This window comes from Photobacterium sp. 1_MG-2023, from assembly GCF_030547945.1.
GTDB lineage: Bacteria > Pseudomonadota > Gammaproteobacteria > Enterobacterales > Vibrionaceae > Photobacterium.
This window is the reverse complement of sequence record NZ_JAUORR010000002.1, coordinates 230393-345383: the sequence shown is the minus strand read 5'-3', so window position 1 is coordinate 345383 and position 114991 is coordinate 230393. Positions and strand designations below refer to the sequence as shown.

Here is a 114991-nt window from a genome sequence, read left to right as displayed (position 1 = left end):
ACAATCAGCTCATCGCGCTGTCCAGCCGGGGCGGGAAAGCCATCAGCCTGCCTGCTGCCCCGATTCATGACGGATATCATCGCGCGATGCAGGATGTCGTTGCCTGGCTGAAAGAGAAGTTGTAACCCGGGGGCTGACTGGTCAGAGGATGTAAATAAAATGTTGCCATTTATGCAGCCTTGTGCGTTTAATGGATACAGCAACACGGGAACATTCTGAGGTAACTGACTCAGAACATTGCGCTTTTGTTGAACACCTGACTAAGGATGGACATGTTATGCCAACACAAGTCACTTTTCCTCCTCATGGCCGCCTGATGACCAAACTGACTGCGCTTGGCCCTTATCTTCGCCAGCAGCAGTCCTCTGAAGGGCACTTTTTCTTTGATTGTCTGGCAAGTTGTATCAGTGCCAAGAAAGAACCCGAAGAGCGAGAGTTCTGGGGCTGGTGGCTGGAACTGACACAAATTGAGGATGGTTTTCAGTACAGTTACCGGTTTGGCCGTTTTGATCTGCATGGTGACTGGAAGGAAGAAAAAGTACCGGCCAAGCACCAGGAACCGGTTCAGCAGACACTGGAAGATTTCTACAAAAAGCTCTGTACCTTGTTAGAACAGGAATACGAGCTTGCCATTCATCCGGCCCCCGATCTTTCAGAGCCCACTTTGTCCGTTTCAGCCTGAGGACAGAGCGAAACCCTGAAAAACCAGAAAATGCGCCGTCTCTGGCGCATTTTTCTTGTGCTTTATCATTGGGGTTGATAAAACAATTGCCATTCTTCCGCATCCATTACTTTTTTCATGGCTGATCATCACAAAACACACACAGGTGAGCAGACCGCTCATCAGACAGCAAACGTTGCATCACAGACGATCGTGGTGAAACTGGGCACCAGTGTTCTGACCGGCGGTACGCTCAAGCTTGATCGCGCCCATATGGTTGAACTGGTCCGCCAGTGTGCCCATTTACGCCAGCAGGGCCATCAGGTCATTATTGTGACCTCGGGTGCTATTGCTGCCGGCCGGGAGCATTTGGACTATCCGGAATTGCCAAAAACCATGGCCAGTAAGCAGCTGCTGGCGGCTGTGGGCCAGAGTCGTCTGATTCAGGAATGGGAACAGCTCTTCAGTATTTACGGTCTGCATGTCGGCCAGATGCTGCTGACCCGGGCTGATCTGAACGATCGGGAACGTTACCTCAACGCACGAGATATGCTGCTGGCATTGCTGGAGCACGGCATTATTCCTGTGGTGAACGAGAACGATGCTGTCGCGACCACTGAAATCAAAGTGGGCGATAATGATAATTTATCGGCACTGGTTGGGATTCTGGCCGGTGCAGACAAACTCTTGTTGCTGACTGACCAGCCAGGACTGTTTACCGCAGATCCGAGAAGCAATCCGGATGCGGAATTGATCCGCGAAGTGCATACCATAGACGAGACCCTGCGCAAGCTGGCGGGGGGCAGTGTCGGTGGTTTGGGCACGGGGGGGATGGCGACCAAGCTTCAGGCAGCTGATGTCGCACGTCGTGCAGGTATTGAAGTGATTATCGCCGCAGGCAGCCGACCGGAAGTTGTGGCTGGTATTGTGAAAGGTGAACAGGTGGGAACCCGGTTCCTGCCATTGGAATCGCCTTTAGAAAGCCGTAAGCGCTGGATCCTGGCCGGACCGCCACCCGCAGGTGATATTATTGTAGATACGGGAGCGGCGACTGCGGTCACTCAGCGGGGCAGTAGTTTGCTGGCGAAAGGGATCACTGCGGTGAAAGGTGAGTTTGAACGGGGTGAAGTCGCCCGGATTTACAGCACCGACGGCATCTTGCTGGCGCGGGGGATCAGCCGGTATTCCAGCCAGGATATGTCAAAAATTGCGGGCAAGCACAGTCAGGATATTCATAAAGTGCTCGGCTATGAGTACGGACCGGTTGCCGTTCACCGGGATGATCTGGTACTGATCTAAGCAATCAATGAATAAGTAAGAAGGGGAACAGGGTGGAAATGCAATCCATGGGAAAGGCCGCCAAGCAGGCGGCTTTTACACTGGCGACAATCGCGACCGCACAGAAAAATCAGGCGCTGGCTTTTATTGCCGATGAACTGGAAGCGCGTCAGGATGAGATTCTGAAGGCCAACGAGACCGATCTGGCCGCAGCCCGTGAAAGCGGAATGACGGAAGCGCTGCTGGATCGTCTGATGCTGAATGAATCGCGTCTGGCTGCCATTGCCAGTGATGTTCGTCATGTCATTGGACTACCTGATCCCGTCGGTGCCGAACTGGACTCACGTGTGCTGGAAAATGGCATGCGCCTGAGCCGTCGACGAGTGCCGTTGGGCGTGGTCGGGGTGATTTATGAAGCTCGTCCGAATGTCACCATTGATATTGCTGCTCTGTGTCTGAAAACAGGGAACGCCAGTATTCTGCGTGGCGGCCGTGAAACTTTTCACTCCAATATGGCGCTGGTTCAGGTCATTCAGCAGGCGCTGGAAAAAGCAGGATTGCCTGCTGATTCGGTTCAGTACATTGCCAAACCGGACCGGGAATTGGTGTCTGAGCTGCTGACGCTGGATCAGTACGTGGATATGATCATTCCTCGGGGTGGTGCGGGTTTGCATCAGATGTGTAAGGAAAAAAGTACCATTCCTGTCATTATCGGTGGATTTGGGATCAGCCATGTATATGTTGATCAGTCTGCCGATTTAGTCCGGGCACTGGACGTGGTTGAAAATTCAAAAGTTCAGCGTCCTTCGGCCTGTAATGCACTGGATACGCTGCTGGTTCATCAGGCCGTGGCGGCAGAATTCCTGCCTCAGCTGGCCGAGCGGATGAATCAGAATCAGGTGATGCTGGTGGCTGAAGGTGAGGCACTGTCCATGCTTCAGGGCAAGGCTGCACAGTTGCGTGCGGCTGAGGCTGGTGACTTTGATACGGAATGGCTGAGTTATACGCTGGGTGTGAAAATTGTGCCGGATCTGGATGCGGCTATACAGCATATGCAGGATCACAATGCCAGCCACTCAGATGCAATCCTGACCAATGATCTGATGTCTGCCGAGCGTTTTATTAATGCAGCAGGCTCGGCAGCGGTGTATGTGAATGCTTCTACCCGCTTTACCGATGGTGCTCAGTTTGGTCTGGGTGCGGAAGTGGCGGTGTCGACGCAGAAGCTGCACGCGCGCGGCCCGATGGGACTGGAAGAGCTGACCAGCTACAAGTGGGTTGGTCAGGCGGACTATTTATGCCGCAGCTGATGGCTGGCGACTGAAGCCATCGCTGACGTGACGAAAATAACCGGTGTCTGATCTCAGACGCCGGTTATTTTTTATCGGTCGGTGCAGCGTCGTCCTTGGTGTCATCGGTCGGATAATGCTTCGACATATTCTCCACCTGACGCTGCTTGCGCAGCAGTTCTTTGGTTTTGTCGTGCGGGCCGAATTTCATATTGGCCGTGTACTTAATGGCGGCAATATTACTGACCACGACACTGACCACGATGATGGTGATGACCCAGGGGTTGAGTAGCCATTCCATATCAGACCTCACAGATGTTGTTGATGTACTTACTGTAAAGCGTATCAAGGTTTGCCAGAATTTGCGATTTCCCTTCAACAGGTTGTTGACGGATCACCGTGGCAAGCTGGCTTGGCGTACACAGCGCCCGGAGGACTTCGCTGATCGGAAAATAGCTGATATGCCAGGGTTCTGCGGCAACACCGCCCAGATCAACGGCATAAGGCCGGTAAAAGCCGTACCGCGTTATATTGGCGGACAGCCAATCATTGAATCTGGCCTGATGAGCATCCCCTTCATACTCCCAGGGTTCGAGCTGAAGCTTTTCTCCCTCGGGCAGACAATTGGCAGCGTACACATCAATATCTGTTCCCCAGTGGTGCCGGCTGGCACCGGGCAGGGCGGACCAGCGTAAAATCGCATGGATTTTGGCTTCATCCGACAGACTGTCCGGATCCAGCGGCTGACTGTTGCTGTCCAAAATCGGACGCAATCCCTGAAACTTGTTGTTCCAGATCAGCATCTGGCGATCAAAGGAGCGGAAAGCGCTGGCCAGCGTCAGTTCAAAGCCCGCCTTACTGGCCGCCTGTTGCAGCGCGGCCAGTGCGTCCTCAACACCCTGGTGAATTTGTTTTCCCTGATAGTCACACAGATGACTTTCGTCTTGCCCGGTGAGCTGCGCCAGTGTTAACGGGTGTTCGAGGTGTTTCATACCAGTGCTTTTTCCAGAACTTTCTGATACATGTCGGTCAGTTTTTCCAGATCGGCGATTTTCACACATTCGTTCACCTTGTGAATGGTGGCATTCACCGGCCCCAGTTCGACCACCTGTGCGCCGGTACGGGCAATGAAACGACCATCTGAGGTTCCACCGGTTGTGAGCAGTTCAGGGCGACGATGGTTCACTTCCTCAATCGCGCTGACAACGGCTTCCAGCAGGGTGCCTTCATCGGTCAGGAACGGATGACCGCTGAAGGTCCATTTCAGGTGGTAGGACAGACCATGGGCATCCAGTACGGAATGCACTTTGCGTTTGATGTCTTCATCTGTCAGCTCGGTACTGAAGCGGAAGTTGAACTGGACTTCAAACTCTCCCGGAATGACGTTAGAGGCACCGGTGCCTGCTGCGACATTCGCGATCTGAAAGCTGGTTGGCGGGAAGTATTCATTGCCGTTGTCCCAGGTTGTCGCGGCCAGTTCGGCCAGAGCCGGCATGGCATTATGAACCGGGTTATCTGCCAGATGCGGGTAAGCGACATGGCCCTGAACGCCTTTGACCACTAAGTCCCCGGTGATGGAACCGCGGCGGCCGTTTTTTACCACATCACCCACTTCATGGGTACTGGAGGGTTCGCCCACAATACACATATCGATTTTTTCATGTCTGGCTTCCAGCGCATCAATCACGCGGGTGGTACCGTTAATGAAAGGCCCTTCTTCATCGGAGGTGATCAAGAGTGCAATCGAACCTTGGTGGTCCGGATGCTCTGCCAGATAACGTTCAATCGCAACCACCATGCACGCCAGAGAGCCTTTCATATCGGCAGCGCCGCGGCCATGAAGGTAACCGTCAATGACCGTCGGCTCAAACGGTGGTGTATGCCATTGGGCCGCAGGGCCTGCCGGAACCACATCGGTATGACCTGCAAACACAAACAGCGGGGCTTCAGTGCCCCGGCGAGCCCAGAGATTGGTGGTATCTTCAAATACCATGGGCTCAATCTTGAAGCCCAGCTTTTCCAGTCGGTTGATCATCAACGCCTGACAGCCGGCATCTTCAGGGGTGACTGACGGGCGGCTGATCAGGTCTTTGGCCAGGGCAAGAACGGGGCTGTCTGACATCCGTGTTTCCTTCTTGATTCGTAAATGTTTGGGAAATAAAAAAGTCGGGCTCAGGCAAAAATGCCCTGATATTGTTCAGGTTTAAAGCCCAGATGATAGGTGTTGTTGTGGACCAGCAGGGGACGCTTGATCATCGCCGGATGTTCCAGCATCAGTGCCAGTGCATTGTCGCGGTTCAGATTGTTTTTTTGTTCATCGCTCAGTTGGCGAAACGTGGTGCCGCGTTTGTTGAGCATGGCTTCCCAGCCGAGCTCGGCTTCAAAGGTTTCCAGCAGGCTTGGGTCCAGACCATCGGCGCGGTAGTCATGAAAGCGGTAATCGATGCCCTGAGCATCCAGCCATTTTTTCATTTTCTTGATGGTGTCGCAGTTTTTAATACCGTAGGCAATGGTGCTCATAATCTAACCCGTGTTCGCTTGGCTGAATGGAAATAACAGCCCCTTTTATAACGGGAATCAACAGGCTTCGCAATGGCAAAGCCTGTTCCGGGCGGATTCAGGGCCGCGGTGGGGATTATCTGTCCTGTGCCTGCAGATAAATGACGGTGGCTGCCGTGCGGGAACCAGCCCCCAGCTTTTTGAGCAGACTTTTGATATGAACTTTGACGGTGGCTTCGGAGATGTAAAGCTGGCTGGCAATATCTTTATTTCGCTTGCCCTGAGCCACCAGCCGGAGAATCTCCGTTTCTCTGACGGTCAGTTCACCCAGCGGATCCGGCGCCGAGAGTTCTTCAGCCAGAATCTGGCTGATCTGTTCACTGAACACCTGCTGACCGTTCAGTGCCTGACGCAGCAATGTCAGCAACTGCTCTGGTTCTGTATCTTTGAGCAGATACCCGTCGGCTCCTGCGTTCAGGAGTGCCCGGATATCACTGGGATTGTCGGAGACGGTGAGAATGACGACCAGTGCCTGACAGTCCTGCTCCCGCAAAGCCCGGAGTGTATCCAGCCCAGACAATCCTTTCATATTCAGATCGAGCAGAATCAGGTCCGGGTCGTCTGCTGCGGCAAGGTCCAAAGCCTGATAGCCCTGGCTGGCTTCCCCGATCAGGGTAAAGTCGGGTTCCAGTGAAAGCAACTGGCTGAGACCCCGGCGCATCAGCGGATGGTCATCCACAATCAGTATTCGAGAGGCAGGGGGTTGGGTCATCGCGGTTATCCTGTTTGTTGTAAGACGAATTTCACCTGCACCCGGCAGCCTTCGCCGGTGGCACTGGTGAGCATTAAGTTACCACCCAGACTTTCGGTGCGTTCCTGCATGATGGCCAGCCCGTAATGGGCGTGTTTGGCGTGCGAGGGGTCAAAACCCACCCCGTCATCGGCGATCGTCACGAAAACTTGATGGCCGTCCATCCAGCAATGGATGGCAATGCGGGTGGCTTGCGCATGCTTGATGGCGTTCAGGACTGCTTCCCGGGTGATTTGCAGTAAATGAATATGCTGAGATGCATTGAGCTGTAAGGAAGGCAACTGGTTGTGCAGCACAATACAGGCGGAGGTCTGACTGCGAAGCGGGGCGAGCATATCCGTCAGCGCTTCGCCAAGCCGGCCGGGTTGCACATTCAGACGAAAAGTATTGAGCAGCTCCCGAAGCTGGCGATAAGCCTGAGACAACCCCTGATCCAGATCATCAATGACGGCACGGGCCTCGTCTGGCGCGCCGGCATTCTGGCGTTTGAGCAGCGCCAGCTGAATTTTCAGATATGACAGAGACTGTGCCAGCGAGTCGTGCAGTTCCCGGGCAATGGTTGCTCTTTCTTCCATCAGCAAAAGCTGGTCATTGCGGGTCTGTGTTTGCTGTGTATAAAGCGCCCGGCTCAGAAGGTGGCCAACACTGATGATCAGGGTCGGATCCGGACAGGGCAGGGTGTGTTGCCACCACAGCGTGCCTAAAGACTGATCCGCCTGCTTCAGGGGGTGCTGATGCCAGCGCTGGTTCTCGTCCGGCTGACCGGCTTCAAATTCAGACCGGACGCCATCATCTTCTTCAACCACCAGCCGGATCACTGCAAACCCTTCCAACTGAATCAGATGGTCTAGGATCTGACTGAAATGCCGGGCCTGAATCCGGTTGACCGAGAGCAACTGTGCACAGTCATACAAAGTTTTCAGGGCAGTGTTGGCTTCCTGCAGCCGGTGTGTTTTTTCAGCCACGGTTGACTCCAGTGCCTGATAGCTTTGCCCCAGCTCTTCAGCCATCTGGTTAAACGCTCTGGCCAGCGTGCCCAGTTCATTCTGGCTGTGCTCACTGACCCGGACGGAAAAACAGCGCGACTGAACCTGCCGACTGGCCGCCAGCAGGCTTTGCAACGGCGGCACAATCTGGCGGCGACTGTAGTGGATGGCAAAGAGGGCGAGCAGAAGGATGAGCCCCAGACCGAGGCCGGAAAAGATCGCCATCAGTTGCAGTTTGTGCTGTGAAAATGCCTGGATGTCGGAGACGAATTGGTCAATCCGGTCAACAAACTCAGGCATCTGGCGCAGATAACTTTCCGGAAACTGGCTGGTCAGCTGTGGGCTGAGCTGCCGCCAGTCTTCCAGCAGGGCCTGATAGCTCCGGGTGATTCTGGCGGGGGTTAATCTGTCTTCCAGGGAGCTCAATGCCGGCGCATTCAGGGTCTGACTGAACCGCAGGATATCTGCTTCATCCGCCTGACCTGTCTGGGCGAGCTGAAACGCGAGCCGATAGCTCTGCATGCGAAGCGAGCCTGCCAGATTGACCATCTCGGCATCATAGCGGCTGGCATTGACGGTCATCAGAGTCGCGCCGGTGGTCAGTAAAGACAGTAATACAATCGCCAGCATCACGCGCGCGATGACGGTCGTTACGCTCATCTTTTGATCACCATGCCTGTTGATGTTCGGGTACTGAGACACGCGGGCTCCTGCGCGGAAAGTGACAGTTTTCATGTTCATTCTGATGTTGTCGCTGATGTTTGGCATTTTGTGAAGATTGTCAGTGTACTTTCTTGATCTCAAACAAGCTTAGCCCCGAATTACCCCCTTCGGGGTATGGGCTGCTATTGATAACCCTACCTAAACTAAGCTTATAAAACAGGCACGGCATCTTGCGGACCCGGCGATGCTGCTGCGTAAGAGGTGATGAACTCATGGCAGATCTGGCAAGGCGATTCTGGTTACGGCAACGACAGGCACTGCAGGCGCCCCGCTTACCCTGGATGATCGGGGATACGGCGTTTACCGATCAGTGTACGCGTTGCCAGAACTGCCTGAAGGCCTGTGAATCACACATCATTGTGATTGGAGACGGCGGCTTCCCCCAAGTCGATTTTCAGCATGGCGAGTGCACCTTTTGCTATCAGTGTGCCGATGTTTGCCCGGAGCCGTTGTTTCGTCCCCGTGCCGAGGCACCCTGGAGCGCGACCGCCAGCATCACGGAAAGTTGTCTTGCTGCTCAGGGCGTGGAATGCCGGAGTTGTGGTGATGCCTGTGAACCGATGGCGATTCAATTCTCGCTGCAGCCTGGCTGTGTTGCACAGCCGGAAGTTCTTGCAGCCGATTGTACGGGCTGCGGGGCCTGCGTGTCTGTCTGCCCGAGCCAAGCCATTCATATTCAGTCTGAAACTCAGCGGAACCACACATCATGAAGCAATACAGTGAAGCGAACCAAGCCAGTCGGCATCCGCCGTTGGGTCATGCAGGTAAGGGCGGAGAAGTGCATATTTCCAGCCTGGTCATCCATGTCAAACCGGAAGGGCTGGCGCAGGTAAAAGCCCGGGTAAATGCCATACCACAAGCTGAAGTTTATGGCGAAAGCCCGGCGGGCAAGCTGGTGGTGGTTCTGGAAACGGCAAGCCACCGGGAAGTTGCAGACCTGATCGACATCATTCATGCATATGAGCATGTGCTCACCGCTTTTCTGGTGTTTCACCAGATTGAGCAGCAAGGACCTGACTTTGAGGAAATCCAATGAAAATGACCCGACGGGCGTTTGTGAAAGCAAACGCGGCTGCGTCTGCTGCGGCGGTCGCAGGTATCAGTTTACCGGCCACCGCCACTAATCTGATTGTGAGCTCGGATGAAACCAAGATTCACTGGGACAAAGCCCCGTGCCGTTTTTGCGGGACTGGCTGTTCTGTGCTGGTGGGAACACAGGAAGGGCGGGTGATTGCGACGCAGGCCGATCCGGAAGCGGAAGTGAACCGTGGCCTGAACTGCATTAAAGGCTACTTTCTGTCCAAAATCATGTACGGTGCCGACCGTTTGACAACCCCTTTGCTGCGCATGAAGGACGGCAAGTTCCATAAAGATGGTGATTTTCAGCCCATCAGCTGGGATCAGGCATTCGATATCATGGCCGAGAAATGGAAAGCAGCGCTGAAAGCCAAAGGGCCGACCAGCGTGGGCATGTTCGGCTCCGGTCAATGGACCGTTATGGAAGGCTATGCCGCGTCGAAAATGATGAAAGCGGGGTTCCGCTCCAATAATATCGACCCCAATGCTCGGCACTGTATGGCGTCGGCTGTTGTGGGGTTCATGCGGGCGTTCAATATGGACGAACCCATGGGCTGCTATGACGACTTTGAACATGCGGATGCTTTTGTGCTTTGGGGGTCAAACATGGCCGAAATGCACCCGATATTGTGGACCCGGATTACCGACCGCCGGCTGAGCTACCCGCATGTCAAAGTGAACGTCCTGTCGACTTATTATCACCGCTCCTTTGAGCTGGCGGATAACGGGATGATCTTCCATCCGCAGACGGATCTGGCGATTGCCAACTTTATCGCACATTACATCATTGAAAATGATGCCGTGAACTGGGATTTCGTGAACAAGCATACCCACTTCAAGCGGGCCGATACGGATATCGGCTATGGCCTGCGTGATGATGACCCGCTTCAGAAAGCAGCGGCACACCCGAATTCCGGTGCGATGCATGACATGAGTTTCGAGGAATATAAAGCTTCTGTCGCTGAATATACGCTGGAGAAAGCAGCGGAACTATCGGGCGTTGCACAGGAAAAACTGCTGGAGCTGGCCAAATATTATGCCGATCCGAACATCAAAGTGATGTCGCTCTGGACCATGGGCATGAACCAGCACACCCGCGGTGTCTGGATGAACAACCTGGTCTATAACATTCACCTGCTCACCGGAAAAATCTCGCAGCCGGGCAATAGTCCGTTCTCGCTGACCGGTCAGCCATCGGCGTGTGGGACCGCGCGGGAAGTGGGCACCTTTGCCCATCGTCTGCCGGCGGATCTGGTGGTCACCAATCCGAAACACCGCGCTACCGCTGAGAAAATCTGGAAGTTGCCGGAAGGCACCATCCCGCCGAAGCCCGGTTTCCATGCCGTGCAGCAAGACCGAATGCTGCATGATGGTGTCCTGAATGCTTACTGGGTGATGTGTAACAACAACATGCAGGCGGGGCCGAATATCAATGTCGAGCGTTTGCCGGGTTACCGCAATCCAGAGAATTTCATTGTCTGCTCCGATCCCTATCCGACCGCAACCGCACAGGCTGCTGATTTGGTGTTACCAACCGCCATGTGGGTGGAGAAAGAGGGTGCATACGGTAATGCAGAGCGCCGGACGCAGGCTTGGTATCAGCAGGTGAAGGCGCCGGGGGATGCGAAATCGGATCTCTGGCAGATCATGGAATTCAGCAAGCGCTTCAAGATAGAAGAAGTCTGGGATGAAGCTTTGCTGGCCAAGATGCCGGAGTACCGGGGTAAGACAATGTACGACGTGCTGTTCCGCAACGGGCAGATTGATAAGTTCCCGCTGAAAGAAGCCCAGACACTCAATGATGATGCCCAATCGCAGGGGTTCTATGTTCAGAAAGGTCTGTTTGAGGAATATGCAGCCTTTGGCCGGGGTCATGGCCACGATCTGGCACCTTACGATGCCTATCACGAAGCGCGCGGCCTGCGCTGGCCGGTGGTGAATGGACAGGAAACCCGCTGGCGCTATGCCGAGGGTTCAGACCCTTATGTACCCGAAGGCAAAGGGTTTTACTTTTATGGTCAGCCGGACGGCAAAGCCAACATTATCTTTGCGCCTTATGAACAGCCACCGGAAGTCCCGGACGAAACCTATGACTTGTGGCTCTGTACGGGGCGGGTGCTGGAGCACTGGCACACCGGTACCATGACGCGTCGTGTCCCTGAGCTTTACAAAGCCGTGCCGGATGCCGTGTGTTACATGCATCCGGATGACGCGAAGCAGCGCAATATCCGCCGGGGCGATGAGGTTTTGCTGGCTTCACGTCGTGGTGAAGTGCGTTGCCGGGTGGATACACGGGGCCGGAATCGTCCGCCAGCCGGGCTTGTGTTTGTGCCTTTCTTTGATGCCCGGGTCTTGATTAACAAACTGGTGCTCGATGCAACGGATCCGCTCTCCAAGCAGACGGATTATAAAAAATGTCCAATCAAGATCACCAAGGTGTAAGGGAGCCGGTCATGCGTATGAACAAAATTATCGTTGGATGCCTGGTGGGACTGATGGTGCTTGGCAGCGCGCAAGCCGCCAACGAGACTCTGGTTGGCGGAAATGGCGGGCTGGAGTCATTGCGCGGTAAAACTGAGCTGAGTGAGACTTTTAGCGGAGAGCGCTGGAAACAGTATCCGAAAGATGGCAAGCCGATAGACAGTGACTATGTCTATCAGCCACCGCTGATCCCGCATACGATCCGAAACTATGAACTGTCGCTGAATGCCAATAAGTGTTTGTCCTGCCACAGCTGGAAGTACGCCAATGAAATGGGGGCAACCAAGATCAGTGTGACGCACTATCGCTCACCCCGGCAGGGACAAGTGTTGTCGGATGTGTCGCCCAGCCGCTACTTCTGTCTGCAGTGTCATGTGCCGCAGGCGGATGCTCAGCCACTGGTCGAAAATACTTTCAAACGGGTTGATGCACTGAAAGATCAAGTACAACGGAGCCAGTGATGAAACTATTGAAACGATTCTGGCAACGCTTCAGTTCACCGAGTAAAGCCGCGGTTGGTCTGGTGCTCTTTCTGGGGTTTATGGGCGGGCTGCTGTTCTGGGGCGCGTTTAACACCGGTATGGAGGCAACGAATACAGAAGCTTTCTGTTCAGGGTGCCATGCACCGATCGTGAAAGAAATCCGTTCAACGATTCATTATTCGAATCGTTCCGGGGTCAGGGCGATTTGTTCCGATTGCCACGTACCGCATGAGTGGACGGATAAAATTGTCCGTAAAGTTCAGGCCTCGAAAGAGTTGTTTGCATTCGCTATCGGGACCATAGATACCGAAGAAAAATTTCAGGCACGACGCGGGCATCTGGCGCACCGGGAATGGAGCAGGATGAAGAAGAATGATTCGAAAGAGTGCCGAAACTGTCATCAGTTCGAGTACATGGATTATTCCGAACAGGCGCCCCGAGCGGTCAATCAGCACTCCAGCGCATTGGCTTCCGGTGATAAAACCTGTGTGGATTGCCATAAAGGGATTGCGCACCGGCTACCGGACATGAAAGACGTTGAAGGCTGGCAATAGGAGGAAGCAGCATGAGTACATTGGAATCCATTATCTGGCATGTCCTGGGCTATGCAGCGATGCCAGTGATCATTCTCTCCGGCTTTCTGGGGGTTGCGATTGTCGCAATGTGGTTGCTCTCCTTTGGCAAAGATAAGCCCCAGCAACCCTAGTCTGATTGATGTTGATTGGGCTGCCACCAACTGATCCCCAGTTGAATGCCCCAAACCGCATACAGTGGCAGCCATTCAATCAAAAATGAATTCAGTGTTGCCGGGCCGGACAACATGAGCTCCACCAGGTGAGACACTGCAATGCTGGTGAATCCCAGCAGACAAATCATCCGAAACACACGCCGCTCCATACTGAAACCCTTTGAAAGTCTATGGGTAAGTATAGATGCAAATGCAAATTGTTATCAAGTGCATTTGTTGTGTATTTATTGATTTGTCATTAAGAGCCACCCCAGAAACATCCCCCAGGACAGGATGAGCAGAATCCACGGTAATTTCGCTTGTTTGACAATGATTTCGGGCGATTTTGTTGTGGTATTTTCTGCTTGCTGTGTCATCGTTTTGTCTTTCAGCTGTTTCTTGCGAAGCTTATCCCGCTCTCTGGCTTTGGCTTTCTGCTGTTTTTTATACAGCTCAATGCCTTTCTGAATGCCCTGCGCAATGCGCTTGGTTTGCTCTTTGGTCTGGCCGGGTTTTTGAGTCGCTTTGGCAATTTGCAGCGCTTCCGCTTGTGTTTCTGGCGATGGGGTGTTGTTCGATTGATTCATCTTGGTCTCTTTCGGGTGAAAATATCAGGCGCGTAGCATTTTATCTGGTTTCTATTCGCGGGATGTCAGCTTAAAAATGTAGGAATATTTCTACATTGTCAGCAAATCGCATAGCTCCCACCTTATTCAGTGAAGTCGTGGAAAGCCTACTAAATTGATGATTAATCATCAATTCCCCAGAGGATTAAGACTCGGCTCTGAAAGGATGGACAGCCTTGCTAATCGTTGTTTGTTAAATATACGTAAAAGCGTGATCATGATTGCAGGTTAAGCAAAAGATTCGTGCGTGAAAGCGCAGAACTTACGTCTATAACTTTGCTGATTGATCCATATCATTTAATGTCGAAAAAGATAAATACGATGTTCAATAATCCTGGGCGGCAGCATGTATTCAATTGATGCCTACAACAGTCATGGTCAGTTGAAACCTTCCGCTTTGTTGTGGCTGAGTTTTCTGTTCAGTGCAAGGGGATGGGGCGTATTTATGATGGCAGGTGCAAGCCAGGCGCAGGGAGCGCAATTGCTGCAGCTTTTTTTCCCACATGCAGAGAACTTGTATCTGCTGATGGGCGTTGGCTTTCCAGCGATGTTACTGATGTGGCTGAGTGGCCTGAGACATAAGAAAAATAAAATCATACATGGCGTGTGGGGGAGTGGCAGAGTGATTTTGCTGATGACTTACACGTTGGATATTCTGTTGCAAGTGTACCAACTGACATTATTACGAGGTGCCTTTAGCTGGCCCGGAGCAATCACGCTGTTGATTTCGCTCTGGCTGATGGCCTATCTGGTACGGAGTTCCCGAGTCAGACATACATTTGCCAATTAGCCCACGGAGAAGATGTCAGATGAATGAATTTGGGAGAGGTTTGGTACTGTTCAGTGCCTTATTAAGCCCACTGGCGATGGCCGACTGGTTGTTGAATGTGAACCTGGAACTGTCGAGTGCGGGTTATCACCAGTCCGTGACCACCTCATTGCAACTATTGCCCGGTGAAGAAACCGTGATTTTTGGCAGCGCGACTGGCGATCAGGGGCGGAAGTTTTTCGGAAGTGCCGAATTGCTGGAAGTGTCTGCTGAAGAAGTCAAAATCGCTTTTAAGATTCAGGAGCAGCTGGACGACGGCGCTTGGCGGGTTTTGGCAGCTCCGGTGATCTCGACGGGATTGGATACACCAGCCTCGTTTGAAACCTGTGAAGACGATGCATTGAATTCTGTAAAGTTGCAAGTCGCGGTCATGTCAGCCTGATTGACAGGCGATGACATTGAATGAAATGCAATCAAGGCGCCTGAAAGGGCGCCTTTTTTCTGATAGGCCGGAATCTCTGTGGCTACGTTTGTCCAATTTGCAAAGTATGTGGCTTGGCTGTCTGTGATCAATATGCTTAACTCACAATCAGATACCATGATTGGATCGCCTGAGACTGCAATCGGTTTGCGATTGTGATGTCGGAGAGATCCAGTCCATAAATAGATGAGCAATGGGAGAGTGAATGTGACGCCACAAAGTGCCATTTTACCTGAATCCGGACCGTTTTCTTTAGTCAGCGTGTTTAACCTGGTCGGAAACCAGGACAAGGTGATCCGTCAATGCCAAGGGTTGCTGGATGTGGTGAATCAGCTGAACCAGCAACATGTGAGTGCTGATATTCACCTGAGCGTTGGCTTTGGTAAAAGCTTCTGGCAACGGCTGGAGCAGGGTGTACCGGAAGACTTTGAAGAGTTTGTGCCGTTGGGCAGTGGCGATGTGACGGCACCAGCCACCGGCGGCGATCTGCTTTTGCATCTTCATTCCAATCGTCACGATCTGAATTTTCATTTACTTAGCACTTTCATGCAGTCTGTTGCAACTGAAGTTGAACTGCTGGATGAAACGCATGGTTTCCGATACCTCGATGCTAGAGATCTGACCGGATTCATCGACGGTACAGAAAACCCGAAAAAACAGGAAGCTCGCCGGGATGTTACTGTAATCCCACAAGGTCCCTTTGCCGGAGGCAGCTTTGTAATGCTGCAGCGTTTTGTCCACAATCTGCCAGCCTGGCATGCGGTTCATGTTGCCCAGCAGGAAAAAATCATCGGTCGGACCAAGCCCGATTCGGTTGAACTGGAAGATGTTGCAGAAAACTCTCACGTCGGACGCGTTGACCTGAAAGAAAATGGCAAAGGCCTGAAAATTGTGCGCCATAGCTTGCCCTACGGCACAATGAGTGGCGACCATGGTCTGTTGTTCATTGCTTATTGCGCGCAACAGCGAAACTTCAGGGAAATGCTAGACAGCATGTATGGCGAGAAAGATGGTCAAACGGATAAGCTGCTGGATTTTACTAAAGCAGTGACGGGCGCTTATTTCTTTGTGCCATCCGCAGAAATGCTGATACAACTGTAATCCGTTGTACTGATGCATACAAAAATGCCACCCCATTGGGTGGCATTTTTATCATTCTCAAGGCGTCTTACTTCTTGATACGCAGTACCGGTGTTTCACCGACAGTCACGGCACCAGACAGTTTGCTCAGTTCTTTGATTTCATCCATGTTAGAAATCACAACTGGTGTCAGGGTAGACTTCGCTTTCTCTTCCAGCACAGCCAGATCAAATTCGATGATGGTGTCACCCACTTTTACGGATTGGCCTTCTTCAGCAACACGGGTGAAGCCTTCACCTTTCAGTTCAACGGTATCAATACCGAAGTGAACAAAAAGCTCTACACCGTCATCAGACTCAATAGAGAACGCGTGGTTGGTTTCAAAGATTTTACCGATCGTACCATTTACGGGTGCAACCATTTTGTTGCCAGCAGGTTTGATCGCAATGCCATCACCCACGATTTTCTCAGCAAAGACAACATCAGGCACATCTTCGATATTGACGATTTCACCTGAAAGCGGGGCGATGATCTCAATTGCACCAGCTTCATTGGTGTCGTCAGAAACCAGTTTCTTTAATTTGTCAAACAGACCCATAGCGTTGCTCCTAAGCGTTGTTATTCTATCTGCTGCAATCTTAGCAGATGGTTTTTTCTGCGATAAATGTCTCTACATGTGCTTCGATTTCTGCGGCTGTTGGCAGCGCAAGGGCTTGTTCTGCCATCAACTTCACATCAGCAAAGTTGCTGTTTCGAATCACTTTCTTGATGCGCGGAATTGAAATCGCACTCATGCTGAACTCATCAAGCCCCATGCCAAGCAGCAGCAGGGTTGCACGTTCATCACCCGCCAATTCACCGCACATGCCAGTCCATTTCCCTTCCGCGTGGGAAGCGTCAATCACTTGCTTTATGACAGTGAGTACTGCAGGCGACATTGGATTATACAGATGAGAAATCAGCTCGTTACCACGGTCAACAGCCAGAGTATACTGGGTTAAGTCGTTTGTACCAATGCTAAAGAATTCAACTTCTTTTGCCAGGTGGTGAGCAATTGCCGCCGCCGCTGGTGTTTCCACCATCACGCCAACTTCAATGGTTTCGTCGAACGTCAGGCCTTCTTCACGCAGCTCGGCTTTATATGTTTCCAGTTCGTTCTTCAGTTCACGAATCTCTTCAACAGAGATAATCATCGGGAACATGATGCGCAGTTTACCATGCGCAGATGCGCGCAGAATGGCACGAAGCTGGGCACGCAGGATTTCACGACGATCCAGGCTGATACGTACAGCACGCCAGCCCAGAAACGGGTTCATTTCTTTCGGCAGATCCATATAAGGCAGATCTTTGTCGCCGCCAATATCCATGGTACGGATGATCACCGCCTGACCTTGCATGGCCTGAGCCACATCTTTGTAAGCTTGATACTGCTCGTCTTCAGTCGGCAGGGCATCCCGGTCCATGAACAGGAATTCAGTTCGGTACAGACCCACACCTTCACCGCCGTTGCGGTTGACCCCATCACAGTCTTTGACGGTACCAATGTTACCGCACACTTCGACCTGATGACCGTCCAGTGTGATGGCTGGCAGATCTTTCAGCTTCGCCAGCTCGTCTTTTTCTGCCTGATATTCATCACGAATGGTTTTGAATTTCGCCATTTCATCAGCAGTCGGGTTGATTACGATTTGGTTATTAATCGCATCCAGAACCAGCATGTCACCATTGTTTACTTGCTTGGTGATGTCGTTGGTTCCCACAATCGCTGGCAGCTCCAGAGAACGGGCCATGATTGAGGTGTGAGAGGTACGGCCACCAATATCGGTGACAAAACCCAGTACGTAGTTCAGATTGATCTGAGCCGTTTCTGACGGGGTCAGATCGTTCGCCACCAGAATCACTTCTTCGTTAATGGCGCTCAGGTTGACGATGTTAATACCCAGCGCATTTTTCACAACACGGTTGCCGATATCACGGATGTCGGTTGCACGCTCTTTCAGGTATTCATCGTCCAGAGATTCCAGTGTGGTTGCCTGCTCTTCAATAATTGCGTGAATGGCATAAGCCGCGCGCACTTTATTGTCTTTAATGAAGGCTATGATTTCCTCTTCCAGCTCTTCATCTTCCAGCAACATGATGTGGCCTTCAAAGATGGCTTCCTTTTCTTCACCAAAGGTTGCACGCGCTTTTTCTTTGATCACTTCAAGCTGCTCAGAAGATTTCTGACGCGCATTGAAAAAGCACTCGATTTCTTTGTCGAGTTGATCCACAGAAATCGGTGACTTATCAAGAGTAATCTCTTCTTCCTGCAGCAGTAGCGCTTTACCAAAAGCGATACCAGGAGATGCCAGGATACCTGAAATCATAGCCTTACCTTAAATTTAACAAACAACTAGTAGGGAATTTTTGTACTGCGGCTAGTGAATTAGTGCAGTTGGTCCATCAGGGCAACCAGATGGTCGACAGCTTCCTGTGCCTGCGCACCTTCTGCTGAAATTGTGACCACAGTGCCTTTCACCAGGCCTAGTGTTTGCAGTTTAAACAGGCTTTTTGCACTTGCGCTTTTGCCGTTAGACGTCACAGTGATGTCAGCTTCAAAACCTTTCGCTTCTTTCACGAATTGCGCAGCAGGACGAGTGTGTAGGCCGTTTTCTGCAGTGATCTCAACTTGCTTCTGATACATTTTTCACCCCGATTCTTGATATCGTCTTATGTAATAATCACGTAACTGAAGGTAAGCTTAATCCCAATAGCCAGAGCTTGCTAACTTAGGTGATTAATTTCACATTCACTTACATTGGTTTAGTGTATGTTCTGGGACCCATTTTAAGGGGTTCATTTCCCAGCAAACATCGACCAGGTCAATTTTTGCCCTTTTATTTCGATGCAGAAAATAAAAGCGTGGTCGGATTTATATTAAAGGTAAGGTCAAAAAGCAATAAAAAAGCCCCCGAAGGGGGGCTTGACATTAACAATTGCTTATCAAAAATAGCAATTTTGTGATCACTGTTGGGTTTCTTTTTCGGTGAAGATACCCGCAAATAGAGCAGATGATAAATAACGCTCACCTGAGCTTGGTAGCACGACAACAATGTTCTTACCTGCAAATTCCGGACGCTCTGCAATCCGGTTTGCAGCCACTACTGCGGCTCCGGAAGAGATGCCAGCCAGAATGCCTTCTTCTTCCATCAGACGCTGTGCCATGGCGATGGCATCTTCAGAACTCACGCGCTCAACTTCATCAATCAGTGCCAGATCCAGGTTGCCTGGAATGAAACCAGCACCAATGCCCTGAATTTTGTGTGGCGCAGGTTTGATTTCTTCACCATTCAGCGCCTGAGTGATCACTGGTGACTCAGTCGGTTCAACAGCGACGGTGGTGATGGCTTTGCCTTTCTGTTGCTTGATAAAGCGGCTGACACCTGTCAGCGTACCACCGGTCCCCACGCCTGAGACGAAGACATCGATTTCACCTTCGGTTGCATCCCAGATTTCCGGACCTGTGGTTTTTTCGTGAATCTGCGGGTTGGCCGGGTTATCGAATTGCTGCAGCAGCAGGTATTTGTCCGGGTCAGAGGCAACAATTTCTTCTGCCTTTTCAATGGCCCCTTTCATGCCTTTCGGAGCTTCTGTCAGGACCAGGTTCGCGCCAAGCGCTTTCAGCAGTTTACGGCGCTCCAGACTCATGCTTTCCGGCATGGTCAGCGTCAGCTTGTAACCGCGTGCAGCAGCAACGAAAGCCAGAGCAATCCCTGTATTCCCGCTGGTCGGTTCAACCAGTTCTACGCCTTGTTTCAGGACACCGCGTTTCTCGGCATCCCAAATCATGTTGGCACCGATACGGCACTTCACGCTGAAGCTTGGGTTACGTGATTCGACTTTTGCCAGCACGTTGCCTTTGCTGACGCGGTTCAGGCGCACCAGCGGGGTATTACCAATGGTCAGAGAATTATCTTCGTAAATCTTACTCATGCTTGTCGTTCCTTGGTGACACATTATCAACAGATGATAGACCAAGCATAATCGCTGACTGCACATTGAAAAGTAATTTATTGTTATATCTTAGAGTTATAAGAAAAGGTGTGACGTCACCCACTTTATGCGTGAATACAGGGAGGATCGTTCGGTATTCGGGTTGTGAAATGGGTATGAGAGAGGGGCGTGCCCCATCTCTCAGGGTATTCAGGCTGTTTATTGTGCTCGGAGTTTCAGCATGGGTTGACGATAGTGGTCAACCCACATGGCGGTCGCGCCACAAACCGCGACCGGCATAACAAACAGATTCAGAATCGGGGTCATGGTACAGAGCATAACCAGGCTACCGAAGCTCAGTGATTTACCCCGGCGTTCTTTTAGTGCATCACGCATCGTGATGAAAGGAATCTTATGGTTATCAAACGGGTAGTCCACATACTGAATCGTCATCATCCAGGCACTGAATAGAAACCACAAGACTGGTCCCAGTGTTTGTCCGACAACAGGGATCCATAGAAGAATCAGCAATCCGATTGCTTTGGGAAGGTAGTATTTCAGTTTGATCCACTCCCGGTGCATGATGCGGGGTAAATCTTTCAGAATGTCCTTCAAACCACTGTCCGGTGCATTTTCTCCGGTCAGCTTTGCTTCCAGATGTTCGGCTAGCAGGCCATTAAAGGGCGCCGCAATCCAGTTGGCAATGGTGCTGAAAAAGTAAGACAGGACAACCAGAAGTGCAATGGCAAGCAGTGGCCACAGCAGGTACGATAGCCAATCGAGCCAGCCGGGTAAACCTTCCATCCAGCCTGTGATCCAGTCGTCAAGCTGTGTCAGGATGTAGCCGAATGCGGCGCCGAACAGCAAAATGTTCACAAGTAAGGGAATCATCACAAACCGGCGGGTGCCGGGTTGCATCGCCAGTGACAGACCGCGAAAAAAGTAGCCCGCACCGCCAATCGGTGTTGTGTTGTAAGCATGGTTTGGCATTGCCAGTCTCCTACTGATGCACCCATCATCTGTGCTTGAGCAGATGGCGGGTTAAAGTGCAGGCATATTAACGGCATTTCAAGGGAAGGATCAATTCGGTGGCATAGACAGACTTGGGCGATGATGCCAGTTAATTGATGGAATTTTGTGCTCGGATGCACTATATGACATCAATCACAACATTGAACTTCTCTTTCGGATTTGAGTTTTGATACATTAAGGTCAATACCTTCATGAGATAGGTTCAAAGCCTTGCGGCTTTGATGACAACAAATTTTTCTCAGGTGTGGCTCGCTCAGTTCGGTCTTCTATCATCGCCTGTGTGGCAGGTTGGTAAAGACTCACTGGTTCTGGCCGTTTTGGTTCAGGTAAACAAGATATTCAGAGTACTCATAATGCAGGAATTGCGTCTGGTTCTAATTATTGTCGGAGTGTTGGCTATCTCCGCACTTCTTTTGCACGGATTATGGTCGAGCCGGAAGGACAAGCCCGCGAAGTTTGGTGAAAAGCCAATCGGCCGACTGGATGAGGGCAAACTGAAAGATACGGAAGGCTTTGATCAGGATGGTATAGGTTCTGTTCGGGTGATTGCTGGAGGTTCCCCGCCAGAGCAGGCACCAGCAAAGCGGACAGAACGAAAAGAGCCCGAACTGCATTTCGGTGATGCGCTGGATGTGGATCCGCTGCTGGATACGCCTGTGACGCCTGCAACAGCTCAGCGGCAAGAGACTCAGACTGAGCCTGAACAAACCTCAGATGTCATTGCCCCGCCCCAAAGTGTGCCGCACCTTCCGTCGATGACAGATGAAGCTCCTGTTCAGGAACCTGTTCAGGAACCTGTTCAGGAACCTGTTCAGGATTCTGCTTTGGAAAGAATGTCCGAAACGCACGCTGAAATGACCGCTGAATCTGCCCCGGTCGATGAACCAGAACAGCCGACAACACAACCGACCGTAACAACAGCGTTCATGGCTGAATCGCCGCTATCGAGTGATGCTGCAACTTCCGAGTCGGCTGAAGTGACTGATGCTCCGGTTCAGGCGCAGCAGGCTGAACTGCACAACCAGCCAGAAACACCGGTTGAAGAGGCACCTGTTGCTCCGGAGCCTGATTTCCTGGTGCTGAATGTGCATGCCCGTCGTGGTGAACTGCTCTCCGGTGTGAAGCTGTTTCAGTGTCTGGAGCGGCACCACCTGATTTACGGTGACAATTCGGTGTATCACCGTCATGCAGATTTAACCGGCACCGAGCCAGTTCTGTTCACCGTAGCGAATATGGTCAGCCCGGGATATTTTCCGCAAGATCAACTCGATGAATTTGAAACGCCGGGCATTGCTTTTTATCTGATGCTACCTTGTCATGGCCCTGCGGATGATAATTTTAATCTGATGCTGCAAACCGTTCAGCGTGTGGCAGATGAGCTCGGTGCGGATATTCTGGATCATGAGCGAAATCTGATCACGCCGCAGCGACTGAAAGCCTATCGCGAGAAAGCCAAGCTTTATCTTTAAGCCCTGATCATTCAGTCATCGATTGTATCATTAGGGCCCCTTTTGGGGCCCTAGTTATTGAACCCCAGATCATCGGCATCCGGCAGATTCAGACACAGCACAGACCGGGTGAATTGTTCAGGTCTTTTCACGGCATGGACAATACTGGATTAAGAATTGAGTTAGGAAAGAAAAATGACAGACATCCAAGAACAGTTGACCGCCTTACGTGAGCAGCTCGTACATCACGGTTATCTTTATTATGTGGAAGATAATCCTGAAGTCCCGGATGCTGAATATGACCGCTTAATGCAGGCTTTACTGAAGTTGGAAGCCGAACACCCGGAACTGGTGACCTCTGACTCACCGAGTCAGCGCGTTGGGGGGCAACCACTTGCCGCGTTTACTCAGGTCAGCCATGAAATACCGATGCTGTCACTTGATAATGCATTTTCGGATGAAGACCTGACGAATTTCCACCGTCGTCTGACTGAGCGCTTAGCCGCATCGGCCAAAGTCGCTTATTGCTGTGAACCGAAGCTGGACGGGCTGGCCGTCAGCCTGATGTACGAAAATGGGGTATTGGTTCAGGCTGCAACCCGCGGGGACGGCACCACAGGCGAGAACATTACGGCTAATGTCCGGACCATTCGTGCGATTCCACTGAAACTCCGGGGTGACGACTGGCCATCCCGGCTTGAAGTGCGTGGCGAAGTTTTTATGCCAAAAAGCGGATTTGAAGAACTCAATGAACGTGCTGCAAAGAAAGGGGAGAAAATTTTTGCCAATCCTCGTAATGCGGCAGCAGGCAGTCTGCGACAGCTGGATCCGCGCATTACAGCCACCCGCCCGCTGAGTTTCTATGCGTATTCTGTGGGTGTGGTTGAAGGTGCTGAACTGGCAGGCAGCCAGTATGAGCGGCTGTGCCAGCTAAAACACTGGGGACTGCCTATGTGCCCGGAAACCCGGCGACTGGAGAATCTGGCGGAGGTGATTGGTTTCCATCAGGCCATTGGCGAGAAGCGCCAGCAACTGAGTTACGAAATTGATGGGGTTGTAATCAAGGCGGATGACATTGCCCAGCAACAGCAGCTTGGATTCGTGGCCCGTGCGCCCAGATGGGCCATTGCCTATAAATTCCCGGCACAGGAAGAGCTGACTGTCCTGAATCATGTGGAATTTCAGGTGGGGCGAACCGGTGCGATTACACCCGTAGCCAAACTGGCTCCGGTGATGGTCGGTGGCGTCACGGTCAGTAACGCAACGCTGCACAATGCCGATGAGATTGCCCGGTTGGGGGTGATGATCGGAGATACCGTCGTTATTCGAAGGGCTGGTGATGTCATCCCGCAGGTTGTTTCTGTGGTGACTTCCCGTCGTCCTGAAGATGCGACCCCCATCGAATTCCCGTCGGCATGCCCGGTGTGTCAGTCGGCGATTGAGCGGGTAGAAGGCGAAGCCGTTGCCCGTTGTTCTGGTGGCCTGATCTGTCAGGCGCAGCGAAAAGAAGCATTGAAGCACTTTGTCTCGCGTAAAGCACTGGACGTCGATGGTTGCGGCACCAAAGTGATTGAGCAGTTGGTGGATAAAGAAATGGTCGCGACGCCGGCCGATCTGTTTAAGCTTTCCCCCGGCATTCTGACGGGTCTGGAACGCATGGGACCGAAGTCAGCTCAGAAACTGGTGGATGCCTTCCAGGCGGCGAAAACGACAACGTTGCCACGCTTTTTGTATTCATTGGGTATCCGGGAGGTCGGGGAAGCGACTGCGGCGAATCTGGCGAATCATTTCCTGACGCTTGAGGCTGTGATGGCTGCAACAGAAGCACAGTTGATTGAAGTGCCGGATGTTGGCGGTATTGTTGCCGCTCATGTGCATAATTTCTTTAGCGAAGCGCATAACCGGGATGTGATCCGAGCGTTACTTGAGCAGGATATTCACTGGCCTGCGATTGAAAAGGTATCAGCGGATGTCGAACTCCCGCTTGCCGGTAAAGTGGTTGTACTTACGGGAACCCTGTCCCAACTGAGCCGGACCGATGCGAAAGCAGCACTGCAGGCGCTGGGTGCGAAAGTCACAGGCAGTGTGTCCAAGAAGACGGATTTGCTGGTGGCTGGTGAAGCAGCCGGGTCTAAATTAGCGAAAGCGCAAGAACTTGGCATCGAAATCTGGGATGAAAACCAACTGATTGCCCAGATGAACGAGTGACACTTTTTTCAACCCACTCATCATGATGAAGAGCCCGCCGAAATAAGGCGGGCTTTTTGATATCACGTGATTAACGTACTTTTTTTGTTTCGGAATGTTTCTTATCAGTTGTTGAGGCTTCATAGCTTTTATGAATATAAGAACCTGCCTATGTATTCCATATTTTATATAAGAATCGATCGCTTACATTCAGATGAAACAAATGTTGCAACATGCAAAAAAGTACAATCAAGATCGCAGTAGTAAGAATGTTGTTTTTATATCCAACTGAAATATAAGCTTTTAATTCAATTAATAAAAGCCATTTAATGGAATCATGACTAGGATCACTGATACCAGATAAATTTGCGCTGAATCATATTTTTTTAACGACAAATTAACTTCTGATTGATGTTTTGCGCCGCGAAAGTAGTCTTACCCTTGAACTGATTAAAGTTCCCAACCAAACAAAATATGGAATAGCAAACTCACATCAGGTTTGACTGACATATTGGGGAGAGTGACCTGTCGTCAACGGCGGCCAACCTTTTTGGCGTCAGGTCTACAGCTAGTTTTTTGAGGAGTTTTTCCATGGAAAATGTGTTCAAGCGTTCGCTTTTAGGTTTAGCCATTGCATCTGCTGCAGTTGCAACAACGGCGCAAGCCGCACCTGCGACAGATACAGTGGATCTGTACGGCCAGGTTGCTGTTTCTGTGTGGCAATTCGGTGAAGATAAATTTAAGAACAGTGAAGGTAAAGAGGGTGATTCGGTCCTGAATGTGGTTAACGAATCCCGTTTTGGTCTGCGTGGTTCTAAAGATCTGGCACGTGGTCCGAACCTGATCTGGCAGCTGGAAGGTGGTGATGTTGGTGACGCGGGCGGTAACTCAGGTTTAGGTGTTCGTGATACCTATATCGGTGCAAGTTTCGACGACGGTAGCCGGGTTCGCTTGGGCCGTATGCTGACACCATTGTATGAAGTGATCGACTGGCCATATTCAGGTCAGCGCGCGGGTGCAATTTTCGACTGGGGCGGTGATGTTGTTGGTGGTGCACGTTACGACCGTCAATCAAACATGGTTCGCTTTGATTCAGGCAACTACAGCGGCTTCACCTTTAATGTGGCAGCAGGTCGTGGGACTGAGTCTGACAAAGATTCAAACTTCTATGGCGTCGGCGCACATTACTCAACGGGTCTGTTCACGCTGCATGCGGCATATGAGGCAGGCTCTGACCGCGACGTCAGTGCAAGCTCGACCTTCTACCGCGCGTATCTGTCACAACAGCCCGGCAACACGCCGAAATTTAAAAAAGTTGAAGGCAGCACCAAGTCAGATACTGACGCATACCTGCTGGGCTTTGAGCTGAATCTGGGTGACTTTGGCGTTTACGGTGCGTATAAGCACGAAGCTGCGGACTATGATGATGGCAAGTTCAGTGTTGATGGTCAAGAGTTTGCCTTCACGGACATGGACATTGAGCAGGGGAGCTATTCAGTCGGTCTGGTTTATAACGGCGTTGAGAACTGGCAGTTTAAAGCCAACTATGCGGCGAACCTGGAAGCTGACGTGAAGGGTGAATCCTTCGCAGGTAGTGAAGATTACATCGTTTCAACCAATATTGCGTACTTCCTGGATGATTCCGCCATTACTTATGTGCGCCCTTATCTGATTTCGAAAGACGACGCAGATGCTGAGTTTGGTTGGGGATGGGGAGTCGAGTACTACTTCTAATCGCTGAACTGCTACTGCCTTATTCAATTTGGCCGGTCCCTTGTGGGCCGGTCCTTTTGTTTTGAGTGGATGTGATGTCAGTCGTGATGAAAGCAAAAAGCACCGAGAGGGTGCTTTTTGTTTTGTTCATTCCGATATTCTCTTGAAAGTGGAATTAATCCATGTTTTGAATCGCCCAGCTTAAAAACGCTTTCCGACTTTCCGGGCTTGCCTGCTCAAACCAGTATTTGAGCATTTCATCCGCTTTGCTATCTGTTGGGACGGATTGCTGAACAGGCGTTGCAGAACGAGGATTCGTTTTCAGCGACGCCACACGATCGGAACGGTTATAGTCTCGAGTCAGTTGCAGATAATCTGGCGACAAAGTAAAGCCGACAGCAAGTTGGTCGGATTTAACATCAATTGGCTGACCATTGTTCAGTAGTTGAAAACGCGGATCTTTGTCATAAGCTTGGCCTTGCGCGAGCGTTTCGATGTTCGGAACCTCCAGCGAGAGCGTTGTCTCTTTGGCATCAAATAACGCGACAATCGGCACAGAATCATATTTAGTTTTCAGGCTGCCACTTTCCATCACAATCTTACCAATTCTGAAGACAACCTGATTCTGTCCATCCGGCAACTCAAGCACGGGCCGGTGATTAAACCCCAGCGCGGAATACCCTGCATCTTGTTCATTCACAACCAGAAGGTGGACACCTTTTGGCAGTGCCAGTTTGACTTGAGCCATGGTCGGGGCCGTCAGAGCCAACAGCGCAGATGACAGGAATATTTTTTTCAACTTCATGATGGCAATCCTTTAGCGCAAGCGGGGATCCGCTGGTTCGTGTGTCAAAATACAGTTTACTGAGTGCACGTGAAGGGTAAAGCGGTAAAACTGACAATCTTGGAGAGTTTGAAGGGGGTCACTTTCAGGGGCTCTGTTTTCACGTCACTTACATTGCCCTCAGGAATCAATGGTTGAGCATTTGAGGATTGCCCCGGCGGTGGTAGAATGCCGGTACTGCAGACAGCGTAAATTCTTCCTGTTTCGCTCATTGTTTGAATCATTAGATTGAAGGTCTTTTCATGACGGTTAAAACTCGTTTTGCTCCTAGTCCAACAGGCTTCCTGCATGTTGGTGGTGCTCGTACTGCGCTTTATTCCTGGTTGTATGCCAAACACACGGGTGGTGAATTTGTATTGCGTATCGAAGATACGGATATTGAGCGTTCCACTCAGGAAGCTATCGACGCCATTATGGAAGGAATGACGTGGTTAGGGTTGAACTGGGATGAAGGCCCGTACTACCAGACCAAACGTTTTGACCGTTATAACCAATTGATTGATCAGCTGCTGGCAGAAGATAAAGCGTACAAGTGCTACTGTCCGAAAGAGTTGCTGGATGAAATCCGTGAAGCACAAATGGCAGCAGGCGTGAAGCCGCGCTACGATGCGAATCATCCGCGAATCATTGAAGCGAACGCGGCTGCAACAGCAGATTCACCATTCGTGATCCGTTTCCGTAACCCGAAAGAAGGCAGTGTGGTTTTTGACGATCACATTCGTGGCCGGATTGAAATCAGTAACAGCGAGCTGGATGATCTGATCATTCGTCGTACAGATGGCAGCCCGACTTACAACTTCTGTGTAGTGGTGGATGACTGGGATATGGAAATTACCCATGTTGTTCGTGGTGAAGACCATATCAACAATACTCCACGCCAGATCAACATCTATCAAGCGCTGGGTGCGCCTGTGCCAGAGTTTGCACACTGTGCCATGATTTTAGGTGATGACGGTGCCAAGCTGTCGAAGCGCCATGGTGCTGTCAGTGTGATGCAATATCGTGACGAAGGTTATCTGCCGGAAGCGCTGTTGAACTATCTGGTTCGTCTCGGCTGGTCCCATGGCGATCAGGAAATTTTCACGCAGGAAGAGATGATCAAGCTGTTCAGCCTGGATGATATCAGTAAGTCGGCATCTGCATTTAACACCGACAAACTGCGTTGGCTGAATAATCACTACATCAAAACGTCAGAGCCAGCTTATGTTGCAAAACATCTGCAGTGGCATCTGGATCACCAGGGAATCGATACGGCGGGTGGCCCGGAAGTGACAGAAGTGATCAAGCTGCTGGCAGAGCGCAGCGATACACTGGTGGAGCTGGCTGCTCAGTCACGTTATTTCTTTGAAGATTTCACGGCCTTTGATGAAAACGCTGCGAAAAAGCATCTGCGTCCGGTTGCCAAAGAAGCGCTGGCGCTGGCCAAGCAGAAAGCAGAAGCACTGGAAGACTGGAACACGGAAGCTCTGCATCAGCTGATTCAGCAAACCTGCGAAGAGCTGGCGCTGGGGATGGGGAAAGTCGGCATGCCACTGCGTGTGGCTGTGACCGGTCAGGGTCAGTCTCCTTCAGTGGATGCTGTCATGATGCTGGTTGGTAAAGCTCGTGTGATTGCCCGTATTCAGATGGCGCTGGATTACATCGCTGCGCGTGAAGCAAGCGCTTAATCACCAGAAATACGTCATGCTTTCATGAAAAGCGGAGGCCTCAGCCTCCGCTATTTTTATACCTTGGATAGTGTTATCGGTTCTGGCGTTCAAAGTTGTCCACGCAAACCCAGAAGTTTTGTGCACCTGCACAGTATTGCATGGCATCGCTCGGGATTTGAGTTGGTGTGCCGGACAAGGTGTAGGCCATTGCATTAAAGCTCAGTGCCATCAGCGCGGCAGTCGCGAACATTGCGAACTTTTTCATAGCTCTCTCCTGTGGTGACGACATAAGGTGATTCCTCAAAGCAACCTTATGGCGGATTACTCTGAGTTTTTGGAATCACTCCGTCTTTATCACTATTAGACTAGAACAAGATCATAATTTTCAATTATTAAAAAGACGCAGAATCTTTTCAAAGACACAGACAGGATCTTCAGGATTAACTTTCAGGAATTTGCCGAAAAAGCAGCGAGTTGTCTAAATAGTGAGACGGCGAGAAAGCGAGAGGGAAATTGCTGGAAATGGCGCTCCCTGCAGGAGTCGAACCTGCGGCCTTCCCCTTAGGAGGGGGACGCTCTATCCTACTGAGCTAAGGGAGCCTTTCTGGAAAATCAGAAAGGCCATTATACCCAAAAGACGATATTTTTTAAGCGATTAGTACCTGCGTGGCGGTTGCTTGGTCAGTAAATCGCCAGGCTGAATGCTTGCCGCAAGTTCACTTTGCTGAACACTCAGTTCTGCTGAGGTTTCATAGACACGGTCAACAACTAAGCTGATTTCGGTCTCGACCATACGGTTGCGAGAGATACCATACTGATCAATAAATCCGGCTGTATGCCAGAGCTTGAGTTCATCGCCCTGACGAACACCATGGGTTCTGCCAACATTCATTTGTACCAGATTGCCATGTGCGTTTATGACTTCCGGCAAACTGGCACGGCACGCCAGTGACGATTCCAGATCCAGCATCATATTCCGGCTGACTCGTTGCAGGGCAGCCCCATAAGCCGAAACCCAGAAGCGCGCACTTTGGGTATCGACCTGACTGATCCGGGAGAAGGGCCACTCTGCCACTTCTCTGTATTTCCGTTGTAACATCATCTCGCCGGTTTTGCCGTCCAGCACCTGGAGTTCGACAGAAAACTGACGGTTGATGGTATCGCTGGAAAAACGGTTCTGATCTAGTGTTGAGGTGAGATCCGTGATTTGTCCGCTCAGGATGTACTGAGCATCGAAGTCTTCCGCCAGCATCATCATCGCGCTGGGATTCTCCGGCTGAACCGGTACGGCACTGGTCCCGGTGATCACGAAGCTTTGTGATTGCTTCCCGATCTGCCGTTTGAGCAGTTGGGTGAAATCTTTCCCCACCTGATAAATGCCTCCCAGTGCAGCCTGCTGCGGTACGGCAATGGAAAAATCGCTGATCAGCATGCCTTTTTTATACTGGACGTTGTGGCAACTTTTTGCCGTCGGGTAGATATCGACTCTGGCAGTGACGTAGTAATTGCCGTCTTTGGTATAGCTTTTACTGATCTGAACATGGCGGACTTCACTGCCGTTGAACTGATAGTCTTTCCGGTCTTCCTGGAAGTAGGGCTTCATACTGGAAAAGCTGGAAAAGTCAGCGCCTGCGTAATGCATGGCGCGGTAGACGGCGTCTTCAATTGCATTGGTCCGGGCAGAAGACTTGCTTTCCAGCATGATGGCCTGGCCAGTGACTTCAAACCAGGCAGCTTGCGAAGGAATTGCAGTCAATATTCCCAGACCCAGAAGGGCATTCCTGAGCGTCTTTTTCATAGTTTTTCCAGTCTCTGGATAATTTCGGTACGAATGTTGCTTTACTTTGTGTGTCGTTCAGGTTGAGTCAGCATTTGTGTTCAAGTCAATCAGCCTAACAGCTTTTTCCATTGCCAACATCCCAAGTCGCTGGATGATGTATGCAAAGAGCGTTCCTAAAACGTCAATTTGGGAGCGTGGCAATGAAAAGTGATAAAGTTTTCGAGATAAGAGGCGATAAAAGGCCATTGTCTCGTTTCTTCCGGAGCAGGGTAGAATGAAAAAATGGACCATCTTGCTGTTGTCGCTGCTGACAGCATCATGTACGTATGCACCCGTTTATAACGGTAAAGAGAGCTATGCAGGCAGCAACTTTTTGCTGACGGAAACCCCTCGCCATACCATCGACTTTTTTATCGAAGGGATGACGAAGCAACTGGTGGAATCCAACCAGTATCTGACTGCAAAAACCCCTTTAGCTGTCACGTCTTTTGTTGATATTCAGCAAATGAACGAAACAAACTGGCTGGGGAATGCTGTGTCAGAAGGCTTTATGTACCACATGCAGCAGCTTGGCTTTACTGTCGTGGACTATAAAGCGACGGGTGCAATTCGTGTGACACCGGAAGGTGATTTTTCGCTCAGCCGGAACTGGAAAGAGCTGGCTTCTGAACAGCCGGTTGATTATGTTCTGACGGGAACAATGCTGCGTCAGGGCGGTGGTGTTTTGATTAATGCACGCGTAATTGGGATGCGTTCTCGCGTCGTGATTGCCAGTGCGCAGGGATTTTTGCCGGAAGATCGGATCGGTCGTGATCTGGATACCCTGAATAAAATGCGGCTTGAGAATGGGGTGTTGATCCGTTCTGAAGCGACAAAATTTGAGAACAATTCGATCATATTAAAACCTTAGGAGTCACTATGCGGTTTTGGTGGATGGCTGTTTTGCTGATTACCCTGTCTGGTTGCCAGCCGTTAACAGAATTTCGCGATATCAATCTGATCACGGCAGTCGGGTATGCTTCAATTACAGAACAGCGTGGTCAGACGATTGAAGAAAAAAGAATTCGTGCGATGCGGGCTTCGAAACTGGATGCTTACCGGGAACTGACGGAGCAGGTCTACGGAATGCGGATCAGCGCCCGAGCTGGTTTGACCGATCAACAGTTGGGTTCAGAAGAAACAGACGGCGCAGTGGACGGCGTGATCCGAGGCGCTGAGGTGATTCGAAGCTATCCGGTCGGAGACAGCTATGTGACAGAAATGCAGCTGGATCTTAATAAGATGGAACGGATGAAACAGCAGGGCGAGGTTTACCATGTCCCGGCGAATCAGGAAATTCTGTTTTAACCGCGTTGAAATGAATAGGATAAAAAAAGCGGCAAGGTCAGGCATGACCTTGCCGCTTTTTTTGAAGGATTCAATCAGTGGCTGATGTTTCCCTTTGACTGCTCAGCAGAATCTTCAATGCGGAACACAGGTAATTGCCACTGAAAGCGGATTGCAGCGATGCGAAGCAGGAATCCGGTCACCAGAGTAATCCCGATGGCCATGTTTTCCGGCACGGCAAAGTAAAGTTGTGCCATGTAAAGTCCGGCTGCAATCAATGCCACGGAAGCATACAGCTCTTTGTGTAGGACAAGCGGGGTTTGGCGACAAATCAAATCTCGCAATAACCCGCCAAAGACGCCGGTGACAACCGCAGCCATCAGACAGATAATCACGGGCTGATCCATATTCATGGCAACCCGGCAGCCCAGAATGCTGAAGACAATTAATCCCAGCGCATCCAGCAACACGAACACTTTATGGAAACGGACAACCAGTGGAGCAATCCAGGTTGTCAGCAGGCCGGCAATGCAGGTAATCAGCAAATACTGCGGATTAGCTATCCAGTTTAGCGGGTAGTGCCCCAGTAAAATATCCCTCACTGTACCGCCGCCAATAGCAGTTGCGCTGGCGACCAGCATCACACCAAACCAGTCCATGTGGCGTTTGCCAGCTGCAAGGGCGCCTGTCATCGCTTCTGCAGTGATTCCGACAATGTATAAAACGGTTAACAGCATGAAAAATCAAACTCTTAGTGAAAGGTGGGGAGAAATGCTGCCATGGTAAATGTGATTCACATCAATATCCAATGAAATTTTTCCATTTTTACATTAGCTGACGTAATCCTGACGGATGGTATGTTGTGAGATTCATGGCATGAATCAAAGTCACGATGGGAAGTTATGAATGAAGGGTGGGGGCGGTTTAGTGCTTTGTTTTTTAAGGATAAAATAAAGGTTCAAAAAGCAGAATGAAGGAGCCAATTTATTGACAGTGATGGATTAAGCCCGAAAAAATTTCAGGCTTTCAGATTCGTTCCCAAAGAGCGCAGGTTCTGGGCAACGCCTTCTTTGTTGTAGGTCTGATGGTGCCCCATGCTTTGCTGGAACAAATTATTCAGTTTATGAAAACTAAGCTGGGCTCGCTGGAGGGCGGCACCATTGAGCTCATTCTGATGCTGGCATTCACTGACCAGTACCTGAATGGTCTGAACCTGCTCTGCCAGTTCCGGACTTTCTTTCAGCCGGCTACTTTGGGTGTGCCGGGCAATTTGCTGATCCTGAAGCTGAATTTTATCAACCAGATCTTTTTTATCGTTGGCTAGCCGGGTAATGTCGCCAGGCTGACGCTTCACAATGGCATCCCGCTCGTGTGTCAATAAGCGAAGCAGCACCTCAAGTGTGGCGTGTTGCTGGGCAAGTAATTGTTCAATGGTTGGCGACATAACTCTGACTCCGGAGACGTTGCAGCGAGCGTCTGATGATATCAGAGCCCGCGGAGCTCGTCCTCAAATCGAAGGATATTGTTTGCCAGGCGATCAGCATCAATCTGATACGAACCATTGTTGATGGCATTTTTGATGGCTTCAACTTTGGTGCGATCAAAGCTGGGCTCTGTCGCGAGTTGCTGGTGGATTTGACCCACGGCACGCGCCTGCGAGCTCAGAGACACCGCATCTTTCGGGGTGTGTCCTGATTCTTCCCGGGCTTCCGTTCTGCCTTGGGTGGTGTTCGTACTGTTGCTGTTGCGCAGGTTGGTCAAAATCTGACCGCCACGCAGGGAATCAATACTTGCCATAATCATGTTGCCTTAAACAGATTTCATCGTTGATGCCCTGCTATCGGCAAGGCTCTGTATAACTTTAGCATTTTTTTAGTAGCTGACCGTGACTTCACCCACGGCGGTAATGCGGGCCTGAATGATACGCCGGGACTTCGTATTCTGAACCCGGATCTCTTCTCCCAGCGAACCGTCAGACAGAGCCGTGCCTTTGGTGACGATGTTCAGGCCGCTTTGTCCGGCTTTAATGATGACTGAGTCATTCCGGCAAACCAGGCAAATATCGTTGCCTTCTACCGCTTCGCCCATATTGATGTTTCGCTTCACCGTTGAACCAATGACCTGTTCTGGGGACTCGAAGACGATACTGCGCTGAAAACGGCTTTCCACCTGGCTGACCTGCAAGTCGTCGGCGGTGAGGACCGTCCCCCGGGCCAAAGGTTTGGCTGCGACAACGCGTGGCAGCAATAACGAGACCTGAACCGGCACATAGACCTGCCAGCCTGATGTCGGGCAACTGACCAGGACAGTGACATTGCCGGTCAGCGACTGATTGCCGGGCACTGAGGTTTGCAGGGGTTCTTGGCATTCGGTGATTCGTAAGCGGTTATCTAATGCAGTGGCGTTTACCTCCAGACTCCCCCGGTCTGGTTGGGCCACCAACTCCCGGATGTGATCTGTTGCTGCCTGTCGCACATTACTGAGTAAGTTATCGCTTGCAGCAATTGCATTCCCGCTTAAGAAACCGCAGAGTATGCCGATAAAGATCAAACGGAGTGTAAAATGTGTTCTTTCGGTCACGGTTTTTGCTCTTTTTAGGTCGTACTCAGGGGCTACAATTGCACCATGATAGGGGATTTTGAGTCGGATTTCTCGTTTATCCTGCTAAATTGTCTATTTTAACAACAATTCTATTCGACAACTTTGGAGTCACGTATATGTCGGGGATTTTGGATTCTGTGAATCAGCGCACTCAGCTTGTGGGGCAAAACCGCCTGGAGCTGCTGACCTTCAAGCTGAACCGCCGTCAGCGCTACGGTATCAACGTCTTCAAAGTGAAAGAAGTGTTGCAGTGCCCGAAGTTGACCGCCATGCCAAATCTCCATCCTTTGGTGAAAGGAATTGCACATATTCGTGGTCAGACCATTTCTGTCATTGACATGAGTCTGGCAACCGGTGGCCGCCCGATTGAAAACACAGAGAATTGTTTTGTGATCATCTCCGAGTTTAATCGCTCTGTGCAGGGTTTTTTGGTGTCCGCAGTTGAGCGAATCATTAATATGAATTGGGAAGAGATTCTGCCACCACCGAAAGGTGCGGGCAGTTCGAATTATCTGACTGCGGTGACAGAGATCGACGGCGAACTGGTTGAAATTCTGGATGTGGAGAAGATTCTGGATGAAATTTCCCCCAGAACCACTGAAGTGTCAGAAACCCTGCGTGAAGAAATGCTGAATGAGAACCCGGTGACCCGCCGTGTTCTGGTTGCTGATGATTCCAGTGTCGCCCGGAAACAGGTCCAGCGTGCAATCGAATCCATTGGGTGTGAATGTCTGCTGGTGAAAGATGGAAAAGAGGCGCTCCTCAAGCTGCGTCAGATGGCCGAAGAAGAGAGTATCTATAAGCAACTGGATTTGGTGATTTCAGATATCGAAATGCCAGAAATGGATGGTTACACCCTGACAGCGGCCATCAGAAATGATGACAAACTAAAAGATTTACATGTTATCCTGCACACCTCATTGAGCGGGGTATTTAATCAGGCCATGGTCGACAGAGTGGGCGCCAATGCGTTTATTCCCAAGTTTAATCCCGATGAACTGGGTGCTGCCGTTAAAGCAGCCATGCCTGAATAAACTGACGTTAGAGTAGTAGATGACAGCCATAACAATTAAAGACCAGGAATATCGAGATTTTTGCCGTTTTTTGGAAGGACAATGCGGTATTGTTCTTGGCGACAGCAAGCAGTATCTGGTGCGGAGCCGCCTGAGTCCGCTGGTCAATCGTTTTGGCCTGGCGTCACTCTCTGAATTATTGCAGAACGTGATTACGGGCCGTAACCGTGAACTGCGTGTCGCGGCCGTCGATGCCATGACGACCAACGAGACCTTGTGGTTTCGCGATAGTTACCCGTTCACTGTCCTGGCAGACAAAATTTTACCTGAGCTGGCCGGTAACAAGCGTCCGATCCGGATTTGGTCATCCGCAAGTTCGTCGGGTCAGGAACCTTATTCTATTGCCATGACAGTGCTGGAAACGCAGCAACGCCGTCCGGGGATGCTGCCACTGGGGACACAGGTTACCGCGACAGATATTTCGCAAACCATGCTGGATATGTGCCGGACGGGGGTTTATGACAATCTCGCGCTGAGCCGCGGACTGTCGCCGGAGCGTCGTCAGGCGTTTTTTGAGCCCATCGGCAATGGCCGGATGCGAATCTCCAGTAAAGTCAAGCAGATGGTGAATTTCCGTCCGCAGAACCTGAAAGACAGCTATGCGCTGCTGGGCAAGTTCGATGTCATTTTCTGCCGGAACGTGTTGATTTATTTTGCGCCAGAGATGAAGGCGAAGGTCCTGAATCAGATGGCAGCCAGCCTGAATCCCGGCGGCTACCTGTTGCTGGGTGCTTCCGAGTCACTGACCGGGCTGACCGACAGATTCGAGATGATCCGCTGTAATCCAGGGATTATCTACAAATTGAAATAAAATCATTCAGGGCCCGTTCGGGCCCTTTTTGTTTTCAGCGCTGAGCTTTGCCGGTTGCGGTTGCGGTTGCGGTTGCTGTTGCTGTAATGATGCGCATTGATGTTGTTCGCCTTCCCAGTTTCTCTTTTGCCCTTCATCACGGACTTATTGGCACGACCTTTGCAAATATATCTGCAAGTATTTCAGGAGGCAGTGTATGGCCATCTCTTTTGATAAAGCACTAGGCGTTCACCAGCACACGGTGGGCGTGCGCGGTAAACGGGCGGAAACCCTTGCCAGCAACATCGCAAACGCGAACACGCCTGGCTATAAAGCAAAAGATCTGGACTTTCAGCGCGCATTGAAAGCGGCAACCTCGGAGGCAAACTTTGGCCTCAGCCGAACCAATGAGCGGCACATTGCTGCCTCTGCGAAAGTGATGGGTGAACAAAAGTACCGTGTGCCGACTCAGCCAGATACTGGCGATGGCAACACGGTCGATGCCCAACTGGAACAAAACCTGTTTATGCAAAACGCGCTGGAATATCAGGCATCGCTTGATTTTCTGGGCTCTAAATTCAAGAACCTGAGCAAGGCATTAAAAGGGGAATAATCCATGAGCTTGTTTAACGTTTTTAATGTCACCGGTTCGGCAATGAGTGCGGAGTCTGTACGTCTGAACACGACGGCCAGTAACATGGCAAACGCCAATACCGTCAGCAGTTCTGCGGCGGAAACTTATAAGGCACGTCATCCGGTGTTTGAAGCGGCACTGCAAAGCGCAAGTTATCAGCGGGATGAAAGTGTGCCGGTTCGCGTGAAAGCGATTGTCGAAAGTCAGAAACCCCTGACGGCGGAATACAATCCAGCGCATCCTTTAGCCAATGCTGAAGGTTATATCTACAAACCAAATGTAAATGTGATGGAAGAGATGGCAAACATGATCTCTGCCTCACGTTCTTACCAGAGCAATGTTCAGGTCGCAGATGCCAGTAAGCAGATGCTGATGCGAACACTGCAAATGGGCCAGTAAGGGTAGGGAGTGACTGACATGACCGGTATTCAAGGCACAGGTCAAAACCCTTTGTCCTATGTTGACCAGCTCAAGAGTATGCAGGAGAAAAAACTGCAGTCTGAGCAAAAAGTAACGGGACAACAGGAACTTAAGCAGGAAGATTTTCTGTCGCTGCTGACCAAACAATTATCCCAGCAGGATCCGTTCAAACCGGTTGGGAATGATCAGATGATCGCGCAGATGGCTTCATTTGCGACGGTCGATGGGATCAGCAAAATGAACGATCAGTTTGGTGGTCTGAACGCAGCGATGACATCAAATCAGGCATTGCAGGCCTCCTCGCTGGTTGGCCGTGATGTGCTGGTGCCGAATCCAACGGCTTCGAAAACAGCTGAAGGCGGTGTGTCTGGCATGGTGAAGTTGCCGCAATCACTGAATAACCTGGTGGTCCGCGTCGAAAATGCGGCGGGACAGCTGGTGCGTACCTTCGATCTGGGCTCGAAACCTGCCGGTGATCACCGCGTGGCATGGGACGGGAACGACGACACCGGCAATGCGTTGCCTGCCGGCAAATATCAACTGAAAGTCAGTGGTTTTGCCGATGGGAAGAGCACCGAATTTGATGTATCGACTTACGCCAACGTGAACAGTGTGCTGCTGGGCAACGGTGATGGCAATGTTATGCTGAATCTGGCTGGATTTGAATCACCCATCAAGCTGGCTGAAGTACTGGAAGTCGGCAAGGCATAATGATACCAATCGCAGTAAATAACTGGTCATCCTAGCTTGTTCAAATGCTCGATAACGGCGTTAGATTTTTTGATTGTAGAACGACGACTGATCTAAAAAATCTGCCTTGTTCTCAACCATTTTTCCTGCGCTATTTCTGATCATTTGCTTACTTTGATTGGTATGAAACACAGCGCCTGCCGGCGAGAGGGTACGGCAGGTGAACCATAAATACGCGCTGTAGACAGAATTCAGGAGAGTCAGTTATGGGCTTCAACGTCGCACTCAGTGGTCTGGGCGCTGCTCAGAAAGATCTGAACACCACAAGTAACAATATTGCCAACGCCAACACTTATGGCTTTAAAGAATCTCGTGCTGAGTTTGGCGATGTGTACTCCAACTCAATTTTCTCGAATCCGAAAACCACCACGGGTGGCGGTGTGCAGACTTCTGTCGTGGCGCAGCAGTTCCACGAAGGGTCCAGTATTTACACCAATAACCCGATGGATCTGCGGATTTCAGGCACGGGTTTCTTTGCCGTTGCAGATCAGCGTCTGGAGCCGAATAACAACAGCCTGACCCGTAATGGTGCGTTCCATCTGAACAAAGATAACTACATCGTGAACTCAGAAGATCAGTTTCTGCTGGGTTATGGCGTCGACCAAGACACGGATCAGGTGGTTTCCTATGAACCCCAGGCATTGAAGGTGCCGGATCAGTTTGGTCAGCCAAAAGCAACCAGTCAGGTTGATATCGGTGTGAACCTGCCAGCCAACGGCGAACCGAAATCAGTGAACGACTTCAATTTTGAAGATCCGGACACTTATAACAAAGCGACTTCCGTCACCATGTATGATTCGCTGGGTCAGCCTTATAAGATGACCAGCTACTATGTGAAAGACAACACACAGACCAACCGCTGGGCAACCTACTATACCGTCACGGATGCAGACGGTGAAAAGCCGATTGACATTGATGGCGGTGCGGCAACCAATGTGACCGGCCATGCCGGTGCCTACGTGGATTTCAACTTCGATGGAACCGTGGCGCAGGTCAATGGCGGCAACCCTATGATTTCTGAGCAGTTCTCTGCGGCCGGGATCAATATGAATGGTGCTGACGGCGCTCAGACACTGAACTTCAACTTCGACGCCCCAACGCAGTATGCGGCGCCGTTTGAAGTTCGTCGCTTCAGCGAAAATGGCGCGACAACCGGCTATCTGGCGAAAGTGGATGTCGATGCAAAAGGCTCCATTGTTGCCACCTACAGTAACGGTGAGAACATTACGCTGGGTCGAGTGGGTATGGTCCGCGTCCCGAATGAACAGGGCCTTCTGAAAAAAGGCGGCACACAATGGGATGTGAGTCAGGATTCAGGTGCAGCCGTTTGGGGTGAGGCAACCTTTGGTGCGTTCGGTTCGGTCAAGAGTGGTACGCTGGAGCAGTCCAACATCGACATGACGCAGGAGCTGGTGGATCTGATCACCGCGCAGCGTAACTTCCAGGCGAACTCACGTGCATTGGAAGTGGATAACAGCCTGCAACAGACCATTCTGCAGATCCGTTAATCACTCGAATCTTCCCGATTGCCGCCTGACATTTCAGGCGGCAATCTTTGTCCATCTTCCCCCCGTTTATCCAGTCATAATTTTGGCACCCTGAGCGTTCGCAAATCGTAAAATGGCAACCAAGCCCCAATAATCGGCTGATCTCAAGGCGATTTCTGCTTCATTTTCCACTTCTGATTAAATTGGTACGTATATTGCTTCTATCCCAACAGTACTGATTGGGAGACTCAAAATGGATCGTGCACTTTATCTGGCCATGAGCGGCGCCAAGCAAGATATGTATGGCTTGCAAGTTCATGCCAATAACCTGGCTAACGTTCGTACCACCGGCTTTCGCGCTGACTTAGAACAGGCGCGCAGCATGCAGGCGTATGGCGAAGGCATGCCGAGCCGAGTGTTTACCATGACAGAGCGGCCGGGGCAGGATTTCTCTCAGGGCGCAGTGATGACCACGGGCCGGGATCTGGATGTTGCCGTGGAAGGTGATGGTTGGCTGGCGGTATTGGATGCCAGCGGTCAGGAAGCCTATACCCGTGCCGGACATTTGAAAATCGACCAGACGGGTCTGCTGCAAAACAGTAATGGCAGCCTGATGGTGGGTGAAACCGGTGGTCCTATCTTTATTCCGTTGCCAATCAGTAAGATAGAAATTGGTAAAGACGGAACGGTTGCGGTTCGACCACAAGGTGCACCTGCGGGTGCGATGGAAGTGGTGGATCGGATCAAGATGGTGAAGCCAGCCAACAATGAACTCTTTAAAGACGTTGACGGATTATTTAAATCAAAAGTGCCGGCACAAATTTTTGATGCCGATGCACAGGTCACGTTGCTCAATGGCGCTCTGGAAGGCAGTAACGTCAATGCCGTGGGTGCAATGACCAGTATGATTGACCTTCAGCGTCATTTTGAAATGCAAGTTAAGTTAATGAAAACCGCAGAGGAAATGGACCAGGCGTCTTCGTCTCTGCTGCGTTTGGGCTAATTCGGAAGGAATAACACATGCATCCAGCTCTATGGGTCAGTAAGACCGGTCTTGACGCTCAGCAAACCAATATCTCGACCATTTCTAACAACCTGGCAAACGCCTCAACCATTGGCTTTAAAAAGAGCCGTGCGGTTTTTGAAGATCTGTTTTATCAGAATATTAACCAGCCGGGCGGTCAGTCCAGTCAGGATACAACCTTGCCATCCGGTTTGATGCTGGGTGCAGGTTCAAAAGTGGTTGCAACCCAGAAAGTCCATACGCAGGGCAATACTCAGACCACGAACAACGCGATGGATCTGATGATTGAAGGCGATGGCTTTTTCCAGATCCTGCTGCCGGACGGCAACATTGGCTATACCCGAAATGGTCAGTTCACGCTGAATCAGGAAGGTCAGGTGGTGACTTCTGGCGGGGGATACCTGCTGCAGCCCGAAATTGTGGTGCCTGAAGACGCGGTAGCGATTACCGTGGGCACTGATGGTGAAGTTTCAGCCCGTATCCGTGATCAGCAGGAAAACGTGATTCTGGGTCAGTTGACCACAGTGGACTTCATCAACCCAGGTGGTCTGGAGCCGATTGGTCAGAACCTGTTTCTGCCAACGGGCGCCAGTGGTGACCCGCAGGAAGGTGTTCCGGGGCTGGAAGGTTTTGGACAGATGCGTCAGTCGATGCTGGAAACGTCCAACGTGAACGTCACGGAAGAGCTGGTGAACATGATTGAAGCCCAGCGGGTTTATGAGATGAACTCCAAAGTGATTTCAACCGTCGACCAGATGCTGAGCTACGTGAATCAGCAACTTTAATCAAGGAATAGAGCGATGATGCGGAACTGGCTACTCACTGCGGTCATTCTGGGTTTAACGGGCTGTGTTCAGCTTCCTGAACAGCGTGATGAGTTAACTCAGGCGACAACCAATGTTGATGCGGTCGAAGGCAAGCAGGAATCCTCGGGCGGCGATCTGATTGATCTGGTCCGTCGCCGGGATGACCCGCAGGCGGGAGATCCGGCCTGGACCGGTGTCCGTCCGCAAGACAAGCCCGCGCATTACGCCACAGCAACCGGCTCTCTGTTCAGTCAGGCCCTGGCACAAGATATGTACGATGACACCCGCCCCCGCGGTATTGGTGACATCGTGACAGTTTTGCTGGCAGAGAAAAACAAAGCCAACAAAAGCGCCAGTACGGATGTCGATAAATCGACAGACCTGAGCATGGATCCGCTGACGTTAGGCGGTCAGCCGCTGAAGATTGGCGATCGTGATATTTCTTATGCAGTCAGTAACGAGAATACCTTTACCGGCAGCACCTCAGCCGATCAAAGCAACAGTATTCAGGGTTATATCTCTGTAGAAGTTGTCGATGTACTGGCAAACGGCAACCTGCTGGTTCGCGGTGAAAAATGGCTGACCCTGAACACGGGAGACGAATATATCCGTGTCAGCGGTACCATTCGCCCGGACGATATTACGCAGGAAAACACCATAGAATCGACCCGGATTGCCAATGCGCGGATTCAGTATTCCGGCACCGGCGATCGACAGGATGTTCAGGAACAAGGCTGGCTGGCGCGTTTCTTTAACGTCAGCCTGTAACAGATAAAACTCACCCGACGACGAGACGATGACAGTGACCAGAACAATGCTATGGGCAGGACTCGCCCTGTTAATGGCCTTGCCGCTACAGGCAGCCCGGATTAAGGATGTCTCAGAAGTCGCCGGGGTGCGGAGTAACCAGCTCACGGGCTATGGTCTGGTTGTCGGTTTACCGGGTACCGGCGAAACAACGCCATTTACCGATCAAAGTTTCAATGCCATGTTGCAGAACTTCGGTATTCAGTTACCGCCCGGCACCAAACCCAAAACCAAGAATGTCGCGGCTGTTGCCGTGAACGCGACATTGCCGCCGTTTACCAAACAGGGCCAGCGCATTGATATTACGGTGTCGTCAATCGGCTCGGCAAAAAGTCTCCGGGGCGGCACGCTGCTGCAAACCTTCATGCGGGGTCTAGACGGGAAAATTTATGCCGTCGCGCAGGGTAGCCTGGTCGTTGGCGGTTTCAGTGCCGAAGGGCTTGACGGTTCCAAGCTGGTCGGAAATAACCCGACGGTTGGCCGGATCACCAATGGTGCCATGGTCGAGCAGGAAGTGCCGAACCCATTCAGTCGTGGCGATCACCTGACGTTCAACCTCTTCGAATCCGATTTCACAACGGCACAGCGCCTGGCCGATGCGATTAACCAGTTTCTGGGGCCGGATATGGAGGCACCCGTTGATGCGACCTCGGTACGCGTTCGTGCGCCGCGAGATGTCAGCCAGCGTGTGGCATTTCTTGCCACCATCGAAAATATTGAATTTGACCCGGCGGAAGGGGCGGCAAAAATTATTGTGAACTCGCGGACGGGCACCATCGTCGTCGGTCAGCATGTGAAGCTGAAACCTGCGGCAATCACCCATGGCGGGATGACAGTGTCGATTCAGGAAAATCCAATCGTGAGTCAGCCGAATCCTTTCTCCGGCGGAGAAACTGTCGTGGTGCAAAACTCACAAATTGAAGTCACTGAAGAAGATTCCCGGATGTTCAAATTTGAACCGGGGATCACACTGGATGAACTGGTGCGTGCAGTCAATCAGGTGGGTGCGGCCCCTTCAGACTTAATGGCGATTTTGCAGGCACTGAAGCAGGCAGGCGCGATTGAAGGTCAATTGATCATTATTTAATGGTATGCCTGACTTGATGTGAACAGGCGACGGAATACAGGCTGAGAACAGAGATGAAACCGACGGATCCAGGATTTATCAACGACCTTTCGAACCTTGACCGGCTGCGTGCCGGGATTAAAGGGAAAGGTGATAAAGAAAACCTGAGAGCTGCCGCAGAGCAGTTTGAAGCCATCTTTACGCAGATGCTGTTTAAATCGATGCGCCAGGCTAACGAAGTTTTCGATTCAGACCTGATGAGCAGTTCGAATACCAAGTTCTTTGAAGAGATGCGGGATCAGCAGATGTCGAGTGAGCTGAGTACCCGAGGTTCGCTGGGGCTGGCGGATCTGATTGTGGAACAACTCAGCGCCATGGATAAGCCGGCTGCCACGCCAGAAGCGCAGGCGGAGGCCGATGCGCAGACGGCGGCAAACTTTGAAGCGCTGCAGCAATCGCGTCAGACGTCGGCGGATGATGTACTGGCACAAATTTTTGCGCAGCCGAACACGGATGCCAATCTAGCGGATAAGACTGCCAGCGAAGCTGTACCGGCAACCGCTGCAACAGAATTTGTCAGACCGCCACTGCGTCAGCCACAGGAAAAACCTTTTGCTTCCCCGCAGGATTTCGTCACACGTATGCGTCCTTTTGCTGAAAAAGCCGCAGGCGTGCTGGGCACGGATCCTGCTGTGTTGATTGCGCAGGCTGCGCTGGAAACCGGGTGGGGTAAAAAAGTGGTCCGCAATGCCGCGGGTGACAGTAATAACCTGTTTAATATCAAAGCGGATCAGCGCTGGGCCGGGAATAAAGTGGCCACTCAGACACTGGAATATCACGACGGGATTCCGGTTCAAGAGCGAGCGGCATTCCGTTCTTATAATAGCTACGAAGATAGTTTTAATGACTATGTCCGTTTTCTGAATGACAACCCGCGTTATTCTGAAGCACTGGCTGCGCCACAGGATCCGCGCCGCTTTATCCGTAATCTGCATCAGGCCGGTTATGCCACCGACCCGAAATACGCCGATAAGATCATCAATGTGATGGACACGGTTCGGAAGCTGATGAAGTAAAAAAATATGTCTAGAGAATAATCTCTAGACATAAAGTCAATTGATTAGCAAATTTTACCTTCAACCGCTGAGCCTAGCGGAATTCCTTTGTATGTTGTGTAAACGCTTGCAGCAGCGTTTCCCGTAGTTATCAAAGTTGAACTATTCCCACTGAATTTTCTATCTTGCCACTTTTGGTTTGGTCCAATAAACCTTACCCAGGACATCACAAGGGTTTTCCCGTAGATTTTGGAGCTGACACGGTAGGTTGTGATACCAATATGGCTCGCGACTGATATCGGTTTGCTCCAGAAGTTAGGTGTGGCATATGCAGAAAATCGACGGCAACTTGAAGTAACAATGCCGTTTTCAGTTAGTGAAACTTCCTTTCTTTCTTATGCTTTCTCAGGGTTTTTGGGTTTAGCGAGTTTTTCAACCGGTAACTCTTGATAACTGTCTGTTGTGATTCTTTGTAATTCACATTCAGGCCCTGGTAGATTTGTAATGCTGAAGTCTGGTGGGTTATTAGGGTCGGTAAATAATAATGTTTGAGAACAATCTCTCACTGCCTGATTACCATAATCATCCAAAGTTTCGAAAGTTCCAACATGAATGTACCTATGACCATCTGGGTCTGTCATTACTTTGGTATCAGGATCTTGATATAGCAGTGAAGTGTCTACATAAATGGGGTTCCCTTCCGTATCAAACGCATTTGTCTCGGTACCGGCATAGGCCAGACTGGTTACGAGTGACGCTGACAATACAATCATTTTATTATAATTGAACATTGTTATACTCCACTGTGAATTCAATTGCATATTAGTTCAGTACGCCTTTTCGTAAATAATTCTTCTTCATATTTTGCGATGTGCGGCAACCTTTTTCCTTTAGCCGACTTATATTTAATTTAATCAATTAAAAAACAATGAGTTATATGTTGGAACGATTTTTGCTAATTAATCTCCAGTGAAGGAACTCCCTGAGGTTTACTGGAGGCGCAATGGCGTTCGATTTGCTCAGTTTGGGCTCTCAAGGTGTGTTAACAGCGCAACGGCAGCTGAATACCACCAGCCATAACATCAATAACGTCAATACGGAAGGTTACAGCCGGCAGTCTGTAGTGCAGGAGACGAATGATCCGTTCTGGTCTGCCGGCAATAACTACGGGACGGGCGTTCATGCGGCAGAAGTTCGCCGCGGTTATGATCAGTTTGCTACCAACGAGCTGAACCTCACCACGACCAACCACAGCTATGCGACGGAGCGGGACGGCCAGCTGGAACGGCTTGATAAACTGCTGGCAAACAGTGCCAGTCAGGTGCCGCAGGATATGAACCAGTGGTATGACGCCGTGAAAGCGATGGCTGACAGCCCGAGTGATCTCGGTACCCGGAAGGTGGTCCTGGAAAAGGCGAAGATGGTTTCGGCTGGCTTAAATGACACCCACCGGGTGCTGGATGAGCAGAAAGCGGTGACCAACGACGTGCTGAGAAAGACGCTGGATCGGGTCAATGACATCGGCCGGGAGCTGGTGGAAATCCATGAAGCGTTGCTGAAAACCCCGGCAGGGGGTGCGGATAACGATCTGATGGACAAACATCAGACCCTGATCAATGAATTGTCGACGTATACCAAGGTGACTGTCACCCGAAAGAACACGGAAACCTTTAATGTCCTGATCGGCAGCGGCCACACTCTGGTGTCCGGCACCCATTCCAGTGAGCTGAAAATGATTGACGGCGATCCGGATCCGCAGCAGAGCCGACTGGCCGTGGTTGCAGGCAAATCGCTGAAAGCCATCAGTTCGGATGATATCGGCGGCAAACTGGCGTCTTTGTTCGAATTTCGCGACAAAACATTGCCACAGGTGATGGACGAACTGGGCAAAATGGCGATTGGTTTTACTGATTCTGTGAACCAGTTGCAATCTCAGGGGTTGGATTTGAACGGTCAGGTGGGCGAAGCCATGTTCACTGATGTGAATTCACCGGAAGTTGCGGCATCCCGAGCGCTGATCCCGCGCGGTTCCAGTGCCGAGGTGAAAGTCTATATCGAAGACCTGAGCCAGTTGAAAGGCGGCGAGTATGAGCTGGGATTCAACGGCAGTCGGCACACGCTGAAAATGCCGGATGGATCGACGCAAACCGTGATCCCGAGTGGGATTCCGCCCAGCTTCGCAGTGGATGGTGTGCGGATCGAAATTGCCGCCCCGGTTGGCAATGGTGATAAGATCCTGCTGCGTCCGACGCGTCATGCCGCACGCGATGTGGAAGCGGTGATGGCGGATCCGGCAAAAATTGCCGCGCAGAGCTATCTCAGTTCAGCGACCCAGACACAAGGGAAGGCTGAATTTGCCATCACTTCGGCAGGGCCGCTGCGTGAATTTCAGGTGGCTGTTTCTCCGGACAGTTCTCAGTTTGCGGTGCTCGATATGCAGGGCAATGTGTTGCAGGCACCTCAGCCTTATCCGCCCACCGGGCAGGTTGTGGTTGGCGGGACCGGATTCACACTGAGTAACGGCGCATCCGGCGGCGATGTTTTTGCCGTGAGTTTGAATGCCGCAACGGGTGATAACGGCAACCTGATCAGAATGCAGGATCTTCAGGATACCAAACTGATGGATAAAGGCCGTTCCAGCGTGATTGATGTCTATGAGGCGCTCAACACCGAAATGGGTGTACAGCGGGCTTCAGCAGCCCGTCTGAAAGAGGTCGGTCGTCAGGAAAAAGAAGCGGCGGAAAGCCGTGTTGCTGAGATTTCCGGCGTCAATATGGATGAGGAAGCAGCGAACATGATGAAGTTCCAGCAGGCTTATATGGCATCGTCCCGCATTATGACGGTGGCCAATGAAACCTTTAACACATTGCTCAATGCTGCGCGATAAGGAGTAAACCCAGATGATTAGCCGAATTGCCAGCTTTCATAATTATCAGTCTGTGGCGAACGATATGGCGCGCCAACAGACGAAAGTGGCACACAATCAGGAACAACTGGCTTCCGGAAAACAATTGCTGACTGCCGGAGATGATCCGGTGGCTTCAATTTATGTGCAGAACTTTTCCCAGCAAAATACGGAAATTGATCAGTCTATCCGGTCGATTACGCTGGCGCGAAACCGTCTGACCAGCGAAGAAGTGGCCATCTCAGACGCAGAGACCCTGCTGGATGATGCCAAACGTAAATCCATGGCCATGGTGAACGGTTCGTTGTCGGATGACGATCGGATTGCACACATGCAGGATCTGCGTGGTCTGTTTGATTCATTTATGCATCTGGTGAATACCCAGGATGAGTCCGGTAACTTTGTGTTTGCCGGGAACCAGTACGACAAACAACCTTTCTTCCGGGATGGCAACAGCAACGTCAGTTATGTCGGCGACAGCTATCAGCGGATGTCTAAAGTCTCTCCGAACGTGGAAGTGCCGGTGAATGATCCGGGCGATAAACTCTTTATGGAGATCCAAAACCCATACGGAGATTACCAGCCGGATTACGATCTGCAGTCCGGATCTTTGTTGCTGCTGTCCCATGCCCGGAACAGTAACCACAGTGATAACGCCAGCTACACCATTGATTTCACTCAAACCGGAACCGGTGCTGTCTACGATCTGTATCAGGATGGTTTGCTGGTGGATAGCAAGCCGTTTGATCCGAAACGCGGAATTGAGTGGGGCACGTTGTCGGTACAGCTTGAAGGTGAAGTGAAAGACGGCGATCAGATCACCCTGAAACCGCAGGAAACCTTCAACCTGTTCGATTCGTTCAAGCGTGGCATTGAAGTGTCCGCTCTTGCCCCGTCTGATGCGTCTGCCACAGCCGAATTGCATCAGGTCGCAGAAGAGTTTTCTCAGGCGTTCAAACATATCAACCGGGCCCGTTCTGAAATTGGTACGCGTTTGCAGACACTGGATCGTCAGGAAGACATGCATCAGGACTTTAAAGTCGTGATCAATAAAGCGCGTGGCACGCTGGAAGATCTGGATTACGGCAAAGCCGTGATCGAGCTTAATGAAAACATGCTGGCGCTTCAGGCATCTCAGCAGGCATTTGCCAAAGCCAAGGATCTGAGCCTGTTTAATTACATCTGATCCGGGTGAGAGCGGCATTGCCGGGCGGCAACGCTTGTTTGCCACTTGGCTGAACAGTAAAGGCATGGCATTGCCGCTCCGGGGAATAACCGTCAGGAAAACGATCTAACATATTGAAAAACATGATTTAAGTTTTCTGGCACAGTTATTGCTAAGTTACCATTGTGAATTCTATGAACAACATTTTTACTAACGCTGGTCCCGCTTCACTCTCTGATGGGTTGACGTTGCGGGTAGCTGTTTCGCTAACAGCGAAAAGTCAAAGGAGAGCAAAATGGGTGTAACAGTAAACACCAACGTGTCTGCCATGACTGCGCAGCGCTACCTCAACAAAGCATCTGAGGGCCTGGGTCAATCCATGGAGCGTCTGTCTACGGGGAGTCGCATCAACAGTGCAAAAGATGATGCGGCAGGTTTGCAGATTTCTAACCGCCTGATTGCACAGACCCGGGGTCTGAACGTTGCCATGCGAAATGCCAACGATGGGATTTCCATTGCCCAGACGGCTGAAGGTGCGATGCAGGAATCGACCAGCATTCTGCAGCGGATGCGTGATCTGGCCCTGCAATCTGCGAATGGCGCGAACTCAGACAGCGACCGTGTCGCGATTCAGGAAGAAATCACGGCCCTGCAGGACGAACTGAACCGGATTGCGGAAACCACGTCTTTCGGTGGTCGTAAATTGTTGAACGGCACCTTTGGTGAGGCTGCATTCCAGGTGGGTGCGGATGCCGGTGAAGCGATTGTTGTCGGTCTGGACAGTGTGCGTGCGGACGAGCCTCAGATGGGCGGCAGCCTGCTGGTGTCGACCAACACCATTAAAGCGGATGCTGTTCTGGCAGCGAACACGACCATTGAGTTGAGTGTGACTGCGAAAGACGGCACCGTCCTGCCGGTTTCAATCGATCTGATCGGTGGCGATGATGTAGAAGAAATCGCAACCCGTATCAATGGTCAGAATGGTTTGATCAATGCATCTGTCACTGAGAAAGGTGAACTGCAGCTTGTATCCAGCGATGGTACTGTGGGTGTGACCAACGGTGCGATCAGTATGCTGAACACCGACGGGACAACGACCGCGGGCGATATTGCCGGTACAGCGGTTGATGTGACTGTGTCTCAGATTGATGTGTCGAATGCCGGTGGTGCTCAGCGCGCTGTACCGCTGATTGACTCAGCGCTCCAGTACATTGACAGCATGCGTGCTGATCTGGGTGCCAAGCAGAACCGACTGACGCACACCATCAATAACCTGGCCAATACTTCAGAGAATGTTTCTGCATCGAACAGCCGTATCCGCGATACGGACTTCGCGAAAGAAACGACTGAAATGACCAAGAATCAGATCCTGCAACAGGCAAGTACCTCGATTCTGGCACAAGCCAAACAAATCCCGCAGTCTGCACTGAACCTGCTTCAGTAATCCCAACGGGTCAGCAGACACGGACGGCAAGGTGGCAACACCTTGCCGTCTTTTTTTGCGATAAACCGAATACCAATCGCAGTCAATCACTGGTCATCCTAGCTTGTTCAAATGTTCGATGACTGCGTTAGATTTTTTGATTGTAGAATCACTACAGATCTAAAAAATCTGCCTTGTTCTCAAACATTTTTCCTGCGCTATTTCTGAACATTGACTGACTTTGATTGGTATAAGCAAAAAATCACTCAGAAACCTCAAAAAAATCAGTAAAGTTTTTCTCCCGCCCGTCGATAACCTTTATAGAACAAGAAAGTGCGTCTCAACGAAGAAAACCCCTCGGGGGTCTTGAGTACCAAGTCACACTTTTTTGCCCGGTAAAAATTTTTCAAAAAAATAACTAAAGCTTTCTTCTCCAGCGCCGTTAAAGGTGATGTACGAAGATTAACCCGGACTTGCCGGCTGAGCTGGTCAAGCCACAAAGAAACACAAGTAAGGAGAATTACTATGGCAGTTACAGTCAATACTAACGTTTCTGCAATGACCGCTCAGCGTTACCTGAACAAAGCTAGCGATAACACAGCTGCTTCTATGGAGCGTCTGTCGACCGGTTCACGCATCAACAGTGCAAAAGATGACGCAGCAGGTCTGCAAATCTCTAACCGTCTGATGACTCAGAGCCGTGGCCTGGACGTTGCCGTCCGTAACGCCAACGACGGTATCTCTATGTCTCAGACCGCTGAAGGTGCAATGCAGGAAACCACCAGCATTTTGCAACGTATGCGTGACCTGGCGCTGCAATCCGCGAACGGTTCAAACTCTGATGATGACCGTAAAGCGATTCAGGAAGAAGTTACTGCACTGAACGACGAACTGAACCGTATCGCAGAAACCACATCTTTCGGTGGTCAGAAACTGCTGAACGGTACTTTCGGTACCCGTGCATTCCAGGTGGGTGCTGACTCTGGTGAAGCCGTACAGATTACGCTGAAAAACATGCGTTCTGACGGCGCTGACATGGGCGGTAGCCTGATGGTTTCTACCAACGGTGTTGCCGACAAGAACTCAACACTGGATGCAGATACCACGATTGAACTGAGCGTGACTGATGCAGACGGTAACGCAACAGCAGTGAGCGTAGACCTGGTTGGCGGCGATGACATCGAAGAAATCGCAACCCGTATCAACGGTCAGAACGATCAAATCAACGCATCTGTGACTGAAAACGGCGAACTGCAGCTGTTCTCTTCGAACGGTACTGTCGGCGTGACCACGGGCACAATTGCAATGACTGATACATCAGGCAACGCAGTTGACGCATCTATTGCTGGTACTGCAGCGGATGTGACGGTTTCTCAAATGGACGTCAGCACCATCGGTGGCGCACAGCAAGCTGTGTCTATCCTGGACGGCGCGATGCAGTTTGTTGACTCTCACCGTGCAGAGCTGGGTGCGAAACAGAACCGTATGGATCACACCATCAGCAACCTGAACAACATCAACGAAAACGTGACTTCTTCAAACAGCCGTATCCGTGATACTGACTTCGCGAAAGAAACCACGAACCTGACGAAGAACCAAATCCTGCAGCAAGCGTCTACTTCTATCCTGGCGCAAGCAAAACAGGCGCCTCAGGCAGCACTGAGCCTGCTGGGCTAATTCGCTCAATGAAGCGGCAGGGGCAACCCCTTGCCGCTTTTTTCGATCAGAAGGTGTCAGACAATGGACGTTAAATCTGTATTAAACCCTTCATTTCTCTCCCGATATTCTTCATCCAATACGAAGTCATCTGTTGGCACAGATGTTGCAAAACCTTCTACCGGGCATTCACACGATAATTCTTTGACGCCAGCGGTGTCTGAACCATCCGCGAGAAGCTTGTCTTCACCGTCAGAAGTCAGACGTGTCGAGCAGTCTGCCAAGCTGGAAGAGCAACGACAGTTACATCGCCAGCAACTGGAAAAGCTGGTGGAACGTATTGAAGATTTCGTTGGCTCCATGAACAAGGGGCTGGCATTCCGAATTGATGAAGAATCCGGGCGTCAGGTGGTCACCGTATACGAAAAGGAAAGCGGTGAAGTGATCCGACAAATTCCCGATGAAGATATGCTGGTCTTGTCGCGTCAGATTGCGACATACACGACCGGGCTTCTGACGACAAAAGTGTAATCGGTACGGGTTGAGGTTGTAGATGAATATTGGCGCAATGGGAACGGCATCCGGCCTGGATATCAACGCCATGGTCGACAAGATCGTCGCTGCAGAGCGAGCGCCAAAGGAAGAGCGCATCAATCAGCGCAGGGAAGAGGCGAACGTCGAGCTGAGTGCTTACGGCCGTCTGAAAGGCGCATTGGATGGCATGAAAAGCCTGATGGCTGAGTTCCGTCAGGGAAACACCTTGTCTGCCCGGACAGCAACTTCCGATAATCAGGATATGCTGACCGTCAGTGCAAATCATGAAGCACAGCCAGGTCGCTATACCGTCGAAGTTCAGCAACTGGCGACAGCACACAAGGCGGCTTCTGCACCGATTGATGACAGCGTTGCTCTGGGTGCCGGAAAATTGACACTGTCTGTCGGCGGTCAGTCTTTTGACGTTTCACTCGACGGCAATGAGAGCAAATTGCTGGATGTGGTGCGCCAGATTAACCGCCACCCGGAGAATACCGGTGTGCTTGCCTCGGTGATAAAAGACAGCGCAGGCGCGCGACTGGTGCTGACATCGGATAAGTCCGGCGAACGGAATCCGTTAAAAGTGACGGTGGATGCCCCGGCGGGCAGTCCGTTGCAACAGTTCGCCTTTGACAGTACACAATCAGCCAGCCCGATGATTGAAATGCAGGCTGCCGCTGATGCGAAAGTGCTGATTGACGGGTTAGCCCAAATCAGCAGTGACACCAACACACTGAAAGATGCGATTCCCGGTGTGGATATGGACTTGAAACAACTGTCGGCCAACAGTAACCAGCCTCAGGCGGTGATCGAAATTGGCTACGACAGAGACAAAGCGGGTGCTCAGATTGAACGATTCGTGAATGCTTATAATCAGTTTTACGATACGACCAAAGAGCTGGGTAAATTCGACCCAAGCACCCAAAGCAAAGGACCTCTGGTCGGGGACAGTATGTTGCGGGCTTCGGTGCAGCAACTGCGAAATGCATTCAGCACACCGCTGGAAGAAGGCCCGTCCAGTTTGCAGACATTGAGTGAATTGGGAATTACCACGACGCTGACCGGTCATCTGGAGATCGATTACGATAAATTGGATCGTCAGTTGAATACCAATTTTGCAGATGTCGGTGAGTTTTTCGGAAATCGGAAAGGTTTTGCCCGCCGGATTGAAGATCTGCTGCATGCATACACAGGTGCAACAGGGAGTATCTCGAACCGGGAAAAAAGTATTCACGAGCAAGTGCTGAAGCTTAACAATGACGAGCGTGACCTGGATCGACGGATGGAAAGTGTCTATCAGCGCACCCACGATCAGTTTGCAGCCATGGATCATGCGATGGGGCAAATGCAGAGTCAGCTGGGTTCAATGATGAGTATGATGCCGCAACCCTAACGGCAGACAGCGAGAGGGAAAGCAATGTCAGTGAAGATGATGCAAACCCTGGCCGACATTGATCAGCAGTTATACCAGGTGCTCAATGAAGGTACGGAGATTGACGCAGATAAACTACACGCCTTGCTGGCAGACCGCCAGACCGTGTTGAATGATCTGAAAGCAGTACCGGAATTATTGGACAAAGACAGTTGGCAGGAAGCTATCGACAGAACATCCGATTTGCTGACGATATTGCGCGAACGGCGCGAAATGTCGGCAGATCAATTGAAGAGATTACAGCACGGACAACGGTCAGTGCAGGCATATCATCAATTTCGCTAAGGTAACATCATGGTCATGAGAGGAAATCTACAGGCTTATAAACGAGTCTCCGTAGACAGTCAGTTAACATCCGCATCACCACATCGTGTGATTCAAATGCTGATGTCAGGTGCAATTGAACGTTTGATCCAAGGAAAAGCGGCCTTGGAGCAAGGATCGATTTCAACCAAGGGTGAACGCTTGGGTAAAGCGCTGGATATCGTGATCAGTCTGCGCGGTTGTTTGTCATTTGAAGATGGCGGTGACATCGCGAAAAATCTGGACTCACTCTACTTGTACATGATTGAAAAGATCTCAATGGCGAATCAGCAGAACGATTCAAGCCATCTGGATGAGGTCATTGAGATGCTGCGGGAAATTAAATCCGCCTGGGATCAAATTCCTGCAGAGCATCACAATATTACCAAGATGGAGTATTAATACGTTACCTAGTTATTGCAAAAACGTTCTCATCTTCACTCGCAATTTAGAGAACCATAGCCAATAAATTGCGTAACCCGCATCATTCCGTGGCACTGGGCTCACAGCTTTTCACTGTGCCCGGTTGCCAAGTCCTGTTCTTTTATTACAATGGACAGCAATTATGATTTGGTTGCTGTTCCGTTTGAATACGCCACAAGAATAGATAAAGACAGGCAAATATCACTTCTATGCAAGGTTTAGCTAAGACCCTCGTCATTGATGACGACCCGCAGCACCGTCACGATCTCAGCGTGATCCTTAATTTTGTCGGTGAGCAGCATGAAGCGATAACCACCGATGAGGCTGACAACGCACTATGGGATAAAACCTGGAGTGCCTGTTTGATCGGGAATATCCATTCTGTGAAAAAGCAGAATCACGTGCTTGAGCAACTGCGTCAGCGGTATCACATTCCCGTTCTGGTCATGTCTGATCTGGAGAAAGCAGTTTCAGGTATGCCGAATTTTGTGGGGACGCTGTCGCACCCGTTGCATTACAGTCAATTAATGGATGCGCTGCGTCATTGTCAGGAATTTCTGGGAAAACACAGTTTTCAGGTGCCTCAGCTGGCTCGAAAAAATACGTTATTCCGCAGTATGGTGGGGCGTAGCGAGAGCATCAGTCAGGTTCGGCATCTGATCGAACAAGTGGCCGGTACGGACGCGAATGTCCTGATTCTGGGTGAATCAGGCACAGGTAAGGAAGTGGTCGCACGCAATATTCATTACCACTCCTCCCGCGGCAAAGGGCCTTTTGTCCCGGTAAACTGTGGTGCGATTCCCCCCGATCTGCTGGAAAGCGAACTCTTTGGCCATGAGAAAGGTGCCTTCACGGGCGCAATTTCGGCTCGGAAAGGACGTTTTGAGCTGGCGGAAGGCGGCACGCTGTTTCTGGATGAAATCGGCGATATGCCTATGCCGATGCAGGTCAAGCTGTTGCGTGTCATTCAGGAGCGCTGTTTCGAGCGGGTGGGCGGAAATCAGTGCATCAAGGCTGATGTCCGGATTATCGCTGCCACGCACAGAAATCTGGAACAGATGATCGCCGAGAATCATTTCCGTGAAGACCTGTTCTACCGGTTAAATGTGTTTCCGATTGAAACCCCATCACTGCGAGAGCGGCTGGAAGATATTCCCCTGCTGCTACAGGAACTGCTGACCCGGATGGAAGCGGAAGGTGCAAAGCCGATCCACTTTACGCCCCGTGCCATCACTTCTTTGATGGAGCATGACTGGCCGGGCAATGTCCGGGAACTGGCAAACCTGATCGAACGGCTGATGATTCTGTATCCGGGTGAGATGGTGGATGTGAATCATTTGCCGGTGAAATACCGTTACACCGATTTGCCGGACTTCAGACCTGAAGAACGCGCGATGTCTGTTGAAGACGAGGAGCGGGCACTGCTGGCTGACGTTTTTGCCAGTGGTTATCAGGATACGGACGAAAACTTTGGCTTCAGCGATTTACCGCCGGAAGGCCTGAACCTGAAAGAAATGCTGGCCGAGCTTGAAGTCGATATGATTCGTCAGGCACTGGAAGCACAGGCCGGAGTGGTTGCACGGGCTGCAGATATGCTGGGGATGCGTCGTACCACGCTGGTTGAGAAAATGCGTAAGTACAATATCTCCACCAAAGAAGCGAGCAACGCTTAAGCTCATCCGGAGCGGCGCTGAATCAGCGTGTCAGCAACCGGATGACAAAAAAAATCAGGAGCGGTGTCAAATTAATGACATCGCTCCTTTTTTATACGCCGACACTAATTGATTGATTTGCATTAATTATTCTTGGCATAAAACATGCTTAACTCATGTATATTAGGGAATCGTGTCATAAGGGTGTCAAGGTGGAAGAAGCACAGTCAGTCTCCCCGTTGGGAAACCTGAGTCAGCAGGTCAGTCGCTACAAGCAGGTGATTGAAGTGATGCCAACCGGCGTGATCTTGCTCGACGGGATGGGAAAAGTGTGTGAAGCAAACCCGGAAGCTGTCCGCCTGTTAGGAGAGCCCCTGGCGGGAGAGCGTTGGGTTGAAGTGATTCAGCGTGCTTTTGCCCCTCAGGAAGACGATGGTCATGAGATTTCTTTACGCAGTGGCCGCAAAGTGAAACTGGCGATTTCTGCGTCCGACAGCGGACAGCTCATCGTGATCACCGATATGACGGAAACCCGGTTACTGCAGTCGAGATTCAGCGAGATGCAACGGATGTCTTCGCTGGGACGTATGGTGGCATCTCTGGCGCATCAGGTCCGCACACCGCTTTCCAGTGCCATGTTGTACGCTGCTAATTTGTCGTCGCCTCAGTTGACGGCACAGACCCGTGACAGGTTTCAGACCAAGCTGATGGATCGGTTGCGGGATCTGGAAAAGCAGGTCAACGACATGCTGCTGTTTGCAAAGGGCGGTGATAACAAAGTGGTTGCGCCATTTACACTCGAAACCTTGTTTAATGAGCTCGATGCCATGGTTGAAGCACAGGTCGTGGCTAATCAGGTCGATTTCTCGATTGAATGCGACGATGAAAGCCCCTGTATTTTGGGGAATGCCAATGCCCTGGCCAGCGCGATCAGCAATCTGATCACCAATGCGATTCAAATGTCCGGCAAGCAGTGCCGGGTCAGCCTGAGTGTGGCTTGTACACAAGAAATGATTCACCTCAGTGTGACGGATAATGGACCGGGGATCGCGCCAGATATGCAGAAAAAAGTGCTGGAACCGTTTTTTACCACCCGTCAGCAGGGAACCGGTTTAGGGCTGGCGGTCGTACAAATGGTCGCCAAGGCACACAATGGCAGCTTGTCGTTGCAATCAGTGCCAGGAGAAGGCACCACCTTCACACTGAGTGTGCCCATGGCAATCAATCACGACAATGAAGATCATGAACTGACCCCAACAGGAGAAAGGCAATGACAAGCCGTGTACTGATCGTTGAGGATGACGAAGGTCTGCGCGAAGCATTAGTAGACACTCTGGCACTGGCTGGCTATCAGTGGCTGGAAGCGGAAAGTGCAGAGCAGGCGCTGTTGCTGTTGAAATCAGAGCCGGTCGATATTGTGGTTTCTGATGTTCAGATGGCAGGCATGGATGGTTTAGGGCTGCTCAGAAATATCAAACAGCACTGGCCAAAACTGCCGATGTTGCTGATGACGGCTTACGCCAACATTGAAGATGCCGTTTCAGCCATGAAAGAAGGGGCCATTGATTATATGGCCAAGCCGTTTGCCCCGGAAGTCTTGCTGAATATGGTCAGCCGTTATGCACCGGTGAAGGCGGAAAATAGCCATGCCGTTGTAGCGGACGAGAAAAGCCTGAAATTGCTGGCGCTGGCTGAGCGGGTTGCTCAGACCGATGCCAGCGTGATGGTGCTGGGTCCCAGTGGCTCGGGCAAAGAAGTGATGTCCCGCTATATTCATCAGCACTCCCTGCGCAGTGACGGACCCTTTATTGCCATCAACTGTGCAGCCATTCCGGATAATATGCTGGAAGCGACCTTATTCGGCTATGAAAAAGGGGCGTTTACCGGGGCTGTTCAGGCTTGTCCGGGAAAATTTGAACAGGCACAGGGCGGTACGATCCTGCTCGATGAAATCAGCGAGATGGATCTGAATCTGCAGGCGAAGCTGTTGCGTGTGTTGCAAGAGCGCGAAGTGGAGCGTTTGGGCAGTCGCAAGAGCATCAAGCTGGATGTCCGAGTGCTGGCGACCAGTAACCGCGATCTCAAGCAATATGTGGCGGAAGGAAATTTCCGGGAGGATTTGTATTACCGCCTGAATGTATTTCCGCTGGTCTGGCCGGCATTGGCAGAGCGTCCGGGAGATATTTTGCCGCTGGCCGCGCATCTGGCTGAGCGTCATTGCCTTAAACAAGGTCTGCCAGCGCCGGTTTTCTCACCGGCAGCGCAAAGTAAATTGCTGGCTTACCCTTGGCCGGGGAACGTGCGAGAACTGGATAACGTCGTGCAACGGGCGCTAATTCTGGCCGGAGAGGCTGACATCGGCGGCGAGCATATTTTGCTGGAAGGATTGGACTGGCTGGACGCGCAAGGGTTGCAGCATGCAGTGGCTTCCCCGGTTGCCTCTGTGGCCATACAACCGGTCAGTGATTTGCCTGTCGCACCGGTGGGCGCATCGGCACTGCCGGGTTCAGACAGTCTGGGCAGTGAATTACGAGAGCAGGAGTTTGCCATCATTCTCGATGCCATTCAGGCGTGTGAAGGTAAACGCAAAGAAGTCGCGGAGCGGTTGGGGATCAGCCCGCGTACCCTGAGGTACAAACTGGCGAAGATGAGAGACGCCGGAATCGAGATCCCAGTTTAACGATAAAAGATGAATGAATAGATTCATTTCATATTTTTGGCGTTAAGCTTGCACAACTTTATCTTTTCAACGTGATGGCGATATTAAGCGTCAAAAAAGTAGCACGGAGATAACGAATGAAAGTCAACGGATTTCTGTCAGAAATGCAGGCATTGAAAATGGAGGCCAGCAATACCTCCCGTCCGGCGACTGGCGCGCAGGTCAGTGCGGATTTTGGTGCCGCTTTGCAAGATGCCATCCAGAACGTCAATGGTTTACAGAAGGCATCCAGCGATCTCAGCACGCGTTTCGATGAAGGGGATCGCAGTGTGTCTTTATCGGATGTCATGATCGCCCGTAATAAATCGAGTGTGGCCTTTGAAGCAACGGTTCAGGTTCGGAATAAGCTGGTTGAAGCTTACAAAGAACTGATGAACATGCCGGTTTAATTCAGGAATTAAGTGAGTGTCGGAACAAACATCCAACGAGCTTGCCGTTGCGGGTAATGCACCAGCGCCAGTTGTCTCAGATGACGATCTGGCGCTGCAAAATCCGGATCTTGAAGAAAAGAGTGCCACGCGTGTCGACAGCATGCTGGGCAATCTGGATTTGCTGCGTCAGGTGATTCTTGTCTTGTCAGTCGCGATCTGTGTCGCGCTGATTGTCTTGGTTGTCGCCTGGCTGAAAGAGCCGGAAATGCGGCCTTTGGGCAGTTATTCTACGGAAGAATTAATTCCGATTCTGGATCATTTCGATCAGAAGAAGATTGAATACCAGTTGGACGGGAATACCATTCGTGTGCCTGCCGATCAGTATGGGGCCATGAAGCTGGAACTGACCCGGGCCGGGCTGAACAACCCGACGGCGGAAGGGGACGATATCCTGCTGCAGGATATGGGCTTTGGGGTCTCTCAGCGACTGGAACAGGAACGACTGAAGCTGAGCCGTGAGCGCCAGCTCGCGCGGGCCATTGAACAGATCAGTCAGGTGCGCAAAGCACAGGTGCTGCTGGCAATGCCGAAACAAAGTGTGTTCGTTCGCCATAATCAGGAAGCGACTGCCAGTGTTTTCTTAACGCTGAGCACCGGCGGAACGCTGGGTCAGCAGGAAGTTGATTCCATTGTTGATATGGTGTCGACCGCTGTTCCCGGACTCAAGCCAAGCCGTGTGACTGTCACCGATCAGCATGGCCGTCTGCTTAGCTCGGGAACAGAAGATCCCGCAGCCACTGCGCGCCGGAAAGAATACGAGCTGGAGCGGAAACAGGAACAGGCCCTGCGTGAAAAAATCGACGCAATTCTGATCCCGGTTCTGGGTCTGGGCAATTACACCTCTCAGGTGGACGTTTCCATGGACTTCAGTGCGCAGGAAGAAACACAGAAGCGCTTTGATCCAAACACGCCGTCTACGCGCAGTGAATACACCCTTGAGGACTACAACAATGGTCAGGCTGTTGCCGGGATTCCGGGGGCGCTGAGTAACCAGCCGCCACAGGATTCTTCGATTCCTCAGGATGTGATTGATTTACAAACCGGTCAAGGCGGCAATGGCTCAGTACACCGTGAAGCGACACGTAATTTCGAGCTGGATACCACGATTCGTCATAAGCGTTCTCAAACGGGCACGATCAGCCGTCAGACGGTGTCTGTTGCGGTGAACTACAAACAACAGCTCAACCCGGAAACTGGCGAATACACGCGGGTGCCGGTCACCGAAGAAGAACTGGTGAAAATTCGTCGTCTGCTGATGGGCGGGGTCGGATTCCTTCAGAATCGAGGCGATCTGCTGGAAGTTATTTCAGTGCCGTTTGCGACACCGGAGCAAGAACGGATTGTCGATCTGCCAATCTGGGAACACCCGAATTTCAATACCTGGGTGCGCTGGCTGGCTGCGGCACTGGTGATTGTGGTGATTCTGCTGGTTCTGGTTCGTCCGGCGATGCGCAAGCTCTTGTATCCGAATCAGGCGGCCGATGGCACGCCACTGGATGAGAACGGGATGCCGATTCTTGCCGACGGTGATGAACTGATTGGCGCGGATCTGGACGGTGTTGAAGGCATTGATCTAACAAACAGCAATCTGGAGCTGCCAAACCTGCATAAAGATGACGATCTGCTGAAAGCGGTTCGTGCGCTGGTGGCCAATGAGCCTGATCTGGCAGCACAGGTTGTGAAGAACTGGGTATACGAAGATGGCAAATGAAGTCGCGACCACGGATGAAAAACCGTTCGACATTGCAAGTTTAAGCGGAACCGAAAAAGCCGCCATTCTTTTGCTGAGTCTGAATGAGCAGGACGCGGCGACGATTATCCGTCACCTGGAACCCAAGCAGGTGCAGCGGGTCGGTGGTGCCATGGCCAGCATGAAAGAGCTGAGCAATGATAAGGTGACCGCCGTCCACCGCCAGTTTCTGACGGATATTCAGAAATACACCAGCATCGGTATGGGCAGTGCGGACTTTGTTCGCAATACCCTGATTGCCGCGCTGGGTGAAGATAAAGCGAATAACCTGGTTGATCAGATCCTCATGGGCAGTGGTTCCCGGGGGCTGGATTCACTGAAATGGATGGATCCGCGTCAGGTCGCCAGCATTATTCTCAACGAGCACCCGCAGATTCAGACCATTGTTCTGTCTTATCTGGATCCGGAGCAGTCGGCAGAAATTCTGTCCCAGTTCCCGGAACGTGTTCGTCTGGATTTGATGATGCGAATTGCCAACCTGGAAGAAGTTCAGCCTGCAGCCCTGCACGAGTTGAACGACATTATGGAGAAGCAGTTTGCCGGTCAGGCCGGAGCACAGGCCGCGAAGATTGGCGGCATGAAGGCTGCTGCGGATATCATGAACTACCTCGACAACAACATCGAGGGGCTGCTGATGGAGCAAATCCGCGACAACGACGAGGAAATGGCCGTTCAGATCGAAGACCTGATGTTTGTCTTCGAGAATCTGGCCGAAGTCGACGACCGCGGTATCCAGAGCCTGCTGCGCGAAGTCCCGCAGGAACTGCTGCAGAAAGCCCTCAAAGGTGCCGACGATATGCTGCGTGAGAAAATCACCCGCAACATGTCCAAGCGTGCTGCTGAACTGCTGCTGGACGATCTGGAAGCCATGGGCCCGATCCGTGTTTCCGATGTGGAAGCTGCACAGAAAGAAATTCTGTCTATTGCCCGCCGTCTGGCTGAGGGTGGTGAGCTGATGCTGAATGGTGGTGGTGGTCAGGATGAGTACCTCTAATACCGCGGGGAAAAGCGCATGACAATGGAGCGCCGTCGCGGCTTTGTTCGTCTGAGTGGTCATCAGGCGGAAGAACTTGAACGCTGGGCCTATCCGGATTACTCCGATGAGGATCAAGGCCCGGTAGAAAATGCGCTGAACTATGATCCGAGCTGGCGCCCGAGGGAGCCGGTCAGTGAAGAGCCTGAACCCCAGCCCCTGACTGCGGCGGATCTGGAAGACATTCGCCAGTCAGCTTATGAAGAAGGGGTGGAAGAAGGTCGCGCTGCCGGTCACGCCGAGGGCTTTGAAGCCGGTCATCAGGAAGGTTTGGCTGCAGGCCATCTGGAAGGGATGGAAGCGGGCCGAGAAGAAGGCCTTGCCGTCGGACAAGGGACGATCGACGAACATGTCGCCAGTCTGAACGCCATCATTGAAAAGCTGGCAACCCCGTTGCAGCAGGTTGATCAGGCGGTTGAACAGCTGATGGTTGAGATGGTTGTAGCCCTGACCCGGGAACTGATCCGGGTGGAAGTGCAAACCAATCCGCAGATGATTTTGTCAACCGTGCGCGAAGCTGTGGCTTCTCTGCCCCTGGCATCGCAGCACATCACAGTGCAGTTGCATCCGGAAGATCTGGCCTTGATACAGGCTGCTTACAGCACTCAGGAGTTGGAAAACCGTCGCTGGCAACTGCAAAGTGAGCCAGGGCTGTCCCGGGGTGATGTTCAGATTGCTGCCGGAGATTCCACCGTAGACTTCTGCATTGAAGAACGCATTCGTCATTTACTGGCTCAGTTTCTGGGCATGAACCGCCAGCCAATCCCACAGGAGCAAGCTGAATGACCCTGTCTGAGCGACTGGCAGGCTACCGGACTCAGGGACTGGCCTGTCGGCCGGTTGCTTCCGGCCGTCTGGTTCGCGTCGTTGGTCTGACTCTGGAAGCCATTGGTTGCCGGGCTCCGGTCGGCAGTGTGTGTCAGGTTGAGGCCATTCAGGGCAGTATTGAAGCGGAAGTGGTCGGTTTCAGCGGCGAAACTCTGTATCTGATGCCCAGCGAACAGCTGACTGGTGTGATGCCGGGCGCGAAAGTCACCCCGATGATGGATGATGGCGGTTTGCCTGTTGGCCCTGAATTGCTGGGCCGGGTCATCGATGGCATGGGCAATCCGCTGGACGGAAAAGGCCGTTTGTATACGACCGCGCGCGCGCCTCTGAATGCTGAACCGATCAACCCATTGGCGAGAAAACCCATTCATGAACCGCTCGATGTCGGCCTGAAAGCCGTTAATGGCCTGCTGACGGTTGGTAAGGGCCAGCGGATTGGTCTGTTTGCGGGTTCCGGGGTTGGTAAATCGGTGACTCTGGGCATGATGACCCGGGGCACGACGGCTCAGGTTGTGGTTGTGGGCCTGATTGGTGAGCGTGGCCGCGAAGTCAAAGAATTCATTGATGAAATCCTGGGTGAAGAAGGCCGCCAGCGTGCTGTTGTGGTCGCTGCGCCTGCGGATGCCTCGCCGCTGATGCGGCTGAAAGGATGTCAGACCGCCCTGACGGTTGCGGAATATTTTCGCGATCAGGGGCTCGATGTATTACTGCTGATGGACTCTCTGACCCGGTTTGCACAGGCGCAGCGTGAAATCGCGCTGTCCATTGGTGAGCCACCGGCTACTAAAGGTTATCCGCCATCGGTCTTTGCCAAGTTGCCGGCGCTGGTGGAGCGTGCCGGGAACGGCGGAGAGCAGCAGGGCTCGATCACCGCTTTCTTTACCGTACTGACGGAAGGGGATGATCTGCAGGATCCAATTGCGGATGCGTCCCGGGCTATTCTGGACGGACATATAGTGTTGTCACGCGAAATGGCGGATGCCGGGCATTATCCGGCCATTGATGTGGAACGTTCGGTTAGTCGGGTCATGCCAGCGATCGTCAGTGAAGAGCAGATGCTGATGTCCAAAGCGGTACGGCAGATTCTGTCGATTTGTCGAAAAAATCAGGATCTGGTATCGATCGGCGCTTATAAGCCAGGCTCTGACCCGGCCATTGATCAGGCATTTACCCTGAAGCCTCGCTTGGATGCTTACCTGCAACAAGGCATGAAAGAGTCTGTTCCCTACGAAATGTGTGTGAACATGCTGCGCTCAACACTGGGCGCCTGATATGCTGAACGCAGACCAGACACGGAAGGAAGAACTGCATGGCTGAAGCATTGAATCTGATTCTTGATCAGGCCAGAGAAAAAGAGCGGAACGCGTTGCTTGCCCTGGAGCAAGCGAAGCGCGACCTTGACAGCTTTTACCATCAGCGGGAGCAAATTGAAAAGTATCGCTTTGACTACTGTCAGCAACTGACGGAACGGGGTCAGAGCGGCCTGACGGCCAGTCAGTTTAGTCATCTGCATAAATTTCTCGGGCAATTAGACGAAACGCTGGTTCAGCAGGATGCTGCTGGCCGGGAGTTTGAGCGCCAGGTTGAGCAATGCTCAGAGATTTGGCTGCAAACCCGGAAAGAGCGCAAATCCGTTGAATGGCTGCTGGAGAAAAAAGCCACGACCCGTGAACAGCAGCTCGCTCGTCAGGAGCAGAAGTTAATGGATGAATTTGCCACGCTACAATCCGCCAGAAGGCATCTCTGATCGGTCAGAATATCCGTACATATCCCACTTGGTTCGTTTCTTGCATGCTTACGGTTTATATCAGAAACCTGAGCGCGACGGCTGTAGTCGTCAAATTTTTGTCAGATAAAGGTAGATATGAAACCGTCCAGTCGTATTTCTGTCGATTTTAGCACGTCTGGTGCAGGGCTCCGGCCTGCAAAACCAGCGCATGCTGACAGCAGAGAAGAGCAAGGATTACCGGGCTTTTCATCCCGTTATGAGTCAGCCGTTCAGTCTGACAAAAAGCAGGAAGTCTCCCGTCAAAAAAATGAACCTTCTGCGTCGCAACAGGCGCGTGCAGAAAAATCTTCTGTGCGTCCGACTGAGAAAAAACAGGCCGGCAATGACAAGTTGGACGGTGCCGGGCGGCATGAAGCAGCCAAGGCAACGGCCAAAGAGACATCAAAAGATGCCATCGAGACTGCGGACGCTGATGAGACCCAGTCTGAAGGCAATGAAGAGCACATCCGTGCAGAGGCTGAAGCGCTGCTGGATCGGCTCAATGCCTCCAGCCAGCAACTGCAAACGGCAAAGGATGGCAAAGAATTGCCACCTGAATCCGATGTGGAAGCGCAAGAAATTGATGCGGCTGCTTTTTGGGCGGCAGGCAATACGACGCAACCCGGACAAGTGGCCTCGCAAACGGGCGATGTAGACGCCCTGACTGAAGGCGATGCGATCATGGCGGGCCGACAGGGAAAACTCGCGCAATTGCTGGCGGCTCAAACGCAGACGGCTGCAGACGGGAAAGCCAACGCGCCGGAATTATCTGCGCTGGCGGGCGCCGTTCAGTCGGCGACTCTGGGGGATTCGGCCGCAACAACCGCAGGTGAATCTCAGCCGGACTGGCTCAGTGATGCCATTGCCCGCCTGACGGCTTCGAAAGGTGGCGAAGCCGGGTTACAGGACGGCGGACAAGCCGGACAGCAAAGTGGTGCTCAATCCGGTATGACGGCTGGATTAAACGCAGCACTGATGGATGCCGGACTGCAATTGGATGGAGCTCAGACGGACAGTCCGGCAACCAGCCAGATTGGCGGTCAGCAAAACAATCTGCAATCTCTGGCTGCCGGTTTGCAGCGCGGGGATGCGGCGCAGGCACAGCAACCGCCGTTGCCCCTTCAGCGTGAGATGGCCGGGGAACAACTGGCCGAGCGCGTCCAGATGCTGATGAGTAAAAACCTCAAGCATGTGGATATCCGTTTGGATCCGCCGGAACTGGGTCGTCTGCAAATCAAACTACACATCAATCAGGATCAGGCGTCCGTGCAGTTTAACGTCAGCAATGCACAAACCCGGGATCTGATTGAACAAGCGATGCCACGTCTGCGTGAACTCCTGCAACAGCAGGGCATTCAACTGGCGCAGGGCAGTGTTCAACAGGACAGCGGACAGCAACTGGCGGGTCAGCAGGCCGGTGGCCAGCAGCAGGGTACAGGCAATTCCGGTGGCGGTCGTCATGCTGAGGCTGCCGAAGAGGACGCTGGCAGCGCCGTGGCGATGACGGTCAGCGAGCAACGTGACGGCATCGATTATTACGCCTGACCGGTCAGGGTTGTGAACCGAGCCGGACGCACAGAATTTAACCGATGGACTATTTCCGTTTTAGGAAACGAAAATTATGGCTGAAGCAGAAACAACGACAACAACGAATACAAAAAAGCGCCTGATTTTGATTTTACTGGCTTTGGTTCCCGTGCTTTTGGGAGGCGCTGCGGCTTGGTATTTTCTTGCGGATAATTCGCCTTCGGGCGAGGCGATGAATCAGGAGATGGCCAGCCCGTCCGGGAAGGCAGAACCGGCTTATTATGTGATTTTGCCTCATCCTTTCATTTTTAATGTGACCGGAGATACCCAGCAACGGTTGGTACAGGTTAAGGTACAGCTGATGGTTCGCGGTGATGACAACGATACGCTGGCCCGTCAACATATTCCGCTGATCGAGAGTACGCTGCTTCAGTCGTTCGGTGCTGCCAGTGTTGAGCAGCTTCGTTCACCAAGCGGCCGCCTTGAGCTGCGTCAGCAGGCGCTGCAGTCTGTCCAGTCTGCTTTGGTGAAAGTGTCCGGCAGTCCTGTGGTTGAACAGGTGCTGTTTACCGGCTTCGTAATGCAATAGGTTTCGCGTGACTGATTTATTAACCCAAGACGAAATTGATGCGCTGCTGCATGGTGTCGATGATGTAGAGGATGATCATCCCAAACAGGAGCCCGGCTCCGGGGTAATTTCATTCGACTTCTCGTCGCAGGACCGGATTGTCCGTGGCCGGATGCCAACGCTCGAACTGATTAACGAGCGATTTGCCCGGCATATGCGGATAAGCCTGTTTAATATGCTGCGCAAGACGGCAGAAGTCTCAATCAATGGTGTACAGATGCTGAAGTTCGGTGAATATCAGAACACGCTGTACGTACCAACCAGCCTGAACATGGTTCGTTTCCGTCCCCTCAAAGGCACGGCACTGATTACCATGGAAGCCCGGCTGGTATTCATTCTGGTCGAAAACTTCTTTGGTGGCGATGGTCGGTTCCACGCCAAGATTGAAGGTCGTGAATTTACCCCGACCGAGCGCCGGATTGTGCAGATGCTGCTCAAGCTGGTGTTTGAAGACTACCGTGAAGCTTGGTCGCCGGTGATGGGCGTCGAGTTCGAATATCTCGATTCTGAAGTGAACCCGACCATGGCGAACATCGTCAGCCCGACGGAAGTGATTGTCGTCAGCTCTTTCCACATCGAAGTGGATGGCGGCGGCGGTGATTTCCATGTGGTGATGCCTTATTCCATGGTCGAGCCGATCCGCGAATTGCTCGACGCTGGTGTCCAGAGTGACAAGATGGACACGGATGTTCGCTGGAGCAAGGCGCTGCGTGACGAGGTGATGGATGTCGAAATCAACCTCCGCGCCAAGCTGATGGACATTGATTTAACCCTGCGTGACTTGATGGAGCTGCGAAACGGGGATGTGATCCCGGTGGAATTGCCGGAATCGGCCACGCTTTATGTCGAGGATCTGCCGACTTACCGCGGTAAAATGGGCAAATCCGGCGACCATGTCGCAATGAAGATTACAGAAAAACTCAAACGGCCCGACACGGTGAAAACGGATCTGGCATTCCTGGATGGGGATGAACTGAGTCCGAGTTTCTCCGCCACTGACCCGATGGATGATTAATACAGGTAATTTATGTCAGATAAAGATCAACAAGTCGCTGACGACTGGGCAGCGGCACTGGCTGAGCAAACCAGTGATGATTCAATTGAAGCAGCGCCGCTGGAAGAATTGAAAGACGAAAGTAAACCGATTTCTGAAGATGAGCGTCGTCGTCTGGATTCCATCATGGATATTCCGGTGACGATTTCGATGGAAGTCGGCCGCACGAAAATCAGTATCCGGAACTTGCTGCAGCTGAACCAGGGGTCGGTGGTCGAGCTGGACCGTCTGGCAGGCGAATCGCTGGATGTGCTGGTCAACGGTACACTGATTGCGCACGGTGAAGTTGTCGTCGTGAACGATAAGTTCGGGATTCGTCTGACCGATGTGATCAGTCAGACGGAACGAATCAAGAAGCTGCGGTAACAAAATGATGGTCAAAAAAATCCACCTGACTTCGCTGCCACTTTTGTTCAGCCAGCCCGCACTGGCTGCTGCACCTGAAATTGATATGGGGGCCACCTTCGGCTCTTTAATGCTGGTGCTGGTGCTGATTGTTTTTCTGGCCTGGTTACTGCGCCGGATGAAACTGCCTGGTGTCTCCGGCGGGGATAACGGCCTTCAGGTCGTCCGTCAGGTTGTGGTTGGGCAACGCGAGCGGATTGTGCTGGTTCAGGTGGGCGAAGAGCAGGTGCTGGTTGGGGTGACCCCACAGAATATCTCGATGCTGACCAAGCTGGACAAGCCTTTGCCACTGGAGACCCGTGCCGGTAACGGCGAGTTCGCGCAGCAACTCAGTAAACTGTTGAAAAAATAATGATGCACCGACTGAATTTCTTGCCATGGATTGCTGGCTTGTTGTGCTTGCTGCTGTCCGGCGTGGCTCTGGCTCAGAGTGAAGATGGCGGTCTGGGGAATGTCGCAGGCAGCAGTGTCACTGTGAGTGAAATGCAAAGTGACAAAGGGGCTGCGACGCTGCTGACCACCAAAGGAGGCGGCGGGATCCCAGCTTTCTCTGTTTCGGTAAACCCGGACGGCACAGAAGACTACTCCGTAACGCTCCAGATTCTGGCGCTGATGACAGCGCTGGGCTTCCTGCCAGCGATTGTGATTCTGATGACATCTTTTACCCGGATTGTGGTGGTGATGTCGATTTTGCGTCAGGCGCTGGGCCTTCAGCAAACCCCATCCAATCAGGTGATTATCGGGATCGCCTTATTCATGACCTTTTTCGTGATGTCTCCTGTACTGGATGAAATCAATACTCAGGCTGTTCAGCCCTATCTTAACGAAGAAATGACGGCACCGGAGGCCTTGAGTGCGGCGCAGTTACCCTTGCGTCAGTTCATGCTGAAACAGACCCGGGTGAAGGATCTGGAGACGTTCGTCAACATGTCCGGTTCGGCGGCAACGGATCCGCAGGAAGTGCCGATGACGGTGCTGATCCCGGCCTTTATTACGTCAGAGCTGAAAACAGCATTTCAGATTGGCTTTATGCTTTTCCTGCCGTTTCTGATTATTGACCTGGTGGTCGCGTCCGTACTGATGGCTATGGGTATGATGATGCTGTCACCCATGATTGTCTCGTTACCATTCAAGCTCATGCTGTTTGTGCTGGTGGATGGCTGGAACCTGATTCTGTCCACGCTGGCTGGCAGTTTCGGGACTTAATCACACAGGGAGAACGTGACATGACACCGGAATCCTTTGTCGAGATTTTTCAGGAAGCCCTGTATATGGTCTTGCTGATGGTTACTGTGATTGTCGTACCGGGCTTGTTGGTCGGTCTGGTGGTTGCCATTTTTCAGGCGGCCACTTCGATCAACGAACAAACACTGAGCTTCCTGCCGCGTCTGGTGATCACGCTGGTCGCGCTCATGGTATTTGGTCATATGATGACCCGGATGCTGATGGATTACTTCTATCGCATCATTGAACAAATCCCTCAGATTCTTTACTGAGCCATCCAATCATGCATTATCCTGCGGAGATCATCCTCGACTGGCTTGCCAACTACTTCTGGCCGATGACGCGTATCGGCGCCATGATGATGAGTATGACGTTTTTCGGCGCGCGTTTTGTGTCGATGCGCATTCGCTTATATCTCTCACTGGCCATCACGTTTGCGGTGATGCCAGCCCTGCCAGCGGTGCCGGATACGCTTGAACTGCTGTCTTTTGAGGGATTTCTGACTACAGCGCAGCAGGTGGTGATTGGTGTGGCGATGGGGCTGGTCACGCAGTTTGTGACACAGACCTTTGTCCTGCTCGGACAAATTCTGGGGATGCAGTCCAGCCTGGGTTTTGCTTCCATGGTCGATCCGGCCAACGGGCAGAATACGCCGGTTCTCGGTCAGTTTTATATGATGCTGGCGATCATGCTTTTTCTGGCAACCGACGGACATCTTGAGATGCTGAATCTGGTCGTGATGAGCTTTACCACGCTTCCGGTGGGTTCGAGCATGCTGCAAAGTGTGGATTATCAGATGCTGGCGGGATGGTTCGGACTGATGTTTAAAGCCGGGCTGACGATGTCTCTGGCGGGCATTATCGCCCTGCTGACCGTGAACCTGTCTTTTGGTGTGATGACCCGGGCCGCGCCGCAGCTGAATATTTTCTCACTGGGCTTTTCTTTTGCGCTATTGCTGGGGTTGTTTATCAGCTGGTATCTGCTGGTCGGCATTCTGGCGCATTATGAAGATCACTGGCAGTTGGGGACTGAGCAAATCTGCAGCCTGATCCGGCTGGATTGTTAACTTTTCAGGTCAACAGGATAAAGTCAGATGGCAGAGTCAGACGGTCAGGAAAGAACGGAACAGGCAACCCCCCGAAGGTTGCAGCAGGCGCGGGAAAAGGGTCAGGTACCGCGCTCAAGAGAACTGGCGTCTGTGGCGGTCCTGGTGGCAGGTGCCGTCAGCCTGATGTGGTTTGGTGAAATGCTGGCGATTGCCATGAGTGAAGTCATGCGCAAGCTGTTTTCTCTCAGCCGGGAAGAAGTGCTTGATTTCAACAAGTTACTCTCCCTGACCGGGGATGCTATTTTGCACATCCTGTGGCCTTTAATGCTGGTCTTGGTGTTTCTCTTTGTTGCGGCTTTGATTGGCGCTTCAGCCCTGGGGGGAATCAGCATTTCCGCGGAAGCAGCCCGGCCGAAGTTTTCACGGATGAACCCGCTCAGTGGCCTGAAACGCATGGTGGGCAAACAAAGTGCCGTCGAACTGGTCAAATCGATTCTGAAAGTCGCGCTGGTTGCCGGAGTGGCTTACTTCCTGATGTATTCCAGTCTGGAAGATTTCTTTCAGCTGAGTATCGAAACCTATCCCGGGAATTACTTTCACGCACTGGATATTCTGCTGCGTTTTGTGCTGCTGATTTGTTGTTCCTTGCTGGTGGTTGTGGCGATTGATGTGCCGTTTCAGATCTGGCAGCACAATGAGCAGCTTAAGATGACCAAGCAGGAAGTGAAGGACGAATATAAAGATGTAGAAGGGAAGCCGGAAGTCAAAGGCCGGATCCGGATGCTGCAACGGGAAATGGCACAGCGCCGGATGATGGCAGAAGTTCCGAAAGCGGACGTTGTGATTACCAACCCGGAGCATTTCTCTGTCGCGCTGCGTTATGATCCGAAGCTGGACCGGGCACCGGTCGTGGTTGCCAAAGGGACCGATCATATGGCGATGAAGATCCGTGAAATCGCCAATGAGTACAAAATTGACATTGTCCCTGCGCCGCCGCTGGCCCGCTCGATTTACCACAGCACTGAGCTGGAACAGCAAATTCCGGATGGATTGTTTGCTGCGGTCGCACAGGTGCTGGCTTATGTTTTCCAGTTAAAACAATACCGTCGTGGCCATGGGAAGCGTCCAAAGCTATCGCCGGTTGCCATGGATATTCCACCGGAACTGCGTCACTGATCTGCATGGGCAGAAAGTTTTGGCTGCAGGTCAAAAAATTGACTTTCGAAGGCGGTATAAAATTTGCTTTATGCGAAGCTTAAGCGCGTTCAGTTCGTCTGACGTTACTCACTTTCCAACCCAGTAAGAATGCATGAAGCTGTCGATACCTTTTTCAGATAAATTGCCTCTCCATCGATTGCAGTCTTTACCGGCAATCGGGGCCCCGATCATGGTTCTGGCAACCTTGGCCATGGTGGTGTTACCCATGCCGCCGTTGCTGCTGGACATGGCGTTCTCCTTTAACATTGCGTTGGCGATGGTGGTGTTGCTGGTGACAGTGTATACCCGCCGTCCGCTGGACTTTGCCGCATTCCCGACGGTACTGCTGATTGCCACGTTGTTGCGGCTGGCACTGAACGTGGCTTCCACCCGGGTGGTGCTGCTGAATGGTCATGAAGGCCCTTCAGCGGCCGGTCAGGTGATTGATGCATTTGGCTCCGTGGTGATTGGCGGTAACTATGCCGTCGGTCTGGTGGTCTTCCTGATTCTGATGATCATCAACTTCATGGTTGTGACCAAAGGTGCAGGCCGGATTTCAGAAGTTAGTGCCCGCTTTACGCTGGATGCTTTACCCGGCAAACAAATGGCCATCGACGCCGATCTCAATGCAGGCCTGATTGATCAGGAACAGGCGCGAACGCGGCGGAGTGAAGTCACTAAAGAAGCCGATTTCTATGGTTCGATGGATGGTGCATCCAAATTTGTGAAAGGGGATGCCATTGCCGGCATTCTGATCCTGTTTATCAATATCATTGGTGGTCTGGTGATTGGCATGGGCCAGCACGGTCTGACCTTCGGTGATGCGATTGAAATCTACAGCCTGCTGACCATTGGTGATGGTCTGGTTGCGCAGATTCCGTCCCTGCTGCTGTCAATTGGCGCTGCCATGATGGTAACCCGTCAAAATACCGACGAGGACATGGGACAGCAGTTGATGTTCCAGATGTTCAATAACCCGCAGGCGCTGATCATCACAGGCGGGATTCTTTTCGTGATGGGCATTGTCCCCGGGATGCCGCATATTCCTTTCCTGCTGCTGGCACTGATCATCGGCTGTCTCGCCTACTGGCGGGTGAAGAAGCAGCAACAACAGAAAGCGCTGGCTGAAGCGGCACCACTGGAAGAAATTGACAGTAAGCCACCCAAGAAAGAGTTGTCCTGGGATGACGTCCAGCCAATGGATACCATCAGTCTGGAAGTGGGCTATCGCCTGATCCCCTTGGTGGATAAAGAACAGGGCGGGGAATTGCTGGAGCGGGTCAAAGGGGTGCGTAAGAAACTGTCGCAGGACTTTGGCTTCCTCATCCCACCGGTTCATATCCGCGATAATCTGGAATTACCCCCCAACACCTACCGGATCAGCCTGATGGGCGTGAACAATGGCGAGTCCAATATTCATCCGGATATGGAACTGGCGATCAATCCGGGACAGGTTTTTGGCAGCCTGGAAGGGGAAAGAACCACAGACCCTGCGTTCGGGCTGGAAGCGATCTGGATTCTGGAATCTCAGCGTGAGCACGCGCAGGCGCTGGGATACACCGTGGTTGATGCTGCGACGGTGCTGGCAACCCACCTGAGCCAGATTCTGGTCAACAATGCATCTCAGCTGCTGGGTCACGAAGAAGTACAGAACCTGCTGGAAGTGCTGGGGCAACTGACCCCGAAACTGGTCGACGGATTCGTGCCGGATCAGCTGCCATTGGGCGCGGTGGTGAAAGTCTTGCAAAACCTGCTGCATGAAGGTGTGCCGATTCGAGATATCCGCACCATTGTTCAGACTTTGTCCGAATATTCCGGGAAGAGTCAAGATCCTGACATTTTGACTGCGGCAGCCCGAATTGGTCTGAAGCGCCTGATTGTTCAGGAAATCAATGGTATAGAGCCGGAACTGCCGGTGATCACCCTTGTGCCAGAGTTGGAACAAATATTGCATAAGACTATGCAGTCAAGCGGAGGTGAATCCTCCGGCATCGAACCTGGGTTGGCTGAACGTCTGCAGCAGTCGCTGACGGAAGCCACCCACAAACAAGAATTAAAAGGTGAGCCTGCAGTCCTGCTGACCTCAGGGGTACTGCGAGGAACGCTGGCGAAATTTGTGAAAAACACCATCCCGACACTGCGGGTGCTCTCTTACCAGGAAATTCCGGATGAGAAGCAAATCCGTATCGTCAATGCAGTGGGTAATTAGGTGTCATCGGCCGACCGGGCTGTTCGTAACGCGCAGGTAATCCGTCACCGGATGGGAAGACAGAATTGAAAATAAAACGATTTTTTGCCAAGGACATGCGAACCGCACTGAGTGAAGTGAAGGAACAGCTCGGCGCAAATGCGGTGATCATGTCCAATAAGAAAGTGACCGGCGGGGTCGAGATCGTCGCAGCCGTGGATAACGATGCGCCGGAATCACCACCGCCGTCTCATCCTGCCCGTGATGCTTTGGCTGAACGCTTTGGTCAGGCCCGTCGCAAGCTTGCGGATGACAAAGTGCAGTTACAGCAATCTGCCAACGCCGGCCGCTTTGCCAAAGTGCTGCAGAATTATACGCAGGAACCGGAAACCGAAGTTGATTCTTTATCGGCGTTGCTTCAGCGACAGTCGAAGCATCAGCAGTCGCAATCCGGTGAGCGTCAAGGCCATGACATTGCTGCGCGAAACGGTGCAGACAAGCAAGCCCATGAAGGCGATCGCCGTCAGGTGCAGCATCCATATGGTGCCGCGGGACGTCAGCCTCAGCGCAATGGTTATGATGGCTACCGTCAAAATACGGACGCTGAGAGCGAGAACCGACCGGGCAGCCGCCTGGCCCAGTTACTCAATCAAAGCGCGGGCAGCAAACCTCAGCAGAACCGGCTTGATCCCAGCCGTTATGAATCAAATTCATCCCGCCGGGACGACGAACTGGACGCCATGCGGACAGAGATGGCTTCTATTCGCCGGTTGCTGGAGCACCAGCTGTCCGGGCTGATGTGGCAGGAAGTCGAGCGTCGTGAACCGATGCGCGCCATGATGATCAAACGTCTGGAAAAAATGGGGCTGTCTGCCGAACTGGCGGATCAGCTGGCCTGTTATATTCCTGAGGATGTCGCGCCCCATCAGGCCTGGTCATCCTTATTACAATTATTATCTGATCAAATCATCACCACCGATGACTGCATCCTTGAAACGGGTGGCGTTGTCGCCCTGCTGGGTCCGACCGGGGTGGGGAAAACCACCACCATTGCCAAACTGGCGGCCAGAGCCGCGATGGACTTCGGCCCGGATCAAATCGCTCTGGTGACCACGGATACTTACCGGATTGGTGCGCATGAACAATTGGCCACTTATGGTCGAATTCTGGGCTGTCCGGTCAGAGTCGCTAAAGATGCCGAAGAGCTTGCCGATATACTTCATCAGTTACGGCATCGCCGTCTGGTCCTGCTGGATACTGCAGGAATGGGGCAAAGGGATCTGCGTCTTCAGGAGCAGCTTGATACCCTGATGCAGAATAGTGGCTCACATATCCGTAGTTTTCTGGTACTCCCGGCAACCTCTCAGCGTCGGGTACTGCATGAAACCATTGAACATTTCCGTCGCATCCCGCTGTCGGGCTGTGTACTGACCAAGCTGGATGAAACACTCAGTCTTGGTGAAGTGATCAGTGTGACACTGGAAAGTGCTTTACCGATTGCCTATCTGGCCGATGGACAGCGTGTCCCGGAAGATATCAAAGTCGCGACAGGCCGCTTTCTGGTGAATCGTGCCAATGAGCTGCTGGAAAATGATGTGGGCCAGCAGCCTCACTTCTGGAGCAGCGAGAGCGCAGAGAACCAGGGGGCGGATTTTTATGATTGAGAATACGATGCACGATCAAGCGAGCGGCCTGCGCCGCATGACAAAATTGGCTTCAACCAAAGTGATCACGGTCAGCGGCGGTAAAGGTGGTGTCGGAAAAACCAACATTACGCTGAATATGGCAATCGCAATGGGCCGCCAGGGAAAACGCGTCATGGTTCTGGATGCTGATCTGGGTCTGGCTAATGTGGATGTAATGCTGGGTCTGCGGGCGGGTCGCAATCTGTCTCATGTGCTGGCTGGTGTGTGCGATTTGCAGGACATCATTATTGAAGGTCCGTATGGCGTGAAGATTATTCCTGCGTCATCCGGAACCCAGAACATGGCCGAGCTGAGCAGTGCGCAACATGTCGGACTGATCCGGGCATTTGCGACGCTCGAAGATGAAATTGACGTGCTGCTGGTCGATACTGCCGCCGGGATCTCAGATATGGTACTGAGTTTTGCCGGAGCCGCTCAGGATGTACTAGTTGTAGTTTGTGATGAACCAACCTCAATAACTGACGCTTACGCACTCATCAAAATCCTGAACAGAGAGTATCATGTACAGCGGTTCAAGATTGTTGCCAACATGGTGCGCAGCTACCGCGAAGGGCGTGAACTCTTCGCCAAGCTTACCCGTGTGACAGAGCGCTTTTTACAGGCCAATCTTGAACTGGTTGCCTGTATTCCTCTGGATGACCGGGTCCGGCAGTCAATTAAACGTCAGAAGGTGGTTGTGGAAGCATTTCCGCGGAGTCCGGCTGCACTGGCGCTGAGCACGCTTGCCAATAAAGCGCTGACCTGGCCAGTGCCAAATAATCCGGCCGGACATCTTGAGTTTTTCGTTGAGAAGTTACTCGTTAAACCAACAACACCTGAAGAGGTACCTCTGGGTGAATAAAGCACTAACATACGGCCGATATCAGGAATCACCCCATGCTTTTGTGGAGCGGTACTCGTCATTGGTGAAGCGAATTGCGCATCACCTGATGGCTCGGTTACCGCCCAGCGTACAGCTGGAAGACCTGATTCAGGCTGGCATGATTGGTTTGCTCGAAGCACAACAGAATTATGACCCCAGTAAAGGGGCCAGTTTTGAAACCTTTGCCGGTATTCGTATTCGAGGCGCCATGCTGGATGATATCCGGCGTGGCGACTGGGTTCCCCGTTCTGTCTATAAGAACAGCCGTCGTATTTCCGAGGCGATTTCCCAGCTGGAGCATGGCTTGGGCCGTGATCCGAACGACCAGGAAATTGCTGAATATCTCGAAATGACACTGGAACAGTATCATCAGGCATTAAATGATGTTAATTGTGGTCGCCTAGTGGGTATGGATGACCTCGGTGTGTCTGAAGATGCGGTTGCGACCGAAGATTCAATGACAGAAAACATGCCTTTTCAAGATGTTGCGGATGGCAACTTTCGCCACGCACTTGCTGGCGCGATCCGCACTTTGCCAGAAAGGGAAGCACTGGTGTTGTCGTTGTATTACGACGAGGAACTTAACCTCAAAGAAATTGGTGCCGTTTTAGGTGTCAGTGAATCCCGTATTTGCCAGATTCACAGTCAGGCAATGCAACGTTTGCGGTCCAAACTCTCTGCTTGGACTGTTTCATAAACACACGATTTAGAAGAAAACACTGTGACCTCAGTGGAGGCAACTTTGAATAAAAATATGAAAATCCTCATTGTTGACGACTTTTCAACAATGCGTCGTATCGTCAAGAACTTGCTGCGTGACCTGGGCTTTAACAACACCCAAGAAGCAGATGATGGATTGACTGCGTTACCCATGTTGAAAAAAGGCGACTTTGACTTCGTGGTCACCGACTGGAACATGCCTGGCATGCAAGGGATCGACCTGCTGAAGCAAATCCGTGCTGATGCCAACCTGAAACATCTCCCTGTGTTGATGATTACTGCGGAAGCCAAGCGTGAGCAGATCATTGAAGCTGCACAGGCTGGTGTGAATGGCTACATCGTGAAGCCGTTTACAGCTGCAACCTTGAAAGAAAAACTGGATAAGATTTTCGAACGGATGCAGTGATGCCGTCAGTCTGACGCGAATTAGGGTAGACACATATGATTTCACTTGAACAGGCGAGACAGTTGGTGAGCCTGCTGGAGGATAACCAGCAGGCAGAGGCCAATGAGCTGTTTCGAAGCCTGGTGTCGGATAGCAGGGATCCGATGTATCTCGAAGTGGGGAAACTCACCCGTCAGTTACATGATTCTCTTCAGAAATTCCGCCTGGATCCCCGGATTGCCGATTTGGCAACGACGGATATCCCGGATGCACGGGGTCGACTGACCTATGTAATTGACAAAACAGAAGAAGCTGCCAATAAGACGATGGATGCTGTTGAAGGGACTCTGCCAATCGCAGATTTACTTCGGGAGCGCCTGTTACAAGTGAAACCAGAGTGGCAGCGTTTGATGAAAGGCGACATCGCGCTGGGAGAATTTAAACAACTTTGCCACGATATTAATGCGCTGCTGACTCAGATAGAAGGTGACAGTGAGCAACTGCACCATCATCTGACTGAAATTCTGATGGCTCAAGACTTTCAGGATCTGACCGGTCAGGTCATTCGTCGGGTGATTGAGTTGGTGCATGAAGTGGAACATCAACTGGTTGAAATTCTGAAAGCTGCCGGAATCGAACAGAGTGAAAGCACAGTCGTTGCGAATCAAAAAGAGAAAACACTCTCTCCGGAAGGGCCAATCATCAACAGTGCCGGGCGTACTGATGTTATGAACACGCAGGATGATGTTGATGATTTGCTATCAAGCCTTGGATTTTAGGGGAAGCTTATGAGCTTTGATTTAGACGAAGACATCCTGCAGGACTTTTTAATCGAAGCCGGGGAAATTCTCGAGTTACTCTCTGAACAGCTGGTCGACCTTGAACGCCGCCCGGATGATACCGATCTGCTCAATGCTATTTTCCGTGGTTTCCATACCGTAAAAGGTGGCGCCGGATTTTTGGCGGTCACGCCACTGGTCGACGCCTGTCATGGCGCCGAAAATATTTTCGACTTGCTGCGGACGGGTAAGCGTACTGTCACATCTGATCTGATGGATGTGATTCTGCAAGCGCTGGATACCATCAATACGATGTTTGTGCAGCTTCAGGACAGGGATCCGATTGATCCTGCCGAGCAGACACTGCTTGATGCACTGCATTATTACAGCCAGCCACCGGGCGCGGAAGAGCTGGCTGCGGCCATGGCTGAACCGGAATCTGTTCAGGAATCTGTTCAGGATTCTGTTCAGGTCCCTGAGCCTGCTGCACCGGCGACGTCTGCGCCTTCTGATCCTGCACAGTCTGCGATTGCCGGTGGTTCGGTGGATGAAATTACCCAGGACGAATTTGAACGTTTGCTGGATGAACTGCATGGCAGCGGATCGGGGCCGACCGGACAGCCAACTGAAACGAAAGCTGCAACGCAGCCCGTGTCGACTGAAATCGATAGCGGTGATATTACCGATGACGAATTTGAGCGTCTGCTGGATGAGTTGCACGGAGTCGGCCAGGCACCAGGCAAAGAAGAACAAGCGGCTGCAATGGCTTCTCCTGCTGCAGCTCAGACCCCGGCATCTGCTGGGGAAGAAGACAGCGCCTTAATGACAGACGACGAATTCGAGCGTCTGCTGGATGATTTACATGGTGCCGGAAAAGGGCCATCCGATGAAGAGCTGGCCATGGCAATCAAGCCAGCTTCAGCGCTAGCACCGAAAGCAACAGCAGCTCAGGCTCAGCCGGTGACACCACCGCCCGCTGCGGAAAAAACTCAGCCCGTCGTTGAACGCAAAGCAACGAGTCTGAAAGAGAAGGGTAAGCCGCAGGCTGAAGCAACCGTTCGGGTGGATACCTCAACACTGGACACCATCATGAACATGGTGGGCGAACTGGTTCTGGTCAGAAACCGACTGATCAGTTTGGGCCAGAACAGCAACGACGAAGAAATGTCGAAAGCAGTGGCAAATCTGGATGTGGTCACAGCTGATCTGCAGGGCGCGGTGATGAAAACCCGCATGCAGCCGATTAAGAAGGTCTTCGGACGATTCCCGCGTGTTGTTCGTGATCTGGCACGGAGTCTGAAGAAAGAAATCGTGCTTGAAATGCGTGGTGAAGAAACGGATCTCGACAAGAATCTGGTTGAAGCGCTGGCGGATCCACTGGTCCACCTGGTGCGTAACTCGGTCGATCACGGGATCGAAATGCCGGATATCCGTGAAAAAGCCGGCAAGTCGCGGATTGGTACTGTGCTGCTTTCAGCGGCTCAGGAAGGGGATCATATCCTGCTCACCATCGAAGATGATGGGGGCGGTATGGATCCGGACCGTTTGCGTCAGATCGCGGTAGATCGCGGTGTGATGGATGCTGATGCTGCGGCGCGTTTGTCTGATAACGAATGTTATAACCTGATCTTTGCACCGGGCTTCTCGACCAAGAAAGAAATTTCAGATATTTCTGGACGTGGTGTTGGAATGGACGTTGTGAAAACAGCGATCAGCCAGCTCAATGGGTCGATTCATATCGATTCTGAACTGGGTAAAGGTACACGAATTGACATTAAAGTCCCGCTGACGCTGGCGATTCTGCCAACGCTGATGGTGGGTGTGGGCGAACAGCCATTTGCCTTGCCGCTGGCAAGCGTGAATGAAATCTTCCACCTGGATTTAGGGAAGACCAACGTCGTTGACGGGCAATTAACCATTATTGTGCGTGATAAAGCGATTCCGCTGTTCTACTTACAGGACTGGTTGTCTGGTCACCAGATTGCAAAACGTGATCGTCAATTGGGCCATGTGGTGATCGTTCAGATTGGTCATCAGCGAATGGGCTTTGTGGTCGATACCCTGATTGGCCAGGAAGAGGTGGTGATTAAACCACTGGATGAACTGCTGCAAGGGACGCCGGGTATGGCAGGGGCTACGATTACCAGTGATGGTCATATTGCCCTGATTCTGGATGTGCCGAACTTACTGAAACATTACGCAGGCCGTCGATAATAACAACCGTCAGGGGTTTCGGCCCCTGTACGCATTCAGGCCTGATTGCTTACGGAATAAAAAACATGGCTGTAAAAGTTTTGGTGGTGGACGATTCCAGTTTTTTCCGCCGCCGGGTGAGTGAAATAATTAATGCGGATCCGCGTCTTGAAGTGATTGGCGATGCAGTGAATGGTAAAGACGCTGTAGAAAAAGTGCGGACACTGAAACCTGATGTCATCACCATGGATATCGAAATGCCGGTGATGGATGGCATCACGGCCGTTCGTGAAATCATGAAGGTGAGTCCGACACCGATCCTGATGTTTTCGTCACTGACGCATGAGGGCGCCAGAGCAACGCTGGATGCGCTTGATGCTGGGGCACTTGATTTTCTGCCCAAGAAATTTGAAGACATCGCCCGGAATAAAGATGAGGCGGTCGCTTTACTGCAAAAACGTGTCGGTGAATTGGCGCGCAAACGTCTGTTTATGCGTGCGCCAGCGCGTCCGGCCAGCACGCCTGTGGCGCCTGCCAGTCGTCCGCTGAGTACTGCGACGGCAACCCGGACACAGGCCAGTACGGCAACCCCTGCGCCAACACGATCTGCACCAGTTCGTGCATCGGTACCAGCCCGCTTTAAATCATCGGGGAAAACCTATCAGCTGATGGCCATTGGCACATCGACTGGTGGGCCGGTCGCGTTGCAAAAGATTCTGACTCAATTACCGGCAAATTTCCCGTATCCGATTGTGCTGGTCCAGCATATGCCAGCGACTTTTACGGCTGCGTTTGCCGCACGTCTGAATAATCTTTGTAAAATCAGTGTGAAAGAAGCGGAAGATGGAGATGTTTTACGTCCGGGAACAGCCTATCTGGCACCGGGCGGAAAGCAAATGATGGTGGAAGGTCGTCCCGGGAACAGCCGTTTGCGTATCATTGATGGCGGTGATCGCATGAATTATAAGCCCTGCGTGGATGTGACTTTCGGGTCGGCGGCAAAGGTTTTCCATGACAAAGTCTTGTCGATGATTCTGACGGGCATGGGAGCTGATGGTCGCGATGGATCCCGCATGCTTAAATCCGCCGGATCAACCATCTGGGCGCAGGATGAAGAAAGCTGCGTGGTATACGGAATGCCGCAGGCTGTGGCCAAAGCGGGGATTTCCTCTGAGGATTTACCCTTGGATCGGATTGCAGAACGCATTCTGATCGAGGTTGGCTTAGCCTAAGGAGCGGTCGTGGTAGTCTGGAGTATCGCTAACCAGAAGGGTGGTGTGGGTAAAACCACAACAACGGTGAGTCTGGCTGGCCTGTTAAGTGAGCGCAATAAACGCGTATTGCTGGTGGACACGGACCCGCATTCATCGCTGACCACGTATTTTAATTTCGATGCTGATCGTCTGGATGCCAGTCTGTTTGATTTATTCCAGTTATCGACCATCAATCGCGATACCGTGAAGCCGTTGTTGCTGGAAACCCGTTACAAAAATATTCACCTGCTGCCAGCGCATATGTCGCTGGCGACCCTGGATCGCGTGATGGGCACGCGCAGTGGGATGGGTCTGATTCTGAAAAAGGCACTGCATTGTCTCAGTGAAGAATATGATTATGTGCTGATCGACTGTCCGCCGATTCTTGGGGTGATGATGGTGAACGCACTGGCGGCCAGTGAGCGTATTCTGATTCCCGTTCAGACTGAATTTCTGGCGATGAAAGGTCTGGAGCGCATGATGCGGACATTGCAAATCATGCAAAAATCCCGGCCGACTGAATTTAAAGTGACCATCGTACCGACCATGTACGACAAGCGAACCCGTGCATCGCTGGAGACCCTGCAAGAGCTGAAAGTGCGGTATCCCAATCAGGTTTGGGCATCTGCTGTTCCGATTGATACTAAATTTCGGGATGCCAGTATTAAACATATGCCGCCGTCGTTATATGCCCGGGGTTCGCGGGGTGTTTATGCCTATAAAACCTTACTGAATTATCTGGAGCGGCTTCGTCAAGATGAGCGATAACTTTAAGCTGTCCAGCGAACAGGCACTCGATGATTATTTTTTCGGGCTGCTGGATGATTCCCAGCAGCCTGAAGACGTCTTGGCGGCAGCCGAACAGGACGAACAGGCACAGCAAGATATTGCAGTGCTGACGGAGACACTTGTCCCGGCGGCCGAGTCAGAACCAGAACTGGTTCCAGAACTGGTTTCAGTTCCGGCATCGGAACCAAATCAGGAATCGATTTCGGAGCCGTCGCTTGATGCATCCGTCTTGCGTGGAGATGAACCGGAAAGCCCATCGGTCAGCAGCCATCAGCCATTTGATTTCAATCAGCTGGATGAATCTGCCCAAGAAGATGAGCGGTATGATTTTGATGGCGGGCCGCCGTCACTGCGGGCGATGGCGACACCAGTGCCGCAATCTCAATCGGCGTTGGCGACCCGCCAGCCTGAGGAACCTGAACTCCGGGTACCGGAAGTTCGGTTCACTGCCCCGCGCAGCAAATCGGATATGGCGCAGTTGCAACGGCTGCTGGATCAGATGTCGGCGATGCAGGATCAGGTGGTTTCTGAAAGTGAAGCTTGGGTGGCAGAGCGGCATCAACTGGCGGCGTTGTCTGAGGAAACAGAAGCACCGGTCGAAACCGGGCTGGATGCACCGGGCTGGTTTGAGGATCAGGGATCAGAAGGCGAACGCGTTCAGGAAGATGCGGCGTACAGTCTGCCTCTGGCTGAAACCGCAGTTCTGGATATTTCAGAATCGCAGCTTGCCCCGTTTGCAGAACCGGAAGATGACTTTCGACTGATGCAGCATTTGCCGCAGATTGCTGCAGCACCTGAAATGCCTGAGCCGGAGGAGAGCGCTTCAACAGCGTTGGAACCTGTTCAGGAACCTGTTCAGGAACCTGTTCAGAATCCTGTTCAGGACATTGCGGAAGCACCGGTTCTGGAAACGAGCTCTCAGCCTGAGGTGGAAATTCTTGCCTCTGCGCCGGATGACGACATGCTTAAAGGTGCGGTGCCGGAGACGACGGTTGCTGAATCGAACCAGACGGTACCGGCTGAAACACCGCCGCCATCCTGGGTGTTACCGGCATCCAGCGAGCTCTTTGAGTTTCAGGCATTATTTTTTGCCGTGAACGGGGTGACCTTTGCTGTGCCACTCACGGAACTGGGCGGGATTCATCAATTGGGAGAATTAAGCCACCTGATTGGTCGCCCGGATTGGTATCTTGGCTTGCAGTCTGAGCAGAAGCGTCAACTGGATGTCGTTGATACAGCCCGATGGGTGATGCCCGAATCGATCCACAGCGATGATCACAGAGAAAACTATCGTTATGTGGTCATGCTGGGTGAAAGTAAATGGGGGCTGGCCTGTGATCAACTTCACGGAACAGAAACCCTGACAAAACAGAATGTTCGCTGGCGGGAGAAGGCAGGTAAACGGCCTTGGCTGGCGGGTATGGTGAAAGAGAAAATGTGTGCTTTAATTCATGTCAACGAACTCATTTCGATGCTGAAAGCGGGTTTAGATGTGAACAGTATTGTGTGACGATGGCCGGAGAGGATACAACATGTCGCAGGTAAGTGTTGCCGAAATTCAAAAAGAAGACAGTAACGACCAGGTATTGCAGTGGGTCACTTTCCAGCTGGAAGAAGAAACCTACGGTATTAATGTAATGCAGGTCCGCGAAGTGCTGCGTTATACCGAGATTGCACCGGTTCCGGGTGCACCGGATTATGTTCTGGGAATTATCAACCTGCGTGGAAACGTGGTGACCGTGATTGATACACGCGCCCGTTTCGGTCTGACGCCGGGTGATATTTCCGACAATACCCGCATCGTAATCATTGAAGCTGAAAAGCAGGTGATTGGTATTCTGGTCGACAGCGTGGCAGAAGTGGTATATCTGCGTAGTTCTGAAATTGACAGCACGCCAAGTGTTGGCACGGACGAAAGTGCCAAGTTTATTCAGGGCGTAAGCAACCGTGATAATCAGCTGCTGATCCTGGTCGATCTGAACAAACTCCTGTCTGATGAAGAATGGGAAGAGATGGCGTACCTCTGATGCCAGAGATGTTGTTAGAATGGCTGCCGCTGGTTGTTTCTGGACTGGCGGTGCTGTTGGCTGTGGTGCTGGTTCGCCGTGAACGTCGTGCACGTAACGCATTGGAAGCGAAGTTCGAAGCGGCTGAATTGTTGCTGAAAACGGCCAGACAGCAGCAGGAAAGTTTAACCAAACAGTTTCATGAACTGCGTGCCGGTGCGATTGCCATGAGTAACAAAATGGCTGATTTGTCCCGTCAGCAGGATGAATTGTCGGAACGTCAGGGTGAAATATCGATGCAGGACCCTGAAGGGCGTCTGTACAGCCGGGCCAGTAAAATGGTCGAGCTCGGCGCTGATGTCAATGAACTGATGGAAGAGTGCGATTTACCGAAAGCGGAAGCTGAATTACTCTTGCGTTTGCAACAGCGCATGAGTAAGCGCCGTCGCTGATTATTCTCCGCACGCCTGCCTCACACGGTTTCATTCACAGGTTGATACCCCTCCCATCCGGGTGGGGTTTTTCCGTTCAACACCCATGAAAAAGCAATCAACTCGGCAACAATCACAAAAAGTGCCGGTGGAATGTTGTCCCCTTCCTCCAGTTGATTCAGATAGTCGGCTAAAGCCGGATCCTGATGAATCAACCCGCCTTGTGCTTTAACCTGATCAATGATTTCTCTGGCCCAGTCGTCGTATCCTTTGGCTGAAACATAGGGCGTGTCATAGCCGTCGTAGCTGAGTGCAATCGCGCTGGTTTGTGGTTTGTTCATACACTGATCCTGATGCCATGTTGCGGGGCCATGACCAGATCCGGTGCGTCTGCGGTGGCTGGTGCGTGTCGATAGGTCACGGATTCGCATTCAATGTCTAATTGCTTGAGGCGACGGGTGAGCTGTGGCGTTAAGAGTTCCGCTTGTTTCAGAATCTCTGGTTGGGCACTGTCGAAACTGAGGTTGAGCTTTTCATCCTGCCAGACGGCTGTCGCCAGAAGGCAGTCATGCGCTGCGACGGGCAATTCAAGTTTGATCACCCAGCTTCGGCTGTGTGGTTTTCTCCCTGAACCGGATTTGGCCGTTCTGGATTGCACACTGAGACGAAATTCGCGTCCGTTTGCCTGTGGCAGATGCAAAATGAAGGGAGTGTTCTCGTCGCGACTGACAGGTTGCCCGGCAATGCGTTGTTCTGCAGCGATCCGAATCAATGCCTTCAGTTCACCCTGCGAGGCCTCTGGCAGACTGGCCAGCAACCTGGCGAGTGGGCTGTCTGGCTGAGACAACTGGGTGACCAGCGCTTTCAGGCTTTCCCGACCCGCACCCTGCTGTAACCACCGGGCAATGTCTGTCGGGGTTTGGGGGAGCACCAATTGTGTCAGCCATTGAGCGATCGGGGAACCCTGCGCACTGAGTGCGGATGGAAGATTGGCGAATAATCGTTGCAACACATGAAGTTGTGTTAGCAAGTGTGAAAGTTGGCTGATCTGGTTGCCGGATTGGAATAAAGTCGCACTTGGCTGTGTTGTCTGAGTCGGTGTTGCGACGCTGCCCGTGGCCTTGGATTCATTCGTCCGGGACGTTTGATTCATGGCTGCCTGATATGCCGATGTTTGAGATATCGAGGTCACATTTACTTACCTTGCTCGGGGATAGATAACAGCCTGAAACTAACAAAGATCTTCGACGCTGTGGTATTATCCGGGGATGATTTAACTCATTCAGGATGACTCATCACTATGTTGTCAGTGAACGGATTGAGCTGTACCCGTGATGAACGCGTGTTGTTCGATGACCTCCAATTCTCTGTCTCTTCTGGCGAACTGGTTCAGATTGAAGGCCGTAACGGTGCCGGTAAAACCACTTTGCTTCGCATTATCGCCGGACTGGGACAGCCTGATGATGGCAACGTTTACTGGCACGATAACAAGATAGCGCATGTCCGTGAAGTCTATCATCGACAGATGTTGTTTTTGGGTCATCAAACTGGGGTGAAGCGCGAATTAACGGCTTATGAAAATCTGGCTTTTTTTCAGGCAATGCATGAGCTGGATCACAACGATGCCTTATCAGGTCAGGCTAAAGTGCACGGTGAGGATGCCATCTGGCAGTCGCTGGCACATGTCGGTCTGGCAGGGCGGGAAGATGTGCCTGCCGGACAGTTGTCTGCCGGTCAGCAGCGACGCGTTGCCCTGGCACGTTTATGGCTGAGTAATCATCCGCTGTGGATTCTGGATGAACCGCTGACGGCGATAGATAAGCAAGGTGTGAAAGTTCTGGAGCGCTTGTTTGTTTCTCATGCTGAACGAGGCGGGATCGTGTTGCTGACCACGCATCAGGATATGTTTTCTTCGCAGGACCGTCTGCGCAAAGTGAGTTTGGGGCAGGCGTAGCCAATGTTGTATTCGATGTTTCAGGTCATCCGGCGCGAGTTGCTGATTGCATTTCGCCGTCAGGCCGACGTATTGAACCCGCTGTGGTTTTTCTTGATTGTCATTACGCTCTTTCCGTTGGGGATTGGGCCAGAACCCAATCTGCTGGCACGGATTGCACCCGGTATTATCTGGGTTGCAGCCTTGCTAGCAGCCCTGTTATCTCTGGAACGTTTGTTCCGGGATGACTTCATGGATGGTTCGCTTGAGCAGATGATGCTGATGCCTGCGCCTTTATCTGTAATGGCACTGGCGAAGGTCATCGCCCACTGGTTGCTGACCGGCTTGCCACTTCTGTTGGTGAGTCCTTTGCTGGCGATTTTGCTGTCGCTGGACTGGTCAACCTGGCTGGCTGTGGTCCTGACGTTATTGATCGGTACACCGACCTTAAGTTTCCTGGGCGCAATTGGGGTTGCACTCACGGTAGGATTGCGCAAAGGTGGCGTATTATTGAGTTTGCTCATCTTACCGCTGTTTATCCCTGTGCTAATCTTCGCGACGTCTGCGATTGAAGCCGCGTCTCTGGGGATGAGTTATCAGGGGCAATTGGCGCTGATGGGAGCAATGCTCGCTGGCTCGGCGACATTGGCTCCGTTTGCGATTGCTGCTTCATTGCGGGTCAGTGTGAACTGAAAAGAGTTTACCGGAAGCAAAGAATTATTATTAATCATAGAGTAATGAACTATGTGGAAGTGGTTACATCCCTACGCTAAAGCCGAAAACTGCTACCGCTTGTGCGGTACGTTGCTGCCATGGTTTGCTGTGTTGTCTGTTATCAGCCTGACGATTGGAACGATCTGGGGGCTGGCCTTCGCACCGACAGATTATCAGCAGGGCGACAGTTTCCGAATTATTTACCTGCACGTACCAGCCGCGATTTGGTCGATGGGGGCTTATCTCTGGATGGCGATTGCTGCATTTATCGGCCTCGTCTGGCAGATCCGTTTATCCGATATGGCCGCCGCTGCCATGGCACCGATTGGTGCCGTCTTTACGTTTATTGCGCTGCTGACCGGTGCCGTTTGGGGGAAACCCATGTGGGGTGCCTGGTGGGTCTGGGATGCGCGACTGACCTCTGAATTGATTCTGCTCTTCCTTTATCTGGGGGTGATTGCCCTCTACAACGCCTTTGATGATCAGAAAACGGCGGCAAAAGCAGCCGGAATTCTGGCGATTGTAGGTGTGATTAACCTGCCAATCATTCATTACTCTGTCGAGTGGTGGAATACCCTGCATCAGGGCGCAACCATTACCAAATTTGCCAAGCCTTCGATTGATAGCCGTATGCTTTGGCCATTACTGTTGAATTTACTGGGTTTTGCCTGCTTCTTTGGTGCCGTGACGCTGATCCGGCTCCGGAATGAAATTCTGAGCCGGGAAAGTCACCGTCCCTGGGTTCGCCAACTGATGCAGTGAGGTGAGTATGCATTTTGAATCAATTTCTGAATTTTTTGCGATGGGTGGCTATGCCGGATATGTATGGTCTGCCTATGGTATTTCGGCTTTGTCGATGTTGATTCTGCTGTGGCGGAGTCTCAGCCAGAGCCGTCGTCTGGCTGCTGAAATTAAAAACAAAGTTGCCCGTGAGCAACGCATCAAGGCTGCAGAGAAGCTGGAGAACACGTTATGAACCCAAGACGTAAACGACGTTTGACCGTTGTGGTCGCCTTGTTGGCGGGCCTGAGTGTCACAATTGCCCTGGTCCTGTATGCCATGAACCAGAATATGGATCTTTTCTACACGCCAACTGAACTGGTTGAGGGGAAATCCAACGGTGTAAAACCAGAAGTGGGGCAGCGCTTGCGGATAGGCGGCATGGTCGTGAAAGGCTCGGTGAAACGCGATCCACAATCACTGGAAGTTACTTTCCGTGTTGCTGATGTCGGTCCTGAAGTGACAGTACGCTATGACGGCATTCTGCCTGACCTATTCCGAGAGGGGCAAGGGATTGTCGCGCAAGGGGTACTGGTGGATGCACGCACGGTCGAAGCCCATGAAGTGCTGGCTAAGCATGACGAAGAGTACATGCCGCCGGAAGTCGCTGAAGCGATGAATAAACACCACAAACCGCTTGAGTATACCGACCAACAAAAGCAAGGTAGCGTGCAATGATTGCTGAGTTAGGGCAGTTTAGCCTGATTCTGGCGTTGGGGCTGTCGCTCCTCGTCAGTATTTATCCTTTATACGGGGCGCATACAGGAAACCCTGTTCTGATGCGGTTCGCCAGACCGCTGACCTATGGCGTCTTCGCGATGCTGTTGTTGTCGTTCGTGATGTTGTCCTGGGCTTTTTATATCAACGATTTCACGCTGACTTACGTGGCCAGTAACTCAAACAGTAATCTGCCCTGGTATTACCGGCTGACGGCTGTGTGGGGAGCGCATGAAGGTTCGCTGTTGCTGTGGGTGCTGATTCAGGCAATCTGGGCGGCGGCAGTGGCTACGTTCAGCCGCGGTATGCCACAGGAATCTGTGGCCCGAGTGCTCGCGGTCATGGGGATGATTTCTGTCGGTTTCCTCTTGTTTATCATTCTGACCTCAAACCCTTTCCTGCGTACTTTGCCTTACTTTCCGGTTGATGGTCGCGATTTAAATCCGCTGCTGCAGGATCCGGGACTGATTATTCACCCGCCCATGCTGTATATGGGATATGTTGGCTTTTCAGTGGCTTTTGCGTTTGCAATCGCATCCCTGATGACCGGCAGACTGGATACGGCCTGGGCACGCTGGTCTCGTCCATGGACCATTGCAGCCTGGTCTTTCCTGACGCTTGGGATTGCGCTGGGCTCCTGGTGGGCCTATTACGAGCTCGGCTGGGGCGGCTGGTGGTTCTGGGATCCGGTCGAAAATGCTTCTTTCATGCCTTGGCTGGCGGGCACAGCGCTGATGCACTCACTGGCGGTGACTGAAAAGCGCGGCACTTTCAAAGCCTGGACGGTTTTACTGGCCATCTCAGCGTTCTCACTGAGTCTGCTGGGCACTTTCCTGGTGCGTTCCGGCGTCCTGGTTTCGGTGCATGCCTTTGCGTCGGACCCGGCACGGGGCATGTTTATCCTTGGTTTTCTGGTGGTCGTGATTGGGGGGTCTCTGTTGCTTTATGCGCTGCGTGGGGCACAAATTCGTTCTCACGGAACCTTCAGCCTGTTTTCTCGCGAGAATTTCCTGCTAGCTAACAATCTGCTGCTGGTTACGGCGTTGCTGGTCGTCCTGATTGGTACGTTACTGCCGCTGGTTCATAAACAAATTGGCCTGGGTTCAGTGTCGATTGGTGTGCCATTCTTCAACACACTGTTTACCTGGCTAATGATCCCGTTTGCATTTTTCCTTGGTATCGGGCCGCTGGTTCGCTGGAAGCGGGAAAACTTTGCAACGATTCGTCGTCCGCTGTTTATCACAGCGATCATCACGTTGCCGTTAGCCCTGCTGGTGCTCTGGCTCCGTCCAGACCCGATTCAGCCGCTGGCCGTGTTGGGCATGGTGATGGCATTCTGGATCATTATTCTGCAGGGATTTGAACTGTATGAGCGTGCCACACATCGTCACAACCTGATGACAGGATTGAGGAAGCTGGGCCGCAGTCACTGGGCCATGGTCCTGGGCCACATTGGTCTGGCAATTACGCTGATCGGGATTACACTGGTGTCCAACTATGATCTGGAGCGGGACGTGCGCCTGACCCCAGGGCAATCGGTCAATGTTGAAGGGTTTGATTTCCGTCTGGCTGGCTTGCGTAACGTGGAAGGGCCGAACTATGACGGCTTTATCGGTGATTTTGTCGTGAGCCGTGAAGGCAAGTTTGTCGCGGAACTGCATGCCGAGAAACGTTTTTATACGGTGTCGGGTTCCATGATGACTGAAGCTGCGATTGACAGTGGTGTGACCCGGGATCTTTATGTCGCTCTGGGAGAGCAACTGACTGATGGAGCCTGGGCTGTTCGTATTTATTACAAGCCTTTCGTCAACTGGCTCTGGCTCGGTTCTGTGTTGATGGCATTCGGTGGTGCCCTGGCGATCAGTGATAAACGTTACCGTTTCCGCCAGCGTTTCAAGAAATCAGAACAGACAGAAAATGCAACGGTGACGTCTCATGCAGAGGTGAACGGATGAACAAGAAGCTGCTTTTTATTCCTTTTGTTCTGTTTCTTGCTCTGGTTGCTGTTTTTCTGGTTCAGTTGACTCGCAATGCAGAGGGTGATGATCCCACCAAGCTGGAATCTGTGCTGATTGGTAAACCGGTTCCTCAGTTCCGTCTGGAAGATCTGAAAAATGCCGACACGCTGTACCAGCAGGATATTTTTCAGGGTGAGCCGTTGCTGCTGAACGTTTGGGCAACCTGGTGTCCGACGTGTTATGCCGAGCACCAGTACCTGAATCAGCTGGCCAGTCAGGGGGTGAAAATCATCGGCCTGAACTATAAAGATGAACGGCAAAAAGCGATTCGCTGGCTGGATGAACTGGGCAACCCTTATATGCACAGCCTTTTTGACGGCAACGGAATGCTGGGATTGGATCTGGGCGTTTACGGCGCACCGGAAACTTTCCTGATCGATGCACAGGGGATCATTCGTTACCGTCATGTGGGGGATGTGAACCCCCGGAACTGGGAAGCAACTCTGAAACCTATCTATGACCAGCTCAAAGCGGAGGCGAAAGGATGAAGCGATTAATCCTGACGTTCACACTGGTCATGGGCAGTTGGTTGTCACTCAGCTTGCCTGCTCAGGCATCGATTGATGTGTATGAATTTCAAACGCCTGAGCAGGAAACCACCTATCAGGAGCTGACCGCAACCCTGCGTTGCCCGAAGTGTCAGAACAATAATATTGCCGACTCCAATGCTGAACTGGCCAAAGATATGCGCCAGAAAGTGTACGAAATGCTGAAGCAAGGAAAGTCAAAGCAAGAAATTATCGATTATATGATTGCGCGGTATGGCAACTTTGTGACCTATAACCCGCCGGTCATGCCATCTACACTGATTCTCTGGCTGGGGCCATTGTGTTTCTTGCTGATTGGCGCTTCCGTGTTGGTGTATCGCTCCCGACGCGGTGTTCAGCCGGATGCAATCGATGAACAGGACAGTGCACGGCTGGATGCATTATTGAAAGAAATCGGTCAGGAGGAAGACTCGCGTTCGACGCAAGCCGCTGACGGCGAGAATAAGGTGAAAAAATGACGTTATTTTGGATTTGCACCCTGATTCTGGTGCTGATTGCGCTGGCCTTTTTCATCATGCCTGCCTTTGTCGGCAGCAATCAGGATCAGGTCGCCAGCCGGGATGAGCTGAACAAGGCCTTCTTTCGTGACCGACTGGGTGAATTGAAAGAAGAAAGTGTTGAAGGGTTAGTCTCTCATCCGGACGAGATGGAAAAAGAACTCCAGCAGTCATTGCTGGATGATGTGCCGGTTCAAAAGCAATCACAGCAGCAACGGTTCCGGCCCTGGTTACTTTTTCCCGGTGTCCTTGTCATCATTGGCGTTTCTTACGGTCTTTATTTTTCAGTGGGCAGTGCGAAGCAGGTGATTCAGTGGCAGGACACGGTGACCCGGCTACCGGAACTGACACAGCGTCTGATGGGAGACAATGCTGCGCCACTGACGGATCAGGAAATGGATGACTTAACCCTGGGTTTGCGAACCCGGTTACATGAACGGCCGGATGATGCCACGGGCTGGTTACTGCTGGGTCGGATTGGGATGGCAAACCGCGATCTTGAAACCGCGCAAGGGGCAATGAAGCGTGCGCTGGATTTATCCCCGAGTGATCCAAGCCTGCAGGTGAGCTATGCACAAACCCTGATGATGGGCGGAGAACCGGGGAAGGTCCAATTCGCCCACAATATGCTGATCCATCTGCTGGAGCGTGACCCCAAGAATTTGCAGGCGATATCACTGCTGGCGTTTGAAGCTTATGGCAACGGTGATTACGCGCAGGCCATTGACTACTGGGAGCAGATGAAAGGCTTACTGGATGCAAAGGACAGCCGGGTTCAAATGCTGGAGCGCAGCATTGCACAGGCGAAAGTCGATATGCATCAGTCTGCGAATCCTGCTCCGGGTGTGTCGGTGACGGTTACCCTGGGTCCGGATGTTGTTTTACCGGATACGGGTATGGTGGTGGTTTCGGCACATACAGCAGATGGTGCGACGATGCCGCTGGCAGCAAAGCGTTTGCCGTTGTCCCGGTTCCCGCTGAACCTGACGCTGAACGACAGCGACAGCATGCTACCGGACCGACTGATGTCTCAGCAATCCGAGCTGATTATCAGAGCAAGAATTGATCAGGATGGCAATGTTGCAACCAAAGCGGGGGACTGGTTTGGTGAAAGCAGTATTGTGGCTCTCGGAGACAGCGCGACGGTGATCATTAATACACCGTACGAATGAATCTCGGAAACAGACTGGCAGTTCAGAAACAGACTGGATATCATTATCCAGTCTGTTTTCATGAGAATAAGTGGCTAACACATTGAGTCGAAATCTTTTTTTATCAGTATTGCTCGCAATGTCCCTGATGGGATGTGCCAATTCGCCGTCGGAACCTGAGCCGGATCAGCTGGAAGGGAATGAATTCGGGCTGGACGATGCGGAGTTGGAAGCCGCCGGTCTGAGTGTGGAAGAGCTCGAAGCTTTGGGTGAGCCTGAAACGCTAGTATATGACCCGTTTGAAGGCTTTAACCGGGCCATGTGGTCAGTCAACTACGACTATCTGGATCCTTATCTGGTTCGTCCGGTGTCTCTGGCTTATGTGGATTATGTACCTTCACCTTTCCGGACGGGACTGAGAAACTTTCTGTCGAATCTGGAAGAGCCGGCGAACATGGTGAACAGTTTGCTGAAGCAGGAACCAGAGAAAGCCGTGGATCACTTTAACCGGTTTTGGATTAACAGTGTTTTTGGTCTGGCCGGTTTAATTGATATCGCAACGGCAGCGGATATTCCGCCACCGGGAGAGCAGAGCTTCTCAGACTCCCTCGGTTATTATGGCGTGGGGAATGGTCCTTACTTTATGATCCCTGCTTATGGGCCGGTCACGTTACGGGAAGGCGCAGGGGATTGGGTAGATAAACTGTATTTCCCGTTGAACTTGCTGACGTTCTGGCAAAGTCTGGGCAAGTGGGCGGTCGAAGGGATGGAAGATCGTGCCAAACTGGTGGCTCAGGAACCGTTGCTGGAGAACTCGCCGGATCCTTATATCTTCACCCGAGATGCATATATTCAATATAAGAATTTCCGGGCTGGTGGTGCGCAAGTTGAAACAAGCGCGACAGAGCAGGAAGTCTATCTTGATGATTATCTGGATGAAATTGATAGCGAATAATTGAAATCATCTGTGAACGACTCAAAGCCAGAGCAAGTTGATTGCTCTGGCTTTTTTGATCGTTCAGCGGCATCAATTGCCTGTATTGTTAATTTTTTGTAAATATTAAGGCTGAGTGACAATGGCCGGATTTGGTCTGTTTGGAAGTGAAAATGCGGTCAATCGATACCGGATTTTCCGGTGAATATCCCTGTTGCGATGAATCATTGCACGCGCGGATGATGAATGCGCTCAATCTTTGTTCTTTCTATCATTTTGTAAGGTGTGGCTTACTTAAGGTTACAAATCCAATGGCATGAGATCACAATGCGCAACATTTGTATCATTTTTTTTACTTTCTTTCTTTGAGACACAAAGAAACTCGACTATTGCTTATATTGCATAGCGATAAAGTTATGTGTTTTTGATTTTTTTTACTCAAGGAATGAAGTCATGTCTTTCAATAAGTTATCTCCGATTGCAACGGCGATTGCCGCTGTATCGTTCTCGTGGGGAGCACTCGCTGCGCCTGGAACGCCTCAGATCGCATGGATGGAAACTGATTTTGCTATCATTGAAGTCGATCAGGCTGCATCAGCCTATACCAGCCTGGTCACAGTGAAACCCGCAGCCGAAGTGCCCGTCGCATGGCAGCGCTATTCCGGTGATCCGGCGGATACCTGGAGAGTAAAACTCAATGGCAATGTGGTTTTTGAGCAAAGTATTGATCCGGCAGCCAGTGGCGCAGGCTCCACCACACTGTCGGTCGCTCAGGGCGGAAAGTATGCCATGACCGTTGAATTGTGTAGTGGTGCCGGTACTGCGCAGGTTTGTACCAGTAGCGCTGCAAAAGATATTGTTGTGGCTGATACGGATGGCAGTCATTTGGATCCGCTGCCAATGAACGTCGATCCGAATAACGGCAACTACACCACGCCAGCGAACGCTGTTGTTGGTGCATATTTTGTCGAGTGGGGGGTTTACGGTCGTAAGTTCCCGGTGGATAAGATTCCGGCACAAAACCTGACCCACATTCTGTATGGCTTCATTCCAATTTGTGGTCCGAACGACTCACTGGGTGAAATTGAAAACGGTAATAGTCTGGCGGCTCTGAAACGTGCCTGTGCGGGAACTCCGGATTTCGAAGTCGTGATCCACGACCCGTGGGCGGCAGTGCAGATGCCACATCCGCAATCCGGCCATACGCACAGCACGCCGTATAAAGGTACCTATGGTCAGTTAATGGCCCTGAAGCAGCGCTATCCTGATCTGAAAATTATCCCGTCTGTTGGTGGCTGGACGCTGTCTGACCCCTTCTACTCGTTCACCGACAAGGCGAAGCGTGACATCTTTGTAGCCAGTGTGAAGAAATTCCTGAAGACTTGGAAATTCTACGATGGTGTTGATATTGACTGGGAATTCCCGGGCGGCAAAGGGGCTAACCCGAATCTGGGCGATACCGTGAATGATGGTCCTGCGTACGTTGCGCTGATGCGTGAACTGCGTGCCATGCTGGATGATCTGGAAGTTGAAACCGGCCGTCAATATGAGCTGACCTCAGCAATTGGTGTGGGTTATGACAAAATCGATGTGGTGAATTACGCAGATGCGATTCAGTACATGGATTATATCTTTGCAATGACCTACGACTTCTTCGGCGGCTGGAACAATGTGCCGGGTCATCAGACCGCGCTGTTCTGTGGCAGCCATATGACGGCTGATGTTTGTAACGGTACCGGTGTGGATGACAATGGCGAGCCACGCAAAGGCCCGGCCTATACAGCATCACACGGGATTGACCGCTTGCTGGCACAGGGTGTCCCTGCGAACAAACTGGTTCTGGGCGCTGCGATGTATGCACGGGGCTGGACTGGCGTGACCGAAGCGAGCATGACCGATCCAAACAACCCGATGACGGGCACGGGAGCAGGTCCGGTACCGGGCTCCTGGGAAGCGGGCGTGATCGATTATAAAGATGTTGTGACAGACTACCTGAATAATGCTGCAGTTGTGAAAGGCTATGACGAGCAGGCTGAGGGACCTTGGGCGTATGACCCGAGCAATGGCAACCTGATCACATTCGATAACCCACGCTCCATTATGGCGAAAGGTCAGTACGTACAGAATCTGGGTTTGGCGGGTCTGTTTGCATGGGAAATTGATGCGGACAACGGCGATATCCTGAATGCAATGCAGGAATCTCTGGCTGGTAGCGGGGGGAACTATAACCCGATTGCAAATGCCGGTGCGGATCAGCAAGTGAACGCTGCAGCTTCCGTTACGCTGGATGGCACTGCATCAAGTGACCGGGATGGCCAGGTTGTGAGCTACCAGTGGGCACAAACCAGTGGCCCGTCTCTGACGCTGACTGGTGCTGATACTGCGACGGCAACCATTGCTGTTCCGTCTGTGACGGTTGATACACAGTATGTGTTCACCCTGACTGTGACGGATAACGCGGGCGCAACGGCAACAGATTCAGTCACTGTGACGGCAAAAGCGCCGGGTTCAAACACAGCGCCGGTTGTGGTCATCAATGCACCTGCCTCGGTAAATGCTGGTGATGTCGTAACATTGGATGCGTCACAGTCGACAGATGCGGATGGCGACACCCTGACCTTTCACTGGACGCTGCCTGCGGGTCTGAATGCGACCGTGAATGGTGCTCAGGTGACTTTCACTGCAGCTAGCTACACTGTGGATACCGTGCTGAATTTCTCGCTGGCTGTGAATGATGGCACAGAGAGCGTATCTGATTCAGCGACTGTCACTGTGTTGAAGGATGGCGGTTCGACTGGATGTACGAATGCCTGGGCCAGCGGCGGTGTTTACAATGCGGGCGACATTGTGACGCATTCAGGTAAATCCTGGAAAGCGAAATGGTGGACGACCGGTGAAGAGCCTGGAACCACGGGTGAGTGGGGTGTTTGGGAAGATCTGGGCGCAGCAAACTGTCAGTAAGTTTGACTCTGAGATTGGGCTGTACGTGATACAGCCTGAAAAGAAAAGCCGCTCATTGGAGCGGCTTTGTTCTGTTTGGTACGGACACTTTGCTTAGAAAGAGTGGCTGAACTGTACGCCGTACAGCAGTGCGTCAGCACGCGTGGTTGCCGAGACGTTTGAAAGATCAGTGCTTTCTGTTGCCTGAACATCTTTACCCATCAGGTAAGTCAGACCAAAATCGACCGTAGATTTGCTGCTCAGGTTATAGCTGAAACCGCCTGAGAACCACTGGCGATCTGAGTCTGGTACAGAAATTGAGGTCTTCTTGTCCTGGGCACTGGTGTCGTACATGTAACCGGCACGCAGCGTCCAGTCTGAATTCAGTGTATAAGTACCACCGATGGCGTAATGCCAGCCATTCTGCCATTGATAGTCGTTCAGCGTGACGTCTTTGTTGGTTTTCAGCACATCAAAGCTGCTCCACTCGATCCACTGAACACTATAGTGAACAGCAAACTGGTTGTTCAGTTGGTGGAAGCCTGAGAATTCAACCATATCCGGCAGGGGCATCAGCAGTTTCTGGCCGTTGAGCTGTCCGCCAGCTTGTTGCGCATAAATATCGCCATCTGCTTCCAGTTCCGGACTGTAGTGATAGGCCAGACCGAAACGGTTTGCGTCATTCAGTTCATACACAGTGCCCAGGTTGAAGCCTACCGCGGTGCCATCGACATCGACATCCAGCAGTGGTCCTTGAACGCTTGTTGAATACTGAAGCACACCTTCGATGGTCTTGTTCGAACGCTTCAATTCGCCCTGACCATAAATAATGTCGAGACCACCACCAATGCTCCATTGTGGATTGAGACGGTATGCCGCATTCAGCGTCAGGTTCATGCTTTTCACATCGGTCAGCCCGCCGAATTCATTGGCAGCATAGCTGTTGCCGAATTCTGTCTTGGTGCCGAAGTTTGAGTAAATCCCAACACCCAGTGCCAGCTTGTCATTCACCGGGTGAACATAGTAAAGGTTCGGGACATAGGAAGTGCCGCCGATTTGCTCATTGTCGAGATTCGACGAAGTAGCAGAATTGGTCAGTGGATTTGAGAGCGTATAGTTTGCATCTTTTACCTCAATGTCAGTATCAATAACATTCAGGCCCAGTGAGATTGCAGGCGCATTGAACAGCGTCATTGCTGCAGCGTTACGTGCCATGACAGACGCATTGTCTGCAATTACGGCATCACCAGCAAATGCGCGGCCCAGGCCAGTGGCCGATTGTGAGTTTAACTGGAATCCCGCAGCCAGTGACTGATGAGATGCCAAAGCGATGGCAGTTGCCATCATGGTTCTTGTAAACAGACGCTTCTTGTACATTTATTTTTATCCTGATTTTCTTGACCGTCTGGCACAAGAAAGTACCAGCGGGGAGCCGATTTTAGGGGCAGGAGAAAGCAGGACAAATCTGACCAGTCATTAAGTTATTGTTTTATCAATGATGGGGAAGGTTTGATTGATGAAAAGATAAGCGTTTCGATGACGGCGAGTGCACAACCGTCATCAAAAGAAGGGATTCAGATATCTTGCCAGTGCATTGCTTTTTGGAGTTTTTCGGCAATGGGCATCACATTTTCGCCTTTGTTGCCCACAACGATCAGGCTGGAGCCATGTGAAGGCATCACCACTCCATTCATTTGACTGTCTTCGAAACGGGCCATGTTTTTGCTGGGTTGAGGGACCACAAAAACAGTGATTTTACCGTGCTGACCATGCAGTACCATATGTAAGGCTTCGCCGCCGTTAAAACCACAATGATTCAGGTAGTAGACATGTGACGGCAAAGTGCTCAGTGTCGGACCAAATGGCTTCAGCTTAGCGTTTACCTGAGTCAGAGAGACGCCTTCATCGATCTGATTCACAAAAGGCGCTTCATTATAGATGTGTGTCAGTGCAATCTGACCAATATCGGGTGAAGAGCCGGGCATGGAATCCGGGACAAATTTTCCAAGCAGTAACCCCCCGAAGAAAGCAACGGAAGCGGCGATTGCCAAATGACGGCGAACTTTTCTTTCTGCCTGATAGCCCTGACCGGATTGACGAAACAGAATGCGATCGGCCAGATCTTCCGGGACATCGACCTTCATTGCAGCAGACAATTTACTATCCAACTGCTGTAGCTCATCATGGAGTTTTCGATTGGTGACTGACGAATTCTTCGCCGCAATCATCTCAGGGCTGCGATCATTCGGATCAGCCAGGATTCTGCGACGAAATTCAAGGTCGTCCATTATGTTGTCCCCTCCGTTCGGTTTGCTTTTCAATGGAATCTTTCAACTGATTACGAGCCCTGAATAGCCGCGTCATGACAGTGTTGCGGTTCAGACCTAAGATATTAGCAATTTCATCCCCGTTGAATCCAGCCATAACTTGTAAAACCAGAGGTTCTCGATACTCAGGCGAAAGCTGCTGAAGTAAACGACTTAGCTGACCCAGTTCTGAATCACCAAGACTGGATGTCTCCGGTTCATGATCGGGAATGGCATATTCATCCAAATCCACTAAATCAAGTTGCTTCCTTTCAAACCGGCGGGCATTTTCTCTGCGTAAGATGGTAATCAGCCAGGCTTTTGCAGCACTGTCATCTTTCAGGTTGTCCAAAGAACGCCATGCACGCAGACAAGTTTCCTGCACTAAATCTTCAGCGACATGAGGGTCATGGCAAAGCCAATATGCATACCTGTAAAGGTCTTTGTGCCAGGCTCTGACCAGAGATTCATATCGTTTTTGTTTATTCATATCTACAGAGACCGAGGTCTCTGCACTTTTCTTACGGAAAAACTGCTTCATCATGCTCTTGTCCATCCGTCATCATCCATTCTTGCAGATCTTACGGTGCTGAATAATGTTTGGATTCAAGTGATTCTTATAGTGTTATTGATTATCCTCAATATCTGTCAGCCGACTTTCGTTATACTGAGCTGGTTATCGGGGGGTGATTCTCGATATCGTCCTTTACGGGATTCAATATACGATATTAACAAATTGTGTATGACCCTCACTGGTGTTCTGAACGCCAATCGTGAACACCAGTTTTTTCCTACACAAATTTCATACACTTTTAACATCTGGCTGACAGAGTGAGTCTGACAACCATACCATAGCGGTGTGGTTTTTTTTTATTCGTCCCAAAATTCCCTTACTTTTTTTGTTGTTTTTGATGTCTCTCAACTTTTAAACATTGATTTGAAATTAATAACAATGCCGTTACAATCAATGTGGTCTGACCTCTAGATTACATCATGATAAGGAGTCGCGATGACACGTCGCCAGAATCTTACCACCCAACAGGGTGAGCGTATTGCTGTTGTGACAGGATTACGTACCCCTTTTGCCCGCCAGGCGACTGCCTTTAATGGTGTGCCAGCGCTGGATATGGGCAAAATGGTGGTCAACGAAATGCTGCAAAAGATTGATTTTGACCCCGCTTTGATTGAACAGGTGGTTTTTGGCCAAGTTGTTCAAATGCCTGAAGCCCCGAACATTGCCCGTGAAATTGTGCTGGGTACGGGCATGAACATTCACACGGATGCTTATAGTGTGACACGCGCATGCGCCACAAGTTTCCAGGCAGCGGCAAACGTTGCTGAAAGTATCATTTCCGGCACCATTGATATCGGCATTGCTGGCGGGGCAGACTCGTCTTCTGTGTTGCCGATTGGCGTGTCCAAAAAGCTGGCTGCGACATTACTGTCATTAAGTAAAGCCAAGACCATGGGCAAGAAAATGAGCCTGCTGAGTAAACTCAGCCTGAAAGATCTGATGCCGGTGCCCCCTGCAGTTGCAGAATACTCAACTGGCCTGAGCATGGGCCAGACGGCAGAACAAATGGCGAAAACCCATGGGATCAGCCGGGCAGAGCAGGATGCGCTGGCTCATCGTTCACATACACTGGCTGCTCAGGCATGGCGCGATGGTTTGATTCAGGATGAAGTGATCACGGCATTTCCCGAACCGTATCGCCAGTGGATCGATAAAGACAACAACGTCCGGGAAGATTCCACCGTTGAAGGCTATGCGAAACTGCGTCCTGCTTTCGACCGCAAGTACGGTTCTGTGACTGCCGCCAACAGTACACCACTGACCGATGGCGCTGCGGCGATTCTGCTGATGCGTGAAGGTCGCGCGAAAGAACTGGGTCTTAAGCCGCTGGGCTATATTCGATCGTACGCGTTTTCTGCGATTGGGGTTGAGCAGGACATGCTGATGGGGCCGTCCTACGCAACACCGCTGGCGCTGGACAGGGCTGGCCTGACATTGTCAGACCTGACGCTGATTGATATGCATGAAGCATTTGCAGCGCAAACACTGGCGAATGTGAAAATGTTTGCTTCCAGACAATTCGCGCAGGAAAAACTGGGCCGCAGCGAAGCGATTGGCGAAATCGATATGGATAAATTCAACGTGCTGGGTGGCTCAATTGCCTACGGTCATCCATTCGCAGCCACCGGTGCACGAATGATCACCCAAACCTTGCGTGAATTGCAGCGCCGGGGCGGCGGACTGGCACTCAATACGGCCTGTGCCGCCGGTGGTCTGGGTGCCGCGATGATCCTGGAGGCTGAATAATGACGGATGTAACCATGACAGAACAAAACACAGTTCAGACGACAGACACGCCAGCCTCTGCATTTCAGCTGCGCTACGGTGACAATGGTGTTGCATGGCTGAACATTGATGTGCCCGGCGAAAAAATGAATACGCTGCAGGCGGCATTCGCATCGCAGGTCGGTGCTGTGCTGGATGAGCTGGAAAGTAAAAAATCTGAGATCAAAGGTCTGGTTGTTCATTCTGGTAAGCCAGATAACTTTGTGGCAGGGGCTGACATCCGGATGCTGGCCGCCTGCACAACCGCACAGGAAGCAGAAGCGCTGGCGATTCAGGGTCAGACGATGTTTCAACGTCTGGAAGCGCTGCCATTTCATGTGGTCGCTGCCATTCATGGCCCATGTCTTGGTGGGGGGCTGGAACTGGCGCTGGCTTGTCACAGCCGAGTTTGTACAGACGCCGGGATCACCAAACTCGGATTGCCGGAAGTTCAGTTGGGTTTGTTGCCGGGGTCCGGTGGCACGCAGCGCTTGCCGCGCCTGATTGGTGTGGCCAACGCGCTGGATCTGATCCTGACGGGGAAACAGCTGCGTGCGAAAAAAGCCAAGCAGTTGGGTGTAGTGGATGAATGTGTACCGGAAAGCATCTTACTGACCGTGGCTGAGTCACTGGCTCTGAAAGGGAAACCAACCCGCAAGCACAGTTTTCAGGACTGGGCGATGGGCGGCAACCCGGTTGGCCGCACGCTGGTCTTTGATCAGGCCCGGAAAAAGATCCGTGAAAAAACACGTGGGAATTATCCGGCAGCCGATGCCATTCTGGATGTGATCAAATATGGTCTGCAGCATGGTATGTCGAAAGGCCTGAAAGAAGAAGCCCGCCGCTTTGGCGAGCTGGTGATGACCTCTGAATCTGCTGCGCTGCGCAGTCTCTTCTTTGCAACGACGGCCATGAAGAAAGAAACCGGCGTTGGCAGTGAAGTTCAGCCTGCAACCGTGAAGCGGGTTGCTGTGCTGGGTGGTGGCCTGATGGGGGGCGGGATCAGCCATGTCTCTGCAGCAAAAGCTGGCCTACCGGTGAAGATTAAAGACATTTCCAACGACGGCATTCTGAATGCATTGTCGTACAACTATCAATTGCTGGATAAAAAACGTAAGCGGAAGATCATCAGTAAAGCGGCATTGCAAAAGCAGATGCTGATGATTCAGGGCGGTGTTGATTATCGCGGCTTTGATCAGGCTGATGTCGTGATTGAAGCGGTGTTTGAGGATCTGAAGCTGAAACACCAAATGGTGCGAGACGTTGAAACGAACGCCCGTCCGGATACGATTTTCGCGACCAATACGTCGTCACTGCCGATTCACCAGATTGCCTCTGTTGCAGATCGCCCGGAGCAGGTTGTCGGCCTGCATTATTTCAGCCCGGTTGAGAAAATGCCGCTGGTGGAAGTGATTCCGCATGAAGGCACGTCACCACAGACTGTTGCAACTGTGGTGAAACTGGCGAAAAAGCAAGGGAAAACCCCGATTGTCGTCGCGGATAAAGCTGGTTTTTACGTCAACCGGATTCTGGCCCCTTATATGAACGAAGCGGCGCTGGCTCTGTTGAGTGGCGAACCGATTGAGCACATTGACACGGCATTGCTGGATTTTGGCTTCCCGGTTGGTCCTATCACCTTGCTCGACGAAGTCGGGGTGGATGTGGGGGCGAAAATCAGTCCGATTCTCGAAAAAGAGCTGGGTTCGCGTTTCCAGAGTCCGGATGTATTCGACATTCTGCTGAAAGATGGCCGTAAAGGTCGTAAAACCGGAAAAGGCTTCTATCTGTATCAGGGGAAGAAGAAAGGCGTTGATAAGAGCGTTTATAAACTGCTGAACCTGAATCCGGAACGGAAAGCTTCCGGTCATGAAATTGCCATTCGCTGTACGCTGATGATGTTGAATGAAGCGGCCCGTTGCCTGGATGAAGGCGTGGTCCACAGTGCACGCGATGGTGATATCGGGGCGATTTTTGGTATCGGATTCCCTCCATTTCTGGGTGGACCGTTCCGCTATATGGATCAGCTGGGCGCTAAGCGTGTGGTTGAACTCCTCAATGAGCACGTCGATAAATATGGCGAGCGATTCCGCCCATGTGAGCGCTTGCTTCAAATGGCGCAGGACGATCAGCGTTATTACGCGTAAGTCTTGCTGAGGAAAAAATCAAAGGCCTGCAATCGCAGGCCTTTGTCGTTAGAGGGATGGAGATAGAACTTAACGGAAAAGCAGTGAAAATTCAGACTGTTTTTTGGTGCTTAAAGCCTTGTTGCATGGTGGCATTGAGCCGAAAACGTCGATACAGACGCCGGGGTCTGATCAAATGCATCAACAGGATGACAGAGCCAGCAACCATCAGGGGATTAAAGCCAATCCAGAGTAAAAAGATCAGGCTAAATAAAGCAATACTGGTCATCAGGCAGAGCATCCCGTCGAAAGGACGGGGATGAATGGCTTTCATACAGGTCTGGCAAAATAGCCGACTATGAGAGCTCCGGTTTTTCGCCGTTATGGATTGACGGCAGATCGAACAGGCGTGCGACATAACAAGTTCCTGAACATTGTCCTGAAAAAATGCATATTCGACCTCATGACTTCTTGTGCGAACTCCGGCACAGACTGCTAGTCTGAGGAATCTCTTGATTTGGTAATTTAGTTAATCGACTGATACGAAAGGAAAATTAGGACATGTTCATGAAAGTGTAACCATGGTTCCAATTTTAGTGAGTTTGATGTGCTTTTCCGGCATATTCTCCGGGCGCTTGGCCCGGAGTTGTAAAGCGTCTGAGTCAGCAGGCTTGCTGTTGAAAATGGCTGACGGAGGTCATGGGTTCTCCGACTTCCAGTGGGGTTAAATTACTGTGCGCCTCCCCCTGATAATAAGTAATGAGGCGATTTGCCGTGCGCGGTTTGATCTCTTCAACCATAAAACGGACCAGTTCTGCACGAGACAGAGATTCCATTTCAGCGGCAATTTTTTGGCGCTGGTCAAAATGGTCATCTTTATGGCCGATACTGACCCAATAGCGTTGTGCGCGGGCGCGCAGGTTGGTGTCTGGCTCAGATAGCTGAGCAATCAACCCTTGCTTGCTGGAACGCCACTGATTTTCTGTCAGTTCCAGCAACACCAGTGCAAATGCATTGGTAAATTCATCAATGGCTTCGAGCAGTTGCAATGGCCCGGCCACCGGGGACTGAATATAGAGCAGCAAGCCGGGATAACGGTTCAGCGGCAGATTCGCTGTGCCGACCATGTATCCCAGTTGCTGTTCTGTACGAAGCTCATGGAAAAATGTGGTGGACATCAGGTGATTGGCCAGCGTGTAGGTTGCGATGGCTTTAGGCGACTGTTCTCTGGACTGGTGGTAAACCAGAATCGCTGAGTCGGCGTGATGACAGTCGACTTCATACCTTAAGGTACCGCAGTCTCCCAGATGGACCAGAGGTCGCTGGGCTTCACCATAGAGCTGATCGGTTACCCGGAAAGCATCTTTCAGGACTTCGGCCAGCGCCAGCGCATCGTCTTGACGCCAGTCCCCATACACAAAAGTATCGATGTGCAGTTCAGCGAACATCGCATCGACAAATGCAGGCAACTCGGACACCTCGACGGTTTCCAGTTCTTTGATCAGGGCTGGGTAGGGTGGGTTATTGGGTTGCAACAAGCCCGTTAACTGGTTAAATAACTGAGAAATCGGCTTATCTTCCGCAGCATTGCGCCAGTTGCGTAACATTTGTGCTTTGATGCTGTTGAACCGCTCCACGTTGAAGGTGCGTCCGGCAAATTTCTCCAGCAGTAATTTCAGCAGCAGTGGCTGCTTTTCGCTGAAGCCTGAGAGTTGCAGGGTGACCCCCCCCTGATGGGCGTACAAGTTGTAGGCCATGCCCGCGACTTCCGCCGGATAGGCGACTTCATTGCATGCTTCCATCAACATCTCGACGCAAAGCCGGGTTTTGACAATATTACGGACCGAGCTCACTGCATGAGGGCTGTCGATGGCGACATAAACCAGTCCTTTCGGCACCCGGAATTCATGCTCTTGTTTGAACCAGAGCCGGAAACCAGGCAGATCCTGAATCAGTTGAGGGGGCAGATCCTGTCGGCTTTCCAATGGATGTGGATCGAAGCGCTCACACAGGTAAGGGTTGGATTCCGGGAGTTGCAGTGCAGGGTTCACGCCCGGTGCCGCCCAGTTGCTGAGCTGCTCTGTCGTAAACGGTGTGACGGCATAAGGGGTGTGATACCAGTCGGCCACCTGATTATAGTGCTGACCTTTGGCCACCAGCGTCAGACGCAGATTATCCGGGCGAAGCTGTGTCAGTACTTCTTTCAGCAAAGATTCATCGTACTGACTCATCATATAGTCGCCGTAAACAATGTCTTCCGGCGCGTAATGGAGCAGATTCATGACCAGATAACTGACGGTATCCAACGGACGGCTTTTTTCCTGATAACGGAAAGCCTGCTCCAGGACTGCGCGTTTTTCATGATAGCGCCATTCTGCCAGCCCCTGCGTTGAGATGAGCTGAATGTACTGGAATATTGTGGTCACGATGTGATCGATTTTTTCCAGCCCCTTTGGGGTCAGGTTCAGACCAATGGTAAACTCACGGAAATTACTGCCGCTGACACCGCCCCCAGCGGCCAGCGTGTTGATCAGCCCTTCACTTTTCAGGACGGACATCAGACTGCCGGTCCCTTCATTGCCCAGCAAGTGCGCCAGATAGGACAGCGGTTTGCTGCGGTAATGGTGTTCCATGGCCGGCAAGGAAAAAGACAGCGTCAGTTTGCGGACTTCCTTGATGGGCTCCACTGTAATAAAGCGGGCATTTTCCCTGTCTGTCACTAAAGGAACGGCGATGTCTGCCTTGTCCTGACCGGAGTCAGGAATGTCTCCGAAAAACTGCTCAGCACAGGTTTGAAGTTCATCAAGCGTCTGGGGACCGAGCAGGACCAGCCCCATCAAACTGGCTGAATAATGCTGGCGATAGAAAGCGATGAGTTCATCGCGAACCGGTTTACCGGGACGGTCTTCCAGGGTGCCAATGTCGCCGACCGAGAATTTGGAAAACGGATGCTCAGGGTTAATCGTCTCTTTATGCACCTGATATAAACGACGGACGTCATCTTTCAGTTTGAGCTTATATTCAGAGTCGACAGCCTGGCGTTCTTTCTCCACTGAGTCTGCATTGAACAGCGGCGCCGTAAAAAACTGGCCGAATCGCTCCAGTCCGGCCGCAAAAGCGGGTGGAGCGATTTCGAAGAAATAGGTGGTGTTTTCAGTTCCGGTCCAGGCATTGTTACTGCCGCCGTACTGATTCACGAACGATTGAAATTCACCGGGATGGGGGAATTTCTCGGTCCCCAGAAACAACATATGCTCAAGAAAATGGGCCATCCCCTGGCGATCCATCGGATCATCAAAATGACCAATTCCGACAGAAAGTGCAGCTGCCGACCGGGGTGCCGTCTGATCGTGGACCAGCAACACCCTGAGTTGATTCTCAAGGGTGACATAGCGGTACTCTTTGGGATCGTTCGGACTCTTGAACACAGGAAGCGCCTATTTTTAAAGGGAATTAGGCTAATTATGACGCCCAATAGGTACACTGGCAAATTCTGTCTGGTCAGAGATTTCATTCGAGGGAAGAAATATTCCGTTCGCGATACCGATTCAGCCGTCACGCTTTCACATCGCGTAAGATTAAATGGCTACCCTGTGTGTGCCAGCCTTTGCTAGCATAACCACAGAAACGCGCAACCGGATTGGAGACTATGCGAATTTTTATCATGCGTCATGGCGAAGCGCAGCATTTTGCCCCAAGTGATGCGGAGCGGCCTCTGACCGCACAAGGTAAAGTCTATTCCCAGCAGATGGCCCGGCAGCTGGCCAGTCATCTCGATGGTGAGCTTGATCTGGTCTGGGTCAGCCCGTACCTGCGGGCACAGCAAACCTGGCAGGCGATGTCGGAAGAATTACCGGTGCCCAAAACGCTGATGACGATTGATGACATCACGCCTTATGGTGATGCAGCGCAAGTTGCGGACTACCTGAAAGCCGTCATCGACCTGGAAAAACCAAGCACCGTGCTGGTGGTGTCCCACCTGCCGCTGGTGGGCTATTTAAGTGCCGAACTGGTTCCGGGCCTGCAACCGCTGATGTTCCGTACCTCGTCGATCGCCGCGGTGGACTTTCATTCCGAAGGAGAAGCGTCCGCCTTGTTATGGCAGGAGAATCCGGTCGAGGCTGCGCAGCCGAATCATCATTAATCTCCGTCAGCCATTTCTTCTGATCGGGATAACTTGGGTGCAGGACGCACTTTTATCGGGCCGGGCTATCCCGCAAGGTGGGTTCGGGTACAATCATTCCAAAAGAACGACTGAAAAAATTATCGGGTTATGAAGAAAATACTTTTCGTTTTGCTGGGCAGTCTGGGACTGACTGCCTGTGCTGCCAACATGGTGAAGCCGAATATTGTCGCGAACGGGGCAATTAAATGGGTGAATGGTGTCCGGGAAGAAATGAATATTTCGAGTACGGGCAGCACGCTGACATTCATTGCACCGCCTTCCATACTGTCACCGGGCGGGATCACCATCTTTTCCCGTATCGACAGTGCTCGGAATGGCAACTGCGAACATTATTACAATGAGAATTCCGTCAAAGTGCGGATGCAGATTTGTGATACCGGTGAAGTCACGCTGATTCAGGACGGTCAGGTTGTGAATGTGGGCTCACTGACGCAAGAAGTGTATTGAAAGTGTTACCCGTGGGAGTCGTCAGGCCCTGAGACCTGACACTCTACGGGATGTACTTTTGCATTACCGTTCTGGAATTTCAATCAGAACCAGCAGGGCACCGGCGCCACCAAATTCAAGGGGCGCCTGATGAAATGCCATCACATCCGGATGCTGAGCCAGCCAGAGCGGTGCCTTTTGCTTGAGAATATGCTTGCCAATGCCATGCATGACACAAGCACAGGACACCCCATCTTTGATACAGGCGGCGATCATGGCTGCCAGTTCCCGCTTGGCTTCCTGCTGGGTCATCCCATGCATATCCAGATAGATATCCGGGACATAAACACCACGCCGTAACTTTTTCACTTCATACTTGGACACATCGGAACGGGCATACTGCATCGGGCCGTGTTCACTCAGGTGCGGTTCGAACTCGTCCGAGAAGTAAAACTCGTGGTTTTGACTGTCTTTCGTACTCACATTGCGCTGATCCGCTTTCGGGCGCTGTCGGCGTGTGGTGATTATGGTATCATTCGACAGCTGTTTAATGCCCTTAACGGCCTCCTGAAAGAGCGCAAAATCATTCTCTTCCAGGGCAGGGTCTTTTTTACTCATCATGAATTTCCAACTACTTTATCGCGGTATTGTAGCGCCATTTGGAGGCTATTTTGGATAAGATTTTTGTCGACGAAGCCGTCAACGAACTTCACACATTGCAGGATATGCTACGTTGGACCGTCAGCCGTTTCAACGATGCAGGCCTGTTTTATGGCCATGGCACAGACAATGCCTGGGATGAAGCGGTGCAGCTGGTGCTGCCGACGCTGCATCTGCCCATTGATATTCCTGCGGATGCGCGCCATTCGCGCCTGACCAGCAGTGAGCGCCGTGCCATTGTGGAGCGTGTGGTTCGCCGTGTGACTGAGCGCACGCCTGTGGCTTATCTCACGAACCGGGCCTGGTTCTGCGGTCTGGAGTTTTTCGTGGATGAACGTGTGCTGGTGCCACGCTCTCCGATTGCAGAATTGATTGAGAACGGGTTCGAACCGTTTCTGACCCGTGAACCAACCCGCATCATGGATCTGTGTACCGGCAGTGGCTGTATCGGGATTGCCTGTGCTTACGCGTTCCCGGAAGCGGAAGTGGATCTGGTCGACATTTCGACGGATGCGCTGGCTGTCGCCGAGCAGAATATTCACGATCATGGTTTGGAACAGCAAGTGATTCCGCTGCTTTCTGATCTGCTGCGTGATGTCCCAAAAGATAAATACGATGTGATTGTTTCCAATCCGCCTTATGTGGATCAGGAGGACATGGACAGCCTGCCGGAAGAATTCCGCCACGAGCCGGAGCTGGGCCTGACGGCTGGTTTTGATGGACTGGATCTGGTGCGCCGTATTCTGGCCAATGCCCCGGATTATCTGACGGAAGACGGCATTCTGATCTGTGAAGTCGGTAACTCAATGATTCATATGGAAGAAAAATACCCGCATATTCCATTCACCTGGATTGAATTCGAAAATGGTGGACACGGTGTCTTCATGATGACCCGTGAACAACTGCTCGACTGCGCAGCAGATTTCGCAGAATTCAAAGACTGATTGTTTCCCTCATTCAGTTCAGCAAGCAGCCAGAAGTATTCTGGCTGTTTTTTTATCCGGCTTTTTCTTCTGCCGTCATATCCCGCGTCACGTCTCAAAACCGAATGCATCATTTCTCATATGGGATGAGTTTCGCCTATACCTTCAGCACAGCGCATGGCTGCAACGGTACAGAACCTGCCTGAGCAGAGAGAGAACACCACATCTCAACAAAAGGGGAACATCTTGTTTTTATTATTGTTAGTGGTCACCTTTGCAGTTTCCGTGGGTGTTTGTTTTCTGGTGTCTCAATTGTTCAGCCAGCCGATTGAAAGCATATTAAAGCGGTTGGTTGCCCCTGATCTTTCCTTTGCCTGGACTAAGTATCTGACCTTCGCCATTTACGTCGTCGGTGTTTCTGGGGGCGTGAGAATTTACAGCCTGGAAAATTTTATCCGGGAACCCAGTGAAGACTTCACACCGCCTGTTTTAACCACAGAGCGCTGGGTTCTTGAAATTTACAGAACGCTGATCGAATCACTTCAATCCATTGCCTGGATGTTATTGGTCTTTTTCATCTTTTCACTGATTGCTTATGTGATTGTGCGAGGGTTTGAGCTGCGATATCGCAACCCGGATGAATAAAGTGGGCTGAGTTCCGCGGTTTATTTTTCCTACGCTGAATCTGAGTCATCTGGATGAATCAATTGAAAGAGGAGGTAGAACTATGTCGGGTCAGATGAAATATCGTTTGCCGGTTTCTTCTCCGCAATTCCCTCATATGCAGCACTATATTGAGGCGATTCGGACATCAAAAGAAATACAGGATAATCGCGGCTTCTATCATTTTGCCGGACTCCATGGTGCGCCGGGGCGTTGGTGCTGGCATCATCAGTTTTCCCGCCGTTCGAATTTAACAGCCAGGATTTTCCTGCCGTGGCACCGGGCTTATTTACATCGGCTGGAGCAATCATTACAGGATATTCAGCCGGATGCATCGATTCCCTGGTGGGACTGGACACAGTCGCAAGGGATCCCCGTTGCGTTTTCGACTCCGGTGATAGACGGGCAGGATAATCCGTTGTTCGATTCTGAAGTTATCTTGAATCCGCCTCAGGTCCCTCAGCCCATTCATCTGCGAACGACCCGCAATCCTGATACGCAGATGCCCGTGTTTTCCTTTCCAGCTGCCGATGTGAATCAGGACGGCAGAGCGACACTGGGCGAGCTGGTTGATTATCTGATTGACTCGGTCAGCGCCTATGAGCAGTTCAATGACTTGCTTGAAATGGTGCATGATTCGATCCATGGATATGTTGGCGAATCCATGGCGGATGTGACGTTTGCGGCTTACGACCCTCTCTTTTTTTCGCATCATTGCATGATCGATCGAATATGGGCGCTCTGGCAAAAAAAGCATGGCATTGAAAACTTTCCTGCCGGGCTGAAGGACGTGGTTTTAGAACCTTTTGGGTTAACCGCAGGGGAAGTTCTGAATTTTCAGTCGCTGGGATATGAATACGCAATGTCTCTGGATGATATTCCGATCAGCGGCACCGGACTGGAGAGCGTAGGATGATTGAACAACGCTATCAATTACCGTCAATCGATCTGAGCCGATTGAAAACACAACGTTTCAGCGAAGCCTATCTGGAATTTTATGGTCTGAATCATTTGCGTCCGACTTATACTGCTTGGATCTTCTTTGCACCCAAGCTGCCAAAGAAAGTGACGCCAGAGAGTCGGGGCTTTGCCGGGACACTGTCATTATTTGGCCACTCGGAATGCTGGGGTGCTTCGGGTCATTGCCATGGACCGGATGGCATTCGCCGATTTGATTCCCGGCCATCTCATCCCATGACACCGGCATTTAAAAGAGTCCCTGTGACACATGCTTTACTGAAAGCGCTCAAATCCGATCAAACCACGCTCAGTATCTGGATTTATGCTTTTTCCAGAGAAACATGGCGCGATCAGGGGGATCGGTCTTTGATTTGTTGTCATGGGGTTCAATTCGTCACTCTTTAAGTAAGGCGCTGATCGGAGTTCTGAGCATGGAGGTGGTGGTTTACAGGTGGCGTTCAGCACTGACTTGAATGTGAAAAAGGAATCAAACATGAATCATGAAAAGAAAACGAACCACCGGTTTGTAGTGGGAACCGTGCTGGTGGCCTTTTCGCTGACATTACCGCTGCCGCTATTGGCGTCTGTCGAAGGGGAGGCTGAGTTCATTATTAACGATGGAAAACAGGATCAGTTAACCGAGGCATTGCAAGAACAGGTTGAGCCTTCGAAAAAACGTGCGGTGCAGCAAACACCTGCTGTAGATGAATTGAATCAATCTGAGCCTGAAAATCAGAAATCCGAAAAAATAAAGCACAGTTCATAATTCAGTTTGTGCAGGTGCTGGATTTGATGGCTATCATGAACAGGTTCTGGGGGCGTTTTTTGCTCCCTTGAACCCGAAATATATCGGCAGCTTCACCTGAAAGATGACGTTCTCCTGGTTTCCCTTTTTTGTCCCGTGATTTTTAATCCGATGTTCTGTCTGCTGAAGCGGCAGTGGCGTCTGCTCATCGCCTATTGAAAACTGATAAGTCGGTTCCTTGATGAGGATGGTGCGGGTGATTGCTTGCCACTCCCGAAGTAACCTGACTTTTAATGCGTGGTGTTAAGAAAGGCAAGACAATGGATTATCAAATCATCAGAAAAAATCATGTAGCCGCATTAGCCGATGATGGGTTCAAGGTGTCACCGGGCTTACCGCTTTCCCATGAAAAACAGCCTGTCTGGCAGTTGCGCAGCCGTGAAGAAATTGCTGCTCGCTTATTTGCGCTGGATGCGTTAATCACCTGGGTGTTGATGACAGAGGAAAATGCACCCAGTGAACGGATTCGTGGTTATGTGGCGCGAAATCATCTTCGTGATTACATGACGGAACAGGAGCGGTGCATCATGGATTTTCAACGGGAGAGTGCTGCGCACTGGCACACCTCTACGATTGGTTGGCGTCTGGAAAATATGTGGGCACTGGCCTGGGTACTCGGGTTTGAGATGAAGCCTCAGGTTAATATCGGGCAACTGCCGGACTCAATTACACAGGCCATGATTTTTGAGTTTTTACCGGGCCTCAATGCCAGTATTCAGGATTTGCTTGAGCAGCACAAAAGCCGATCTTTTGAAGAAGTCGCTGAATTAGAAGACCTGTTTTATTGCGCGCACAATGCAGTCCGAAGTGCCCAGAACGGGGGTGATACAGTCCCAGAACATTATGATCCCATTGTAGACGGCGGCACGATTCATGAAAGAAGGCATAGCCTGACCTGGTGTCTGTCTCCGGGAGTATCCTGGGAAGAAACAAATTTAAGGACTTGAATGCTCATCAAATAGATTCATAAAAGTTGCGTCGTGGTCGCCGCCTCATTGAATTGATAAGAAATAAGATAACTGGCAGATCAATAGAATGAGGACAACAACAATGAATGAAAACAGCGACAGTCATCCTCGCACCGATGAAACATTAGAAGTCCTGTTGGAACAGCTGGCTGAGAAAAAACAGGAAGCCAGTGCAGCCTATCTGCAATTACTCGCGAGAATCGAGCAGGCCGAAACCCAGGAACAGATGGCGGTGTTACTGGATGAGTGGCTGCATGAAAGCCATCACGCAGACTTTGATCCCGAGATCAGCGGTTTGATGTACTGGGAGCGCTTTGAGGAATGGTTCAAAACCGATGAACACAAAGCGCTGGAATCAGTAATCGAAGGCGATGCTTCGGATCCGGTCAGTCGTTTTGATCTTTGTCAGAATGATGACGACTTTGACTTCGATTTTGATGCCTATCTTGATGCTCTGTTTGATAAAGCGGTCTCCCTCCAGTGCTGGGAATTGCTGGCAAGTTATTTAAGACAGCAAATTCAATGGGTGAGAGACATCAAGCAGGGGGACGCCTTGTACGCAGAAGAACTGCCTTACGGTAACTATGCCGCGGAAGCTTTGTTGCGTCATGACATCACCAAGTATGGCGCGCTGTATGTTGAATTTCTCTCGACATGCCAAGACGCAGTCCCGGAAGAAACCGTGGGGGAGTTCCTGCGTGAGATCATTCCTGAACTTGGGATCACTTCAGCTACTTATCCCATCATCCTTGCCCGCCTGACTTTCGCTTCAGACCAGCATGGCTGGGATGATTTTTGCGACTGGTGCGAGGCACTCCCAATCCGTGACTGGCTGTATGAAAACAATCAAATGGATGCGTTTTTGGCCGCTTATCAGGCTTATGTTGAGCGGGACCAATCTGATCCGGATGAAATTCAGGAACAACTGGCAGAAATCCGGGATGTGCTGGCAATCGAAGATACTGTCCAGAAAGAACTTCTGAATGCACATGATCAGGCTCAGCGATTACAACAATGCTATGTACAGCGCGAAGCTTGCTATCAGCAGGAACTCAGTCGGATTTCCGCTCTAGATACGCCAGAGGCGATGCGTGCAGAGCTGGTCTGCTGGCTGGAAGAAGTCCGTCACCCTGATGCCATGGTTTCGGAAGATCCGGTTCGTTTCGACTACGAGCATCGATTTGACCAGCGATTTATGGGGCGTGAAATCCGTGAGCTCGTGCGCGCCATGGATGAAGATCTGCTGGAACAGCTGAATCTGAAAAAACCTAAAATTTATTGTTCAGCGCTGCTCTACAGCCTCTTTGAACAGGCGAAAACGCTGCAGGCATGGGATGCGCTGGAGAATTACCTGAAGGCCCAGATTGACTGGTTAAAACACCATGAGATCCAGGCATTCTATTTGGATGAACTGCCTTACGGTCATTATGCTGCCGGTATACTGGCAGAAGCCCATCCCCGTTATATTCCGTTGTATGTTGAATACCTGAAAGCCTTACCACTGATCACGGAATATGAAGGGACGGGCGAGCAAATCGATCAGCTTTTCC

The 114991-nt window shown here is 51.6% G+C and carries 118 protein-coding genes and 1 tRNA gene (2 of these 119 cut by a window edge); 90 read left to right on the top strand and 29 right to left on the bottom strand.

Annotated features, from left to right (window positions below; all coding sequences use genetic code 11):
* From frsA to Q4579_RS03445, 4 genes are all read left to right on the top strand, one after another.
* Window positions 1-125 carry the final stretch of an esterase FrsA gene (gene frsA / locus Q4579_RS03460; RefSeq protein WP_303561631.1) on the top strand. 1132 nt of this gene lie to the left of the window's left edge, so only the last 125 of its 1257 coding nucleotides appear in the window; its start codon lies off the left edge, out of view; it ends in the stop codon at window positions 123-125.
* Window positions 126-277: 152 nt separating this feature from the next.
* Window positions 278-682, top strand: coding sequence for a sigma factor-binding protein Crl (gene crl / locus Q4579_RS03455; RefSeq protein WP_303561629.1), 405 nt, complete (start codon window positions 278-280; stop codon window positions 680-682).
* Between the two features lie 117 nt (window positions 683-799).
* Window positions 800-1960, top strand: a complete 1161-nt coding sequence (gene proB, locus Q4579_RS03450; protein ID WP_303561626.1) for a glutamate 5-kinase — start codon at window positions 800-802, stop codon at window positions 1958-1960.
* 32 nt (window positions 1961-1992) lie between these two features.
* Window positions 1993-3249: a glutamate-5-semialdehyde dehydrogenase gene (locus Q4579_RS03445; RefSeq protein ID WP_303561624.1), complete on the top strand. Its 1257-nt coding sequence runs from the start codon at window positions 1993-1995 to the stop codon at window positions 3247-3249.
* A gap of 64 nt (window positions 3250-3313) precedes the next feature.
* On the opposite strand, the gene Q4579_RS03440 is transcribed toward Q4579_RS03445, so the two are convergent.
* The 6 genes from Q4579_RS03440 to narQ all read right to left on the bottom strand — a co-directional run bounded on the left by Q4579_RS03440 (window position 3314) and on the right by narQ (window position 8184).
* A complete protein-coding gene (locus Q4579_RS03440) occupies window positions 3314-3529 on the bottom strand; it encodes a DUF2897 family protein (RefSeq protein ID WP_303561622.1) in 216 nt (71 codons plus the stop codon).
* Window position 3530: 1 nt separating this feature from the next.
* A complete protein-coding gene (locus Q4579_RS03435; RefSeq protein ID WP_303561621.1) occupies window positions 3531-4220 on the bottom strand; it encodes a M15 family metallopeptidase in 690 nt (229 codons plus the stop codon).
* Window positions 4217-5350, bottom strand: a complete 1134-nt coding sequence (gene dapE, locus Q4579_RS03430; protein ID WP_303561619.1) for a succinyl-diaminopimelate desuccinylase — start codon at window positions 5348-5350, stop codon at window positions 4217-4219. The genes Q4579_RS03435 and dapE overlap by 4 nt, the downstream gene beginning before the upstream one ends.
* Window positions 5351-5400: 50 nt before the next feature.
* Window positions 5401-5748, bottom strand: coding sequence for an ArsC family reductase (locus tag Q4579_RS03425; RefSeq protein ID WP_303561617.1), 348 nt, complete (start codon window positions 5746-5748; stop codon window positions 5401-5403).
* Between the two features lie 115 nt (window positions 5749-5863).
* Window positions 5864-6499, bottom strand: coding sequence for a response regulator (locus Q4579_RS03420; RefSeq protein ID WP_303561614.1), 636 nt, complete (start codon window positions 6497-6499; stop codon window positions 5864-5866).
* Window positions 6500-6504: 5 nt separating this feature from the next.
* Entirely contained in the window at window positions 6505-8184 is a 1680-nt protein-coding gene (narQ, locus tag Q4579_RS03415) for a nitrate/nitrite two-component system sensor histidine kinase NarQ (RefSeq protein WP_303561612.1), read from the bottom strand.
* A 275-nt stretch (window positions 8185-8459) separates the two neighbouring features.
* Between narQ and napF the strand changes: the two genes are divergently transcribed.
* The 6 genes from napF to Q4579_RS03385 are packed head-to-tail and all read left to right on the top strand — an operon-like array spanning window position 8460 to window position 12993.
* Complete coding sequence (napF, locus tag Q4579_RS03410; protein WP_303561610.1) at window positions 8460-8957, top strand: ferredoxin-type protein NapF; 498 nt, start codon at window positions 8460-8462, stop codon at window positions 8955-8957.
* A complete protein-coding gene (locus Q4579_RS03405) occupies window positions 8954-9283 on the top strand; it encodes a chaperone NapD (protein WP_303561609.1) in 330 nt (109 codons plus the stop codon). Before napF ends, Q4579_RS03405 begins: the two co-directional genes overlap by 4 nt.
* Window positions 9280-11766, top strand: a complete 2487-nt coding sequence (gene napA / locus Q4579_RS03400; RefSeq protein ID WP_303561607.1) for a periplasmic nitrate reductase subunit alpha — start codon at window positions 9280-9282, stop codon at window positions 11764-11766. The genes Q4579_RS03405 and napA overlap by 4 nt, the downstream gene beginning before the upstream one ends.
* Window positions 11767-11783: 17 nt before the next feature.
* A complete protein-coding gene (locus Q4579_RS03395) occupies window positions 11784-12266 on the top strand; it encodes a nitrate reductase cytochrome c-type subunit (RefSeq protein WP_303561718.1) in 483 nt (160 codons plus the stop codon).
* On the top strand, window positions 12266-12841 hold the full coding sequence (locus Q4579_RS03390; RefSeq protein WP_211645982.1) for a NapC/NirT family cytochrome c: 576 nt from the start codon (window positions 12266-12268) through the stop codon (window positions 12839-12841). Before Q4579_RS03395 ends, Q4579_RS03390 begins: the two co-directional genes overlap by 1 nt.
* Before the next feature lie 11 nt (window positions 12842-12852).
* Window positions 12853-12993, top strand: a complete 141-nt coding sequence (locus tag Q4579_RS03385; protein ID WP_303561605.1) for a TIGR02808 family protein — start codon at window positions 12853-12855, stop codon at window positions 12991-12993.
* Here Q4579_RS03385 and Q4579_RS03380 read toward each other — a convergent pair.
* Together Q4579_RS03380 and Q4579_RS03375 are read right to left on the bottom strand one after the other, a co-directional pair.
* Window positions 12990-13184, bottom strand: coding sequence for a hypothetical protein (locus tag Q4579_RS03380; protein WP_303561603.1), 195 nt, complete (start codon window positions 13182-13184; stop codon window positions 12990-12992). The genes Q4579_RS03385 and Q4579_RS03380 overlap by 4 nt on opposite strands.
* A 75-nt stretch (window positions 13185-13259) precedes the next feature.
* On the bottom strand, window positions 13260-13601 hold the full coding sequence (locus tag Q4579_RS03375) for a DUF2956 domain-containing protein (RefSeq protein ID WP_303561601.1): 342 nt from the start codon (window positions 13599-13601) through the stop codon (window positions 13260-13262).
* Between the two features lie 385 nt (window positions 13602-13986).
* On the opposite strand from Q4579_RS03375, the gene Q4579_RS03370 reads away from it, so the two are divergent.
* The 3 genes from Q4579_RS03370 (at window position 13987) to Q4579_RS03360 (ending at window position 15991) form a co-directional block, all read left to right on the top strand.
* Entirely contained in the window at window positions 13987-14430 is a 444-nt protein-coding gene (locus Q4579_RS03370) for a DUF2919 domain-containing protein (protein ID WP_303561600.1), read from the top strand.
* A 19-nt stretch (window positions 14431-14449) separates the two neighbouring features.
* On the top strand, window positions 14450-14851 hold the full coding sequence (locus tag Q4579_RS03365; protein WP_211645978.1) for a hypothetical protein: 402 nt from the start codon (window positions 14450-14452) through the stop codon (window positions 14849-14851).
* A gap of 225 nt (window positions 14852-15076) precedes the next feature.
* Entirely contained in the window at window positions 15077-15991 is a 915-nt protein-coding gene (locus tag Q4579_RS03360) for a Dyp-type peroxidase (protein WP_303561598.1), read from the top strand.
* A gap of 67 nt (window positions 15992-16058) precedes the next feature.
* Here Q4579_RS03360 and crr read toward each other — a convergent pair whose 3' ends face one another.
* The 5 genes from crr to cysZ form a co-directional block, all read right to left on the bottom strand.
* Entirely contained in the window at window positions 16059-16568 is a 510-nt protein-coding gene (gene crr, locus Q4579_RS03355; protein ID WP_211645976.1) for a PTS glucose transporter subunit IIA, read from the bottom strand.
* A gap of 40 nt (window positions 16569-16608) precedes the next feature.
* Complete coding sequence (ptsI, locus tag Q4579_RS03350) at window positions 16609-18336, bottom strand: phosphoenolpyruvate-protein phosphotransferase PtsI (protein ID WP_303561596.1); 1728 nt, start codon at window positions 18334-18336, stop codon at window positions 16609-16611.
* 59 nt (window positions 18337-18395) lie between these two features.
* Window positions 18396-18653 carry an HPr family phosphocarrier protein gene (locus Q4579_RS03345; protein WP_211645974.1) on the bottom strand — a complete coding sequence of 86 codons (258 nt, stop codon included), beginning with the start codon at window positions 18651-18653 and terminating at the stop codon, window positions 18396-18398.
* 320 nt (window positions 18654-18973) lie between these two features.
* Window positions 18974-19942: a cysteine synthase A gene (cysK, locus tag Q4579_RS03340; RefSeq protein ID WP_303561593.1), complete on the bottom strand. Its 969-nt coding sequence runs from the start codon at window positions 19940-19942 to the stop codon at window positions 18974-18976.
* 219 nt (window positions 19943-20161) lie between these two features.
* On the bottom strand, window positions 20162-20932 hold the full coding sequence (cysZ, locus tag Q4579_RS03335) for a sulfate transporter CysZ (RefSeq protein WP_303561592.1): 771 nt from the start codon (window positions 20930-20932) through the stop codon (window positions 20162-20164).
* A gap of 263 nt (window positions 20933-21195) precedes the next feature.
* On the opposite strand from cysZ, the gene zipA reads away from it, so the two are divergent.
* The 3 genes from zipA (at window position 21196) to Q4579_RS03320 (ending at window position 26343) form a co-directional block, all read left to right on the top strand.
* Window positions 21196-22443: a cell division protein ZipA gene (gene zipA / locus Q4579_RS03330; RefSeq protein ID WP_368501954.1), complete on the top strand. Its 1248-nt coding sequence runs from the start codon at window positions 21196-21198 to the stop codon at window positions 22441-22443.
* A 174-nt stretch (window positions 22444-22617) separates the two neighbouring features.
* Window positions 22618-24630 (top strand): NAD-dependent DNA ligase LigA, encoded by a 2013-nt coding sequence (gene ligA, locus Q4579_RS03325; protein WP_303561591.1) that lies wholly within the window; start codon window positions 22618-22620, stop codon window positions 24628-24630.
* 570 nt (window positions 24631-25200) lie between these two features.
* Window positions 25201-26343 (top strand): porin, encoded by a 1143-nt coding sequence (locus tag Q4579_RS03320; RefSeq protein WP_303561589.1) that lies wholly within the window; start codon window positions 25201-25203, stop codon window positions 26341-26343.
* Window positions 26344-26497: 154 nt separating this feature from the next.
* Here the strand turns inward: Q4579_RS03320 and Q4579_RS03315 are convergent, their stop codons facing one another.
* The gene (locus Q4579_RS03315; RefSeq protein WP_303561587.1) at window positions 26498-27127 is read right to left on the bottom strand and encodes a DUF2057 domain-containing protein; all 630 of its coding nucleotides are present in this window, start codon (window positions 27125-27127) and stop codon (window positions 26498-26500) included.
* Between the two features lie 281 nt (window positions 27128-27408).
* On the opposite strand from Q4579_RS03315, the gene gltX reads away from it, so the two are divergent.
* Window positions 27409-28833, top strand: coding sequence for a glutamate--tRNA ligase (gltX, locus tag Q4579_RS03310; protein ID WP_303561585.1), 1425 nt, complete (start codon window positions 27409-27411; stop codon window positions 28831-28833).
* Between the two features lie 73 nt (window positions 28834-28906).
* Here the strand turns inward: gltX and Q4579_RS03305 are convergent, their stop codons facing one another.
* From Q4579_RS03305 to Q4579_RS03295, 3 genes are all read right to left on the bottom strand, one after another.
* On the bottom strand, window positions 28907-29080 hold the full coding sequence (locus Q4579_RS03305) for a hypothetical protein (protein WP_211645966.1): 174 nt from the start codon (window positions 29078-29080) through the stop codon (window positions 28907-28909).
* Window positions 29081-29338: 258 nt separating this feature from the next.
* Window positions 29339-29415: transfer RNA gene (locus Q4579_RS03300), tRNA-Arg, on the bottom strand.
* 55 nt (window positions 29416-29470) lie between these two features.
* The gene (locus tag Q4579_RS03295) at window positions 29471-30613 is read right to left on the bottom strand and encodes a flagella assembly protein FlgT (protein ID WP_303561582.1); all 1143 of its coding nucleotides are present in this window, start codon (window positions 30611-30613) and stop codon (window positions 29471-29473) included.
* Window positions 30614-30869: 256 nt separating this feature from the next.
* Between Q4579_RS03295 and Q4579_RS03290 the strand changes: the two genes are divergently transcribed.
* Together Q4579_RS03290 and Q4579_RS03285 are read left to right on the top strand one after the other, a co-directional pair.
* Complete coding sequence (locus Q4579_RS03290; RefSeq protein WP_211645964.1) at window positions 30870-31505, top strand: FlgO family outer membrane protein; 636 nt, start codon at window positions 30870-30872, stop codon at window positions 31503-31505.
* A gap of 8 nt (window positions 31506-31513) precedes the next feature.
* Window positions 31514-31942, top strand: coding sequence for an LPP20 family lipoprotein (locus tag Q4579_RS03285; protein ID WP_211645963.1), 429 nt, complete (start codon window positions 31514-31516; stop codon window positions 31940-31942).
* 74 nt (window positions 31943-32016) lie between these two features.
* Here the strand turns inward: Q4579_RS03285 and Q4579_RS03280 are convergent, their stop codons facing one another.
* The 4 genes from Q4579_RS03280 to flgA all read right to left on the bottom strand — a co-directional run bounded on the left by Q4579_RS03280 (window position 32017) and on the right by flgA (window position 34501).
* Window positions 32017-32658, bottom strand: coding sequence for a trimeric intracellular cation channel family protein (locus Q4579_RS03280; RefSeq protein ID WP_303561579.1), 642 nt, complete (start codon window positions 32656-32658; stop codon window positions 32017-32019).
* A 281-nt stretch (window positions 32659-32939) separates the two neighbouring features.
* Window positions 32940-33365 (bottom strand): flagella synthesis protein FlgN, encoded by a 426-nt coding sequence (locus tag Q4579_RS03275; RefSeq protein ID WP_303561578.1) that lies wholly within the window; start codon window positions 33363-33365, stop codon window positions 32940-32942.
* A 41-nt stretch (window positions 33366-33406) separates the two neighbouring features.
* The gene (gene flgM, locus Q4579_RS03270; protein WP_303561577.1) at window positions 33407-33718 is read right to left on the bottom strand and encodes a flagellar biosynthesis anti-sigma factor FlgM; all 312 of its coding nucleotides are present in this window, start codon (window positions 33716-33718) and stop codon (window positions 33407-33409) included.
* A gap of 75 nt (window positions 33719-33793) precedes the next feature.
* Window positions 33794-34501, bottom strand: a complete 708-nt coding sequence (gene flgA / locus Q4579_RS03265) for a flagellar basal body P-ring formation chaperone FlgA (RefSeq protein WP_303561575.1) — start codon at window positions 34499-34501, stop codon at window positions 33794-33796.
* Between the two features lie 137 nt (window positions 34502-34638).
* Between flgA and Q4579_RS03260 the strand changes: the two genes are divergently transcribed.
* The 11 genes from Q4579_RS03260 (at window position 34639) to flgJ (ending at window position 44455) form a co-directional block, all read left to right on the top strand.
* Window positions 34639-35556, top strand: coding sequence for a chemotaxis protein (locus Q4579_RS03260; RefSeq protein ID WP_303561573.1), 918 nt, complete (start codon window positions 34639-34641; stop codon window positions 35554-35556).
* 19 nt (window positions 35557-35575) lie between these two features.
* Complete coding sequence (locus tag Q4579_RS03255; RefSeq protein WP_303561571.1) at window positions 35576-36406, top strand: protein-glutamate O-methyltransferase CheR; 831 nt, start codon at window positions 35576-35578, stop codon at window positions 36404-36406.
* Between the two features lie 196 nt (window positions 36407-36602).
* Window positions 36603-36998 (top strand): flagellar basal body rod protein FlgB, encoded by a 396-nt coding sequence (flgB, locus tag Q4579_RS03250; protein ID WP_303561570.1) that lies wholly within the window; start codon window positions 36603-36605, stop codon window positions 36996-36998.
* Window positions 36999-37001: 3 nt separating this feature from the next.
* The gene (gene flgC / locus Q4579_RS03245) at window positions 37002-37418 is read left to right on the top strand and encodes a flagellar basal body rod protein FlgC (RefSeq protein WP_211645955.1); all 417 of its coding nucleotides are present in this window, start codon (window positions 37002-37004) and stop codon (window positions 37416-37418) included.
* Window positions 37419-37436: 18 nt separating this feature from the next.
* A complete protein-coding gene (locus Q4579_RS03240; protein ID WP_211645954.1) occupies window positions 37437-38150 on the top strand; it encodes a flagellar hook assembly protein FlgD in 714 nt (237 codons plus the stop codon).
* A gap of 245 nt (window positions 38151-38395) precedes the next feature.
* On the top strand, window positions 38396-39697 hold the full coding sequence (gene flgE, locus Q4579_RS03235) for a flagellar hook protein FlgE (protein ID WP_303561566.1): 1302 nt from the start codon (window positions 38396-38398) through the stop codon (window positions 39695-39697).
* A 232-nt stretch (window positions 39698-39929) separates the two neighbouring features.
* Window positions 39930-40679 (top strand): flagellar basal-body rod protein FlgF, encoded by a 750-nt coding sequence (gene flgF / locus Q4579_RS03230; RefSeq protein ID WP_211645952.1) that lies wholly within the window; start codon window positions 39930-39932, stop codon window positions 40677-40679.
* Window positions 40680-40696: 17 nt separating this feature from the next.
* Entirely contained in the window at window positions 40697-41485 is a 789-nt protein-coding gene (gene flgG, locus Q4579_RS03225; RefSeq protein ID WP_211645951.1) for a flagellar basal-body rod protein FlgG, read from the top strand.
* A gap of 18 nt (window positions 41486-41503) precedes the next feature.
* Window positions 41504-42274, top strand: a complete 771-nt coding sequence (flgH, locus tag Q4579_RS03220) for a flagellar basal body L-ring protein FlgH (RefSeq protein WP_303561715.1) — start codon at window positions 41504-41506, stop codon at window positions 42272-42274.
* A 46-nt stretch (window positions 42275-42320) separates the two neighbouring features.
* Window positions 42321-43400, top strand: coding sequence for a flagellar basal body P-ring protein FlgI (locus Q4579_RS03215; RefSeq protein ID WP_303561713.1), 1080 nt, complete (start codon window positions 42321-42323; stop codon window positions 43398-43400).
* A 53-nt stretch (window positions 43401-43453) separates the two neighbouring features.
* On the top strand, window positions 43454-44455 hold the full coding sequence (flgJ, locus tag Q4579_RS03210) for a flagellar assembly peptidoglycan hydrolase FlgJ (RefSeq protein WP_303561564.1): 1002 nt from the start codon (window positions 43454-43456) through the stop codon (window positions 44453-44455).
* 374 nt (window positions 44456-44829) lie between these two features.
* On the opposite strand, the gene Q4579_RS03205 is transcribed toward flgJ, so the two are convergent.
* Window positions 44830-45225, bottom strand: coding sequence for a hypothetical protein (locus Q4579_RS03205; RefSeq protein WP_303561562.1), 396 nt, complete (start codon window positions 45223-45225; stop codon window positions 44830-44832).
* 212 nt (window positions 45226-45437) lie between these two features.
* Between Q4579_RS03205 and flgK the strand changes: the two genes are divergently transcribed.
* The 38 genes from flgK (at window position 45438) to Q4579_RS03015 (ending at window position 84872) form a co-directional block, all read left to right on the top strand.
* Window positions 45438-47321, top strand: coding sequence for a flagellar hook-associated protein FlgK (gene flgK, locus Q4579_RS03200; RefSeq protein WP_303561560.1), 1884 nt, complete (start codon window positions 45438-45440; stop codon window positions 47319-47321).
* Between the two features lie 13 nt (window positions 47322-47334).
* Entirely contained in the window at window positions 47335-48525 is a 1191-nt protein-coding gene (gene flgL / locus Q4579_RS03195; RefSeq protein WP_303561558.1) for a flagellar hook-associated protein FlgL, read from the top strand.
* 274 nt (window positions 48526-48799) lie between these two features.
* Complete coding sequence (locus tag Q4579_RS03190; protein ID WP_303561556.1) at window positions 48800-49948, top strand: flagellin; 1149 nt, start codon at window positions 48800-48802, stop codon at window positions 49946-49948.
* Window positions 49949-50452: 504 nt separating this feature from the next.
* A complete protein-coding gene (locus tag Q4579_RS03185) occupies window positions 50453-51604 on the top strand; it encodes a flagellin (protein ID WP_303561555.1) in 1152 nt (383 codons plus the stop codon).
* A gap of 195 nt (window positions 51605-51799) precedes the next feature.
* A complete protein-coding gene (locus tag Q4579_RS03180) occupies window positions 51800-52114 on the top strand; it encodes a flagellar protein FlaG (RefSeq protein WP_303561553.1) in 315 nt (104 codons plus the stop codon).
* Between the two features lie 22 nt (window positions 52115-52136).
* Window positions 52137-53510, top strand: coding sequence for a flagellar filament capping protein FliD (gene fliD / locus Q4579_RS03175; RefSeq protein ID WP_303561551.1), 1374 nt, complete (start codon window positions 52137-52139; stop codon window positions 53508-53510).
* A gap of 24 nt (window positions 53511-53534) precedes the next feature.
* Window positions 53535-53834, top strand: coding sequence for a flagellar rod protein FlaI (locus tag Q4579_RS03170; RefSeq protein ID WP_303561548.1), 300 nt, complete (start codon window positions 53535-53537; stop codon window positions 53832-53834).
* A 15-nt stretch (window positions 53835-53849) separates the two neighbouring features.
* Window positions 53850-54254 (top strand): flagellar export chaperone FliS, encoded by a 405-nt coding sequence (gene fliS / locus Q4579_RS03165; RefSeq protein ID WP_211645941.1) that lies wholly within the window; start codon window positions 53850-53852, stop codon window positions 54252-54254.
* 230 nt (window positions 54255-54484) lie between these two features.
* Window positions 54485-55948: a sigma-54 dependent transcriptional regulator gene (locus Q4579_RS03160; protein ID WP_211645940.1), complete on the top strand. Its 1464-nt coding sequence runs from the start codon at window positions 54485-54487 to the stop codon at window positions 55946-55948.
* A 191-nt stretch (window positions 55949-56139) separates the two neighbouring features.
* A complete protein-coding gene (locus Q4579_RS03155) occupies window positions 56140-57201 on the top strand; it encodes a PAS domain-containing sensor histidine kinase (protein WP_303561545.1) in 1062 nt (353 codons plus the stop codon).
* A complete protein-coding gene (locus tag Q4579_RS03150) occupies window positions 57198-58607 on the top strand; it encodes a sigma-54 dependent transcriptional regulator (RefSeq protein WP_303561543.1) in 1410 nt (469 codons plus the stop codon). The genes Q4579_RS03155 and Q4579_RS03150 overlap by 4 nt, the downstream gene beginning before the upstream one ends.
* A 116-nt stretch (window positions 58608-58723) precedes the next feature.
* Window positions 58724-59035, top strand: a complete 312-nt coding sequence (fliE, locus tag Q4579_RS03145) for a flagellar hook-basal body complex protein FliE (protein WP_211645937.1) — start codon at window positions 58724-58726, stop codon at window positions 59033-59035.
* A 16-nt stretch (window positions 59036-59051) separates the two neighbouring features.
* Window positions 59052-60788 (top strand): flagellar basal-body MS-ring/collar protein FliF, encoded by a 1737-nt coding sequence (gene fliF / locus Q4579_RS03140; RefSeq protein WP_303561541.1) that lies wholly within the window; start codon window positions 59052-59054, stop codon window positions 60786-60788.
* Complete coding sequence (gene fliG, locus Q4579_RS03135) at window positions 60778-61821, top strand: flagellar motor switch protein FliG (protein ID WP_211645935.1); 1044 nt, start codon at window positions 60778-60780, stop codon at window positions 61819-61821. Before fliF ends, fliG begins: the two co-directional genes overlap by 11 nt.
* An 18-nt stretch (window positions 61822-61839) precedes the next feature.
* A complete protein-coding gene (fliH, locus tag Q4579_RS03130) occupies window positions 61840-62646 on the top strand; it encodes a flagellar assembly protein FliH (protein WP_303561539.1) in 807 nt (268 codons plus the stop codon).
* Window positions 62643-63959: a flagellar protein export ATPase FliI gene (gene fliI / locus Q4579_RS03125; protein ID WP_211645933.1), complete on the top strand. Its 1317-nt coding sequence runs from the start codon at window positions 62643-62645 to the stop codon at window positions 63957-63959. Before fliH ends, fliI begins: the two co-directional genes overlap by 4 nt.
* Before the next feature lie 38 nt (window positions 63960-63997).
* The gene (gene fliJ / locus Q4579_RS03120) at window positions 63998-64435 is read left to right on the top strand and encodes a flagellar export protein FliJ (protein ID WP_303561537.1); all 438 of its coding nucleotides are present in this window, start codon (window positions 63998-64000) and stop codon (window positions 64433-64435) included.
* Between the two features lie 117 nt (window positions 64436-64552).
* Window positions 64553-66001: a flagellar hook-length control protein FliK gene (locus Q4579_RS03115; protein ID WP_303561536.1), complete on the top strand. Its 1449-nt coding sequence runs from the start codon at window positions 64553-64555 to the stop codon at window positions 65999-66001.
* Between the two features lie 76 nt (window positions 66002-66077).
* Window positions 66078-66572, top strand: a complete 495-nt coding sequence (gene fliL, locus Q4579_RS03110; RefSeq protein ID WP_303561534.1) for a flagellar basal body-associated protein FliL — start codon at window positions 66078-66080, stop codon at window positions 66570-66572.
* Between the two features lie 7 nt (window positions 66573-66579).
* Complete coding sequence (gene fliM, locus Q4579_RS03105; protein ID WP_211645929.1) at window positions 66580-67626, top strand: flagellar motor switch protein FliM; 1047 nt, start codon at window positions 66580-66582, stop codon at window positions 67624-67626.
* Between the two features lie 12 nt (window positions 67627-67638).
* Window positions 67639-68031, top strand: coding sequence for a flagellar motor switch protein FliN (fliN, locus tag Q4579_RS03100; RefSeq protein ID WP_211645928.1), 393 nt, complete (start codon window positions 67639-67641; stop codon window positions 68029-68031).
* Window positions 68032-68035: 4 nt separating this feature from the next.
* Window positions 68036-68422, top strand: coding sequence for a flagellar biosynthetic protein FliO (gene fliO / locus Q4579_RS03095; protein ID WP_368501953.1), 387 nt, complete (start codon window positions 68036-68038; stop codon window positions 68420-68422).
* A gap of 2 nt (window positions 68423-68424) precedes the next feature.
* Complete coding sequence (fliP, locus tag Q4579_RS03090; RefSeq protein WP_303561710.1) at window positions 68425-69276, top strand: flagellar type III secretion system pore protein FliP; 852 nt, start codon at window positions 68425-68427, stop codon at window positions 69274-69276.
* A 20-nt stretch (window positions 69277-69296) separates the two neighbouring features.
* On the top strand, window positions 69297-69566 hold the full coding sequence (gene fliQ, locus Q4579_RS03085; protein WP_303561531.1) for a flagellar biosynthesis protein FliQ: 270 nt from the start codon (window positions 69297-69299) through the stop codon (window positions 69564-69566).
* 11 nt (window positions 69567-69577) lie between these two features.
* A complete protein-coding gene (fliR, locus tag Q4579_RS03080) occupies window positions 69578-70360 on the top strand; it encodes a flagellar biosynthetic protein FliR (RefSeq protein WP_303561529.1) in 783 nt (260 codons plus the stop codon).
* A 27-nt stretch (window positions 70361-70387) separates the two neighbouring features.
* The gene (flhB, locus tag Q4579_RS03075; protein WP_303561527.1) at window positions 70388-71518 is read left to right on the top strand and encodes a flagellar biosynthesis protein FlhB; all 1131 of its coding nucleotides are present in this window, start codon (window positions 70388-70390) and stop codon (window positions 71516-71518) included.
* 133 nt (window positions 71519-71651) lie between these two features.
* A complete protein-coding gene (gene flhA / locus Q4579_RS03070; RefSeq protein ID WP_303561525.1) occupies window positions 71652-73748 on the top strand; it encodes a flagellar biosynthesis protein FlhA in 2097 nt (698 codons plus the stop codon).
* A gap of 65 nt (window positions 73749-73813) precedes the next feature.
* Window positions 73814-75391: a flagellar biosynthesis protein FlhF gene (gene flhF / locus Q4579_RS03065; RefSeq protein ID WP_303561523.1), complete on the top strand. Its 1578-nt coding sequence runs from the start codon at window positions 73814-73816 to the stop codon at window positions 75389-75391.
* Window positions 75384-76274 (top strand): MinD/ParA family protein, encoded by an 891-nt coding sequence (locus tag Q4579_RS03060; RefSeq protein ID WP_211645922.1) that lies wholly within the window; start codon window positions 75384-75386, stop codon window positions 76272-76274. The genes flhF and Q4579_RS03060 overlap by 8 nt, the downstream gene beginning before the upstream one ends.
* The gene (locus Q4579_RS03055) at window positions 76267-76992 is read left to right on the top strand and encodes an RNA polymerase sigma factor FliA (protein WP_211645921.1); all 726 of its coding nucleotides are present in this window, start codon (window positions 76267-76269) and stop codon (window positions 76990-76992) included. The genes Q4579_RS03060 and Q4579_RS03055 overlap by 8 nt, the downstream gene beginning before the upstream one ends.
* Before the next feature lie 57 nt (window positions 76993-77049).
* Window positions 77050-77421, top strand: coding sequence for a chemotaxis response regulator CheY (cheY, locus tag Q4579_RS03050; protein ID WP_211649870.1), 372 nt, complete (start codon window positions 77050-77052; stop codon window positions 77419-77421).
* A 35-nt stretch (window positions 77422-77456) separates the two neighbouring features.
* The gene (locus Q4579_RS03045; protein ID WP_303561520.1) at window positions 77457-78179 is read left to right on the top strand and encodes a protein phosphatase CheZ; all 723 of its coding nucleotides are present in this window, start codon (window positions 77457-77459) and stop codon (window positions 78177-78179) included.
* 9 nt (window positions 78180-78188) lie between these two features.
* Window positions 78189-80393 carry a chemotaxis protein CheA gene (locus Q4579_RS03040; protein ID WP_303561519.1) on the top strand — a complete coding sequence of 735 codons (2205 nt, stop codon included), beginning with the start codon at window positions 78189-78191 and terminating at the stop codon, window positions 80391-80393.
* Between the two features lie 65 nt (window positions 80394-80458).
* Window positions 80459-81604 (top strand): chemotaxis response regulator protein-glutamate methylesterase, encoded by a 1146-nt coding sequence (locus Q4579_RS03035; RefSeq protein WP_303561517.1) that lies wholly within the window; start codon window positions 80459-80461, stop codon window positions 81602-81604.
* 9 nt (window positions 81605-81613) lie between these two features.
* Complete coding sequence (locus Q4579_RS03030) at window positions 81614-82393, top strand: ParA family protein (protein WP_211645917.1); 780 nt, start codon at window positions 81614-81616, stop codon at window positions 82391-82393.
* On the top strand, window positions 82383-83924 hold the full coding sequence (locus tag Q4579_RS03025; protein ID WP_303561516.1) for a chemotaxis protein CheW: 1542 nt from the start codon (window positions 82383-82385) through the stop codon (window positions 83922-83924). The genes Q4579_RS03030 and Q4579_RS03025 overlap by 11 nt, the downstream gene beginning before the upstream one ends.
* A 22-nt stretch (window positions 83925-83946) precedes the next feature.
* On the top strand, window positions 83947-84441 hold the full coding sequence (locus Q4579_RS03020) for a chemotaxis protein CheW (RefSeq protein WP_211645916.1): 495 nt from the start codon (window positions 83947-83949) through the stop codon (window positions 84439-84441).
* On the top strand, window positions 84441-84872 hold the full coding sequence (locus Q4579_RS03015) for a DUF2802 domain-containing protein (RefSeq protein ID WP_303561514.1): 432 nt from the start codon (window positions 84441-84443) through the stop codon (window positions 84870-84872). The genes Q4579_RS03020 and Q4579_RS03015 overlap by 1 nt, the downstream gene beginning before the upstream one ends.
* A gap of 20 nt (window positions 84873-84892) precedes the next feature.
* Here Q4579_RS03015 and Q4579_RS03010 read toward each other — a convergent pair whose 3' ends face one another.
* Complete coding sequence (locus tag Q4579_RS03010) at window positions 84893-85192, bottom strand: EscU/YscU/HrcU family type III secretion system export apparatus switch protein (protein WP_303561512.1); 300 nt, start codon at window positions 85190-85192, stop codon at window positions 84893-84895.
* On the bottom strand, window positions 85189-86043 hold the full coding sequence (locus tag Q4579_RS03005; protein WP_303561510.1) for a hypothetical protein: 855 nt from the start codon (window positions 86041-86043) through the stop codon (window positions 85189-85191). The genes Q4579_RS03010 and Q4579_RS03005 overlap by 4 nt, the downstream gene beginning before the upstream one ends.
* A 108-nt stretch (window positions 86044-86151) precedes the next feature.
* On the opposite strand from Q4579_RS03005, the gene ccmA reads away from it, so the two are divergent.
* From ccmA to Q4579_RS02950, 11 genes are all read left to right on the top strand, one after another.
* Window positions 86152-86805 (top strand): cytochrome c biogenesis heme-transporting ATPase CcmA, encoded by a 654-nt coding sequence (gene ccmA / locus Q4579_RS03000; protein WP_303561509.1) that lies wholly within the window; start codon window positions 86152-86154, stop codon window positions 86803-86805.
* 3 nt (window positions 86806-86808) lie between these two features.
* On the top strand, window positions 86809-87477 hold the full coding sequence (gene ccmB / locus Q4579_RS02995) for a heme exporter protein CcmB (protein ID WP_303561508.1): 669 nt from the start codon (window positions 86809-86811) through the stop codon (window positions 87475-87477).
* Window positions 87478-87528: 51 nt separating this feature from the next.
* Window positions 87529-88260, top strand: a complete 732-nt coding sequence (locus Q4579_RS02990; RefSeq protein WP_303561506.1) for a heme ABC transporter permease — start codon at window positions 87529-87531, stop codon at window positions 88258-88260.
* Between the two features lie 7 nt (window positions 88261-88267).
* On the top strand, window positions 88268-88474 hold the full coding sequence (gene ccmD, locus Q4579_RS02985; protein WP_303561504.1) for a heme exporter protein CcmD: 207 nt from the start codon (window positions 88268-88270) through the stop codon (window positions 88472-88474).
* Complete coding sequence (gene ccmE, locus Q4579_RS02980) at window positions 88471-88956, top strand: cytochrome c maturation protein CcmE (RefSeq protein ID WP_303561502.1); 486 nt, start codon at window positions 88471-88473, stop codon at window positions 88954-88956. Before ccmD ends, ccmE begins: the two co-directional genes overlap by 4 nt.
* Complete coding sequence (locus Q4579_RS02975) at window positions 88953-90950, top strand: heme lyase CcmF/NrfE family subunit (RefSeq protein ID WP_303561500.1); 1998 nt, start codon at window positions 88953-88955, stop codon at window positions 90948-90950. The genes ccmE and Q4579_RS02975 overlap by 4 nt, the downstream gene beginning before the upstream one ends.
* On the top strand, window positions 90947-91501 hold the full coding sequence (locus Q4579_RS02970; RefSeq protein WP_211645906.1) for a DsbE family thiol:disulfide interchange protein: 555 nt from the start codon (window positions 90947-90949) through the stop codon (window positions 91499-91501). The genes Q4579_RS02975 and Q4579_RS02970 overlap by 4 nt, the downstream gene beginning before the upstream one ends.
* Window positions 91502-91542: 41 nt before the next feature.
* Window positions 91543-92019 (top strand): cytochrome c-type biogenesis protein, encoded by a 477-nt coding sequence (locus Q4579_RS02965; protein ID WP_303561705.1) that lies wholly within the window; start codon window positions 91543-91545, stop codon window positions 92017-92019.
* Window positions 92016-93230, top strand: a complete 1215-nt coding sequence (ccmI, locus tag Q4579_RS02960) for a c-type cytochrome biogenesis protein CcmI (RefSeq protein ID WP_303561498.1) — start codon at window positions 92016-92018, stop codon at window positions 93228-93230. The genes Q4579_RS02965 and ccmI overlap by 4 nt, the downstream gene beginning before the upstream one ends.
* A 70-nt stretch (window positions 93231-93300) precedes the next feature.
* Window positions 93301-94164 carry an MlaA family lipoprotein gene (locus tag Q4579_RS02955; RefSeq protein WP_303561496.1) on the top strand — a complete coding sequence of 288 codons (864 nt, stop codon included), beginning with the start codon at window positions 93301-93303 and terminating at the stop codon, window positions 94162-94164.
* Window positions 94165-94596: 432 nt separating this feature from the next.
* Window positions 94597-97104 (top strand): glycosyl hydrolase family 18 protein, encoded by a 2508-nt coding sequence (locus tag Q4579_RS02950; RefSeq protein WP_303561494.1) that lies wholly within the window; start codon window positions 94597-94599, stop codon window positions 97102-97104.
* A 93-nt stretch (window positions 97105-97197) separates the two neighbouring features.
* On the opposite strand, the gene Q4579_RS02945 is transcribed toward Q4579_RS02950, so the two are convergent.
* From Q4579_RS02945 to Q4579_RS02935, 3 genes are all read right to left on the bottom strand, one after another.
* Window positions 97198-98460, bottom strand: a complete 1263-nt coding sequence (locus tag Q4579_RS02945) for an outer membrane protein transport protein (protein WP_303561493.1) — start codon at window positions 98458-98460, stop codon at window positions 97198-97200.
* A gap of 197 nt (window positions 98461-98657) precedes the next feature.
* On the bottom strand, window positions 98658-99371 hold the full coding sequence (locus Q4579_RS02940) for a DUF3379 domain-containing protein (protein ID WP_303561492.1): 714 nt from the start codon (window positions 99369-99371) through the stop codon (window positions 98658-98660).
* Window positions 99358-99933: a sigma-70 family RNA polymerase sigma factor gene (locus Q4579_RS02935; RefSeq protein ID WP_303561704.1), complete on the bottom strand. Its 576-nt coding sequence runs from the start codon at window positions 99931-99933 to the stop codon at window positions 99358-99360. Before Q4579_RS02935 ends, Q4579_RS02940 begins: the two co-directional genes overlap by 14 nt.
* Window positions 99934-100398: 465 nt before the next feature.
* Here Q4579_RS02935 and fadI point away from each other — a divergent pair, with 465 nt between their 5' ends.
* On the top strand, window positions 100399-101709 hold the full coding sequence (fadI, locus tag Q4579_RS02930; protein ID WP_303561490.1) for an acetyl-CoA C-acyltransferase FadI: 1311 nt from the start codon (window positions 100399-100401) through the stop codon (window positions 101707-101709).
* 14 nt (window positions 101710-101723) lie between these two features.
* On the top strand, window positions 101724-103871 hold the full coding sequence (gene fadJ, locus Q4579_RS02925; RefSeq protein ID WP_303561488.1) for a fatty acid oxidation complex subunit alpha FadJ: 2148 nt from the start codon (window positions 101724-101726) through the stop codon (window positions 103869-103871).
* A gap of 641 nt (window positions 103872-104512) precedes the next feature.
* Here the strand turns inward: fadJ and Q4579_RS02920 are convergent.
* Window positions 104513-107278, bottom strand: coding sequence for an insulinase family protein (locus tag Q4579_RS02920; RefSeq protein ID WP_303561487.1), 2766 nt, complete (start codon window positions 107276-107278; stop codon window positions 104513-104515).
* Window positions 107279-107499: 221 nt separating this feature from the next.
* On the opposite strand from Q4579_RS02920, the gene sixA reads away from it, so the two are divergent.
* Together sixA and Q4579_RS02910 are read left to right on the top strand one after the other, a co-directional pair.
* A complete protein-coding gene (gene sixA / locus Q4579_RS02915; protein WP_303561486.1) occupies window positions 107500-107994 on the top strand; it encodes a phosphohistidine phosphatase SixA in 495 nt (164 codons plus the stop codon).
* Between the two features lie 129 nt (window positions 107995-108123).
* A complete protein-coding gene (locus Q4579_RS02910) occupies window positions 108124-108483 on the top strand; it encodes a hypothetical protein (protein WP_249199128.1) in 360 nt (119 codons plus the stop codon).
* Window positions 108484-108546: 63 nt separating this feature from the next.
* On the opposite strand, the gene smrB is transcribed toward Q4579_RS02910, so the two are convergent.
* Window positions 108547-109080 carry an endonuclease SmrB gene (gene smrB, locus Q4579_RS02905; protein ID WP_303561483.1) on the bottom strand — a complete coding sequence of 178 codons (534 nt, stop codon included), beginning with the start codon at window positions 109078-109080 and terminating at the stop codon, window positions 108547-108549.
* Between the two features lie 53 nt (window positions 109081-109133).
* On the opposite strand from smrB, the gene prmB reads away from it, so the two are divergent.
* The 7 genes from prmB to Q4579_RS02870 all read left to right on the top strand — a co-directional run.
* On the top strand, window positions 109134-110066 hold the full coding sequence (gene prmB, locus Q4579_RS02900) for a 50S ribosomal protein L3 N(5)-glutamine methyltransferase (protein ID WP_303561481.1): 933 nt from the start codon (window positions 109134-109136) through the stop codon (window positions 110064-110066).
* Between the two features lie 225 nt (window positions 110067-110291).
* Entirely contained in the window at window positions 110292-110690 is a 399-nt protein-coding gene (locus Q4579_RS02895) for a hypothetical protein (RefSeq protein WP_211645897.1), read from the top strand.
* Window positions 110691-110772: 82 nt separating this feature from the next.
* Window positions 110773-111624: a tyrosinase family protein gene (locus tag Q4579_RS02890; RefSeq protein WP_303561478.1), complete on the top strand. Its 852-nt coding sequence runs from the start codon at window positions 110773-110775 to the stop codon at window positions 111622-111624.
* Window positions 111621-112073 carry a hypothetical protein gene (locus Q4579_RS02885; RefSeq protein ID WP_303561477.1) on the top strand — a complete coding sequence of 151 codons (453 nt, stop codon included), beginning with the start codon at window positions 111621-111623 and terminating at the stop codon, window positions 112071-112073. Before Q4579_RS02890 ends, Q4579_RS02885 begins: the two co-directional genes overlap by 4 nt.
* An 88-nt stretch (window positions 112074-112161) precedes the next feature.
* Window positions 112162-112434, top strand: coding sequence for a hypothetical protein (locus Q4579_RS02880; protein WP_303561475.1), 273 nt, complete (start codon window positions 112162-112164; stop codon window positions 112432-112434).
* 299 nt (window positions 112435-112733) lie between these two features.
* Complete coding sequence (locus Q4579_RS02875; protein ID WP_303561474.1) at window positions 112734-113420, top strand: DUF4272 domain-containing protein; 687 nt, start codon at window positions 112734-112736, stop codon at window positions 113418-113420.
* 103 nt (window positions 113421-113523) lie between these two features.
* On the top strand, window positions 113524-114991 hold the 5' portion of the coding sequence (locus Q4579_RS02870) for a hypothetical protein (protein ID WP_303561472.1). Its footprint extends 266 nt past the window's final position; only the first 1468 of its 1734 coding nucleotides appear in the window; it begins with the start codon at window positions 113524-113526; its stop codon lies beyond the right edge, outside the window.

Excerpts from the sequence above, each read along its gene's own strand:
- crl (WP_303561629.1), top strand. The coding sequence starts at position 278 with ATGCCAACACAAGTCACTTTTCCTCCTCATGGCCGCCTGATGACCAAA.
- proB (WP_303561626.1), top strand. The coding sequence starts at position 800 with ATGGCTGATCATCACAAAACACACACAGGTGAGCAGACCGCTCATCAG.
- Q4579_RS03440 (WP_303561622.1), bottom strand. The coding sequence starts at position 3,529 with ATGGAATGGCTACTCAACCCCTGGGTCATCACCATCATCGTGGTCAGT.
- Q4579_RS03435 (WP_303561621.1), bottom strand. The coding sequence starts at position 4,220 with ATGAAACACCTCGAACACCCGTTAACACTGGCGCAGCTCACCGGGCAA.
- dapE (WP_303561619.1), bottom strand. The coding sequence starts at position 5,350 with ATGTCAGACAGCCCCGTTCTTGCCCTGGCCAAAGACCTGATCAGCCGC.
- Q4579_RS03425 (WP_303561617.1), bottom strand. The coding sequence starts at position 5,748 with ATGAGCACCATTGCCTACGGTATTAAAAACTGCGACACCATCAAGAAA.
- Q4579_RS03420 (WP_303561614.1), bottom strand. The coding sequence starts at position 6,499 with ATGACCCAACCCCCTGCCTCTCGAATACTGATTGTGGATGACCATCCG.
- narQ (WP_303561612.1), bottom strand. The coding sequence starts at position 8,184 with ATGAGCGTAACGACCGTCATCGCGCGCGTGATGCTGGCGATTGTATTA.
- napF (WP_303561610.1), top strand. The coding sequence starts at position 8,460 with ATGGCAGATCTGGCAAGGCGATTCTGGTTACGGCAACGACAGGCACTG.
- Q4579_RS03405 (WP_303561609.1), top strand. The coding sequence starts at position 8,954 with ATGAAGCAATACAGTGAAGCGAACCAAGCCAGTCGGCATCCGCCGTTG.
- napA (WP_303561607.1), top strand. The coding sequence starts at position 9,280 with ATGAAAATGACCCGACGGGCGTTTGTGAAAGCAAACGCGGCTGCGTCT.
- Q4579_RS03395 (WP_303561718.1), top strand. The coding sequence starts at position 11,784 with ATGAACAAAATTATCGTTGGATGCCTGGTGGGACTGATGGTGCTTGGC.
- Q4579_RS03390 (WP_211645982.1), top strand. The coding sequence starts at position 12,266 with ATGAAACTATTGAAACGATTCTGGCAACGCTTCAGTTCACCGAGTAAA.
- Q4579_RS03385 (WP_303561605.1), top strand. The coding sequence starts at position 12,853 with ATGAGTACATTGGAATCCATTATCTGGCATGTCCTGGGCTATGCAGCG.
- Q4579_RS03380 (WP_303561603.1), bottom strand. The coding sequence starts at position 13,184 with ATGGAGCGGCGTGTGTTTCGGATGATTTGTCTGCTGGGATTCACCAGC.
- Q4579_RS03375 (WP_303561601.1), bottom strand. The coding sequence starts at position 13,601 with ATGAATCAATCGAACAACACCCCATCGCCAGAAACACAAGCGGAAGCG.
- Q4579_RS03370 (WP_303561600.1), top strand. The coding sequence starts at position 13,987 with ATGTATTCAATTGATGCCTACAACAGTCATGGTCAGTTGAAACCTTCC.
- Q4579_RS03365 (WP_211645978.1), top strand. The coding sequence starts at position 14,450 with ATGAATGAATTTGGGAGAGGTTTGGTACTGTTCAGTGCCTTATTAAGC.
- Q4579_RS03360 (WP_303561598.1), top strand. The coding sequence starts at position 15,077 with ATGAGCAATGGGAGAGTGAATGTGACGCCACAAAGTGCCATTTTACCT.
- crr (WP_211645976.1), bottom strand. The coding sequence starts at position 16,568 with ATGGGTCTGTTTGACAAATTAAAGAAACTGGTTTCTGACGACACCAAT.
- ptsI (WP_303561596.1), bottom strand. The coding sequence starts at position 18,336 with ATGATTTCAGGTATCCTGGCATCTCCTGGTATCGCTTTTGGTAAAGCG.
- Q4579_RS03345 (WP_211645974.1), bottom strand. The coding sequence starts at position 18,653 with ATGTATCAGAAGCAAGTTGAGATCACTGCAGAAAACGGCCTACACACT.
- cysK (WP_303561593.1), bottom strand. The coding sequence starts at position 19,942 with ATGAGTAAGATTTACGAAGATAATTCTCTGACCATTGGTAATACCCCG.
- cysZ (WP_303561592.1), bottom strand. The coding sequence starts at position 20,932 with ATGCCAAACCATGCTTACAACACAACACCGATTGGCGGTGCGGGCTAC.
- zipA (WP_368501954.1), top strand. The coding sequence starts at position 21,196 with ATGACAACAAATTTTTCTCAGGTGTGGCTCGCTCAGTTCGGTCTTCTA.
- ligA (WP_303561591.1), top strand. The coding sequence starts at position 22,618 with ATGACAGACATCCAAGAACAGTTGACCGCCTTACGTGAGCAGCTCGTA.
- Q4579_RS03320 (WP_303561589.1), top strand. The coding sequence starts at position 25,201 with ATGGAAAATGTGTTCAAGCGTTCGCTTTTAGGTTTAGCCATTGCATCT.
- Q4579_RS03315 (WP_303561587.1), bottom strand. The coding sequence starts at position 27,127 with ATGAAGTTGAAAAAAATATTCCTGTCATCTGCGCTGTTGGCTCTGACG.
- gltX (WP_303561585.1), top strand. The coding sequence starts at position 27,409 with ATGACGGTTAAAACTCGTTTTGCTCCTAGTCCAACAGGCTTCCTGCAT.
- Q4579_RS03305 (WP_211645966.1), bottom strand. The coding sequence starts at position 29,080 with ATGAAAAAGTTCGCAATGTTCGCGACTGCCGCGCTGATGGCACTGAGC.
- Q4579_RS03295 (WP_303561582.1), bottom strand. The coding sequence starts at position 30,613 with ATGAAAAAGACGCTCAGGAATGCCCTTCTGGGTCTGGGAATATTGACT.
- Q4579_RS03290 (WP_211645964.1), top strand. The coding sequence starts at position 30,870 with ATGAAAAAATGGACCATCTTGCTGTTGTCGCTGCTGACAGCATCATGT.
- Q4579_RS03285 (WP_211645963.1), top strand. The coding sequence starts at position 31,514 with ATGCGGTTTTGGTGGATGGCTGTTTTGCTGATTACCCTGTCTGGTTGC.
- Q4579_RS03280 (WP_303561579.1), bottom strand. The coding sequence starts at position 32,658 with ATGCTGTTAACCGTTTTATACATTGTCGGAATCACTGCAGAAGCGATG.
- Q4579_RS03275 (WP_303561578.1), bottom strand. The coding sequence starts at position 33,365 with ATGTCGCCAACCATTGAACAATTACTTGCCCAGCAACACGCCACACTT.
- flgM (WP_303561577.1), bottom strand. The coding sequence starts at position 33,718 with ATGGCAAGTATTGATTCCCTGCGTGGCGGTCAGATTTTGACCAACCTG.
- Q4579_RS03260 (WP_303561573.1), top strand. The coding sequence starts at position 34,639 with ATGTCGGGGATTTTGGATTCTGTGAATCAGCGCACTCAGCTTGTGGGG.
- Q4579_RS03255 (WP_303561571.1), top strand. The coding sequence starts at position 35,576 with ATGACAGCCATAACAATTAAAGACCAGGAATATCGAGATTTTTGCCGT.
- flgB (WP_303561570.1), top strand. The coding sequence starts at position 36,603 with ATGGCCATCTCTTTTGATAAAGCACTAGGCGTTCACCAGCACACGGTG.
- flgC (WP_211645955.1), top strand. The coding sequence starts at position 37,002 with ATGAGCTTGTTTAACGTTTTTAATGTCACCGGTTCGGCAATGAGTGCG.
- Q4579_RS03240 (WP_211645954.1), top strand. The coding sequence starts at position 37,437 with ATGACCGGTATTCAAGGCACAGGTCAAAACCCTTTGTCCTATGTTGAC.
- flgE (WP_303561566.1), top strand. The coding sequence starts at position 38,396 with ATGGGCTTCAACGTCGCACTCAGTGGTCTGGGCGCTGCTCAGAAAGAT.
- flgF (WP_211645952.1), top strand. The coding sequence starts at position 39,930 with ATGGATCGTGCACTTTATCTGGCCATGAGCGGCGCCAAGCAAGATATG.
- flgG (WP_211645951.1), top strand. The coding sequence starts at position 40,697 with ATGCATCCAGCTCTATGGGTCAGTAAGACCGGTCTTGACGCTCAGCAA.
- flgH (WP_303561715.1), top strand. The coding sequence starts at position 41,504 with ATGCGGAACTGGCTACTCACTGCGGTCATTCTGGGTTTAACGGGCTGT.
- Q4579_RS03215 (WP_303561713.1), top strand. The coding sequence starts at position 42,321 with ATGCTATGGGCAGGACTCGCCCTGTTAATGGCCTTGCCGCTACAGGCA.
- flgJ (WP_303561564.1), top strand. The coding sequence starts at position 43,454 with ATGAAACCGACGGATCCAGGATTTATCAACGACCTTTCGAACCTTGAC.
- Q4579_RS03205 (WP_303561562.1), bottom strand. The coding sequence starts at position 45,225 with ATGTTCAATTATAATAAAATGATTGTATTGTCAGCGTCACTCGTAACC.
- flgK (WP_303561560.1), top strand. The coding sequence starts at position 45,438 with ATGGCGTTCGATTTGCTCAGTTTGGGCTCTCAAGGTGTGTTAACAGCG.
- flgL (WP_303561558.1), top strand. The coding sequence starts at position 47,335 with ATGATTAGCCGAATTGCCAGCTTTCATAATTATCAGTCTGTGGCGAAC.
- Q4579_RS03190 (WP_303561556.1), top strand. The coding sequence starts at position 48,800 with ATGGGTGTAACAGTAAACACCAACGTGTCTGCCATGACTGCGCAGCGC.
- Q4579_RS03185 (WP_303561555.1), top strand. The coding sequence starts at position 50,453 with ATGGCAGTTACAGTCAATACTAACGTTTCTGCAATGACCGCTCAGCGT.
- fliD (WP_303561551.1), top strand. The coding sequence starts at position 52,137 with ATGAATATTGGCGCAATGGGAACGGCATCCGGCCTGGATATCAACGCC.
- Q4579_RS03170 (WP_303561548.1), top strand. The coding sequence starts at position 53,535 with ATGTCAGTGAAGATGATGCAAACCCTGGCCGACATTGATCAGCAGTTA.
- fliS (WP_211645941.1), top strand. The coding sequence starts at position 53,850 with ATGAGAGGAAATCTACAGGCTTATAAACGAGTCTCCGTAGACAGTCAG.
- Q4579_RS03160 (WP_211645940.1), top strand. The coding sequence starts at position 54,485 with ATGCAAGGTTTAGCTAAGACCCTCGTCATTGATGACGACCCGCAGCAC.
- Q4579_RS03150 (WP_303561543.1), top strand. The coding sequence starts at position 57,198 with ATGACAAGCCGTGTACTGATCGTTGAGGATGACGAAGGTCTGCGCGAA.
- fliE (WP_211645937.1), top strand. The coding sequence starts at position 58,724 with ATGAAAGTCAACGGATTTCTGTCAGAAATGCAGGCATTGAAAATGGAG.
- fliG (WP_211645935.1), top strand. The coding sequence starts at position 60,778 with ATGGCAAATGAAGTCGCGACCACGGATGAAAAACCGTTCGACATTGCA.
- fliH (WP_303561539.1), top strand. The coding sequence starts at position 61,840 with ATGACAATGGAGCGCCGTCGCGGCTTTGTTCGTCTGAGTGGTCATCAG.
- fliI (WP_211645933.1), top strand. The coding sequence starts at position 62,643 with ATGACCCTGTCTGAGCGACTGGCAGGCTACCGGACTCAGGGACTGGCC.
- fliJ (WP_303561537.1), top strand. The coding sequence starts at position 63,998 with ATGGCTGAAGCATTGAATCTGATTCTTGATCAGGCCAGAGAAAAAGAG.
- Q4579_RS03115 (WP_303561536.1), top strand. The coding sequence starts at position 64,553 with ATGAAACCGTCCAGTCGTATTTCTGTCGATTTTAGCACGTCTGGTGCA.
- fliL (WP_303561534.1), top strand. The coding sequence starts at position 66,078 with ATGGCTGAAGCAGAAACAACGACAACAACGAATACAAAAAAGCGCCTG.
- fliN (WP_211645928.1), top strand. The coding sequence starts at position 67,639 with ATGTCAGATAAAGATCAACAAGTCGCTGACGACTGGGCAGCGGCACTG.
- fliO (WP_368501953.1), top strand. The coding sequence starts at position 68,036 with ATGATGGTCAAAAAAATCCACCTGACTTCGCTGCCACTTTTGTTCAGC.
- fliP (WP_303561710.1), top strand. The coding sequence starts at position 68,425 with ATGCACCGACTGAATTTCTTGCCATGGATTGCTGGCTTGTTGTGCTTG.
- fliQ (WP_303561531.1), top strand. The coding sequence starts at position 69,297 with ATGACACCGGAATCCTTTGTCGAGATTTTTCAGGAAGCCCTGTATATG.
- fliR (WP_303561529.1), top strand. The coding sequence starts at position 69,578 with ATGCATTATCCTGCGGAGATCATCCTCGACTGGCTTGCCAACTACTTC.
- flhB (WP_303561527.1), top strand. The coding sequence starts at position 70,388 with ATGGCAGAGTCAGACGGTCAGGAAAGAACGGAACAGGCAACCCCCCGA.
- flhA (WP_303561525.1), top strand. The coding sequence starts at position 71,652 with ATGAAGCTGTCGATACCTTTTTCAGATAAATTGCCTCTCCATCGATTG.
- Q4579_RS03060 (WP_211645922.1), top strand. The coding sequence starts at position 75,384 with ATGATTGAGAATACGATGCACGATCAAGCGAGCGGCCTGCGCCGCATG.
- cheY (WP_211649870.1), top strand. The coding sequence starts at position 77,050 with ATGAAAATCCTCATTGTTGACGACTTTTCAACAATGCGTCGTATCGTC.
- Q4579_RS03045 (WP_303561520.1), top strand. The coding sequence starts at position 77,457 with ATGATTTCACTTGAACAGGCGAGACAGTTGGTGAGCCTGCTGGAGGAT.
- Q4579_RS03040 (WP_303561519.1), top strand. The coding sequence starts at position 78,189 with ATGAGCTTTGATTTAGACGAAGACATCCTGCAGGACTTTTTAATCGAA.
- Q4579_RS03035 (WP_303561517.1), top strand. The coding sequence starts at position 80,459 with ATGGCTGTAAAAGTTTTGGTGGTGGACGATTCCAGTTTTTTCCGCCGC.
- Q4579_RS03025 (WP_303561516.1), top strand. The coding sequence starts at position 82,383 with ATGAGCGATAACTTTAAGCTGTCCAGCGAACAGGCACTCGATGATTAT.
- Q4579_RS03020 (WP_211645916.1), top strand. The coding sequence starts at position 83,947 with ATGTCGCAGGTAAGTGTTGCCGAAATTCAAAAAGAAGACAGTAACGAC.
- Q4579_RS03015 (WP_303561514.1), top strand. The coding sequence starts at position 84,441 with ATGCCAGAGATGTTGTTAGAATGGCTGCCGCTGGTTGTTTCTGGACTG.
- Q4579_RS03010 (WP_303561512.1), bottom strand. The coding sequence starts at position 85,192 with ATGAACAAACCACAAACCAGCGCGATTGCACTCAGCTACGACGGCTAT.
- ccmA (WP_303561509.1), top strand. The coding sequence starts at position 86,152 with ATGTTGTCAGTGAACGGATTGAGCTGTACCCGTGATGAACGCGTGTTG.
- ccmB (WP_303561508.1), top strand. The coding sequence starts at position 86,809 with ATGTTGTATTCGATGTTTCAGGTCATCCGGCGCGAGTTGCTGATTGCA.
- Q4579_RS02990 (WP_303561506.1), top strand. The coding sequence starts at position 87,529 with ATGTGGAAGTGGTTACATCCCTACGCTAAAGCCGAAAACTGCTACCGC.
- ccmD (WP_303561504.1), top strand. The coding sequence starts at position 88,268 with ATGCATTTTGAATCAATTTCTGAATTTTTTGCGATGGGTGGCTATGCC.
- ccmE (WP_303561502.1), top strand. The coding sequence starts at position 88,471 with ATGAACCCAAGACGTAAACGACGTTTGACCGTTGTGGTCGCCTTGTTG.
- Q4579_RS02975 (WP_303561500.1), top strand. The coding sequence starts at position 88,953 with ATGATTGCTGAGTTAGGGCAGTTTAGCCTGATTCTGGCGTTGGGGCTG.
- Q4579_RS02970 (WP_211645906.1), top strand. The coding sequence starts at position 90,947 with ATGAACAAGAAGCTGCTTTTTATTCCTTTTGTTCTGTTTCTTGCTCTG.
- ccmI (WP_303561498.1), top strand. The coding sequence starts at position 92,016 with ATGACGTTATTTTGGATTTGCACCCTGATTCTGGTGCTGATTGCGCTG.
- Q4579_RS02950 (WP_303561494.1), top strand. The coding sequence starts at position 94,597 with ATGTCTTTCAATAAGTTATCTCCGATTGCAACGGCGATTGCCGCTGTA.
- Q4579_RS02945 (WP_303561493.1), bottom strand. The coding sequence starts at position 98,460 with ATGTACAAGAAGCGTCTGTTTACAAGAACCATGATGGCAACTGCCATC.
- Q4579_RS02940 (WP_303561492.1), bottom strand. The coding sequence starts at position 99,371 with ATGGACGACCTTGAATTTCGTCGCAGAATCCTGGCTGATCCGAATGAT.
- Q4579_RS02935 (WP_303561704.1), bottom strand. The coding sequence starts at position 99,933 with ATGATGAAGCAGTTTTTCCGTAAGAAAAGTGCAGAGACCTCGGTCTCT.
- fadI (WP_303561490.1), top strand. The coding sequence starts at position 100,399 with ATGACACGTCGCCAGAATCTTACCACCCAACAGGGTGAGCGTATTGCT.
- fadJ (WP_303561488.1), top strand. The coding sequence starts at position 101,724 with ATGACAGAACAAAACACAGTTCAGACGACAGACACGCCAGCCTCTGCA.
- sixA (WP_303561486.1), top strand. The coding sequence starts at position 107,500 with ATGCGAATTTTTATCATGCGTCATGGCGAAGCGCAGCATTTTGCCCCA.
- Q4579_RS02910 (WP_249199128.1), top strand. The coding sequence starts at position 108,124 with ATGAAGAAAATACTTTTCGTTTTGCTGGGCAGTCTGGGACTGACTGCC.
- smrB (WP_303561483.1), bottom strand. The coding sequence starts at position 109,080 with ATGAGTAAAAAAGACCCTGCCCTGGAAGAGAATGATTTTGCGCTCTTT.
- Q4579_RS02890 (WP_303561478.1), top strand. The coding sequence starts at position 110,773 with ATGTCGGGTCAGATGAAATATCGTTTGCCGGTTTCTTCTCCGCAATTC.
- Q4579_RS02885 (WP_303561477.1), top strand. The coding sequence starts at position 111,621 with ATGATTGAACAACGCTATCAATTACCGTCAATCGATCTGAGCCGATTG.
- Q4579_RS02880 (WP_303561475.1), top strand. The coding sequence starts at position 112,162 with ATGAATCATGAAAAGAAAACGAACCACCGGTTTGTAGTGGGAACCGTG.
- Q4579_RS02875 (WP_303561474.1), top strand. The coding sequence starts at position 112,734 with ATGGATTATCAAATCATCAGAAAAAATCATGTAGCCGCATTAGCCGAT.